This is a genomic window from Streptomyces rishiriensis, assembly GCF_030815485.1.
In the GTDB taxonomy this organism is placed as follows: Bacteria; Actinomycetota; Actinomycetes; order Streptomycetales; family Streptomycetaceae; genus Streptomyces; species Streptomyces rishiriensis_A.
The window spans coordinates 7284515-7398970 of the sequence record NZ_JAUSWV010000002.1 but is presented as its reverse complement, the minus strand read 5'-3'; the positions used below and the strand labels follow the sequence as shown (position 1 = coordinate 7398970).

General features: G+C 72.8%; 97 protein-coding genes and 3 pseudogenes (1 of these 100 running past the window's edge). 47 read left to right on the top strand and 53 right to left on the bottom strand.

The window, feature by feature from the left end; genetic code table 11:
- Positions 1 to 104 precede the first annotated feature (104 nt).
- Positions 105 to 1562, bottom strand: a complete 1458-nt coding sequence (locus QF030_RS35270) for an MFS transporter (RefSeq protein WP_307166607.1) — start codon at positions 1560 to 1562, stop codon at positions 105 to 107.
- 167 nt (positions 1563 to 1729) lie between these two features.
- Between QF030_RS35270 and QF030_RS35265 the strand changes: the two genes are divergently transcribed.
- The 5 genes from QF030_RS35265 to QF030_RS35245 all read left to right on the top strand — a co-directional run bounded on the left by QF030_RS35265 (position 1730) and on the right by QF030_RS35245 (position 7326).
- Positions 1730 to 2185, top strand: coding sequence for a MarR family winged helix-turn-helix transcriptional regulator (locus tag QF030_RS35265; RefSeq protein ID WP_307166606.1), 456 nt, complete (start codon positions 1730 to 1732; stop codon positions 2183 to 2185).
- A gap of 73 nt (positions 2186 to 2258) precedes the next feature.
- Positions 2259 to 3380: a PP2C family protein-serine/threonine phosphatase gene (locus QF030_RS35260; protein ID WP_307166605.1), complete on the top strand. Its 1122-nt coding sequence runs from the start codon at positions 2259 to 2261 to the stop codon at positions 3378 to 3380.
- Positions 3381 to 3471: 91 nt separating this feature from the next.
- Complete coding sequence (locus QF030_RS35255; protein ID WP_307166604.1) at positions 3472 to 4197, top strand: response regulator transcription factor; 726 nt, start codon at positions 3472 to 3474, stop codon at positions 4195 to 4197.
- The gene (locus QF030_RS35250; protein ID WP_307166603.1) at positions 4194 to 5819 is read left to right on the top strand and encodes a sensor histidine kinase; all 1626 of its coding nucleotides are present in this window, start codon (positions 4194 to 4196) and stop codon (positions 5817 to 5819) included. The genes QF030_RS35255 and QF030_RS35250 overlap by 4 nt, the downstream gene beginning before the upstream one ends.
- 166 nt (positions 5820 to 5985) lie before the next feature.
- The gene (locus QF030_RS35245; RefSeq protein WP_307166602.1) at positions 5986 to 7326 is read left to right on the top strand and encodes a DUF3500 domain-containing protein; all 1341 of its coding nucleotides are present in this window, start codon (positions 5986 to 5988) and stop codon (positions 7324 to 7326) included.
- Between the two features lie 57 nt (positions 7327 to 7383).
- On the opposite strand, the gene QF030_RS35240 is transcribed toward QF030_RS35245, so the two are convergent.
- The gene (locus QF030_RS35240; RefSeq protein WP_307166601.1) at positions 7384 to 8772 is read right to left on the bottom strand and encodes a glycoside hydrolase family 43 protein; all 1389 of its coding nucleotides are present in this window, start codon (positions 8770 to 8772) and stop codon (positions 7384 to 7386) included.
- A gap of 249 nt (positions 8773 to 9021) precedes the next feature.
- On the opposite strand from QF030_RS35240, the gene QF030_RS35235 reads away from it, so the two are divergent.
- The 4 genes from QF030_RS35235 to QF030_RS35220 all read left to right on the top strand — a co-directional run bounded on the left by QF030_RS35235 (position 9022) and on the right by QF030_RS35220 (position 12815).
- Entirely contained in the window at positions 9022 to 10443 is a 1422-nt protein-coding gene (locus tag QF030_RS35235) for an amidase (RefSeq protein WP_307166600.1), read from the top strand.
- Positions 10444 to 10469: 26 nt separating this feature from the next.
- Positions 10470 to 10688, top strand: coding sequence for a hypothetical protein (locus QF030_RS35230; RefSeq protein WP_307166599.1), 219 nt, complete (start codon positions 10470 to 10472; stop codon positions 10686 to 10688).
- Positions 10689 to 10842: 154 nt separating this feature from the next.
- Complete coding sequence (locus QF030_RS35225) at positions 10843 to 12324, top strand: SPFH domain-containing protein (RefSeq protein WP_307166598.1); 1482 nt, start codon at positions 10843 to 10845, stop codon at positions 12322 to 12324.
- Positions 12325 to 12368: 44 nt separating this feature from the next.
- Positions 12369 to 12815, top strand: coding sequence for a type II toxin-antitoxin system PemK/MazF family toxin (locus tag QF030_RS35220; protein ID WP_307166597.1), 447 nt, complete (start codon positions 12369 to 12371; stop codon positions 12813 to 12815).
- On the opposite strand, the gene QF030_RS35215 is transcribed toward QF030_RS35220, so the two are convergent.
- Positions 12800 to 13660 carry a TIGR02452 family protein gene (locus QF030_RS35215; protein WP_307166596.1) on the bottom strand — a complete coding sequence of 287 codons (861 nt, stop codon included), beginning with the start codon at positions 13658 to 13660 and terminating at the stop codon, positions 12800 to 12802. The two genes, QF030_RS35220 and QF030_RS35215, sit on opposite strands and share 16 nt — an antisense overlap.
- Positions 13661 to 13969: 309 nt before the next feature.
- Here QF030_RS35215 and egtA point away from each other — a divergent pair, with 309 nt between their 5' ends.
- The 4 genes from egtA to egtD are packed head-to-tail and all read left to right on the top strand — an operon-like array spanning position 13970 to position 18400.
- Entirely contained in the window at positions 13970 to 15271 is a 1302-nt protein-coding gene (gene egtA, locus QF030_RS35210; RefSeq protein WP_307166595.1) for an ergothioneine biosynthesis glutamate--cysteine ligase EgtA, read from the top strand.
- Positions 15268 to 16638, top strand: a complete 1371-nt coding sequence (egtB, locus tag QF030_RS35205; RefSeq protein ID WP_307166594.1) for an ergothioneine biosynthesis protein EgtB — start codon at positions 15268 to 15270, stop codon at positions 16636 to 16638. Before egtA ends, egtB begins: the two co-directional genes overlap by 4 nt.
- Complete coding sequence (gene egtC / locus QF030_RS35200; RefSeq protein WP_307166593.1) at positions 16638 to 17441, top strand: ergothioneine biosynthesis protein EgtC; 804 nt, start codon at positions 16638 to 16640, stop codon at positions 17439 to 17441. The genes egtB and egtC overlap by 1 nt, the downstream gene beginning before the upstream one ends.
- Entirely contained in the window at positions 17438 to 18400 is a 963-nt protein-coding gene (egtD, locus tag QF030_RS35195; RefSeq protein WP_307166592.1) for an L-histidine N(alpha)-methyltransferase, read from the top strand. Before egtC ends, egtD begins: the two co-directional genes overlap by 4 nt.
- A 39-nt stretch (positions 18401 to 18439) precedes the next feature.
- Here the strand turns inward: egtD and QF030_RS35190 are convergent.
- Positions 18440 to 19700: pseudogene (locus QF030_RS35190) on the bottom strand (extracellular solute-binding protein).
- A 230-nt stretch (positions 19701 to 19930) separates the two neighbouring features.
- On the opposite strand from QF030_RS35190, the gene QF030_RS35185 reads away from it, so the two are divergent.
- Entirely contained in the window at positions 19931 to 20146 is a 216-nt protein-coding gene (locus QF030_RS35185; RefSeq protein WP_307166591.1) for a dodecin, read from the top strand.
- A gap of 108 nt (positions 20147 to 20254) precedes the next feature.
- Here the strand turns inward: QF030_RS35185 and QF030_RS35180 are convergent, their stop codons facing one another.
- Positions 20255 to 20746, bottom strand: coding sequence for a phosphatase domain-containing protein (locus QF030_RS35180; protein ID WP_307166590.1), 492 nt, complete (start codon positions 20744 to 20746; stop codon positions 20255 to 20257).
- A gap of 125 nt (positions 20747 to 20871) precedes the next feature.
- Here QF030_RS35180 and QF030_RS35175 point away from each other — a divergent pair, with 125 nt between their 5' ends.
- On the top strand, positions 20872 to 21942 hold the full coding sequence (locus QF030_RS35175; protein ID WP_307166589.1) for an LLM class flavin-dependent oxidoreductase: 1071 nt from the start codon (positions 20872 to 20874) through the stop codon (positions 21940 to 21942).
- A gap of 63 nt (positions 21943 to 22005) precedes the next feature.
- Positions 22006 to 24375, top strand: coding sequence for an excinuclease ABC subunit UvrA (locus tag QF030_RS35170; RefSeq protein WP_307166588.1), 2370 nt, complete (start codon positions 22006 to 22008; stop codon positions 24373 to 24375).
- Here the strand turns inward: QF030_RS35170 and QF030_RS35165 are convergent.
- From QF030_RS35165 to QF030_RS35140, 6 genes are all read right to left on the bottom strand, one after another.
- Positions 24372 to 25427 carry an NAD-dependent epimerase/dehydratase family protein gene (locus tag QF030_RS35165; RefSeq protein WP_307166587.1) on the bottom strand — a complete coding sequence of 352 codons (1056 nt, stop codon included), beginning with the start codon at positions 25425 to 25427 and terminating at the stop codon, positions 24372 to 24374. The two genes, QF030_RS35170 and QF030_RS35165, sit on opposite strands and share 4 nt — an antisense overlap.
- Positions 25428 to 25614: 187 nt before the next feature.
- Positions 25615 to 26535, bottom strand: coding sequence for a lysophospholipid acyltransferase family protein (locus QF030_RS35160; protein WP_307166586.1), 921 nt, complete (start codon positions 26533 to 26535; stop codon positions 25615 to 25617).
- On the bottom strand, positions 26532 to 27308 hold the full coding sequence (locus tag QF030_RS35155; protein WP_373428851.1) for a GNAT family N-acetyltransferase: 777 nt from the start codon (positions 27306 to 27308) through the stop codon (positions 26532 to 26534). Before QF030_RS35155 ends, QF030_RS35160 begins: the two co-directional genes overlap by 4 nt.
- 334 nt (positions 27309 to 27642) lie before the next feature.
- Entirely contained in the window at positions 27643 to 28392 is a 750-nt protein-coding gene (locus QF030_RS35150) for a succinate dehydrogenase/fumarate reductase iron-sulfur subunit (RefSeq protein ID WP_307166585.1), read from the bottom strand.
- Positions 28389 to 30347, bottom strand: a complete 1959-nt coding sequence (locus tag QF030_RS35145) for a fumarate reductase/succinate dehydrogenase flavoprotein subunit (RefSeq protein WP_307166584.1) — start codon at positions 30345 to 30347, stop codon at positions 28389 to 28391. Before QF030_RS35145 ends, QF030_RS35150 begins: the two co-directional genes overlap by 4 nt.
- Positions 30348 to 30349: 2 nt before the next feature.
- Positions 30350 to 31021, bottom strand: a complete 672-nt coding sequence (locus QF030_RS35140; protein ID WP_307167805.1) for a succinate dehydrogenase — start codon at positions 31019 to 31021, stop codon at positions 30350 to 30352.
- Positions 31022 to 31152: 131 nt separating this feature from the next.
- Between QF030_RS35140 and QF030_RS35135 the strand changes: the two genes are divergently transcribed.
- The gene (locus QF030_RS35135) at positions 31153 to 32037 is read left to right on the top strand and encodes a LysR family transcriptional regulator (protein ID WP_307166583.1); all 885 of its coding nucleotides are present in this window, start codon (positions 31153 to 31155) and stop codon (positions 32035 to 32037) included.
- Positions 32038 to 32186: 149 nt separating this feature from the next.
- Here QF030_RS35135 and QF030_RS35130 read toward each other — a convergent pair whose 3' ends face one another.
- Entirely contained in the window at positions 32187 to 33077 is an 891-nt protein-coding gene (locus QF030_RS35130) for an NAD(P)H-binding protein (protein ID WP_307166582.1), read from the bottom strand.
- A 123-nt stretch (positions 33078 to 33200) separates the two neighbouring features.
- Here QF030_RS35130 and QF030_RS35125 point away from each other — a divergent pair, with 123 nt between their 5' ends.
- On the top strand, positions 33201 to 34046 hold the full coding sequence (locus QF030_RS35125) for a LysR family transcriptional regulator (protein WP_307166581.1): 846 nt from the start codon (positions 33201 to 33203) through the stop codon (positions 34044 to 34046).
- 2 nt (positions 34047 to 34048) lie between these two features.
- On the opposite strand, the gene QF030_RS35120 is transcribed toward QF030_RS35125, so the two are convergent.
- The 4 genes from QF030_RS35120 to QF030_RS35105 all read right to left on the bottom strand — a co-directional run bounded on the left by QF030_RS35120 (position 34049) and on the right by QF030_RS35105 (position 38911).
- On the bottom strand, positions 34049 to 34381 hold the full coding sequence (locus tag QF030_RS35120) for a nuclear transport factor 2 family protein (RefSeq protein ID WP_307167804.1): 333 nt from the start codon (positions 34379 to 34381) through the stop codon (positions 34049 to 34051).
- A 248-nt stretch (positions 34382 to 34629) separates the two neighbouring features.
- Positions 34630 to 36765 (bottom strand): putative bifunctional diguanylate cyclase/phosphodiesterase, encoded by a 2136-nt coding sequence (locus tag QF030_RS35115; protein ID WP_307166580.1) that lies wholly within the window; start codon positions 36763 to 36765, stop codon positions 34630 to 34632.
- On the bottom strand, positions 36762 to 37574 hold the full coding sequence (locus QF030_RS35110) for an SAM-dependent methyltransferase (protein ID WP_307166579.1): 813 nt from the start codon (positions 37572 to 37574) through the stop codon (positions 36762 to 36764). The genes QF030_RS35115 and QF030_RS35110 overlap by 4 nt, the downstream gene beginning before the upstream one ends.
- Positions 37575 to 37936: 362 nt before the next feature.
- Positions 37937 to 38911, bottom strand: coding sequence for an SCO0930 family lipoprotein (locus QF030_RS35105; RefSeq protein WP_307166578.1), 975 nt, complete (start codon positions 38909 to 38911; stop codon positions 37937 to 37939).
- Positions 38912 to 39193: 282 nt separating this feature from the next.
- Here QF030_RS35105 and QF030_RS35100 point away from each other — a divergent pair, with 282 nt between their 5' ends.
- The 3 genes from QF030_RS35100 (at position 39194) to QF030_RS35090 (ending at position 41364) form a co-directional block, all read left to right on the top strand.
- Positions 39194 to 39820 carry a hypothetical protein gene (locus QF030_RS35100; RefSeq protein ID WP_307166577.1) on the top strand — a complete coding sequence of 209 codons (627 nt, stop codon included), beginning with the start codon at positions 39194 to 39196 and terminating at the stop codon, positions 39818 to 39820.
- A gap of 21 nt (positions 39821 to 39841) precedes the next feature.
- Positions 39842 to 40606, top strand: coding sequence for a bestrophin-like domain (locus QF030_RS35095; protein WP_307166576.1), 765 nt, complete (start codon positions 39842 to 39844; stop codon positions 40604 to 40606).
- Between the two features lie 221 nt (positions 40607 to 40827).
- Entirely contained in the window at positions 40828 to 41364 is a 537-nt protein-coding gene (locus tag QF030_RS35090; protein ID WP_307166575.1) for a hypothetical protein, read from the top strand.
- A gap of 105 nt (positions 41365 to 41469) precedes the next feature.
- Here QF030_RS35090 and QF030_RS35085 read toward each other — a convergent pair whose 3' ends face one another.
- Entirely contained in the window at positions 41470 to 41976 is a 507-nt protein-coding gene (locus QF030_RS35085; protein WP_307166574.1) for a hypothetical protein, read from the bottom strand.
- A 333-nt stretch (positions 41977 to 42309) separates the two neighbouring features.
- Between QF030_RS35085 and QF030_RS35080 the strand changes: the two genes are divergently transcribed.
- Entirely contained in the window at positions 42310 to 42978 is a 669-nt protein-coding gene (locus tag QF030_RS35080) for a class F sortase (protein ID WP_307166573.1), read from the top strand.
- Between the two features lie 32 nt (positions 42979 to 43010).
- Here QF030_RS35080 and QF030_RS35075 read toward each other — a convergent pair whose 3' ends face one another.
- A complete protein-coding gene (locus tag QF030_RS35075; RefSeq protein WP_307166572.1) occupies positions 43011 to 43850 on the bottom strand; it encodes a polysaccharide deacetylase family protein in 840 nt (279 codons plus the stop codon).
- A 113-nt stretch (positions 43851 to 43963) separates the two neighbouring features.
- Positions 43964 to 44326: pseudogene (locus QF030_RS35070) on the bottom strand (amino acid--tRNA ligase-related protein); the annotation flags it as partial.
- A 121-nt stretch (positions 44327 to 44447) separates the two neighbouring features.
- Between QF030_RS35070 and QF030_RS35065 the strand changes: the two are divergent.
- Positions 44448 to 44921 carry a universal stress protein gene (locus QF030_RS35065; protein ID WP_307166571.1) on the top strand — a complete coding sequence of 158 codons (474 nt, stop codon included), beginning with the start codon at positions 44448 to 44450 and terminating at the stop codon, positions 44919 to 44921.
- A 33-nt stretch (positions 44922 to 44954) separates the two neighbouring features.
- Here QF030_RS35065 and QF030_RS35060 read toward each other — a convergent pair whose 3' ends face one another.
- Positions 44955 to 46106, bottom strand: coding sequence for a CapA family protein (locus QF030_RS35060; protein ID WP_307167803.1), 1152 nt, complete (start codon positions 46104 to 46106; stop codon positions 44955 to 44957).
- 222 nt (positions 46107 to 46328) lie between these two features.
- Here QF030_RS35060 and QF030_RS35055 point away from each other — a divergent pair, with 222 nt between their 5' ends.
- The 3 genes from QF030_RS35055 (at position 46329) to QF030_RS35045 (ending at position 48353) form a co-directional block, all read left to right on the top strand.
- Positions 46329 to 46877 carry a sigma-70 family RNA polymerase sigma factor gene (locus QF030_RS35055; protein ID WP_307166570.1) on the top strand — a complete coding sequence of 183 codons (549 nt, stop codon included), beginning with the start codon at positions 46329 to 46331 and terminating at the stop codon, positions 46875 to 46877.
- A gap of 156 nt (positions 46878 to 47033) precedes the next feature.
- Positions 47034 to 47549: a hypothetical protein gene (locus QF030_RS35050; RefSeq protein WP_307166569.1), complete on the top strand. Its 516-nt coding sequence runs from the start codon at positions 47034 to 47036 to the stop codon at positions 47547 to 47549.
- A gap of 141 nt (positions 47550 to 47690) precedes the next feature.
- Complete coding sequence (locus QF030_RS35045) at positions 47691 to 48353, top strand: zf-HC2 domain-containing protein (protein ID WP_307166568.1); 663 nt, start codon at positions 47691 to 47693, stop codon at positions 48351 to 48353.
- Positions 48354 to 48444: 91 nt separating this feature from the next.
- On the opposite strand, the gene QF030_RS35040 is transcribed toward QF030_RS35045, so the two are convergent.
- The 3 genes from QF030_RS35040 to QF030_RS35030 all read right to left on the bottom strand — a co-directional run bounded on the left by QF030_RS35040 (position 48445) and on the right by QF030_RS35030 (position 51935).
- Entirely contained in the window at positions 48445 to 49308 is an 864-nt protein-coding gene (locus QF030_RS35040) for an Fpg/Nei family DNA glycosylase (RefSeq protein ID WP_307166567.1), read from the bottom strand.
- 31 nt (positions 49309 to 49339) lie between these two features.
- Positions 49340 to 51430 carry a SpoIIE family protein phosphatase gene (locus QF030_RS35035; RefSeq protein ID WP_307166566.1) on the bottom strand — a complete coding sequence of 697 codons (2091 nt, stop codon included), beginning with the start codon at positions 51428 to 51430 and terminating at the stop codon, positions 49340 to 49342.
- A gap of 199 nt (positions 51431 to 51629) precedes the next feature.
- The gene (locus QF030_RS35030) at positions 51630 to 51935 is read right to left on the bottom strand and encodes a hypothetical protein (protein ID WP_307166565.1); all 306 of its coding nucleotides are present in this window, start codon (positions 51933 to 51935) and stop codon (positions 51630 to 51632) included.
- Between the two features lie 177 nt (positions 51936 to 52112).
- Between QF030_RS35030 and QF030_RS35025 the strand changes: the two genes are divergently transcribed.
- Positions 52113 to 53534, top strand: coding sequence for a lipase maturation factor family protein (locus tag QF030_RS35025; RefSeq protein WP_307166564.1), 1422 nt, complete (start codon positions 52113 to 52115; stop codon positions 53532 to 53534).
- Here the strand turns inward: QF030_RS35025 and QF030_RS35020 are convergent.
- Genes QF030_RS35020 through QF030_RS35005 form a run of 4 tightly spaced genes read right to left on the bottom strand, consistent with a single transcriptional unit; the run spans position 53522 to position 56374 of the window.
- Positions 53522 to 54346, bottom strand: coding sequence for an amidohydrolase family protein (locus tag QF030_RS35020; protein ID WP_307166563.1), 825 nt, complete (start codon positions 54344 to 54346; stop codon positions 53522 to 53524). The genes QF030_RS35025 and QF030_RS35020 overlap by 13 nt on opposite strands.
- Entirely contained in the window at positions 54343 to 54657 is a 315-nt protein-coding gene (locus QF030_RS35015) for an L-rhamnose mutarotase (protein ID WP_307166562.1), read from the bottom strand. The genes QF030_RS35020 and QF030_RS35015 overlap by 4 nt, the downstream gene beginning before the upstream one ends.
- Positions 54654 to 55622: an aldo/keto reductase gene (locus tag QF030_RS35010; RefSeq protein WP_307166561.1), complete on the bottom strand. Its 969-nt coding sequence runs from the start codon at positions 55620 to 55622 to the stop codon at positions 54654 to 54656. The genes QF030_RS35015 and QF030_RS35010 overlap by 4 nt, the downstream gene beginning before the upstream one ends.
- The gene (locus QF030_RS35005; protein WP_307166560.1) at positions 55619 to 56374 is read right to left on the bottom strand and encodes an SDR family NAD(P)-dependent oxidoreductase; all 756 of its coding nucleotides are present in this window, start codon (positions 56372 to 56374) and stop codon (positions 55619 to 55621) included. Before QF030_RS35005 ends, QF030_RS35010 begins: the two co-directional genes overlap by 4 nt.
- A gap of 185 nt (positions 56375 to 56559) precedes the next feature.
- Between QF030_RS35005 and QF030_RS35000 the strand changes: the two genes are divergently transcribed.
- Together QF030_RS35000 and QF030_RS34995 are read left to right on the top strand one after the other, a co-directional pair.
- Positions 56560 to 57276, top strand: coding sequence for a FadR/GntR family transcriptional regulator (locus QF030_RS35000; protein WP_307166559.1), 717 nt, complete (start codon positions 56560 to 56562; stop codon positions 57274 to 57276).
- A gap of 90 nt (positions 57277 to 57366) precedes the next feature.
- Positions 57367 to 58710 carry an amidase gene (locus QF030_RS34995; RefSeq protein WP_307166558.1) on the top strand — a complete coding sequence of 448 codons (1344 nt, stop codon included), beginning with the start codon at positions 57367 to 57369 and terminating at the stop codon, positions 58708 to 58710.
- A 65-nt stretch (positions 58711 to 58775) separates the two neighbouring features.
- Here QF030_RS34995 and QF030_RS34990 read toward each other — a convergent pair whose 3' ends face one another.
- Positions 58776 to 58949 carry a hypothetical protein gene (locus tag QF030_RS34990; protein WP_107472678.1) on the bottom strand — a complete coding sequence of 58 codons (174 nt, stop codon included), beginning with the start codon at positions 58947 to 58949 and terminating at the stop codon, positions 58776 to 58778.
- A 408-nt stretch (positions 58950 to 59357) separates the two neighbouring features.
- On the opposite strand from QF030_RS34990, the gene QF030_RS34985 reads away from it, so the two are divergent.
- Positions 59358 to 59642 carry a hypothetical protein gene (locus QF030_RS34985; RefSeq protein WP_307166557.1) on the top strand — a complete coding sequence of 95 codons (285 nt, stop codon included), beginning with the start codon at positions 59358 to 59360 and terminating at the stop codon, positions 59640 to 59642.
- 25 nt (positions 59643 to 59667) lie between these two features.
- Complete coding sequence (locus QF030_RS34980; RefSeq protein ID WP_307166556.1) at positions 59668 to 60426, top strand: SDR family oxidoreductase; 759 nt, start codon at positions 59668 to 59670, stop codon at positions 60424 to 60426.
- A gap of 70 nt (positions 60427 to 60496) precedes the next feature.
- Here QF030_RS34980 and QF030_RS34975 read toward each other — a convergent pair whose 3' ends face one another.
- From QF030_RS34975 to QF030_RS34955, 5 genes are all read right to left on the bottom strand, one after another.
- Positions 60497 to 62005, bottom strand: coding sequence for an SDR family NAD(P)-dependent oxidoreductase (locus QF030_RS34975; protein WP_307166555.1), 1509 nt, complete (start codon positions 62003 to 62005; stop codon positions 60497 to 60499).
- A gap of 103 nt (positions 62006 to 62108) precedes the next feature.
- Positions 62109 to 63467: a wax ester/triacylglycerol synthase family O-acyltransferase gene (locus tag QF030_RS34970; protein WP_307166554.1), complete on the bottom strand. Its 1359-nt coding sequence runs from the start codon at positions 63465 to 63467 to the stop codon at positions 62109 to 62111.
- A gap of 104 nt (positions 63468 to 63571) precedes the next feature.
- Complete coding sequence (glgC, locus tag QF030_RS34965) at positions 63572 to 64792, bottom strand: glucose-1-phosphate adenylyltransferase (RefSeq protein ID WP_307166553.1); 1221 nt, start codon at positions 64790 to 64792, stop codon at positions 63572 to 63574.
- Between the two features lie 51 nt (positions 64793 to 64843).
- Positions 64844 to 65995 (bottom strand): glycogen synthase, encoded by a 1152-nt coding sequence (gene glgA, locus QF030_RS34960; protein ID WP_307166552.1) that lies wholly within the window; start codon positions 65993 to 65995, stop codon positions 64844 to 64846.
- Between the two features lie 40 nt (positions 65996 to 66035).
- A complete protein-coding gene (locus tag QF030_RS34955) occupies positions 66036 to 66815 on the bottom strand; it encodes a (2Fe-2S)-binding protein (RefSeq protein ID WP_373428850.1) in 780 nt (259 codons plus the stop codon).
- Positions 66816 to 67024: 209 nt separating this feature from the next.
- On the opposite strand from QF030_RS34955, the gene QF030_RS34950 reads away from it, so the two are divergent.
- Positions 67025 to 68278 (top strand): DMT family transporter, encoded by a 1254-nt coding sequence (locus tag QF030_RS34950; RefSeq protein ID WP_307166551.1) that lies wholly within the window; start codon positions 67025 to 67027, stop codon positions 68276 to 68278.
- On the opposite strand, the gene QF030_RS34945 is transcribed toward QF030_RS34950, so the two are convergent.
- Positions 68268 to 69497: a transglycosylase family protein gene (locus QF030_RS34945; RefSeq protein WP_307166550.1), complete on the bottom strand. Its 1230-nt coding sequence runs from the start codon at positions 69495 to 69497 to the stop codon at positions 68268 to 68270. The two genes, QF030_RS34950 and QF030_RS34945, sit on opposite strands and share 11 nt — an antisense overlap.
- 198 nt (positions 69498 to 69695) lie before the next feature.
- Here QF030_RS34945 and gndA point away from each other — a divergent pair, with 198 nt between their 5' ends.
- On the top strand, positions 69696 to 71135 hold the full coding sequence (gene gndA, locus QF030_RS34940) for an NADP-dependent phosphogluconate dehydrogenase (protein WP_307166549.1): 1440 nt from the start codon (positions 69696 to 69698) through the stop codon (positions 71133 to 71135).
- Positions 71136 to 71623: 488 nt separating this feature from the next.
- Here the strand turns inward: gndA and QF030_RS34935 are convergent, their stop codons facing one another.
- The 10 genes and pseudogenes from QF030_RS34935 to QF030_RS34890 form a co-directional block, all read right to left on the bottom strand.
- The gene (locus QF030_RS34935; RefSeq protein WP_020127502.1) at positions 71624 to 71971 is read right to left on the bottom strand and encodes a GNAT family N-acetyltransferase; all 348 of its coding nucleotides are present in this window, start codon (positions 71969 to 71971) and stop codon (positions 71624 to 71626) included.
- Between the two features lie 38 nt (positions 71972 to 72009).
- Complete coding sequence (panD, locus tag QF030_RS34930; RefSeq protein ID WP_307166548.1) at positions 72010 to 72429, bottom strand: aspartate 1-decarboxylase; 420 nt, start codon at positions 72427 to 72429, stop codon at positions 72010 to 72012.
- Positions 72430 to 72620: 191 nt separating this feature from the next.
- Positions 72621 to 73229 carry a sigma-70 family RNA polymerase sigma factor gene (locus QF030_RS34925; RefSeq protein ID WP_307166547.1) on the bottom strand — a complete coding sequence of 203 codons (609 nt, stop codon included), beginning with the start codon at positions 73227 to 73229 and terminating at the stop codon, positions 72621 to 72623.
- A gap of 205 nt (positions 73230 to 73434) precedes the next feature.
- Positions 73435 to 74100, bottom strand: coding sequence for a hypothetical protein (locus QF030_RS34920; protein ID WP_307166546.1), 666 nt, complete (start codon positions 74098 to 74100; stop codon positions 73435 to 73437).
- A gap of 257 nt (positions 74101 to 74357) precedes the next feature.
- The gene (locus QF030_RS34915; RefSeq protein ID WP_307166545.1) at positions 74358 to 76169 is read right to left on the bottom strand and encodes a subtype B tannase; all 1812 of its coding nucleotides are present in this window, start codon (positions 76167 to 76169) and stop codon (positions 74358 to 74360) included.
- 370 nt (positions 76170 to 76539) lie between these two features.
- Positions 76540 to 76860: a hypothetical protein gene (locus QF030_RS34910; RefSeq protein ID WP_307166544.1), complete on the bottom strand. Its 321-nt coding sequence runs from the start codon at positions 76858 to 76860 to the stop codon at positions 76540 to 76542.
- Positions 76861 to 76958: 98 nt separating this feature from the next.
- Positions 76959 to 78539: a helicase-related protein gene (locus QF030_RS34905; protein WP_307166543.1), complete on the bottom strand. Its 1581-nt coding sequence runs from the start codon at positions 78537 to 78539 to the stop codon at positions 76959 to 76961.
- A gap of 274 nt (positions 78540 to 78813) precedes the next feature.
- A pseudogene (locus tag QF030_RS34900) lies at positions 78814 to 79191 on the bottom strand (DEAD/DEAH box helicase); the annotation flags it as partial.
- A 1115-nt stretch (positions 79192 to 80306) separates the two neighbouring features.
- Entirely contained in the window at positions 80307 to 83174 is a 2868-nt protein-coding gene (locus QF030_RS34895) for a tetratricopeptide repeat protein (RefSeq protein WP_307166542.1), read from the bottom strand.
- Positions 83171 to 83608, bottom strand: coding sequence for a hypothetical protein (locus QF030_RS34890; RefSeq protein WP_307166541.1), 438 nt, complete (start codon positions 83606 to 83608; stop codon positions 83171 to 83173). The genes QF030_RS34895 and QF030_RS34890 overlap by 4 nt, the downstream gene beginning before the upstream one ends.
- A 215-nt stretch (positions 83609 to 83823) precedes the next feature.
- On the opposite strand from QF030_RS34890, the gene QF030_RS34885 reads away from it, so the two are divergent.
- Positions 83824 to 84468 carry a dihydrofolate reductase family protein gene (locus QF030_RS34885; RefSeq protein WP_307166540.1) on the top strand — a complete coding sequence of 215 codons (645 nt, stop codon included), beginning with the start codon at positions 83824 to 83826 and terminating at the stop codon, positions 84466 to 84468.
- 337 nt (positions 84469 to 84805) lie between these two features.
- Positions 84806 to 85675 (top strand): SCO6745 family protein, encoded by an 870-nt coding sequence (locus QF030_RS34880; RefSeq protein WP_307166539.1) that lies wholly within the window; start codon positions 84806 to 84808, stop codon positions 85673 to 85675.
- A 295-nt stretch (positions 85676 to 85970) separates the two neighbouring features.
- Here QF030_RS34880 and QF030_RS34875 read toward each other — a convergent pair whose 3' ends face one another.
- On the bottom strand, positions 85971 to 87851 hold the full coding sequence (locus QF030_RS34875) for an ABC transporter ATP-binding protein (protein ID WP_307167800.1): 1881 nt from the start codon (positions 87849 to 87851) through the stop codon (positions 85971 to 85973).
- Positions 87852 to 88061: 210 nt separating this feature from the next.
- Here QF030_RS34875 and QF030_RS34870 point away from each other — a divergent pair, with 210 nt between their 5' ends.
- Both QF030_RS34870 and QF030_RS34865 read left to right on the top strand, forming a co-directional pair.
- Positions 88062 to 89048, top strand: a complete 987-nt coding sequence (locus QF030_RS34870; protein WP_373428849.1) for a lysylphosphatidylglycerol synthase transmembrane domain-containing protein — start codon at positions 88062 to 88064, stop codon at positions 89046 to 89048.
- A gap of 374 nt (positions 89049 to 89422) precedes the next feature.
- A complete protein-coding gene (locus QF030_RS34865; protein WP_307166537.1) occupies positions 89423 to 90520 on the top strand; it encodes a mechanosensitive ion channel family protein in 1098 nt (365 codons plus the stop codon).
- Positions 90521 to 90547: 27 nt separating this feature from the next.
- Here QF030_RS34865 and QF030_RS34860 read toward each other — a convergent pair whose 3' ends face one another.
- The gene (locus tag QF030_RS34860; protein WP_307166536.1) at positions 90548 to 92095 is read right to left on the bottom strand and encodes a M1 family metallopeptidase; all 1548 of its coding nucleotides are present in this window, start codon (positions 92093 to 92095) and stop codon (positions 90548 to 90550) included.
- 208 nt (positions 92096 to 92303) lie between these two features.
- Between QF030_RS34860 and QF030_RS34855 the strand changes: the two genes are divergently transcribed.
- Positions 92304 to 94523: an NADP-dependent isocitrate dehydrogenase gene (locus QF030_RS34855; protein WP_307166535.1), complete on the top strand. Its 2220-nt coding sequence runs from the start codon at positions 92304 to 92306 to the stop codon at positions 94521 to 94523.
- A gap of 209 nt (positions 94524 to 94732) precedes the next feature.
- The gene (locus QF030_RS34850) at positions 94733 to 95533 is read left to right on the top strand and encodes an N-formylglutamate amidohydrolase (RefSeq protein WP_307166534.1); all 801 of its coding nucleotides are present in this window, start codon (positions 94733 to 94735) and stop codon (positions 95531 to 95533) included.
- A gap of 292 nt (positions 95534 to 95825) precedes the next feature.
- Here the strand turns inward: QF030_RS34850 and QF030_RS34845 are convergent, their stop codons facing one another.
- From QF030_RS34845 to QF030_RS34835, 3 genes are all read right to left on the bottom strand, one after another.
- A complete protein-coding gene (locus tag QF030_RS34845; RefSeq protein ID WP_307166533.1) occupies positions 95826 to 96332 on the bottom strand; it encodes a hypothetical protein in 507 nt (168 codons plus the stop codon).
- A 5-nt stretch (positions 96333 to 96337) separates the two neighbouring features.
- Entirely contained in the window at positions 96338 to 96913 is a 576-nt protein-coding gene (locus QF030_RS34840; RefSeq protein WP_307166532.1) for an RNA polymerase sigma factor, read from the bottom strand.
- Between the two features lie 70 nt (positions 96914 to 96983).
- Positions 96984 to 98420 (bottom strand): S8/S53 family peptidase, encoded by a 1437-nt coding sequence (locus tag QF030_RS34835; RefSeq protein WP_307166531.1) that lies wholly within the window; start codon positions 98418 to 98420, stop codon positions 96984 to 96986.
- Between the two features lie 247 nt (positions 98421 to 98667).
- Here QF030_RS34835 and QF030_RS34830 point away from each other — a divergent pair, with 247 nt between their 5' ends.
- Positions 98668 to 101247: a CHAT domain-containing protein gene (locus QF030_RS34830; RefSeq protein ID WP_307167799.1), complete on the top strand. Its 2580-nt coding sequence runs from the start codon at positions 98668 to 98670 to the stop codon at positions 101245 to 101247.
- 101 nt (positions 101248 to 101348) lie between these two features.
- Here the strand turns inward: QF030_RS34830 and QF030_RS34825 are convergent, their stop codons facing one another.
- Entirely contained in the window at positions 101349 to 103208 is a 1860-nt protein-coding gene (locus QF030_RS34825) for a LuxR family transcriptional regulator AbsR2 (RefSeq protein ID WP_307166530.1), read from the bottom strand.
- A gap of 95 nt (positions 103209 to 103303) precedes the next feature.
- On the opposite strand from QF030_RS34825, the gene absR1 reads away from it, so the two are divergent.
- Together absR1 and QF030_RS34815 are read left to right on the top strand one after the other, a co-directional pair.
- The gene (absR1, locus tag QF030_RS34820; RefSeq protein WP_307166529.1) at positions 103304 to 104389 is read left to right on the top strand and encodes a beta-glucuronidase AbsR1; all 1086 of its coding nucleotides are present in this window, start codon (positions 103304 to 103306) and stop codon (positions 104387 to 104389) included.
- Between the two features lie 194 nt (positions 104390 to 104583).
- On the top strand, positions 104584 to 106041 hold the full coding sequence (locus QF030_RS34815) for an MFS transporter (RefSeq protein ID WP_307166528.1): 1458 nt from the start codon (positions 104584 to 104586) through the stop codon (positions 106039 to 106041).
- A gap of 70 nt (positions 106042 to 106111) precedes the next feature.
- Here QF030_RS34815 and QF030_RS34810 read toward each other — a convergent pair whose 3' ends face one another.
- Positions 106112 to 107002 carry a sulfurtransferase gene (locus QF030_RS34810; protein WP_307166527.1) on the bottom strand — a complete coding sequence of 297 codons (891 nt, stop codon included), beginning with the start codon at positions 107000 to 107002 and terminating at the stop codon, positions 106112 to 106114.
- A 473-nt stretch (positions 107003 to 107475) separates the two neighbouring features.
- On the opposite strand from QF030_RS34810, the gene QF030_RS34805 reads away from it, so the two are divergent.
- The 5 genes from QF030_RS34805 (at position 107476) to QF030_RS34785 (ending at position 112215) form a co-directional block, all read left to right on the top strand.
- Positions 107476 to 108399: an ABC transporter substrate-binding protein gene (locus QF030_RS34805; RefSeq protein ID WP_307166526.1), complete on the top strand. Its 924-nt coding sequence runs from the start codon at positions 107476 to 107478 to the stop codon at positions 108397 to 108399.
- 132 nt (positions 108400 to 108531) lie between these two features.
- Positions 108532 to 109581 carry an ABC transporter substrate-binding protein gene (locus QF030_RS34800; protein WP_307166525.1) on the top strand — a complete coding sequence of 350 codons (1050 nt, stop codon included), beginning with the start codon at positions 108532 to 108534 and terminating at the stop codon, positions 109579 to 109581.
- Positions 109578 to 110348: an ABC transporter permease gene (locus QF030_RS34795; protein WP_307166524.1), complete on the top strand. Its 771-nt coding sequence runs from the start codon at positions 109578 to 109580 to the stop codon at positions 110346 to 110348. The genes QF030_RS34800 and QF030_RS34795 overlap by 4 nt, the downstream gene beginning before the upstream one ends.
- Positions 110345 to 111106, top strand: coding sequence for an ABC transporter ATP-binding protein (locus QF030_RS34790; protein ID WP_307166523.1), 762 nt, complete (start codon positions 110345 to 110347; stop codon positions 111104 to 111106). Before QF030_RS34795 ends, QF030_RS34790 begins: the two co-directional genes overlap by 4 nt.
- Entirely contained in the window at positions 111103 to 112215 is a 1113-nt protein-coding gene (locus QF030_RS34785) for a phosphotransferase enzyme family protein (protein WP_307166522.1), read from the top strand. Before QF030_RS34790 ends, QF030_RS34785 begins: the two co-directional genes overlap by 4 nt.
- A gap of 186 nt (positions 112216 to 112401) precedes the next feature.
- On the opposite strand, the gene QF030_RS34780 is transcribed toward QF030_RS34785, so the two are convergent.
- Positions 112402 to 113550, bottom strand: coding sequence for an LLM class flavin-dependent oxidoreductase (locus tag QF030_RS34780; protein WP_307166521.1), 1149 nt, complete (start codon positions 113548 to 113550; stop codon positions 112402 to 112404).
- Positions 113543 to 114456: the 3' portion of an LLM class flavin-dependent oxidoreductase gene (locus QF030_RS34775; RefSeq protein WP_307166520.1), read on the bottom strand. 193 nt of this gene lie beyond the right edge of the window; the window shows 914 of its 1107 coding nt (coding positions 194–1107); its start codon lies off the right edge, out of view — the gene reads right to left on this strand; the stop codon is at positions 113543 to 113545. The genes QF030_RS34780 and QF030_RS34775 overlap by 8 nt, the downstream gene beginning before the upstream one ends.

Here is a 114456-nt window from a genome sequence, read left to right as displayed (position 1 = left end):
GTGTCCGAGGCGGTGCGCGGGGGCCGCCGGATCCGGCGTGGCACGGAAGCGGTCCGGAGGGGGCGCGGAGGGGGCGGCCGGCTGTGGCCGTCCCCCTCGGTGTGTCAGACCTTGGCCTGCTCGGGCGCTGCGGTCCGGCCGGTCGCGTCCTCGCCCTCCGCGGCGGTGCGGGCGGCGGGGATGACGGCGGCGATGGCCGCGGAGATCAGGGCGAGCGCGCCGCCGACCAGGAGCGCGGTGCGGAAGCCGTCCTCGGAGGCGAAGGTGTACCCGCCCATGGTGGTGGTCATCTGGGAGAGGATCACGCCGATGACGGCGGAGCCGATCGAGGTGCCGAGCGACCGCATGAGGGTGTTGAAGCCGTTGGCCGCGGCGGTCTCCGTGAGCGGGACCGAGCTCATGATCAGGGCGGGCATGGCGCCGTAGGCGAGGCCCACGCCACCGCTGGTGATGAGCGTGACCACCATGACGCCCCAGGCGGAACCCATCAGGGCCAGCGAGACGAAGTAGCCGGCGGCCAGCACCAGGGCGCCGCAGACCAGCGTGAACTTCGGACCGCGGGCGTTGGTGAGTTTTCCGCCGAGCGGGGAGATCAGCATCATCATCAGGCCGCCGGGCGCCATCCACAGACCGGCGGCGAGCATCGACTGGCCGAGTCCGTAGCCGGTGGCCTGCGGGAACTGCAGCAGCTGCGGCATCACCAGCATGCTCGCGTACATGCCGAAGCCGATGAAGACCGAGGCGAGGTTGGTGAGCAGCACCCGGGGACGGGCCGTGGTGCGCAGGTCGATCAGCGGGTCGGTGGTGCGCACCTCCCACACGCCCCAGCCGACGAGCGCCACGACGGCGGCGGCGAACAGGCCGAGCGTGGTGCCCGAGGCCCAGCCCCAGTCGGCGCCCTTGGAGACCGCGAGCAGCAGTGAGACCAGACCGACGCCGAGGCCGATCGCGCCGGGCAGGTCGAAGCGCTGGCCCTTGGCGCCGGCCGGGACGTCCGGGACGAGCAGGAAGATGAGGACGGCGACGACGGCGGCCAGGGCGGCGGAGCCCCAGAACAGCACGCGCCAGTTCGCGTACTGGGCGACGGCGGCGGCCAGCGGCAGGCCGATGGCGCCGCCGATGCCCATGGAGGCGCTGACCAGCGCGATGGAGCCGCTGAGCTTCTCGGCCGGTACGACGTCGCGCAGCAGCGCGATGCCGAGGGGCACCATGCCCATGCCCATGCCCTGGAGGCCGCGCCCCACGATCATCGTCACGACGTCGGAGGCGAACGCGCACACCACCGAGCCCACGATCAGCGGCACGGAGCAGGCGAGCAGCATCCGGCGCTTGCCCAGCAGGTCGCCGAGGCGGCCGACCACCGGCACGCACACGGCGGCCACCAGCAGGGTGACCGTGATCACCCAGGCCGCGTTCGAGGACGAGGTGTCCAAGATCTGCGGCAGCTCGGCGATGAGCGGGGTGACCAGCGTCTGCATGATCGCCGCGGTGGTGCCGGCGAAGGCCAGCGTGGCGATCACGGCGCCTGGGCGGGCCGTGGATCGGAGAGCGGGGGCGCCCATGGGGACTCCTCGACGTGGGATGTGCGGTGAAGGTCCGCGGGAAGGATCTGCGCGCAGGACGCGAAGGATGTGCATCGTACATGTCCTATGTATCGAGCACACGCTGTGGCCCGTGCACAGCCGTGTGCCAGGATGGTGCGGGCCCACGGAAGCAGGAGGTCGCGCACATGGAGACGCCGACGCACGAGGTCGAGTACGAGCAGATGCTGCTCAGCCGTCACACGTTCCTGAACCAGCGTGGCGGCCGCCGCAAGAACAGCCTCATGGAGCGCAGCGCCTACATCCTGCTCAGCCGGATCCGGGTCCAGGGGCCCATGTCGATCGGGGAGCTCAGCGACGCCTTCGGGCTGGACGCGTCGACCCTGAACCGGCAGACCGCGGCGGCGATGCGGGCGGGGCTCATCGAGCGGATCCCCGATCCGGAGGGCGGGATGGCCCGCAAGTTCCGGCTCACCGACGAGGGCACCCGCCTGCTGGACTCGGAGCGCGAGGGGATCGTGGACATCCTGGACCAGGTGATGACCGACTGGCCGGACGAGGACATCGCGGCCTTCGCGGGTTACCTCCGGCGCTTCAACTACGGCATCGAGGCCATCGGCGGCCGCCCCTGGCCCCGGCCCTGACGGCGCAGCGGTCCGGCCGGCGCCGTCGGCGCGACTAGAGTTGCCGGGAGATCACCACTGCGCGGGAGTTCCCATGACCGGTCCCCGTCGGATGCGCCCCGCCGACGCACTCGGAGCCATCGAGCCCCCGGGCAACGGCGAGACGGTCGTCGGGGTGCTGTCGGTGACGGTGCTGGTGGAGGTGCTCGGCGTCCTGTCCGGGTCCGAGGTGTGGCTCCTCGGGCTGCTGGTCTTCCTGCCGGGCACGGCCTCGGCCCTGTGCACCGTCCAGCAGACGAGGTTCGTCGCCGCGTGGACCACTTTGTTCGTCACCCTCACCCTGCTCGTGCGGGCCGACGACAACGGCCGGTGGCTCGACCGGGCACTGCTGGTGCTGCTCACCCTCGCTCTGGGTGCCGCCTCCGTCTACGCCTGCCACCGGCGCATCGCGCGCGAGCACGAGATGCTGCGCCTGCGGTCCACCGCCGCCGCCATGCAGCGGCACATCCTGCACCCGCTGCCCCTGCTCACCGACGACGTGCTGGTCAACGGCGTCTACGAACCCGTGCAGGAGGACCGGCTCGTCGGCGGTGACATCTATGACGTCGTCGCCTCGCCGTTCGGCACGCGCGTGCTGATCGGGGACGTGCAGGGCAAGGGGCTGGCCGCCGTCGGCGCGGCGTTCGCCGTGATCGGCGCCTTCCGCGAGGCGGCCCACCGGGAGCCCACCCTCACCGCGCTCGTCGACGCCCTGGACGCCGCGGTCGTCCGGCACAACTCCTACGCCGAACAGACCGGCGACGACGAGCGGTTCGTCACCGCCCTCATCATCGGCGTCGACGCGGGCACGGAGGCCCAGGTCGTCAACTGCGGCCACATCCCCGCCCGGTTGATGCACGACGGCGCCGTCACCACACCGTCGGTGGACACCGGAGTCCCGCTCGGGCTCGCCGAACTGGCGGCCGAACCCACGACGGTCGAGTGGTTCGCTTTCCCGGCCGGTTCCACGCTGGTCCTCACCACCGACGGCCTCACCGAGACCCGCGCCCCCGACGGCAGGTTCTACCCGGTCGACGAGCGTCTGATGAAGCACCTCGACCTCTCCCCCACCGAGCTGCCCTCGGCGCTGCACGACGACGCCCGCGCGTACGCCGGGTACGACCGCCGGCACGACGACGTCGCCGTGCTGACCGTCCGCCGGTCACCGCGTCACTGAGCCCGGCCGCCGGCCGGTCCGCCGACGCGCCCACGGCGCGCGCTCAGCTCGCGCACAGGCTCCTCATGGCGGACGGAGAGAGGGTCGAGCCATGTCTGGCCTCCCCGGTACCCGTGCAGGCACGGTTCGCGTGCTGATCGTCGACGACGAGCCCGAACTCACCGAGCTGCTGTCGGCGGCCGTCACCGAGGCGGGCTGGAAGTCCTTCTCGGCGGCCGACGGACGCAGCGCCCTGCGCATCGCACGGGACTGCGCCCCGCATGTCGTCGTCCTCGACGGGATGCTGCCCGACGTCGACGGGGTCGAGGTGCTGCGCCGGCTGCGCGGTGAGAACAGCAGGCTGCCCGTCCTGATGCTCACCGCCCGGGACGCCCTGGAGCACCGGATCGACGGGCTGTCGGCGGGCGCGGACGACTACGTGACCAAGCCGTTCTCCCTGGAGGAGGTCGTGTTGCGGCTGCGCGGGCTGCTGCGCAGGGCCGGCCCCGGCGAGAGCGCCGACCGGGGCCCGGTCCGGGTGCTGGGCGATCTCGTGCTGGCCGAGAGCACCCGTGAGGTGCGGCGCGGCGGAGCACCGGTCCCGCTGACCGCCAAGGAGTTCGACCTCCTCCGGTTCCTCATGAGCCATCCGCACCAGGTGCTCAGCAAGGCCCAGATCCTCGACCACGTCTGGAACGCCTCCTTCGACGGCGAGGGGAATCTGGTCGAGGTCTACATCTACGGACTGCGCGCCAAGATCGACAAGGGGCGGGCGCCGATGATCCGCACCGTGCGCGGCGCGGGGTACGCGATCAGAGCCGCGGACGAGTGGGCATGAAGGGTCTGCCGGGCCGGCGGCGCGGGGCGAGCCGGACCGGCACCGGTCTGGGGCGACGCTCCCTGCGGGTCCGCCTCGTGCTCTGCGTCTCCGTGACGCTGGCCGCCGTGTGCGCCGTCATGGCGTTCAGCACCGCCCTCGTCCAGCGCGTCTATCTGCTCGGTGATCTGGACCAGCGCGTCACCGACGCCGCCGAACGCAGCCAGGGCGGACTGCAGCGCCGGACGGGCGGCGCGACGGATCTGGGATTCCTCAACGAGCGGGGACAGCCGGCCGGCACCCTGGCGGCCCGGTTCGCCGACGGGGAGATCATCGCCGCCGAGGTGGTGACCGAGGACGGCCGTCTGCGGGTCCTCACCGGCGCTCAGCGCGCCGCCCTGAAGGGAATCCCCGCGGACGGGTCGCTGCACACCCGCACGGTCCCCGGCCTCGGCACCTACCGGGTGACCGCGATCGGCGGCGACGGCGTCCCCGTCCTGGCCGGGCTGCCGATGGCCGACGTGCAGCAGGTGATCGACCGTCTGGTCGCCGTCGAGGCGGCGATCGCCGGCCTCGGACTGGCCACCGCGACCGGCGCCTCCTCCGTCGTCATACGGCGGCAGCTGCGCCCCCTGGGCCGGGTCGCGGCCACCGCCGCCGAGGTCGCCCGGGTGCCGCTGGACCGCGGCGAGGTCGCCGTCCTCGCCCGCGTCGCGGCGCGTGACACCGACCCCGGGACCGAGGCCGGTCAGGTCGGCGTCGTGCTCAACCAGCTGATCGACCACGTCGAGTCCTCGCTCGCCGAACGCCGGCGCACCGAGGAACGGATGCGCCGGTTCCTCGCCGACGCCAGCCATGAGCTGCGCACCCCGCTCGCCTCGATCGCGGGGTACGCCGAGTACATGACCGGCGGCAACCGGACGATCGCGCCGGAGCTCGCCTGGCGTCGCGTCTCCGCGCAGGCGGCGCGTATGACGGGCCTGATGGAGGATCTGCTGCTGCTCGCCCGCCTGGACGAGGGACGGCCGCTCCAGCGGACCGAGGTGAACCTCGCGACGCTGGTCGCGGAGGCCGTCTGGGACGCGCAGGCCGCGGGAGGCGAGCACGACTGGCGGCTCGCGCTGCGCCTCGACGGGCCGGTGACGGTCGTCGCCGACCCCTCCCGCCTTCATCAGGTGGTGGCCAACCTGTTGACCAACGCCCGTGCGCACACCCCGGCCGGCACCAAGGTCACCGTCGTCGTGGAGACCTTGAAGACGCCGGAGACGCCGCAGACACGGGGGACGACAGGGACGCCGGAGACGCCGTCGGCGGCGGGATCGGGATCGGGGCGGGGGCCGGCGAAGGGGACACGGACGGGGCCCGGGGCCGGCCGGTGTGTGATTCGCGTACAGGACGACGGTCCGGGCATCCCGCGCGAGCTGCTCCCCTCGATCTTCGAGCGGTTCACCCGCGCCGACGGCTCCCGCTCGCGCTCGCCCGGCGAGGGCGGCGGCACGGGCCTGGGCCTGGCCATCGCGGCGGCCCTCACCCAGGCGCACGGCGGCCGGATCGACGTACGGAGCGAACCGGGGCGAACCGAGTTCTCGGTGACGCTTCCGACCGCCGGCCGAGCCGCCGCCCCGTCGTCCCCGCAACTCTAAGGGTTCTCATATAGCCGCAGCTCAAAGCAGGTGCGGATGCGCCGCACGCGCCGATTTCGACGGCCGTCCCGTCCCCGCTTCAGGTCTGCCTCAGCCGGCTCCTCCACAGTGATCACCCGGCGGCCGTTCAGCGGGGACGTGCCCCTGACGAAGGGAACCAGCGACGATGACCGAGCTCGACTCCGGTGAACCGACGGCCCACGAGACCCAGTCCGAAGCCGGCCGCCGTGCCCACGCGAGCCGCCGCAACTTCATGCGCAAGGTCTTCTTCGCCGGCGGCGCCACGGCCGTAGCGACCATGGGCGGGGCCGGCGCCTGGGCCGCACTGGCCGACGACGCCACCGCCACGGCCTCCGCCGACCCGAGCGCGGTGCCGAGCGGCGCACCCAGCGGGGGTCCGGGCGGCGGCGCCGGCGGTCCCGGCAACCAGTCGATCACCGAGGACTTCTTCGGCCTCACCACCGACGGCAAGCGCATCGACGACCTGTTCACGATCCACTCCACGGGTGTGCGGACCGCCCCCGTGATCGCCGCCGCGAACGCCTTCCTGGGCGGGCTCAGCGACACCCAGAAGACCTCGACGCAGTTCACGGTCCACTCCACCGAGTGGCGGCTGTGGAGCAACGTCGACTCCTACGACCGCCAGGGCGTCTCCCTCGCCGACCTGAGTGACAATCAGAAGGCTCTGGGCACGGCCCTGTTGAAGTCGGCGCTCAGTGCCGAAGGCCTGGAGACCACCGAGAAGATCCGGAAGATCAACCAGGCGGCCGGCGAGGCCATCGGCAACACGAACTCCTTCAACGAGGACGCCTACTACTGGACCGTCATGGGCACGCCGTCGGCGACCGAGCCCTGGGGCTTCCAGTTCGACGGCCACCACCTCGTCATCAACTACTTCGTCCTCGGCGACCAGGTCGTGATGAGCCCCTGCTTCTGGGGTTCGGAGCCGACCTCGATGGAGATCGGCGGCGAGACGGTGACCGTCTGCCACGAGGAGGTCGTCGCCGGCCTGGCCTTCATCAACTCCCTCAGCGCGGCGCAGCAGGCGGTCGCCGTCGAGTCGTCCACCAAGTCCAACGAGTCGATGAAAGCGGGCGCGTTCGCGGACAACGCGGTCCAGGAGTACACCGGAATCCGCGGCAACGCCCTGACCGCCGCGCAGAAGACCAAGCTCCTCGGCATCGTGCAGGCCTTCACCGGGCGCGCCAAGGCCGACGTGGCGAAGGTGACGCTGGCCGAGATCCGCAAGCACCTCGACGACACCTACGTCACCTGGGCAGGCGGCACCGGCGACGACGACGCCTTCTACGTCCGCGTGCACAGCCCCGTCGTCTGGATCGAGGTCGACTGCCAGGGCCCGGGCCCGCTCGCGGGCGCGTACGGCGCCACCCAGGGCGGCGGCGCCACCCAGAAGCACGTCCACTCCGTCGTCCGCACCCCCAACGGCAACGACTACGGCAAGGAACTGCTCCGGCAGCACTACCTGACGTCGCCGCACCACCGGTGAGGCCGTAGCGACGGACCACCGGGCCGGGGCCCCGTCATCCCGGCCCGGTACACCGGCTCAGACCCAGGCGGTCGTCGCCATGAACGAACTGTCCTGGCGGAACAGGTCCGTGCCGTCCGGCTGCTCCACCCGGAGCTGGTAGTTGTAGTGGCGCAGGTAGTAGCCGGGGTAGTTGTACGACTCGAAGCGGATGGAACCGCTCGCCGTGCCCGTGCGGGCGATGAAGGTGGCGTCCTTGGCGAAGGACGCCGTGCCGTCGTTGGCGTCGAAGCGGCCCCGGAAGGAGTAGTGGCGCAGGTAGTTGCCGGCGGCGTCGCGGAAGGAGTACGCGTTGGCGTCGGCGAGTCCGGCCACGACGGTGAAGGTGGACGCCTGCTTCTCGGCGGTGGTGCTGGAGCCGGTCACCACGGGCAGGTTCAGCAGCGCGGACTGCTCCTGCCAGTAGCGGGTGGTGTAGTTCGCGGACCGGAGTGAGCGGGTGGCGTTCTTGGTGAGGGTGGGGCCGCCGGTCACCGTCTCCTTGATGACCGTGAAGTGGCGTGCCGTGCCGGAGATGCCGGGCAGCGCCTTGGGCGCGCTCCAGGTGGCGAAGGCGTCGTAGCTGTCGCTGTAGTAGTACTTGCCGTCGCCGTAGCCGTCGAAGAAGATCCGCCAGCCGCCGTTGTCGAGCTGGATGACGGACGGGCCCTCGCGGTAGCTGCCCCAGCCCGCCCAGTCGCCGGTCCTGGTGATCGTGTAGGGGCCGGCCAGGTTCGAGGCCGTGCCGTACTCGATGTACTTCGCCGTCTCGTTCTTCGTGAACGCGTGGTACGTCGAGCCGACCTTCACGATGTAGGTGTCGATGTGGTTCGACCCGATGCCGGACAGCGCGACCGGGGCGCTCCAGGCGGTGAGCGCGGAGTTGGTGGCCTTCAGCAGATACGGGGTGAAGATCCACTCGTCGCTGGTCACCGAGCAGGACACGATGACGTTGACGCTGCCGTCGCTGTCGACGAACCACTCCGGCGCCCAGGCGCGGGACAGGTTGGTGATCGGGACCGTGTAGTCGTACAGGAATGTCCAGTTGACCCGGTCGGAGCTGCGGGCGAAGCCGATCGTGGTGCTGGCGTCCTGCCAGGTGTGGGTCGTGTAGGTGACGTAGTAGTAGCCGTTGGTGTGCTTGAAGATGCTCGCGTCGCGGATGCGGTTGCTCGGCGGGGTGTAGGCGGAGGACTGCACCAGCCGGAAGTCGGTGGCGTCGTCGGACTGGTAGACGTTCACCGTTCCGTCGTCGCTGTTGAGGAACGGGACGATCGTGTAGCGGGTGGCCGATCCGGCGGCCGGTGCGGCGGCCAGGGCCGTGCCGAGCAGACCGGGCGCCTCGCCGAGCACGAGTGCCGTGGCGGGCAGGACGGCCATCGCGCGCAGCAGGGCACGGCGGGACGGGGCGGGGGGACGGGTCGTCATGGCGGCTCTCCTACGACTCAGGGTTCGAGATTCCGAACAAGGTTCGGAAAGTCGATCAGAAGGTAGGGCTGAGGCAGGAGCACGTCAATCCTTTGCGCAGGAACGGGCGGTGCCTGTGGGGCGTCTGCGACCAGGCGGGCCACCGCCCTCGAGGCCGAGAGCCCACCCCGCTCCTGTGCCCGCACCGTTCACCGCCGGGCCGCCAGAGGTTACCGTGCGGTAGACATCGTCGTCCCGGAGGTGGTCCGCATGACGCCCGACCGTGCCGCAGGCCTGACAGCCACCGCCCGCGCGCTGGCCGCGGGCGAGGTGTCCTCCCGCACGCTCGTCGAGCGGACCCTCGCCCGGATCGAGGCGAGCCAGGACACCCTCAACGCCTTCCGGATCGTCCGGGCCGAGGCCGCGCTCGCCGAAGCCGAGGCCGCCGACCGGGAGTTGGCCACCGGGGACCGGCGGCCCCTGCTCGGCGTCCCGGTCGCCGTCAAGGACGACACGGACGTGGCCGGCGAGCCGACCGCCTTCGGCTGCCAGGGCGTGCACCCCGCGGTGACCGAGGACGGCGAGGCGGTACGGCGGCTGCGCGCGGCCGGGGCCGTGATCGTCGGCAAGACCAACACCTGCGAGCTGGGCCAGTGGCCCTTCACCGAGGGCCCGGCCTTCGGCGCGACCCGCAACCCGTGGCACACCGAGCACACCCCGGGCGGCTCCTCCGGCGGTTCGGCGGCCGCGGTCGCCGCGGGTCTGGTGCCGGCCGCGCTCGGCTCGGACGGGGCCGGCTCGGTCCGCATCCCCGCCTCCTGGACGCATCTGGTCGGCATCAAGCCGCAGCGCGGCCGGGTCTCCACCTGGCCGCGCGGCGAGTCCTTCCACGGCATCACGGTCAACGGCACGCTGGCCCGTACGGTCCTGGACGCGGCGCTGCTGCTCGACGCGGCGAGCGGCAACCACGCGCACGATCCGCACCGCCCGCCCGCCGTCGACGCCTCGGCGGCGGTGGGCCGCGACCCGGGCCGGCTGCGGATCGCGCTGTCGCTGGAACCCCCGTTCACCGCCGTACCCGCCCGGCTGCGCCCCGAGGTGCGCGTCCGCGTCCTCGAACTCGCCGAACGGCTGGCGCGCCTCGGGCACACCGTCGAGGAGGCCGACCCGCCGTACGGGCAGATAGGCCTCGCCTTCGTCCCCCGGGCGACCGCGGGCATCGCCGAGCGGGTCGCCGAGGCCCCGTTCCCCGCGCTTCTCGACCGGCGCACCCGGGGCGCCGCCCGGCTGGGCCGGCTCCTCGGCGGCGTCCCCCTGCGGGCGGCCCGGCGCGCGGAGGCCCTCCTGCACCGCCGCATCGGCGGCTTCTTCGAGACGTACGACGTGATCATCACGCCGACGACGGCCGCGCCCCCGCCCCGCATCGGAGCCATGCTGCACCTGAGCGGATTCGCCACCGACCGCGCGATGATCGCCGCCTGTCCCTACGCCTGGCCGTGGAACGTGCTGGGCTGGCCCGGGGTCAACGTCCCCGCGGGCTTCACGCCCGGCGGGCTGCCGGTCGGGGCGCAGCTGCTCGGCCCGGCGAACAGCGAGCCCCTGCTGATCGCGCTCGCCGCCCAACTGGAGGCGGAACTGCGCTGGCACGAGCACTGGCCGCGGGTGGCGGTCGCGGACTCGCCGGCCGGATGAACGGGTTCCGCCCGTACCCTGTGGCCATGGACGATGCGTCGATGGTCGGGCTCATGGGGCGGGTCACCGGGACGATCGGGCCCGGGCTCGTCGGCGAGGTGATCGTACGGGTGCGCGGCGGGGCCGAACACTTCCTCGCGCACCCGGCGGACGGCTCGGGCCGCATCGAGTGCGGCACAGTGGTGATGGTGGTGGAGCACCTGCCCCCCAGGACGGTCTACGTCACCCGCGCCTACGACAGTTGAGCACGCCCCGGCGCAGGTGGCGGCCGTTCTGTACGCCTTCGGGAACGTAAGCGTCAAGATTGCAACAAGGATGCGCCGGGGTCTTCAACCGTGACCCCGGCAGGCGCAGACTCCCTTCGTTCGGTGCCGAAAGGGCACCATCACAAGGGGGCGTATGCCGATGGTCGTCGGCGTCGTTGCGGGGGTGGCGGTTGTCGCCGTCCTCGGTCTGATCGGTCTGTTCAAGATGATGTGGCGCGTCGCGGAACCCAACGAGGCACTCGTCATCTCCGGCTCCAACCACCGCACGGAGGGCCTCGAGGCGGGCATGGGTTTCCGCATCGTCACAGGGCGCGGGACCATGGTGATGCCCGGGGTGCAGGTGGTGCGCAAGCTGTCGCTCGACCTGAACGAGACCGAGCTGCATGTGGACTGCGTGACGCACCAGGGCATTCCGCTCAAGGTGCGGGGCGTGGTCATCTTCAAGGTCGGCGACGACTTCGTGTCGATCGCCAACGCGGCCCGGCGTTTCCTCGACCAGCAGAAGCTGATGTCGGAGCGGGTGCACAACGTGTTCGCCGGTCATCTGCGGTCCATCGTGGGCGGGTTGACGGTCGAAGACATGATCCGTGACCGGGAGAAGCTCACCGGGCAGACCCGTGCCGCCTGCGGTACGGAGATGGAGAAGCTGGGCCTGATCGTGGACTCGCTCCAGATCCACGAGATCGAGGACCCGACCGGCTACATCAAGAACATGGCGATGCCGCACGCGGCGGCCGTGCAGCGGGACGCCCGGATCGCGCAGGCGGAGGCGAACCGGCTCGCCACGGAGGCGGAGCAGGCCTCGTTCGCCCGGATGGCGGAGGCCACCCGGGACAGCGAGATCCTCCAGGCCGGCTACCAGGCCGAACGTGACAAGGCGGGCGCGAGGGCCCGTCAGGCGGGACCCCTCGCCGACGCCGCCTCACGGCAGGAGGTTGTCGTCCAGGAGACGCGGGTCGCCGAACTCGAGGCGCAGCGGCGCGAACAGCAGCTCCAGGCGGACGTCCGCAAGCCCGCGGACGCGCAGGCCTACGAGAAGCGGACGCTGGCCGAGGCGGAACGCGACGCCCGGATCTCGGCGGCGCAGGCCAAGGCGAAGGAGACGGAGCTCGCGGCCGCCGCGGAGGCGACCCGGGTCAAGGCCGCCGCCGGCGCCGAGGCCGAGGCGACCAGGGCCCGGGGTGAGGCCACCGCGGCCGCCACCCTGGCCACCGGTGAGGCCGAGGCGGCCTCGGCGCAGGCCAGGGGTCTGGCGGCGGCCGCGGCGGCGAAGGCGCAGGGTCTCGCGGAGGCGGAGGCCATCAAGGCCCGGGCCGCCGCGCTCGCCGAGAACCAGGAGGCGGTCGTCGCCCAGCAACTCGCCGAGAACTGGCCGGAGATCGTGAAGGCGGGCGCGTCCGCCTTCGGCAACGTCGACAACATGGTGTTGCTCAACGGCGCCGACGGCATGGCGGACGTGTTCGCCAAAGCGCTCACCATGGGCGGGACGGGACTCGGGCTCGCCCGTCAGCTGCTCGCCTCGATGAACCAGAACGGGCAGTCCGCGAACGGGAGTCCGTCGCTCAACGGGACCGCGAACCCGCCGGCCCAGCGGGTGCCGGTCGAGGAGAAGTGACCCTCTGACGACGCGGTCACGGGGGCACCGCTTAAGGTGCCCCCGTGACCGCGTTCATCGATGAAGACGTCCCGGGCCGCTCCGGCCCCTCCGCCACCACCGAGGCCGACCCCCGTGAGGTCGGCCGGGTGCGCACCGAGTACTCCCCCGCGCACGACGGCGACCCGGACCCCGGCGAGATCGTCTGGACGTGGGTGCCCTTCGAGGAGAACGACGGCCGGGGCAAGGACCGCCCGGTGCTCGTCGTCGCCCGGGAACCGGGCGGCACCTTCCTCGCCGTACAGCTGTCGAGCAAGCGGCACGACGGCGACCGCGAGTGGGTGCCGATCGGCGGCGGGCCCTGGGACCGGTCCGGGCGGGACTCCTGGGTGGACGTCGACCGCGTCCTGCGGCTGCACGAGGACGGCATGCGCCGTGAGGCCTGCGCGCTGGACCGGATGCGGTTCAACCTGGTCCGGCACCGCCTGCACGAGCGCTACGGCTGGACCTGAGCACCCCTTCGGCCGAACACCTTCTCGAAGGCGCCCAGCACCACGTTTCCCGGTGTCCGGTCGAGCACGCCGAACACCACGTGCTCGAACGTCCTCTCGAACCGACCGCCGGGGCCCAGGAGCGCCCGGAACGCCCCCGCCACCTGCGCGGGGTCGTTGCGGAACACCCCGCAGCCCCACGCGCCCAGCACCAGGCGCCGGTAACCGTGCGCGGCGGCCGTCTCCAGGACCCGCCCGGCACGGACGGCCAGCGCGTCCGGCAACTGCGACGCGCGCTCCGGGACCGTGCGCAGCACCACGCCCGCGTTCGGGGCGGCGGCCGTCAGGAAGCCGACGCCGTAGGGCTCGTCGAGGAGCCGGCCCCGGTCGTCGCGGAAGACGGGCACCGCCGGCGAGTGGATGACGCGGTCCGTGTAGAACGGGTCGCGATGGGCGCGGTGGTGGTCGTAGAACTCCCGGGCCTCGAGCAGGCAGGTGTACAGCGCGGAGGCCCGGCACAGGGCCTCTTCCTGCGCCTGGGCCCCGTTGAGGTAGCCGCCGCCGGGATTGCGGGCGGAGGCGAAGTTCAGCACGGCCACCGGGCCGGCGCCGGTGAGCCGGCGGGCCGCCTCCAGACTGCTCTCCACCGTGACCTCGACCGACAGGCCACCGGAGGCGGGCGCCGGTGCGTCGACGGCCGGTCCCGCCGGAACCCCGACCGGTCCCGGTCCCGCCATCCGCGTCCCCGCCCGGGCGGCCCCGATCGCCGCGGAGAGGGACACCTCGCGCCCGTCGGACGCGCGGTAGCGTCCCGCCGCGACGATCTCCTCCGTCTCCCGCGCGATGCCGCGCAGCCGTGCGCTCATGGCGCCACCCCCGTGGACTCCATGACCGCGCGCCGCGCGGTGTGCCGTGCCCCGCCCGTCTCCCCCGTCGTGCTCATCCACGCATCGTGAGCGATCCTGGACATCGCGTGCAACAGGGTTTCCCGGACCGCGCAGACACTGCGCGGAGCGGTCGGGAATGCCTGGAGAACAGCGGGAACTCGGTCCCGAATGTACGGTTGTGCCCCCTTGTGCGGACGCGTTCGAGGGTTTTGGGTGGGACGAGCGATGCCTGTCCGGCCGCACCGAGGTCGGACCGGTGGCATGGTGGAATCTCAGGAGGATCCCGACATGTCCGACTCAGTCAGCGACTGTACCGGCGAGATACCGTCCCGCAGCGCCCTCACCGAAGCCGAGGTGGAGGCCCTGGTCAGGGGCATCTGTTTCAAGACCGGGCCACCCCGCACCGTCGGGGTCGAAGTGGAATGGCTCGTCCACGAGCTGCGCGAGCCGCGGCTCCCCGTCCCACCCGAACGACTCGAAGCGGCCTACGCCGCACTGCGCACCCTGCCCCTGAGCTCTCCGCTCACCGTGGAGCCCGGCGGCCAGCTGGAACTGAGCTCGCCGCCCGCCGCCTCCCTGATGGAGTGCGTGGGCACCGTCTCCGCCGATCTGACCGCCGTCCGCGCGGTCCTCGCCGAGCGGGGTCTCGCCCTCTCCGGCCACGGCACGGACCCCTGGCGCACTCCCCGCCGGTTTCTCCACGAGCCCCGCTACGACGCCATGGAGGCATGCCTCGACCGGACGGGTCCGGCCGGCCGCGCCATGATGTGCACCTCGGCCTCCGTGCAGGTCTGCCTGGACGCCGGTCACGAAGAGCCCGGCCCTCTGGGGCACGGGCGGCGCTGGTGGCTGTCGCACACGCTGGGCGCCGTGCTGGTGGCGGCCTTCGCCAACTCCCCGCTGCTCGGCGGCGCCCCCACCGGCTGGCGTTCCACCCGGCAGCTGCTGTGGACGGAGATCGGGGCCGACCGGGCGGGCGGACCCGTCCTCGACGGCGATCCGCGCACCGCCTGGGCCCGGCACGTACTGGACGCGCCGGTGATGTGCGTCCGGCGCGACAGCGGCCCGTGGGAGGTGCCCGACCGGCTCACGTTCCGGCAGTGGACCCGGACGGGAGCACCGACCCGGGAGGATCTCGACTACCACCTGACCACGCTGTTCCCGCCGGTGAGACCACGCGGCCATCTGGAACTGCGCATGATCGACGCGCAGCCCGGCGACGACGGCTGGATCGTGCCGCTCGCCGTGACGACGGCACTGTTCGACGACCCCGAGGCCGCGGAGATCGTCTATCGCGCGGTGAAGCCGCTGGGCGAGCGGGCCCAGCCGCTGCCGGCCCCGCACAACCCGCTGTGGATCGACGCGGCCCGGTACGGCCTGACCGATCCCGAGCTGCACGAGACCGCCGTCGTCTGCTTCACCACGGCTCTGCGGGCCCTGCCCCGCCTCGGCGCCACCGAGGCGGTGACGGCCGCCGTGTCGGACTACCTCGAGCGGTACGTCCTCAGGGGCCGCACTCCGGCTGACGACCTGCTCGACCGCCTGCGCGGCACGGACACCCGCGCGTACGGGAAGGATCTCCGCGCATGACCGACCCCGCCCTGGACACCGGGCCGGCCCTGGACGCCGTCCCCGTGCCGGACGACGGCCCCGCCCCGGACGCGGACACCCTCCGCACCCGGGTGCTCGCCTCCCTCACCACGGCCCGCGACCGCACCACGCTCCTGACCAGCTGCGTCGAGGAGCCAGACCTCACCGCCCAGCACTCCCCGCTGATGTCCCCCCTGGTGTGGGACCTCGCGCACATCGGCAACCAGGAGGAGCTGTGGCTGCTGCGCACGGTGGCCGGCCGTGAGCCGATGCGTCCAGAGATCGACGGCCTGTACGACGCCTTCGAGCACTCGCGCGCCGAGCGGCCCTCCCTGCCGCTGCTGCCGCCGGCCGAGGCCCGCCGGTACGCGGCGGAGGTGCGCGGCCGGGTGATGGACGTGCTGGAGTCCGCCGACTTCGGCGGCACCCGGCTGACGGAGGCCGGTTTCGCCTTCGGGATGATCGCGCAGCACGAACAGCAGCACGACGAGACCATGCTGATCACCCATCAGCTCCGGAGCGGCCCGCCGGCCCTCACCGCGCCCGACCCGGATCCGGTGCCGTTGTTCACCGGCCCGGCCGAAGTCCTCGTGCCCGGCGGTCCGTTCACCATGGGCGCCTCAGGCGAACCCTGGGCGCTGGACAACGAACGGCCGGCGCACCGGCGCGAGGTGGCCCCCTTCCACATCGACACCACCCCGGTGACGAACGCCGCGTACCAGGCGTTCCTCGAGGACGGCGGCTACGACGACGAGCGCTGGTGGACGAAGGAGGGCTGGTCGCACATCCGCCGCACCGGCGTCCACGCGCCGCTGTTCTGGCACCGGGACGGCGGGCAGTGGCTGCGCCGCCGCTTCGGCGTCACCGAGGTCGTACCGCCCGACGAGCCGGTGCTGCACGTGTGCTGGTACGAGGCCGACGCCTACGCCCGCTGGGCCGGACGCCGGCTGCCCACCGAGGCGGAGTGGGAGAAGGCGGCCCGCTTCGACCCGGCGACCGGCGGCTCGATGCGCTACCCGTGGGGCGACGCCGACCCCGCTCCCGAACACGCCAACCTGGGCCAGCGCCACCTGCGGCCGGCCCCGGCGGGCAGCTATCCGGCCGGTGCGTCACCGCTCGGGGTACGGCAGTTGATCGGCGACGTGTGGGAATGGACGTCGAGCGACTTCCTTCCCTATCCCGGTTTCCGCATGTTCCCGTACAAGGAGTACTCGGAGGTGTTCTTCGGCCCCGAGCACAAGGTGCTGCGCGGCGGTTCGTTCGCGGTGGACCCGGTGGCCTGCCGGGGCACGTTCCGCAACTGGGACTATCCGATCCGGCGGCAGATCTTCTCCGGTTTCCGCACCGCCCGCTCGGGGGCGCTCTGATGTGCCGCCACCTCGCGTACGTGGGGCCGGGGGAGCCGCTCGGCCGACTCCTCGTGGAGCCTCCGCACGGTCTGTACCGGCAGTCGTGGGCGCCCCGTCGGCAGCGGTACGGGACGGTCAACGCCGATGGCTTCGGGGTGGGCTGGTACGCCGAGGGGGACCCGGCGCCGGCCCGCTACCGCCGGGCCGGGCCCATCTGGGCGGACCTGTCCTTCGCCGACCTGGCCCGGGTCGTCCGCAGCCGTGCGCTGCTGGCCGCCGTACGGGACGCGACGCTGGCCGGCGCCGACGCGGAGGCCGCGGCCGCGCCCTACGCGGCCGGGACCTGGTTGTTCAGCCACAACGGGGCGGTCGCGGGCTGGCCCCGCTCGCTGGAGTCGCTGACCGGTTCGCTGCCCGCCGCGGACCTGCTGTCGATGGAGGCGCGCAACGACTCCGCGTTCGTCTGGGCGCTGGTCCTCGCCCGGCTGCGGTCCGGCGACACGGGGAGCCAGGCACTGGCGGACACGGTGCTCGAGGTCGCCGCGGCGGCTCCCGGCTCACGCCTGAACCTGCTCCTCACCGACGGGGAGTCCATCACCGCCACCGCCTGGGGCGACACCCTCTGGTACCTGGCGGAGCCCGGCCGGGGCACGGTCGTGGCCTCCGAACCCTACGACGACGATCCGCGCTGGCAGGAGGTCCCCGACCGCACCCTGCTCGCGGCGAGCCGCGCCGACGTCCTGCTCACCCCGCTCAAGGAGCCGAGCACCGACACGGCATCCGCATCCGCATCCGCATCCACCGAGGAGTCCGGCACGTGAGCCCGTTCCGCATCACCCGCACCCTCCCCGAGGACGCCACGGACGCCTCCCTGCGCGCCGACGTCCGAAGGGGCCTCACCAAGTCCCCGAAGACGCTGCCGCCGAAGTGGTTCTACGACGCGCACGGCAGCGAGCTGTTCGAGCAGATCACCGAACTGGCCGAGTACTACCCGACGCGCGCCGAGCGCGAGATCCTCGTGGACCGGGCCGGCGAGATCGCCGCGGCGGCCCGTGCCCGCACGCTCGTCGAGCTCGGCTCGGGCTCCTCGGAGAAGACCCGTCATCTGATCGACGCGCTCACCGGCCTGGACGCGTATGTGCCCGTCGACGTCAGCGAGAGCGCCCTCACCCAGGCCGGGCAGGCCCTGATCGCCGAGCGGCCGGGCCTGGACGTGCATGCCCTGATCGCCGACTTCACGACGGTCCTGGCCCTGCCCGACACCCCGGGACCACGCCTGGTGGCCTTCCTGGGCGGCACGATCGGCAACCTCCTGCCGGCCGAGCGCGCGCGGTTCCTCGCCTCGGTGCGCGCGCTGCTCGCGCCGGGCGACGCGCTGCTGCTGGGCACCGACCTCGTCAAGGACGAGCGGGTGCTGGTCCGGGCCTACGACGACGCGGCCGGCGTGACGGCCGCGTTCAACAAGAACGTGCTGGCGGTGGTCAACCGTGAGCTGGGGGCCGACTTCGACCCGGGAGCCTTCGAGCACGTCGCTCTGTGGGACGCGGGGAACGAGTGGATCGAGATGCGGCTGCGCTCCCGTACGGCGCAGACCGTGAAGATTCCCGCCCTCGACCTCGCCGTCGACTTCGCGGCCGGCGAGGAACTGCGCACCGAGGTGTCGGCGAAGTTCCGGGAGGAGGGAGTACGCACGGAGCTGGCCGCTGCCGGACTGGAGTCGAGTCACTGGTGGACGGACGGCGCGGGGCGCTTCGCGCTGTCGCTCAGCACCGCCCGCTGAGCACCGCCGCCGAGCACCGCGCCTGGGCGGCCGGGGCCGTCAGAAGGACACCGTCAGCGCCTCCGTGATCCGGCGGGCGGCGCGGCGGGCCTCGGTCGCCGGGTCGGCACCGGTGAGCACCTTCGTCATGTAGTCCTTGATCGGGTTGTCCGCCTCGACGGCGGCCCACTCGGGTGTGCTGGGGGTCGCGCGGCCCTGCGCGGCCCCCGCCGCCATGGCCGCGACCCCCTCCTCGCCGGCGACGGCCTTCGCCAGTTTCGCCTTGTTCGGTACGTAGTTCATGGTGCGGGCGAGTTCGGTGTCCCACTCCGCGCCGGTCAGCGCGGCGACCACCTCGATGGCACCCTTCCTGACGTCGGTGTTGCGCGGGACGACGAGGTCGGAGCCGCCGGTGAACACCGAGCCGGGCCTGCCCGCACTCCTGCCGGGCACCGGGAAGAAACCCAGCTCGCCCTCCAGGGCGGGATTCTGCTGTACCACCGCCCGGGCCAGTCCGGGCACGGCCACGATCTGCGCCACCTTGCCCCCGGCGAACACCCCGGCCTGCGGCGGGTGTTCCTCGTCCGCCGCCACGGGGCCGCCGCCGAGGGACTGCAGCCGCCGGTAGAAGTCCATGCCGCGCAGGGCGGCCCGCGAGTCGAGGGCGCCCTCCCAGCGGCCGCCGTCCTCGGTGGCGAGGTCGCCGCCCTCGTCCCAGATGAACCCGGCGAGCGTGTACCAGTCCTGCCCGGCCAGGGTAGATGCCCTGGTTGCCGCCCGAGTTCAGCTTCTCGGTGGCGGCCAGCCACTCGGCGCGGGTGGCGGGCGGCGCCGTGACGCCGGCCTGCTCGAAGAGGTCCTTGCGGTAGATCACGACCCGGTTCGCGGCGTACCAGGGAATGCCGTACTGGTGGAAGCGCTGCTGCCCCGGTTCGGCGAGACCGGGCAGCCAGTCGTCCCGGCCCCACTTCGCGACGGACTCCAGGGTCAGGTCGAGCAGTCCGTGGCCGTCGACGTACTGCGGGACCTGGGTGTTGCCCACCTCGATGACGTCCGGCCCGTTGCCGTCCCCGGCCTCCAGCGCGGCCTCCACCTTGCCGCCGATGCCGGTCCACTCCTGGATGCGGATGTCGAGGTCGAGGTCCGGGTGGTCGTGTTCGAAGTCCTCGGTGAACCGGTCCAGGAACTCCTGCGACGCGCTGTCCTTCATCAGCCACACCGTGACCGTGCGGGCATCGGGTCCCCCTGTCCCCGGTAGGACGCCACAGGCGCTCAGCAAGGCGGCGGACACACAGAGGAGGGCGAGGAGGCGACGTCTCACGGGGGTCCTGTTCTGCCTGGCGGACAGGGCGAGAGGCCCGACGTGGGGGACGAGCGCGGTGCTCGTGCGGGTGCCCCGGATTTTGGTATGGACCAATACGGGGGGTCAAGAGGCACCGGCCGGAAGGACGTCGTCCGGTCCGACGCCTCGCGCTCCGCCGCAGCTTGGGGCACGGTGGAGTGACGCGTGACACACGCGACAAGGCCGTCACGGTCGAGAGGAGCACCCTGATGTCGAACCACACCTACCGGGTCACGGAGATCGTCGGCACCTCGCCGGAGGGCGTCGACGACGCCATCCGCAACGGCATCACCCGCGCCTCGCAGACCCTGCGCAACCTGGACTGGTTCGAGGTGACGCAGGTGCGCGGCCAGATCGAGAACGGCGACATCGCGCACTGGCAGGTGGGCCTGAAGGTCGGCTTCCGCCTGGACGAGTCGGACTGACGGCGGGCACCCTCCCCACCGGACCCGAACCCTCCCGCAGCCCGCAGGGTCCGAACCTCCCCCAGGGGCCGCGCTTCCCGTACGGCCGGCCCTCGGGCCGGCCCGGCCTCAGGTACGGCCCTCGCGCTCCTGCGCCTGCTTCAGCGCGCCCGAGGGAACCGTCCAGCGTGCCAGGACGACGGTGAAGCCGGCCCGTCGGGCGTCGCCGCACACCAGCTCGTCGTCGTCCACCAGGACACGCACCTCCCGGTCCCGGGCCAATCGGCGCAGGACTTCCAGCTTGGTGCGCCGGGCGGGCCTGCGGTCGTCGTTGCGCCGCATGTGGACGCGGCCCTCCGGCAGCCCCTGGGCGGCGAGCCAGTCCAGCGTGTCGCGGCGGCAGCGCTCGGGCCGCCCGGTGAGATAGACGATCTCGCAGTCCTCGGCGCGGTCCAGCACCATCGCGACGCCCTCCGGGATCGGCGGGTCCTGAGGCGCGGCCGCGAAGAACGCGTCCCAGTCGCGCGGGCTGCGCTCCAGGAACCGCTGCCGGTGGGCCGTGTCGGCGAGGGTGTTGTCGAGATCGAAGACGGCGACGGGCCGCCTGCTGCTGTCGGTCACCCCTCCACCCTAGACAGCCGGACCGCGGATCGGCCGGGCGCCGAACCGCACCGGCCCGGCGGGTGATCCCGCGCACGGCATCGCGCCGTGCGGAATCCCACCGGCCTCCCGGTGTTGAACCCTGTATGAGCTCCGTGATCGCCTCGGCCCGCTTCTCCGTCCTCGACCGCTCGCGCACACGTGAGGGCCATACCGGCGCCGAGGCGCTGCGGGACACCGTGCGGCTGGCGCGCGAGGCGGAGGCGCTGGGCTACCACCGGTTCTGGGTCTCGGAGCACCACGGCGTGCCCGGGGTCGCCGGATCGGCGCCCACCGTGCTGGCCGCGGCCGTGGCCGGCGCGACGGACCGGATCCGGGTCGGCACCGGCGGGGTGATGCTGCCCAACCACCGCCCTCTGGTCGTGGCCGAGCAGTTCGGCGTCCTGGAGTCCCTCTTCCCGGGCCGTGTCGACATGGGCCTGGGACGCTCGGTGGGCTTCACCGACGGGGTGCGCAGGGCGCTGGGCCGGGACAAGGACGACGCGGACGACTTCGCGGCGCAGCTCCAGGAGCTGCTGGGCTGGTTCCTCGGCAGCTCGCCCACGGGGGTGCGCGCACGCCCCTCGGAAGGGCTGACGGTGCCGCCGTTCGTGCTGGCCATGGGCGAGGGCGCGGAGATCGCCGCCCGCGCGGGACTGCCGATGGTCATCGGCGACCTCCGCGACCGCGAGAGGATGCGGCGCGGCATCGACCGCTACCGGGCCCTGTTCCGGCCCTCCCGGTGGGCGTCGGAGCCCCATGTGGTCGTCTCCGGAACGATCGCCGTGGCCGGGACGCCCGAGGAGGCACGACGGCTTCTGGTGCCGGAGGCCTGGTCGATGGCGTACGCCCGCACCCACGGCACCTTCCCGCCGCTGCCGCCCGCCGAAGAGGCCGAGCGTCGCGCGATGACCGCGAAGGAGCGCGGGTTCTTCGAATCCGGGCTGACCGGTCATCTCGCGGGCACCGAGGAGCAGGTCGCGGAGGGACTGGAGACGGTGCTGAAGGAGACGGGGGCGCAAGAGGTCCTGGTCACCACCAGCACCTACGACCGGGCCGCGCTGCTGGACTCCTACCGGCGGCTCGCCGCGATCGTGCACCCGGGACGGAGCGGTGGCTGGCACCAGGCCCCGACCCCGGTACCGGCCGCCGGGGCGCCGCACCCCCGGCGCGCATAGGATTGCGGCGTTTGTCCCGACCGGCGCCGACCGCACAGCCGAAGACCCGTACGGAGTTCCCCCATGCCGAGCCGACCCGAACCGCACGGCGACCAGCCGTCCACGAAGGACGGGTACATCCGGGTCCGGGGAGCCCGCGAGCACAACCTCCGGGGCGTGGACGTCGACGTTCCGCGCGACGTGGTGGCCGTGTTCACGGGGGTGTCCGGCTCCGGCAAGTCGTCACTGGCGTTCGGGACGATCTACGCGGAGGCCCAGCGCCGCTACTTCGAGTCGGTCGCGCCGTACGCCCGCCGGCTGATCCACCAGGTCGGCGCGCCCAAGGTCGGTGAGATCACCGGGCTGCCCCCGGCGGTCTCGCTCCAGCAGCGCCGCTCGGCTCCCACCTCGCGCTCGTCGGTGGGCACGGTCACGAACCTGTCGAACTCGCTGCGGATGCTCTTCTCCCGGGCGGGCGACTACCCGCCCGGCGCGGAGCACCTCGACTCGGACGCGTTCTCCCCCAACACGGCGGCCGGGGCCTGCCCCGAGTGCCACGGCCTCGGCGAGGTCCACCGCACCACCGAGGAGTCGCTGGTACCGGACCCGTCGCTGTCCGTCCGCGAGGGCGCGATCGCCGCCTGGCCGGGTGCCTGGCAGGGCAAGAACCTGCGGGACATCCTCGACGCGCTCGGCCACGACGTCGACGTCCCGTGGCGGGAACTGCCCGCCGAGCAGCGGGAGTGGATCCTGTTCACGGACGAACAGCCGGTGGTGACGGTCCACCCGGTACGGGACGCGGACCGCATCCAACGCCCCTACCAGGGCACCTATATGAGCGCCCATCGCCATGTGATGAAGACCTTCGCGGACTCCAGGAGCCAGACGCTGCGGGCCAGGGCGGAACGCTTCCTGACGGCCGCCCCCTGCCCGGCGTGCGCCGGCGGCCGGTTGCGGCCGGAATCCCTCGCCGTGACCTTCGCGGGCCGGACGATCGCGGAACTGGCCGCGCTGCCGCTGGCGGAACTGGCCCAGTTGCTCGAGGGGACGTCCGAGACGGCCCGCGTCCTCACCGACGATCTCCGGACCCGCATCGCTCCCGTCCTCGAACTGGGACTCGGCTATCTCGGTCTGGACCGCGCCACCCCGACGCTGTCGGCGGGCGAACTCCAGCGGCTGCGGATCGCGACACAGCTGCGCTCCGGGCTGTTCGGCGTGGTGTACGTCCTCGACGAGCCGTCGGCGGGACTGCACCCGGCGGACACGGAGGCGCTGCTCACGGTGCTGGAGCGGCTGAAGGCGGCGGGCAATTCGGTGTTCGTGGTGGAGCACCGGCTGGACGTGATGCGCGCCGCCGACTGGCTGGTGGACGTGGGCCCCCGGGCGGGCGAGCACGGCGGCCGGGTGCTGCACAGCGGCCCGGTGGCGGACCTGGCGTCGGTCGCGGAGTCGGCGACGGCCCGCTTCCTGTTCGGCCGCTCTGCGGCGCCCGTACGCGAAGTCCGCGCCGCTCGTGGCCGGTTCGGTGTCGGCCCGGTGACCCGGCACAACCTGCGCGGGGTGACGGTGGAGTTCGGGCTGGGTGTGTTCACGGCGGTGACGGGCGTGTCGGGCTCGGGAAAGTCGACGCTCGTCGGGGAGATCACGCAGGACCTGCCCGGGGTGGGCCGGCTCGTCGCGGTCGACCAGAAGCCGATCGGCCGCACCCCGCGGTCCAACCTGGCGACCTACACCGGTCTGTTCGACGTGGTGCGCAAGGTCTTCGCGGCGACGGACGCGGCACGGGCCAGGAAGTACGGCGTCGGCCGGTTCTCCTTCAACGTGGCCGGCGGGCGCTGCGAGACCTGCCAGGGTGAGGGCTTCGTGAGCGTCGAACTCCTCTTCCTGCCCAGTACGTACGCGCCCTGTCCGGACTGCGGCGGAGCCCGGTACAACCCCGGGACACTCGAAGTGACCTACCGGGACAGGAACATCGCGCAGGTGCTGGACCTGACGGTGGAGTCGGCGGCGGACTTCTTCGCCGACGTCCCGGCCGTCTCACGCAGTCTGGCCACCCTCCTCGACGTCGGCCTCGGCTATCTGCGACTCGGCCAGCCGGCGACCGAACTCTCCGGCGGTGAGGCCCAGCGCATCAAGCTGGCGGCCGAGTTGCAGCGGGGCCGCCGCGGCCACACGCTCTACCTCCTCGACGAACCGACGGCCGGCCTCCATCCGGCCGACGTCGAGGTCCTCATGCGCCAGCTGCACGGTCTGGTGGACGCCGGGCACACCGTCGTCGTCGTCGAGCACGACATGTCCGTGGTGGCGGGCGCCGACCGGGTGATCGACCTCGGGCCGGGCGGCGGCGACGCGGGCGGGCGGATCGTGGCGACGGGGACGCCACAGCAGGTGGCGGCAGCCGAGGACAGCGCGACGGCACCGTATCTGCGCCGGGTGCTGGGCACGCGCCCCTAGCGTCGCTGCTCCCGCCAGGCCCGGTGGTGGTCGACCAGGGTCTCCTCGATCGGGCGGTAGGTGAGGCCCAGTTCCCCGGTGCTTCTGCGGTTGTCGACGCGGAAGCGGATGCCGAGGTGGTTGCGGATGTACTCCTGGGAGAGGCCGAAGGCGGGGCCGAGGATCCGCACCGGCCAGTGCGGGAGGGCCGTCCGGGGCAGGCGCCGGTTCTTGGGGTCGTGCTTCAGCAGGGCTCTCGCCATCTGGTGGAAGGAGGTCATCTCCCGCGCCGCGACGATATAGCGGCCGTGCGCCCCGGGGAGTTCCGCAGCCGCTACGTGGGCCGCCGCGACCTCGCGTACGTCGGCGGTGGTGAAGCTGAAGTCCGGGGCGCCGTAGAAGAAGTAGCCCTTGAAGAGCTCGTCCAGGAGGAACAGGCTGCCCGACGCCGAACCGGGGGTGAGGGAGGGCCCCAGGATCAGGCCGGGGTTGACGGAGACCATGCGCCAGCGGCTCTGGGCCGCCTCCGCCTCCCAGGCGGCCAGCTCGGCCACCGTCTTGGCGTAGTGGTAGGGGTTGTTCTCCACGGTGCTCGTGGTGTTGAAGTACTTCTCCGACAGGATCTGGCCGTCCATCTGCTGTACGTCGGCGTAGTCGCCGAAGATCGCCCCCACCGTGGACGTGAGGACGAGGCGCTCGACGGTCTCGGTGCGCCCGATCGAGGCCACGACGTTGCGCGTGCCCGTCAGGGCGGGTTCCAGCACGTCCCGTCGGCCGTCCTTGATCTTCTCCGGCATCAGGAACGGCGAGGCCACGTGGAAGACCACCGCGCAGCCCTTCATGGCCTCGTCGAAGGAGCCCTCCGTCAGCAGGTCCGCCTCGAAGAGGTCGAGGCGGCCCGGATGGACGTCCCCCAGGGCGCGCAACGGCTGGAGCTTGGCCGCGTTCGCCGTACTCCGCACGGTGGCGTGCACGTGGTGGCCGCGTTCCAGGAGCTGCTGTACGAGGTGGGCGGCCACGAAGCCGCTGCCTCCCGTCACGAGAACCGTCCGGCCGGCCGGGCTTCCGCTCACGCGCGCTCCCCTCAGAGGTCGAGACGCGCCATGATCCCATCGTGACCGGCCGACGGCCCCCGCCGTGAACGAAGTTCCTCCGACGGCCGGCCCACGTCGGGGTGGACCGACGACCCCGCCGCGAACAGAACTCCTCCGACGGCCGGCCCCACCGGCCCAGCTCGGCGTCGGCCAGACGACCCCGCCGTCAACGCAACTCCTCCGACGGCCGGCTCCACCGGCCCCGGTCGGCGAACTCCGCGGCCCGGCCCCCGGCATCGACCGCGGGTCCCGGCCCGGGCGGACAGCCGTGCCGGCCCGACGCGGCGATGACCTGCCGCCCGTACGGCCCGCCCAGCACCCGGGCGGCGGCGGCCGCGGCCAGCGCCCTGCGATCGGGGTGGCTGCCCGGCGCGAGCGCGGGCAGGACCTCGACCTCCGCCACCAGGCCCCGCGCCGACACCACCCGCCACAGCGAGGCGAGCAGCGGGTCGTCGCCGACGAACGCGGCCACGGTGCTGGCCTCCCCCGCACGGTCCCGGTAGCGGATGCGTACGGGCTGCACCGGCGCCCGGGCGTCCAGGGCCGCCTGGAACACCGCCCGCCTGAAGTGCCCCTGGGCGCGGCCGCACCAGGTGCTCCCCTCCGGGAACACCGCCACCGCCCGCCCGGCGCGCAGCGCGTCGGCGATCACGGCGACCGTCGCGGGCAGGGCCCGAAGCCGGTCGCGGTCGATGAACAGGACACCGCCGCGCGCGACCAGCGTGCCCGCCACCGGCCACCTGCGGATCTCGGCCTTGGCGAGCATCCGGGCCGGGCGCACGCCGGCCAGCAGCGGGATGTCCAGCCAGGAGATGTGGTTCGCGACCAGCAGCAGCCCGGTGCCGGCGGGCACGGTCGTGCCGGTCACCCGGACCCGCACCCCCGCCGCCCGCACCACGGCGCGGCTCCACGACCGCACCACCCGGGACGGGAACCATCCGCCGACCGGCGCCAGCACCACGGCGACCAGGACCAGCACGACCACCGCCGCGAGCCGCAGCACGGCCCGCGGGACCGCCGTGAGGGACACCGTCGCCTCCACGCACGCCCGCGGGGTGCAGGGCGCGCTGGGCAGCCAGACGCTCATCGGGCCGGGACGAGGGAGAGGAAGTGCCGCAGATAGCGCGGGTCGATCCGGCTCATCGGCAGCAGCACATACAGGTCCGCGACGCCGAAGTCGGGGTCGTGGGCGGGTTCCCCGCACACCCAGGCGCCGAGGCGGAGATAGCCGCGCAGCAGGGCCGGCAGTCCGGTGCGGGCGACCGGGCCGGCGTCGTTCGGGGTCCAGGGCCGCAGCGGCCGTACCCGGTACTCCGGCGGGGCGAGGTTCTTCTCGCGCACCCGGTCCCAGGTCGCCGTCGCCAGGGCGCCGCCGTCGGCCAGCGGGACCGAGCAGCAGCCGGCCAGCCACTCGTGGCCGCGGTCCAACATGTAGCGGGCTGTCCCGGCCCAGATGAGCCCGATGACGGCGCCGTCGCGGTGGTCGGGGTGCACGCAGGAGCGGCCCACCTCGACCAGGCCGGACCGGATCGCGTCGAGCGGGCCGAGGTCGAACTCGCCCTCGGAGTAGAGCCGTCCGGCGACCGCGGCCCGCTCGGGCGGCAGCAGCCGGTAGGTGCCGACCACTTCGCCGGTGGCGTTGTCCCGGACGAGCAGGTGGTCGCAGTACGCGTCGAAGGCGTCCGTGTCCAGGCCCGGTTCCGGGCCGTCGAGCCGGGCGCCCAGTTCCCCGGCGAACACCTGGTGGCGCAGTCGCTGCGCGGCCCGGACGTCGTCCTGGTCGCGGGCGAGTGAGACGAGGTAGCCGGAACCGCCGGGCGGGACGGCGCGAGCGGGCGGTGCGACGGGCATGGCGGTCATGGAGGTCTCCTGCGCCGAGCGGAAGAAGCATGGGACGGTGCACGGGGAATCCGCACCTGCTTTCTTCCGCGTCCGGACGGCCTCGGCGTGACCGGCACCGGGCCCGTGGATGTGCGGCTGCTGAATGCCGGGCGTCACCGCCCGTCCGGCATCGCGCATGCCTGGCGGGGCCGGGGATGAGCACCACTCCCGGCCCCGCCCGTCCGCACCTCTTCGGCGAACGTCTCTTGTCGGAGCGGGCGTCCGGGCGACCCCTCGGGGTCGCGGGGACGGCGCGACCGGCCCGAACGGAGCCGCAGCCCGAGAACAACGCTCCGCGCTCCGCCCCGCGGCGCTACCGCTTCGTGCCCTTCCGGGCAGCGCGCAGCCACTCCTTGTTCATACCGGTGATGGACATCAGCGGGATGCCCTTGGGGCAGGCCGTCGCGCACTCCCCGGCGAGCGTGCACCCGCCGAATCCCTCCTCGTCCATCTGCGCCACCATGTCCAGCACCCGGGTCTCCCGCTCGGGCGCGCCCTGCGGCAGCACGTTGAGGTGGTTGACCTTGGCGGAGGTGAACAGCATCGCCGCGCCGTTGGGGCAGGCGGCCACGCACGCCCCGCAGCCGATGCATTCGGCGTGCTCGAAGGCGAAGTCGGCATCGGGCTTGGGCACGGGCGTCGCGTGGGCCTCGGGTGCGGCGCCGGTCGGGGCGGTGACGTACCCGCCGGCCTGGATGATCCGGTCGAAGGCGCTCCGGTCGACCACGAGGTCCTTGACGACCGGGAAGGCGGCGGCCCGCCACGGCTCGACGTCGATCGTGTCGCCGTCCCGGAAGGACCGCATGTGCAGCTGGCAGGTGGTGGTCCGCTCCGGCCCGTGCGCGTCGCCGTTGATGACGAGCGAGCAGGCGCCGCAGATGCCCTCGCGGCAGTCGTGGTCGAAGGCCACGGGATCGTCGCCGCGCAGGATGAGCTCTTCGTTGAGGGTGTCGAGCATCTCCAGGAAGGACATGTCGGGTGAGATGCCGTCCACCTCGTACGTGGACATGGCGCCGTCGGCGTCCGCGTTCTTCTGCCGCCAGACGCGCAGGTTGAGCCTCATGCGTAGCTCCGCTGGGTGGGGTGGACGTACTCGAAGACCAGGTCTTCCCGGTGCAGGGCCGGGGCCTCGCCCGTCCCGGTGAACTCCCAGGCCGCCGCGTAGGCGAACTCCTCGTCCCGCCGGGCCGCCTCGCCGTCCGGGGTCTGCGACTCCTCGCGGAAGTGGCCGCCGCAGGACTCGGCGCGGTGCAGCGCGTCGAGGCACATCAGCTCGGCGAGCTCCAGGTAGTCGACGACGCGGTTGGCCTTCTCCAGGGACTGGTTGAACTCCTCGCCGGTGCCGGGCACCTTGATGCGCCGCCAGAACTCCTCCCGGATCTGCGGGATGCGCTCCAGCGCCTTGCGCAGACCCGCGTCGGTGCGCGCCATGCCGCAGAACTCCCACATGAGTTCGCCGACCTCGCGGTGGAAGGAGTCCGGGGTGCGGTCGCCGTCGACCGAGAGCAGCAGGTTGAGGCGGTCCTGGGTCTCCGCCAAGACCTCCTGCACCACCGGGTGTTCGAGGGTCACCTCGCTGCGGCGCGGGTTGCGGGCGAGGTAGTCGTTGATGGTGGCCGGCAGCACGAAGTACCCGTCGGCCAGCCCCTGCATCAGCGCGGAGGCGCCGAGGCGGTTGGCGCCGTGGTCGGAGAAGTTGGCCTCGCCGATCGCGAACAGGCCCGGCACGGTGGTCTGGAGGTCGTAGTCGACCCACAGGCCGCCCATCGTGTAGTGCACGGCCGGGTAGATGCGCATCGGGACCTCGTACGGATCCTCGTCGGTGATCCGCTGGTACATGTCGAAGAGGTTGCCGTACTTGGCCTCGACGGCCTCGCGGCCCATGCGCGCGACGGCGTCGGCGAAGTCGAGGTACACGCCCTGTCCGCCGGGGCCCACCCCCCTGCCCTCGTCGCAGACGTTCTTGGCCGCGCGCGAGGCGATGTCCCGCGGGACCAGGTTGCCGAAGGAGGGGTAGACGCGCTCCAGGTAGTAGTCGCGTTCCTCCTCGGGGATCCGGTTCGGCGGACGGTCGTCGCCCTTGGCCTTCGGCACCCAGATCCGGCCGTCGTTGCGCAGCGACTCGCTCATCAGCGTCAGTTTCGACTGGTGGTCGCCGGTGCGCGGGATGCAGGTCGGGTGGATCTGCGTGAAACAGGGGTTGGCGAAGTACGCGCCCCGCCGGTGCGCCCGCCAGATCGCGGTGGCGTTGGAGTTCATGGCGTTGGTCGACAGGTAGAAGACGTTTCCGTAACCGCCGCTCGCCAGGACGACGGCGTCGGCGAAGTACGTGTCGATCCTGCCGGTGACGAGGTCGCGCGCCACGATCCCGCGGGCCCGCCCGTCCACGACGATCAGGTCGAGCATCTCGGTGCGGGGGTGCATCTCGATGTTGCCCGCGGCGATCTGCCTGCTGAGGGCCTGGTAGGCGCCGAGCAGGAGCTGCTGGCCCGTCTGTCCGCGGGCGTAGAAGGTCCGCGAGACCTGCACGCCGCCGAACGAACGCGTGTCGAGCAGCCCGCCGTACTCCCGCGCGAAGGGCACTCCCTGGGCCACGCACTGGTCGATGATCTCGACCGAGATCTGCGCGAGCCGGTGCACATTGGACTCCCGTGCCCGGAAGTCGCCGCCCTTGACCGTGTCGTAGAACAGGCGGTGGACGGAGTCGCCGTCGTTGCGGTAGTTCTTCGCCGCGTTGATGCCGCCCTGCGCGGCGATGGAGTGGGCGCGCCGCGGGGAGTCCTGGTAGCAGAACTGGATGACGTGGTAGCCCTGTTCGGCGAGGGTGGCGCCGGCCGAGCCGCCCGCGAGACCGGTGCCCACGACGATGACCGTGTGCTTGCGCCGGTTGGCGGGGTTGACCAGCCTGGCCTCGAAGCGGCGCTTGTCCCAGCGCTCGGCGACGGGGCCGGAAGGGGCCTTGGTGTCGACGACCGGCTCACCGGTCCGGTAGTCCGCGTAGGGGGAGAAGGCAGTCATGTTCAGCTCACCACTCCGGTCATGACGCCCACGGGTACGGCGAGGAAGCCGGCCGTGAGCAGCAGCGCGAGGACGTCGGCGACGGTCTTGAGGGCGCGGTCGCGGGTGCGGCTGCCGACGCCGAGGGTCTGGGCGGCGCTCCAGAAGCCGTGCCGGACGTGCAGGCCGACGGCGAGCATCGCCACGATGTAGATGACGTTGCCGTACCAGGTGGAGAAGGTGTCCACGACGTTCTGGTACGGGTGGCCCTCCTGGAAACCGCCGTGGTGCACGGTGCCGGTCGTCAGGTCCAGGACGTGCCACACGATGAACAGAGCCAGGATGACGCCGCCCCAGCGCATGGTGCGGGTGGCGTAACTCGCCCGCGGCTTCTTGTGCACGTACTTGCCGGGCCGCGCCTTGATGTCGCGGCGGCTGAGCTGGTAGGCGCAGACACCGTGCGCGACCACCGCGACGACCAGCACGACGCGCACGAGCCAGAGCGTCCACTCGTAGTGCATGAACGGTTCACCCACGGTGCGCAGCCAGTGGGCGTAGTGATTGAACTCCTCCGCACCGAAGAAGATCTTCAGATTGCCGATGACGTGGACGACCAGGTACAGCAGCATGATCACGCCGCTGACCGCCATCACCGTCTTCTTGCCGACGGAGGAGTCCCACACGGTGCGCGCCAGGGACGGCCGTCGGTCCGTCCGCGTTGCCAGAGCCATGGGTCAAGACGCTAGGGCCGGACCACCCCATCGGTCCAAGACATGGTCCGCCTCGATTCCATAGGCTCAGGCTATCGACGACGTACGCTGGGGTCATGCAGTTCCAGCAGCTCCAGTACTTCGTGGCGGTCGCCGAGACCCGGCACTTCACCCGGGCCGCCGAACTCGTGCACGTGGCGCAGCCTTCGCTGTCGCAGCAGATCAGGTCGCTGGAGCGGGAGTTGGGGGCGGATCTGTTCCTGCGGGCGCGCGGCAACATCACGCTCACCGACGCCGGCGAGGCGCTGCTGCCGTTGGCGCGGCGGATCATCGCGGACACGGAGACCGCGCGGTACGAGGTGCAGGAGCTGGTGCAGCTGCGCAGCGGGCGGGTACGGCTCGGCGCGACGCCGAGTGTGTGCACCGGACTGCTGCCGGACGTGCTGCGCGCCTTCCACGACCGCTATCCGGGCATCCGGCTGCTGATCGAGGAGGGCGGCTCGCACGACCTCGTGCGGGAGCTGGCCCGCGGCGCCCTCGATCTCGCCCTGGTCGTCCTGCCGCTGCCGACCCCGTCCCCGGCCCTGACGACGGTGGAGCTGCTGCGCGAGGACCTGGTGGTGGTGTCCTCCCCGGAGGCCTCCCGGCCGGGGAACGGACGGCGGACCGTGCGCATCGCCGACCTCGAGGGCGAGCGCCTGGTGATGTTCCGGCACGGCTACGACCTGCGGGAACTGACGGTGGCCGCATGCCGGGCCGAGGGGTTCGAGCCGGACTTCGCGGTGGAGGGCGGGGAGATGGACGCGGTGCTGGGGTTCGTGCGGGCCGGGCTGGGGGTGGCCGTCGTCCCCCGCATGGTGGCCGCCCGGTCGGGCCAGGGCCTGCGGGTCACCCCGCTCGCCCGCCCCGGCCTGCACCGCACGATCGCCCTCGCCCACCGCAGCGACGTCGCGCCGCCCCGGGCGGCCCGCGAACTCCAGCGCATGCTCCTGGAACGCTGAGCGGCCCGTCCGGCCGCCCGGGCCCGACACCTCGCGCCCGGGTCCGACGGGCCGGTGCGGACGTATCGGTCCCGACGGGCTGGGTCCGATGGGCCGGGGCGACGTCGGCCGACCGGCGACGGCGGGGGCGCCACCGGCGGCGGGTGACGTCAGCCCCGTACGGCCGGCTTCAGTACCTCCTCGCACCACTGGCGGAAGCTCGTGGGCGCGGTGTCGGGAGTGCTGGGCCGGGTGGCGCCGTAGAAGCCCTGCGTGTTCTGGGCGTGGATCATGTCGGCCACGCCCTGCGCCCAGGCCTCCGTGGCGCCGAAGCCCGTCAGCCTCGCCTTCTGCTCGGCGACGGTGATCTGCCGCACCCGCACCGGCCGGTCCAGCACCTCGGAGACGACCTGCGCCATGCCCTCGGGCGTGAGGGCGTCGGGACCCACCAGCGGAACGTCCTCGTAACCGGTCCAGGAGTCGTCCAGGAGCAGCCGGGCCGCCTCGGCGGCGACGTCCCGGACGGCGCAGGTGCGCACCACCCGGTCCCGCACGAGCGCCTCCGACCACACGCCCTCGGCGCGGATCGAGGCCGTCTGGCGGAGCAGGTTCTCCATCAGCGACGGCGGACACAGCGCCCGGTAGTGCACGCCCGTCGCGGCGATCGCCTCGTCCATGGCCAGCGACGCCGAGATCGGTCCGGCGTTCTCGGCGACGCCCCGGCCCAGGGTCGAGACGGCCACGACCCGTTCGAGGCCCTGGCCGCCGATCACCTCGCACAGCGGCTGGGTGAAGGCGCGGAAGTGGCCCTCGACGTCGGCGGCCCCGGGCGTCGGGGGCGCCAGCCAGAAGATCCGGTCGGCGCCCTCGCACGCCTCCTTCAGGACGGCGGGGTCCGCGTGGGAGCCCTGGACGGCCTCGACGCGCTCGCGGGTCTCCGGGGGAAGCCGGGCGGGGTCGCGGGCGATCACCCGGACCGGCGTCGCGCCGTCGCCGGCGGCGAGCAGACGGGCCAGGACCTCGCGGCCGATCTGGCCGGTCGGGGTGGTGATGACGATCATGAACTGCTCCAGAGATCGCGGTGGTCGGTACGGCGTCGAGCCTGCTGCCCCGCGCGCCGGAACTGAAGGACCGATCGACTCGCGGTTGTTACCCTCAGAGCAATACCGATCGGAGGTCCGCCCGTGGAGTCCCGCCCGCTGCGCTACTTCGTCGCCGTCGCCGAGGAACTCAACTTCGCCCGCGCCGCCGAGCGGCTGGGCATCTCGTCGCCGCCGCTGTCCCGGGCGATCCGCCTGCTGGAGACGGAACTGGGAGCGGTCCTGTTCGAACGGACCACGCACCGCGTGGCGCTGACCCCGGCCGGCGAAGTCCTCCTGTCGGAGGCCCGGTTCGCGCTCACCGCCCTGGAGGCCGCGGGGCGCCGGGCCCGGCGGGCCGCCGCGCCCGAGCCGAAGCTGGCGCTGGCGGTGAAGGCCGACGGACACGCGGGTCTGCTGGAGGCGATCCTCGCCCGGTTCGCGTCGGACCCCGCGGCGGTGCCGGTCGCCGTCCGGCTGTGCGGCTGGCAGGAGCAGTCCCGGCTGCTGCGCCGGGGCGAAGCCGATGTCGCCCTGGTCCACGAGCCGTACGACCGCACCGGCCTCGACACGGAGGAGCTCGCCACCGAACCGCGCGTCGCCGCCCTCGCCGTGAGCCATCCGCTCGCCGCCCGGGACGCGTTGTGCCTCGCCGACCTGGGACTGCGCCCGGACGAGGTGGACCGCTACATCGACGAGGTGCGCGGCATCGGCCAGGACCTGGCCCAGCTGCTCACGCTGGTCGGGCTGGGCGAGGCCGTCCCCCTGCTGCCCGCGTCCGTCGCCGGCCGCTATCCCCGGCCGGGCGTCGTCTACCGGCCGGTCCGGGACGCGCCGTCCGCCGTCCTGGCCGTGGCGTGGCCCCAGCAGTCGCGTTCCACGGCGACGGCGGCGCTCGTGCGGGCGGCCGTGGCGGTGGCCGAGGACGCCCGCGCACGCGAGGCGGGCTGACGCTACGCGGTCTCGGGCGGGACCGGGGTTCCCTGGTGGTAGTACATCCGCCAGCCCGTCTCCGCGCTCCGCCTGCGCCACAGTGAGCTGCGCCGGGCGGGCCGGCCCTCGAAGTCCGTCTCGTAGGTGAGGTGGACCAGGCCGGGGGCCAGCAGGACGCCCTTGATCGCCGACGGCCGGTAGCGCGGCCCGTCCTGTGAGCTGCCCTCGTGCTCGGGCAGCCAGGCCGGCATCTCGTCGTACGTGTAGCGGCGGCCCGAGGAGCCGACCTCGACGAACTCGGGGTCGAGCAGCCCCTCGAAGAGGGCGCGGGAGGCGCGGACGGCGGGGTCCATCAGGGCCAGCTCACCGGCGATCGCCTCGGCCACGCCGTCGTTCGCCTCGTCGGCCACACCGTCGTTCACATCGCCGCTCCCCTCGCGGGGCACATCGCCGCTCCCCTCGCGGGGCACATCGCCGCTCCCCTCGCGGGCCACGTCGTCGTTCACGTCGCTGGGCACGTCGTCGTTCTCGTGGGTCACCTGCCGGTCTTCGCGGGTGACCCCGGCGGGTGACCCCGGCGTCCCCGCGACCGAGTCGCCCCTCATCCCGTCGCGTCGACCAGGGCCAGCTGGTGGAGGCGGTCCGGCGGGCCCGGGCGGGCGTAGTACCAGCCCTGGGCCGTGTCGCAGCCCAGTATCCGCAGCTGCTCGGCCTGCGCGCCGGTCTCCACGCCCTCCACCGTGACCGCGAGGTTCAGGCTGTGGGCGAGCGAGACGATCCCCTCGACGATCTTGAGATCGACGGGATCCGCCGGGAACTGCTGCATGCCCTGGGTGAAGGAGCGGTCCAGCTTGAGCACGCTCACCGGGAGCCGCCGCAGGTTGGCCAGGTTCGAGTAGCCGGTGCCGAAGTCGTCCAGGGCGATGTCGACGCCCATCTCGGCGAGCCGGCGCAGCGGCTTGAGCAGGTCGTCGTCGGCGCCGATCAACGCCGACTCCGTCACCTCCAGGCACAGCGCCTCCGGTGCGACACCCGCGCGTTCCAGGATGTCGACGGTGTCCTGCACCAGACCGGGGTGGGTGAGCTGGCACGGGGAGAGGTTGACGTTGATCCGGAACGGATCCGAGTCACCGCCCCGCTCCCGCCACTCGCCGGCCTGACGGACCGATTCCTCCAGGACCCAGCGGCCCAGCGGCACGATCAGCCCGGTGTGCTCGGCGAGCGGGATGAACCGGTCGGGGCCGAGCACCCCGTGCTGCGGGTGCAGCCAGCGCACCAGTGCCTCCGCGCCGCGCACACTGCCGTCGCCGAGGTGGACGAGCGGCTGGTACTCGATGAAGAACTCGCCGCGGTCGAGGGCCGCCGGGAGAGCGGTGGTCAGGCCGTGGCGGGTGATGGCGCGGGCGTCGGCCTCCGGGTCGGCGAGCTCGAAGCGGTTGCCGCCCGCCGACTTGGCCCGGTACATGGTGATGTCCGCGCTGCGCAGCACCTCGGCCGCGCTGCGCTCCCCCGCCGGGCCCTCGACGATGCCGATGCTGCCGCGCACGGTCAGCTCCCGGCCGTCGATGCGCACCGGTGCGGTCAGGACGTTCATGATGCGTGCGGCCAGCTCGTCGACCTCGCGGCGGGTGTCGGGTCCGGTGGTCAGCGCCACGAACTCGTCGCCGCCGAGGCGCGCGACCATCTCACCGGGCGCGGTCGCGCAGGACTGGAGCCGGTCGGCCACCTCGACGAGCAGCCGGTCGCCGGCCGCGTGCCCGAGACTGTCGTTGATGGTCTTGAAGCCGTCCAGGTCGAGGTAGCACAGCCCGAAGCGCTGCCCCTCGGCGGCGCCGAGCGCCTTCTCCAGGCGTTCGAAGAACAGGGTGCGGTTGGGCAGGCCGGTGAGCGCGTCGTGGGTGGCCTCGTAGCGCAGCCGGAGGTTGAGGAGCCGGCGCTCGGTGGTGTCCTCCATCAGGGCCAGCGAGTACTGCGGAGCGCCGTCCGCGTCCCGCAGCAGGGAGACCGTCAGGTTGGTCCACAGGACCGTTCCGTCAGGGCGGCTGAACGCCTTCTCCGTGTGGTAGTGCTCCCGTTCGCCGCGGACCAGTTCGTCGTAGAGCTTCCAGGTCTGGGGCGCGTCCTCGGGATGGGCCAGATCCTGGACCTTACGGCCCCGCAGACTCTGTTCGGAGCCGCCGAACATACGCAGCAGTGCTCCGTTGACCTGGAGGACGTTGCCTTCGAGATCGGCGATGCCGATTCCTATCGCGGCGCCCTCGAAGACCGCGCGAAAGCGGGCCTCGCTGGCGTGCAGCGCCTGCGCCACCACGCCCTGGGCCCGCAACGCGGCCTGCGCGATGGCCTCCTGCTCGGCGAGCGTGCGCTCGCGCAGCGCCTGCGCGTAACCGGCCGCCATGGCGTGCTGGAGCCGCGCGGCGCGGGCCCGCAGATCCTCGCGGGGGCCGTCCTCGCCGCAGTAGAGCACCAGATAGGCCTCGACGCAGTCGAGGGAGCGGCTGAGGGCCTCGGGGTCGGTGCAGTGCGCGCCGACGAGGGCGGCGCCGGCCGCCTTGCCCGCGTCGGCGTCGAAGGCCCGCGCCAGCAGCCCCTCACGCAACCGCCTCGCCAGCGGGAGGAGTTGCTCCTCCAGTTCGGAGCGGGTCAGCGAGGTCGAGGTCACCGGGAACACGGCCCGGCTCCAGATCGTCGCGAACCGCCGCAGTCTGTCCTCCGGCCCGTCCGGCTCGGCGGTCACGCCGTACGCCCCACGCCGGCGAAACCGGACAGGGCCCAGGGGTCCTCGTCCTCCGGCGCCGTGTCCGGCCGCCAGTGCGGCATCGGCACCAGTCCGGGTTCCACCATGTCGTACCCCTCGAAGAACCGCGCGATCTCGTCACGCGAGCGCATGATCAGCGGGTTGCGGATGTCCTTGTACACGTCCACCGCGCCCCCGGCCCGCTCCGGTGGCAGTGGGATTCCCTCGTACGAGGCATGGGTGAGCAGGAGCAGACTGCCGGGCGCGAGCGCGGCGGTGAGCTCGGCCACCGCCGCGAACGGGTCGTCCGCGTCCTCCACGAAATGCAGTACGGCGACGAGCAGCAGCGCCACCGGCCGCTCCAGGTCGATCAGTTCCGCCACCTGCGGGCTGCTCAGAATCTGCTGCGGCTTGCGCAGATCGGCGGCCACGACCTCCGCGTCGGGATTGCCGGCCAGCACCGCCTGGCTGTGCGCGACGGCCACCGGGTCGTGGTCGACGTAGACCACGCGGGCCCCGGGGCGCGCCGCCTGGGCGACCTCGTGCACATTGCCGAAGGTGGGAATGCCGGAACCGATGTCGAGGAACTGGGTGACGCCCTCGTCGACCGCGTACCGCACGGCACGGCGCATGAACGCCCGGTTCGCCTGGCTGATCTTGGGAAGCCCCGGCAGGAACTCCATGGCCTTGCGGGCTGCTTCCCGGTCGACCTCGAAGTTGTGCGAGCCGCCCAGGTAGTGGTCGTAGATCCGCGAGACGCTGGGCACCGAGATGTCGATGCTCCGAGGGGCCCAGGCGGGTCGCTCCATCTATATCTCCAAGGCGTAGGCGATCCGGTGTTCGAGCTGAGGCTACTGACCGCCCGCCAAAGGGGCGAGCAGAAACGGAAATTGACCGTCCGTTCCCGGTCACTGCCTGCGGCACGTGCCGAATCGACGCCCCCCGAGGGGCTGTTTGAGGTGTCCGGGCCGTTCCGAACAGTTCCGGAAGGTTCCGGAGCGGTCCGCGGGGCGGCGAAAGTCTACGCACAGGAAGCGGCGGCCGGACAAGCACCGCGGACCGGTGTACCCGCCGAGCACAACGGTCCGCCCCCTCCGTGCGGCGCGGAGGGGGCGGACCAGTGGTCGGGCGCGATGGGGCGGCTACGGGATCGGCCCTGGGGAGGCGATCCCTACTGCTCCGGCGCTCCGACCAGCTTTCCGTTCGGCGCGACGGCGTACCACGTACCGCCCACGCCCTGGCCGTTGACGTCGCCGGGCGACTTGTCACCGGAGAAGGTGTAGATCGGCGAGCAGTTGATCGTCTGCTGCTTGGTGCCGTCGGACCGGGTGAAGTTCATGTAGCCCTTCTCCTGGATGCCCTCGGTCTCGTTGAAGGCGACGGGTGCGACGGCCGGCCACTTCTCGAGGCAGGCTCCGTTGCAGTTCGAGACCGGCTCGGGCCAGGCCTTGTCCTTCAGGAAGCGGTAGACCGTCATGCCGTTCTTGTCGACGACGATCTCACCGAGGTTGGCGTCCTTGCGGACGGACAGCCCGGCCTGCGCCGTGCCGGACTCGGAGGACGAGCCGGCGGCCTTGGCCTTCTTGCCCTCGGGGGTGAGCGCGAACCACTTGTTGCCCACACCCTGGCCGGTGGTGTCACCCGCCTTGGCGTCCTTGGCGTAGTAGTAGGCGGGCCAGCCGGCAACGGTCAGCTGCTTCGTCCCGTCGGTGCGGGTGACCTCGCCGAGCAGCGACTTGTCGATGCCGTCGCCGGCGGAGATGTCATCGGCGGAGACCGGCGGCCAGGCGGTCGCGCAGTCGCCGTCACAGTTCGACTTCGGGGGTTCCGCGGTGTCCGCGTCGAAGCGGTAGAGAGTCTTGCCGGCGCCGTCGGTGAGGATCTTGCCGAGTCCGCCGTTCGCGGAGACGGCCAGCTCGCCGGCGCCCTGTGCGTCGGCTCCCGTGGTCGCACCGGCGCTCGCACCGGAGCCGACGCCACTGCCGACGCCGGTGCCCACACCGACGCCCCCGATGCCACCGGCCGGAGCCGTGGCCCCGACGTTCTGGCTCGACGACGTGCCGCTCTCAGAACCGCACGCCGTCGTCAGCGCCAGAACGGCCACAGCACTCGCCGCAAGTGAGGCGCTCCGCCAGGTGGTCTTCATCCTCAACAACTCCCCGATCGTCACAAGGTGCTGCCGCGCCCTGCTGCGCCGCCGCACGGCACTGAGTACGCGCGGTGACGGTCGTTGTGTTCAAACACGGCACGAAATTCTTTCCGCGACCTGTGACACCGGCCCCGGGAGCTCTCGGATCGCACAGGCGAACGGCGTGCCGGATGCGCGAACGCACCGCCCGGCAAACCTGTGGACGTGAACTTCGCCCGTTCGGGGCAATCCCCACGGGCGGGGGCGTGAGCCGGTACGAGACGCCGCATGATCTGCGTCGTGCATGGACCCGAACCGACCCGATCCGCCCTCGTCACCAGGACCCTGGCCCTGGTGACGGCGGCCTGGATCCTCGCGGCCGCGCCGGCCGGGGTGGCCGCGGCCGACGCGTGCGCCTACGCCTCGACCGGCCCGGACGGCACCGAGGCGGTGGCGGTCGCGGGGAGTCACGCATGGCCGACTCCCCCGGTGTGCCCGGAACCGAAGCCGACGCCCACCCCGACCCCCACGCCGCCGAAGCCGAAACCCCCGCCCGAGCCGACGCCCAGCCCCACGCCCACGCCGACTCCGAAGCCGACGCCCCCGCCGCCACCGCCTCCCGAGCCCGGTCCGCCGGCGCCGAAGCCGCGCCCGGAGCCGCCACCGGCGCCCGCCCCGCCCCGCCCCGCGGCACCGCTCCCCCGGGCGACCCCCACGCCCCCGCCCCGACCGGCTCCCGCTCCCGAACCGACGCCACGTCCCCGGCCGACGCCCACACGGAGCCCGTCCGCGACCCCGGTGAGCTACCCGGCGTACCACTCCTCGCCGCGGCAACGGCCCGTGCGGCGCGGCCAGTCGCCGGTCACCTACGTCCTGCTCATCACCGTGCCCGCGGTGATCGCCGTCGCCGCGCTGCGACCGCGCTAGCGCCGATCATGGAGGCATCCCTTGCCGGAATGGCTTGTTCTCACCCTCGCGATGCTCGCCGCCTGCGCGGTGGTGGTCGTCATCACCCTCCTCCGGCACCGCAGGGCGCCCGAGGACGAGGACCCGTCCGAGACTCCGGACGTCATCGAGTACATGACGATGTGGATCGGCGTGGTGTACGCCATCGTCCTGGGTCTGGCCATCGCCGGTGTCTGGGAGGCGCGCAGCGTCGCCCAGGATCACGTCCAGGCGGAGGCGCAGGCGCTGCACGAGATCTCGGAGCGGGTGCGCGTCTACCCGGCCGACGCCCGTGACCGCATTCGGGAGGATGTCAACGCCTATGTCGGACACGTCGTCACCACCGAGTGGCAGAAGATGGCCGACGACGGGGAGCTGACGAAGCGCGGCGACGAACTCCTGCACCGGGTCCGGACGGACGTCACCGACTACGAGCCGGCGTCCGACTTCCAGGCGCAGGCCTACCAGCCGCTGCTCGACCAGATGGCCGCCGCGGACCAGGCACGCAACGCCCGCGCGGAGTCGACCGGGGCGACCATGCCGGGCGTCGTGTGGTTCGGGCTGCTGGCGGGGGCCGTCATCACCATCGGCATGGTCTTCGCGCTGCAGATCAGGCGTACCACCCGTGAACTCGTGCTGGCCGGGCTGTTCTCCGCCCTGATCGCCTTTCTGCTCTTCCTCATCTGGGACTTCGACGCCCCCTACAGCCGGGGCATCACCGCGTCGGCCGAACCGTTCCTCCATCTCTTCCCCGGCGTCGAGGGCTGACGTCCGCTCACCGCACGCTCCGCCAGGGGGACGGCCGCCACGCCGCCGCCGTCCCCCGATCGCGGGAACGGCGTCCCCCGGGCGGCCCACACCCTTGCCCCGTTCGCGCGACAGCGATCGCGGGAGCGCACACATGTTCCTAGCGTTTCGGTCATCGAGGTGCATTCACGACGCGAGCGGAAAAGGTCCGCAGCTGCTCCTCGGGGACCGGAGGATCCACCATGCACGCGATACGCGTCGCTTCGGCCGCACTGCTGGGCGTCACCGCCCTGACCTTCTCCGCACCCGGCGCCGTCGCGGGCGACGACAACCACTACGTCATGGCCAACGGCTACAGCGTGCTGCCCTCGACGATCTCGGCGGGCGGACAGATCGCCCTTCACGTGGACCGCAACGTCAGCGGCTGCCGAAGCTCCGTGACGGTCTCCTCTGGCGTGTTCGACGCGGTCGTCATCCCGCGGGGCTCCTCGTCGGCGGTCGTCTCGGTCGACTGGGACGCCAGGGCCGGCGCCTCGTACCAGGTGACGTTCGCCTGCGGCGGCATCAGTGCCGTCAAGGAGCTGACGATCGCCGGTGGCCGTCCGGTGGATCCGACGCCGGTCCCCCTTCCGGTCCCGAGGGGCGTGCACGCCGGTGAGGGCGGCACCGTCGCCGGGTTCGACCTCCGGGAGATCGGGCTGGGCGCCGCGCTCATCGTGGGCTCGGTCGGCGCCGCGTACTACTTCTCGCGGCGCCGCGCCGCCGAGGACGCCGGCTGACGGCTCACCACCGGCGGCTGCGCCGCGCGCAGGCCTTCGCCCCGGATCCCAGCGGGACCGGGGCGAAGGCCTGTGCCAGGTGCGACGTGCGATCTCCTCGGGGGCTCAGACGCGGCGCTCGGCGCGGCGGCGCATCCAGAACAGACCGCCCCCGACCAGGGCCGCCGCGACGAGACCGCCCCCGATGGCCATGTCGGTCGGGGTGGCGCCCGTCGTGGTGCTGCCGCCGAGACCTCCGCGGACACCGCCGATGACGGTGAAGGCGGCCGGGCGGGTCAGGGTCCGCCCGGAGCAGTTGACGGTGATGTCATAGGTGCCGGGGCGGGCGTTGTTGTTGATGGTCGCCGTGCCCTTGGCGGTCTGGTTGGCGCCGTTGATCGGCGTCAGGTTGGTCTGCGGGAACGCCGCCGAGGTCATCGTGCCGCCGCCGGGGCAGCCGTCGACGGTGACCGTCATCTGGCCACCGCGGGCGATGACGGCGGGCAGGGCCACGATGTTGCTGGGGTTGGCGCCCATGCCGTCGCGCGCGACGGCGGCCGGGGCGGTGAAGCCGAGAGAGGCGACCGCGGCGGCCGAGACCGCCGAGGCCGCCAGAACACGAATGATGCGCATGTGATCCTCCGCGGAAGGCGCCCCGGGGCCCGTCCCCGGCATGTCGGCGAGAAAGCGCCTCCCGGACCGACCCTCAGATGCCGTGCACGCGACCGCATTTCGGGAATGGTCCGTCCTGGTGAGAGGACACGCCGAGGGAAATGCACACAATCGGATATTGCCGCAGGTCACGGACCGTCAGAAAATTCCTGCCGTCGGCAACTCGGATGGCGCACCGAAAGGCATTCGGGCCACCCGTTCGCCGCCGCCCCGTCGCCGGTTCCCGCCCGGGGACTTAGCGTTCTCGTATGCGCGAAGGGACGCGGTGACGGCCGCGTCGAAAGGGGATGGCGAATGTCTGCGTACGAGCTGTCCGAGGCGGCGGAAGAAGAGGAGCGGCGGCACAAGCGCGCCCCATGGGGGGTGATAGCGCTTGTTCTGCTGACCGGTCTCGCGCTCATCCGGAACGGGTCGGGAGAGTTCGACATCGGCCCGCCGCAGCCCGCCTCGGCGGCGGCCGCGGACGGCCGCATCGCCGGCGTCCTCGGCCGGACCCCGGCGCCGCTGCCGTACGCCGTGCCGGTCCGGGTCCGGATCCCCGCCATCCGGGTGGACGCGCCGGTCATGTCGGTCGGCCTGGACGCGGACGGCTGGGTCGGCGCGCCGCCGCCGGAGGACCCGAACCTGGCCGGCTGGTTCACCGGCGGCGTCTCGCCCGGCGAGAAGGGGACGGCGGTCGTCGTCGGCCATGTCGACAACAAGCTGGGGCCCGCGGTCTTCTACGGCCTCGGGGCCCTGAAGAAGGGAAACCGCGTCGAGGTCGTGCGGGGGGACGGAAAGACCGCGGTTTTCGAGATCTACGGCATCGAGGTGTTCGAGAAGAACAATTTCCCCGGCGACCGTGTCTACGCCTCCAAGGGCTCCCCCGAATTGCGGGTCATCACCTGCGGCGGCGGTTTCTCCAAGGCGAACGGATACGACGGGAACGTCGTCGCCTTCGCCCGCCTGGCCGAGGTCCGCTGAGCGGTCCCCGACCGGGCGGGTGGGGGCTCGCGTCAGGTGTACCGCCGGTGCGGGACGGTGAGGTGGTAGCCGGAGTCCAGCAACCGCGGCAGATAGCTGCGCAGTGCCCGCACGCTCTGCGAGCGGTCGCCCCCGGCGTCGTGCGAGAGCACCACGACGCCGGGGGCGGCGCCCCTCTCGACCCGCGTGATGATCGTGCCGGTACCGGGGGCGGTCCAGTCGAGGGTGTCGACCGTCCAGGCGAGCGGTTCCATGCCCAGTTCGGCGCCGAGCTGGAAGGCCGCCCGGTTCCAGGCGCCGTAGGGGGCGCGGAACCAGCGGGGCGGCTCACCGTAGCCCTCCTCGATGACCTCGCTGGTGCGGGACATCTCGGAGCGGATCTGACGGCGGGTGAGGCCGGTCAGCAGGGGGTGGGACCAGGTGTGGTTGCCGACGACGTGGCCCTCGTCGGCCATCCGTCCCAGCAGGTCTAGGTGGTCGGCGGCCATCTCGCCGCACACGAAGAACATCGCGCGCACGTCGTAGTGGGCCAGCGTGTCGAGAATGCCGGGGGTGTAGCGGGGATCGGGTCCGTCGTCGAAGGTCAGCACCATGGTGCGGCCGCTGCCGGTCATCCTCAGCAGCGGTTCGTGGCGCACCGGCGTGCGGCCGGGGGCGGTGTGCGGGGGACCGTAGCCGGTCAGCGGCTGGAGGCGGTAGGCGGAGGGCTTCAGCGGCAGGTTCCGCGCCGGGGCGCCCGCGGCGGGGGCGGCGGCCCGGACCGGCTTGCCGCCCTCGCCCCCCAGGAACACTCCGGCCGTGCCGGCCGCTCCGACGGCGGCGGCGCCGGCGAGCAACGCGCGGCGGCGCGTGAACAACTGATCCTTCTTCATGCAGTCATCAGTCGCCCGGCGGGCCCCCGACCCACCCCACCGACACCGGACCGGCGGCACGATTCCACCCGCCCGGCGCAGTCGCGGCAGCCCGCAGGGTTGACGGGTCCCGGTCAGCGGCGGCGGACCAGCGGGAACGGCAGGGTCTCGCGGATCGTGAGGCCGGTGAGGAACACGACCGGACGGTCGACGCCGATGCCGAGGCCGCCGGTCGGGGGCATCGCGTACTCGAGGGCGTCGAGGGAGTCCTCGTCGAGTTCCATCGCCTCGGGGTCTCCGCCGGCTGCGAGCAGGCACTGTTCGGTGAGTCTGCGGCGCTGTTCCACCGGATCGGTCAACTCGGAGTACGCGGTGCCGAGTTCGGTGCCGAAGGCGACAAGGTCCCAGCGTTCGGCGAGCCGCGGGTCGGTGCGGTGCTGCCGGGTGAGCGGGGAGACGTCGGTGGGGAAGTCCTCGTAGAAGATGGGGAGTCGGGTCCCCGGCCGTGGCGGTCCGCACGGTGGCACTCATGTTCCGACTGTAGGAACACCCGGGCCGGACCGCCCGCCGAGCGGCCCGCGCACCGGCCGGACCTGCGGCTTCCGATAGCCTCTGGCCGTGACGGAACAGCATTCGCAGCAGCCCGCGCACCGGTTCGAGCGGGGCACGGACGGACCCAAGGTCATCCTCGTCGGGGTGGACGGCTCCGACTCCTCCCTACGGGCCGCGGCCTACGCCGGCGGACTGGCCCGTCGGCAGCACGCGCTGCTGGCCGTGGTCTACGTACAGCCGGTGCTGACGGCGGGTGCGGCGCTCGGTGCGCCGGTCGCCGGGACGACCGACGAGATCGCCCAGGACCTGGTGGCGCAGATCCGGGAGGCCACCGAGCGCACCCGGGGGATATTCGACGTGCGCTGGGAGTTCCACACCTTCCAGGGCGACCCCTACGGCGGCCTGGTGAAGGCGGCGGACCAGCTCAAGGCGGACGCGGTGGTGGTGGGCGCCTCCGAATCGGCCGGCCACCGCTTCGTGGGGTCCGTCGCGGTGCGGCTGGTGAAGGCGGGGCGCTGGCCGGTGACGGTGGTGCCGTAGCCCCCGGCCGGCCGGTGCCCGCCCGCCACCGGCTCACTTCCCCGCCACCAGCCCGTCCTTCGCCGCGCCGCGGCCGAGGACGACCGCGCTGATCCGGTCGCGTACCCCTTCCACGTCCGCGCCCCGGGCGAGCGCCTTGTCCAGGTCGACCACCCGGCCGGCGTCGATGTCGAAGAGCTGCGGCACGAACTCGGCCTTGCGCACCTCCCAGCGGCCGCCGGGCCGGGCGGGCGGGGCGAAGGTGAAGCGGGCGACGGTGGACTGGTTGCCGCGTGCGTCCTGGACGCCCTGGTGGTTGAACATCTCGCCCGCGATCTGGTCGCCCATGCCGTAGACGACCCAGGTGCCGTTGACCTTCTCGTAGGCCTGGGGGACGTGGGCGTGCGTCCCGAGGACCAGGTCGATGTCGGGGCGGCCGCCCGTGCGGGAGGCGGTGAGCGTGCGGGCGAGGGTGAGCTGGCGGTCGTCCGGGGCGTCCTGCCATTCGGTGCCCCAGTGCACGGAGACGACGACCACGTCGGCGCCCGCCTTCCGGGCGGCCTTGGCGTCGGCGAGGATCCGGTTCTCGTCGAGGAGGTTGACGGTCCAGGGCTGTCCCTGCGGGACGGGGTGGCCGTTGGTGTCGTAGGTGTAGGCGAGGTGGGCGACTTTCGCCGGGCCGGCGCGCAGGAGGGTGACCGAGTTGCCCTCGGCCTCGGTGCGGGCCGTGCCCGCGTGCCGTACGCCGGCGGTGTCGAGCGCGTCGAGGGTGCGCTGCACGCCGGCGGCGCCGTCGTCGAGGCTGTGGTTGGAGGCGGTGGAGCAGCCGTCGTAGCCGGTGGCGGCGAGGGCTGCTGCGATCTGCGGCGGGGACTTGAAGTCCGGGTATCCGGTGTAGACGCCGTCGGCGCCGTACACGGTCTCCATGTGGCACAGCGCCAGATCGGCGCCGGAGACGACGGGTTGGATGCCCGCGAGCATCGGACGGAAGTCGTAGCCGGTTCCCCCGGCGTCGAAACGGGCGCGGTCGATGACGGTGGTGTGCGGGAGGATGTCGCCGGAGGCGACGAGCGTGAAGCCGCGGGCGGCGGCCGGCGCCGGGCGGCCGGGCCGCTCGGCGCGCCCGTGGTCGCGGGCCTGGCAGGCGGCGGCCGAGGCGAGGACGGCCGTCAGCGCCAGGGCCACCTGGTGTCTGCGGGCGATCACCGGTTCACCCCACTTCCCATGGATTGTCATATTTACCCATGTATCAGTACTAATCCATGAGGGGCGGCGGCCCGGCCCGGCACTCCCTTCGTCCAGAGCCGATGCCCGCGATCGGCGTAGCCCGGACCGTTCGTCGAACCGTTCGTCGACGCGATCGACCGTCCGCCGCAGACCCGTGTGCGTGCCCTGTCCCGAACCGGCGCACTGCGGTGCCATACGCCCATGACCGCCGGAACCCTCCTCAACGCCCGGACGACGACCGCCGAGCACGAGCTCGCCGCTCTTCAGCGCGAGCACGGCCGGCCGCTCTTCGCGCTGCTGCTGAGGCTGTGCGACGGCGACCGCCAGCGCGCCGAGGACCTCGTCCAGGAGACCCTGGTACGCGCCTGGCAGCATCCCGAGGCCCTGCGCGCCGACGCCTTCGACTCCGTGCGGCCCTGGCTGCTCACCGTCGGCCGCCGGCTCGCGATCGACGCGCGGCGGGCCCGGCAGGCACGCCCCGCCGAGGTCGGGGACGCGGTACTGGAGAACGCGCCCGTCTGCGCCGACCACGCCGAGCGGGCGGCCGCCACCCTCGATGTGCGCGAGGCTGTGAAGACACTCACTCCGGAGCACCGGGAAGTACTGGTGCTGGTGTATTTCCAGGGGGCCAGTGTGGCGGAGGCCGCCGAGACCCTCGGAATCCCGCCCGGTACGGTGAAGTCCCGCGCGTACTACGCGCTGCGCGCCCTGCGCCGGGTGCTTCCGGGATACGCGGCCGACCTGCGCTGAAACCCACGACAGGGTCAAGCCTCCGTAAAACGCCTTGCCGAGGACCCCCTTCGAGTAATCGGGTGTCCTTATCCGTGTTCCGGACGGAGCCCGGTGACCGGGTCCCCAGCGCCCCGGCAACGGGCGAGCGCAAGCACCGGAGGAAGGCAGGAAGGGATGCTGCACAGAGGTCACCAGAGCACGGACGGCACCGGCGGCGGTGAACTCACCGTCCCCATGGCCTGGTTGTACGCCGAGTACATCGCCGACGAACTGCTGCGGACCGGCGATCTGATGCCGCCGACGTCCTTCGAGTTCCGCGCCGGGCGCGACGCCCTGGCGCTCACCATCTTCCTGTCCGACACCGACGGCGAACTGCCCGGCATCCGGGTCGTCACCCAGCTCGAGACCTGGCTTTCGCTCACGGCGTACGACCGGCCGTGGCAGGACTGGGTCGACGTACGTATGTCTCAACTGAAGGCCGAGGCGGCCGCGTCGGACCGACCGGCTCCCGATCTCGACCTGGCGGCCGCGGCCTGGCGCTGGCTGGAGGAGACGGAGCTGCTCGCTCCCGATCTCAACGCGGTACCCGGCGGTGCGCCGGTGGTCGGCGAGGACGAGGGACCCAAGGTCTGGACACCCGCCTGGCAGCTCGGTCTGCCCCTCGGCCACCTGGCGATTCATCTTTTCTAGATTCACACCAATCCGCGGGCCGATCGGCTCCGAACATCTGGGTCACGATTCGGTACGTGGCTTGAGTGATTCGTCGGCCGGGTGCGTACCGGTGGGAGCAAGGAGTAACCCCACTGGCACTCAAAGGCACGAGGTTTCGGCATGAGGTCCCTGGAAAGGCATCGCGACGTCGGCGCGTACGCGCTCGGCGTGCTGGACGAAGCGGAAGCCTTCCGCTTCGAGGACCACCTCATGGAGTGTCCTCAGTGTGCGGCGCAGGTCACCGAGTTCGGCCCCACCGCGCGGCAGATGATGCTCTACCGGCGCGCCACCCCGCGCGCCGTGCACCCTTTCGCCGGACCCGGCCCGCAGCTGCTGGACCGGTTGCTCGCCGAGGTGGCGGCCCGGCACCGGGCCGTGCGCCGGCGGGTGCTGTACGCCGTGGCCGCCTCCGTGGTGGTCGCCCTGGCGGGCCCCGTGCTCGCGCTGCTGGCGGGCGGCGCCGCCGCCGAGGGCGAGAGCGCCGTACGGGTCACCGCCACGGACGAGAAGTCGGGGGTGTGGGCGCGGGTCACCACCGAGAACGAGGCCTGGGGCAGCCATGTGGAGCTCGAGGTCAAGGACGGGGCGGGCCCCCGCTCCTGCCGGCTGATCGCCGTCGGCCGCGACGGTACCGAGCAGACGGTCACCAGCTGGGTCGTCCCCGAGCACGACGCCCGGCCCAACACCATGCAGGGCGCCGCGGCCTGGCACCCCGACGAGATCGCCCGCTACGAGCTGCGTACGTCCGCCGGAGAGCACCTGGTGACGCTCGAGGCCCACTGACGTCGGCATGGAGTGAGTTCAGGTCACTTCGATGCCGGCGCGGGCCGCGGCGGGGCGGGACGGCCCCGGGCCGGTTCGTCCGGCCGGCGGGCTACTTCAGCAGCCGCGACATCCTCCGGTCGGCCAGCGGTCTGCCGCCCGTCTGGCAGGTGGGGCAGTACTGGAGCGAGGAGTCGCTGAAGGAGACCTCCTTGATGCTGTCGCCGCAGACCGGACAGGACTCGCCGGTGCGGCCGTGGACGCGCAGACCGCTCTTCTTCTCGGCCTTCAGACGTCCCGCCGCCAGGCCCCGCGAGCGCTCGACCGCCTCCGCGAGCGTCGTGCGCAGGGCCTCGTAGAGCGTGTGGGTCTCCTCCGGCGTCAGGGAGGCCGCCAGTTTGAACGGGGACATTCTCGCCACGTGCAGGATCTCGTCGCTGTAGGCGTTGCCGACGCCGGCGATCAGGCTCTGGTCGCGCAGGGCGCCCTTCAGCCGGCGCCGCTCACCGGCGAGGAGCGCGGCGAAGCGGGCCTCGTCGAAGTCGGCGGCGAGCGGGTCGGGGCCGAGCCGGGCCACGCCGGGTACCTGCTGCGGGTCGGGGACGACGTACACCGCGAGCCGCTTCTGGGTGCCGGCCTCCGTCAGGTCGAAGCCCGCTCCCGTCTCCAGGGCGACCCGCAGGGCCAGCGGCCCCTTGCCGGGGCGGGGCGGACCGTCCGGGAGCCTGTCCTTCCAGTGCAGCCAGCCCGCGCGGGCGAGGTGCGTGACGAGGTGCGGGCCGTCACCGGTCGCCATGTCCAGGAACTTGCCGTGCCGGTGCACGGCGGTGACCTCCCGGCCCTCGAGGGCGGCGACGGGCGGGTCGTAGGTCTTCAGCACGCTGATGGCGACGGGCAGCACGCGGACGATCTCGTGGCCGACGAGATGCTCGGCCAGGAAGTCCTTGAGCGCTTCGACCTCGGGGAGTTCCGGCATACGTCCAGAGTGCCATCCGCGGCGCGAGTGCTCAGGTCCGTTCCGGCACCACGAACTCGCACCACACGGACTTGCCGCTGCCCCGCGCCTCCACACCCCACGCGTCGGTGAGCAGCTCCACCAGCAGCAGGCCCCGCCCGGAGACCCCCGACTCCCCCGCCTCCCGGCGGCGCGGGAGGGCGCTGGAGGAGTCCTCCACCTCGACGCGCAGCAGCCGGTGCTCGGTGCCGGTGAGCACCCGCAGGGTGACGATCGCCGCGCCCTCGGTGTGCATGAGCGCGTTGGTGATCAGCTCGTCGGCGACCAGCTCGATCTCGTCGGAACGGTCCCCGGCGCCCCAGGTGCGGACGGCCGCGCGGATCATGTGCCGGGCCTCGCTGAGGGCCTCCGGGTCGCCGGGGGCGACATGCTGCTGGAGCCGGTTGCCGGCCTGGGGGCCGTCGGGGCCTCGCCGGCGCAGCAGGAGCAGGGCCACGTCGTCGTCCCCACCGCGTTCCTCGGCGACCTCGATGAGCTGGTCGGCGAGCTTGCGGACGTCCTCGGGGCCCGCGGCGATCATGGCGGCGAGGGCCAGCATGCCGTCGTCGAGGTCCGCGCCGGGCTGCTCGACCAGCCCGTCGGTGCACAGCAGCAGCGTGTGGCCGGGATCGAGCTCCACGGTGCCGACCGGGTACTCGAGGCTGCCGAACTCGGCGGACAGACCCAGCGGCAGCCCGCCCGGCACCGGAACCCGCCGACAGGTGCCGTCGAGGCCGCGCAGCAGGGGGTCGATGTGCCCGGCGCGGACCACCTGGACGACTCCCGTGGTCAGGTCGGCCTCCGCGTACAGACAGGTGGCGAAGCGGTCGGTGTCGAGCTCGTGCAGGAAGACCGAGGCACGGGCCATCACGGTGGCCGGGGTGTGCCCCTCGGCGGCGTAGGCCTTCAGGACGATGCGCAGCTGGCCCATGACGGCGGCGGCGTGCGTGTCGTGGCCCTGGACGTCGCCGATGACGGCGCCGACGCGGCCGCCGGGCAACGGGATCAGGTCGTACCAGTCGCCGCCGATGTCCCGGCCCGGGGAGCCGCCGATGGTGGCGGCGCGGTAGCGGACCGCGACGTCGGCGCCGGGCACGCTGGGGATGGTACGCGGCAGCATGGCCTGCTGGAGGCCCTGCGCGATGTCCTTCTCCTGCTCGTAGAACATCGCGCGCTGAAGGCTCTGCGCGATGCTGCTGCCGAGGGCGACGAGTATGTTGCGGTCCTCCTGCGTGAAGCCCCGCCGGTCGCTGTAGAGCAGGCCCATGGCGCCGATCGGGCGGGCCTGCACGATGAGCGGCAGATAGGCCGCCGCGGTGATCTTCAGGTCGGCGAGGTGGGGCCACAGCACCGGGTACTCGTCGGCGAACTCCTCCGGTGACTCGATGAAGCGCGGGGTGAGGGTGCGCACGACCTCGCTCATGGGGTAGGGCTCGTCGATACGGGTGACCAGGGTCCCGGGGACGAAGCTGCCCTGCGGCCCCTCGGCGATCATCCGGATGCGGCCGGCCTCGGCCAGCCCCATGACGAGACTGGTGGCGCCCAGGTGAGTGAGGCCGTGGGTGTCCTTGAGGACGTCGATCACGTCGTGCACGGTGCGGGCGTGCGCCAGGGCGGCCGTGGCGAGCTGGACGACGTTGGTCTGCTCGCGGCGCGCGTCGTCCAGGGCGGCCTCGTCGCGGCGGGAGGCGAGATCGCTCAGCTCGTCGGTCGCGTCCCGCACGATGCCCACGATGCGGCGCGGCCTGCCGGTCCCGTCGCGCCGGATGTAGCCCTGGGTGTGGGTCCAGCGCAGGGTGCCGTCGCGGAGTCGCATGCGGAAGTAGGCGCCGTAGTTCTCGCTGCCGTCCTTGATGGCCTGGGCCACCAGCCCGTCCAGACGGATGCTCTCGGCCGGGGGGACCCGGACGGCGAGGGTCGTGGGGTCGCCGTCGTACTCGTCGGGTCGCAGGTCGAAGATCTCGTGGGCCCGGGCGTCCATGTGGAACTGCCCCGAGTCCAGGTCCCAGTCGAAGCTGCCCATGCGGTTGAGCGCCAGGATCGGATCCGGGTGGGCGGGCCAGTCGTCCGGGAGGGACAGGGCGCTCACTCCCCGATCAACCATGGGCCCACCATGCCAGGATTTGTCCGATTCTTCGACCGGGAACGGGAGCCCGGGGCACGGTCAGCCCAGGCGGACGTCGACGGGACTTCCGAAGATGCTGCCGGACCCCTCCTCGGCATCGGACTCGTCGGGCCCGTCGGGGATCAGCCCACCGCCGTCGGGCAGGTCGGGCACTTCCGGGACGGTCTCGGGGCCGATCTCACCGGGGGTCGACACCGCGGTCGAGGCCGGAGCCGGGGCTTTCGTCGGCGCCGAGGCCTTCGCCGGCGCCGCCGCTCTCGTCGGAGGAGCCGGAGTCCGGGCCGGCCTGCGAGGGGTCGGCGAACAGGCCGGTGAAGGGGTCGCCGGAGACGACACGCCCCTCGGCCGCCGGGACGACGGTCTCCGCGCCCGGCATCGTGATCTTCTCTCCCGCACCACCGCGTCCGGCGACGAGGAGCGCCGCCGAGAGCGCGCAGGCGGTGAGGAGAGTGGCAGTGGGTAGTCGCACCACGTTCTCCCGCATCGTCTCGGTCCATCACCGGGGGGTGATTCGACCACTATTGTCTGCTTCACCCGCGAGGGTCACGCAACCGGAGGACGCGACCACACACAGTGACCCGCCGCGTCCGGGGAACCGGAGAACGGGACAACCGAAGAACCGGAAAGAGCCCCGGAGCCGACGATCGAGGAGCGCACGACCGTGGACTGGTTCACCGCACCCGAGTACTGGCTGACCCGCCTGGTCCTCCAGCGGGCCCTGGCCGGTGTCTACCTGGTCGCGTTCCTGACGGCCGCCCTCCAGTTCCGGGCGCTGCTCGGGGAACGGGGGATGCTGCCGGTGCCCCGCTTCGTCGAGCGGGTGCCCTTCACACGGGCGCCGAGTCTGTTCCACCTGCGCTACTCCGACCGTCTGTTCGCGGGCTGCGCCTGGACGGGATGCGCGGTGTCGGCGGCGCTGCTGGCCGGTCTGGACGGTTTGCTGCCCCTGGGGGCGGCGATGTGCCTGTGGCTGGTGCCGTGGGCCCTGTATCTGTCGATCGTCAACGTGGGCCAGACCTGGTACGGATTCGGCTGGGAGTCCCTGCTGCTGGAGACGGGCTTCCTCGCCGTGTTCCTCGGCAACGACGAGGTGGCGCCGCCGGTCCTGGTGCTCTTCCTGATGCGCTGGATCCTGTTCCGGGTCGAGTTCGGCGCGGGTCTGATCAAGATGCGGGGGGACGCCTGCTGGCGGAAGCTGACCTGTCTCTACCACCACCATGAGACCCAGCCGATGCCCGGCCCGCTGAGCTGGTTCTTCCACCATCTGCCGAAGCCGCTGCACCGCGTGGAGGCGGCGGCCAACCACTTCACCCAACTCGTCGTGCCATTCCTGCTGTTCGCCCCGCAGCCGCTCGCGACGGCGGCCGGATGCCTGATGATCGTGACCCAGCTGTGGCTGGTGCTCTCGGGCAACTTCGCCTGGCTGAACTGGATCACCGTCGTCCTGGCCGTGTCCGCGCTCGAACTGCCCGCAGGCCGCCGGTCGGTCCCCGATACCCCGCTCTGGTACGAGAGCGTGGTCCTCGCCGCGGCCGCGCTGCTGCTGTTCCTCAGCTACCGCCCGGTGGTCAACATGCTCTCCCGCCGCCAGGTGATGAACCGCTCCTTCGATCCGCTGCACCTGGTCAACACCTACGGCGCCTTCGGCAGCGTGAGCCGGATCCGCCACGAGGTGGTGATCGAGGGCACGCTCGACGACGTGCCGCGCGAGGACTCCGACTGGCGGGAGTACGAGTTCAGGGGCAAGCCCGGCGATCCCCGGCACTGGCCGCGCCAGTTCGCCCCCTACCATCTGCGCCTGGACTGGATGATGTGGTTCGCGGCGCTCTCCCCCGCCTATGCCGGGGCGTGGTTCACCGCCCTGGTGGAACGGCTGCTGGAGAACGACCGGGACACGCTGAGACTGCTGCGCCGCTCCCCGTTCCCGCCCGACGAGCCCCCGCGGCACATCCGCGCCCGTCTCTTCCGTTACCGCTGCACGACCTGGCGCGAGCTGCGGGAGACGGGCGCGCACTGGCACCGGACGTACGTGCGGGAGTACCTGCCGCCGACCCGGCTGGCGGGACCGGCTCAGAGGCCGTAGACCCGGACGGCGGTGGTCTCGAAGATCTCGGTGTGCGCGCCCGGGTCGGTCAACCGCCGTGCCACGTCCAGGACGTCGCGGTAGGACGCGATGGGGGTGCACACCGGCCAGTCCGAGCCGAACATCACCCGGCCCGGCCCGAAGGCCTCGAGCACCGTGTCCGCGTACGGGCGCAGGTCCTCGGCGGTCCAGGACGCCGGGTCGGCCTCGGTGACCATGCCGGAGAGCTTGCAGACCGTGTTGGGCAGCGCCGCGAGGGCCCGGACGCGGGACGCCCAGGGTTCCAGCGCGGCGGTGGCGATCGGCGGCTTGCCCAGATGATCGAGGACGAAGGTGAGCCCCGGCAGGGCGGCGGCCGCCTCGGCACAGGCCGGGAGCTGATGGGGCAGCACCACCAGGTCGTGGACGAGGCCGGCGTCGGCGAGAGCCGTCAGGCCGCGGTGTACGTCCGCCCGCAGCAGCCACCGCGGGTCCGGCTCGCCCTGGACCTGGTGGCGGATGCCCTTGAGGTAGCGGCCGCCGGGCAGCTCCCGCAGCCGGGCCAGTTCGTCGGCGACGTCCGCGCGGGTGAGGTCGGTCCAGCCGACGACACCGGCGATCAGGTCGTTCGCGGCCGCGAGGGCGAGGAACTCGGGGGTCTCCTCGGCCACGGTGACCGTCTGGACGAGGACCGTACGGTCGACCCCGGCCGCGCGGGCCTGCGGCGCCAGGTCGTCGACGGTGAAGTCCCGCCGCAGCGGGCTGCCCTCGCCGATCCAGTCCTGGTCCCGAACCGACAGGTCCCAGACGTGGTGGTGCGCGTCGACGGTCACGGCAGCTCCCACACGACGGGCAGGCCGGCGCCGGCACCCTCGTCGGAGTAGTCGTGCACCACGTCGAGCAGCTCCGCCATCCGCGCCTGCCACACCACGTTGACCGGGAGTTTCTCGAGCTCGGCCAGAAGACGTGCGTAGTCCTCGCAGTCCAGGACATGGAACAGGTCCGTTCCACTGCGCCAGATCGTCCAGGAGGCGGCGCCGGCGGCCCGGATGGCGTCCGTCAGTTCCTTGGGCACCTCGCGGTGCGCCGCCTCGTACGCGGCGACGCGGTCGGCGCGGACCCTGGTGTGCAGGGCGACCCTCATGACGGATCCTCCGGGGGAAGCAGCCCCGTGTCCCGCAGTTCCTGCCAGAAGGCGGCGGGGACGGGGGTCGCGAACTGTTCGGCGCAGTCCCGCACCTCGGCCGCCGAGCGGGCGCCGACCAGGACGCTCGCCACGGCCGGGTGGGCGGCGCAGAACGCCAGGGCGGCGGCGCGCAGGGTGATGCCGTGCCGGCCGGCGCTCTCCTGCATGCGCCGGGCCCGGTCCAGCAACGCCGCGGGCGCCTGCGCGTAGTCGAACGTGGCGCCGGGCCGCGGGTCGGCCAGCAGCCCGGAGTTGAAGGCGCCCCCGACGACCACCGACACGCCCCGCTCGACGGCGGCGGGCAGCAGCTCGGCCCGGGCCCGCTGGTCGAGCAGCGTGTACCGGCCCGCGCACAGGACCACGTCGACGTCCGTGTCACGGACGAAGCGCGTGAGCATCTCCGCCTGGTTCATTCCGGCGCCGATCGCCCCGACGACCCCCTCCGACCGCAGCTTCTCCAGGGCCGGGTAGCCCTCGCGGAAGGCCTGCTCACCATGGTCGTCGGGGTCGTGGAGGTAGACGACGTCCACGCGGTCGAGGCCGAGCCGGTCCAGACTGGCCTCCAGGGTGCGCCGTACGCCGTCGGCGCTGAAGTCCCATACCCGGCGGTGCGTGGCGGGGACGGCGAACCCGTCGGCCAGGTCGTCGCCGCCCCGGTCCGTGGCCTCCAGACGGCGGCCGACCTTGGTCGAGACCGTGTACTGCGAGCGGGGCCGCTCGCGCAGGGCCGCGCCGAGGCGGCGTTCGGAGAGGCCGAGGCCGTAGTGCGGCGCCGTGTCGAAATAGCGGATGCCGTGCTGCCAGGCGGCGGTCACCGCCTCGTGCGCCTGTTCCTCGCCGACCTCGGTGAAGAGGTTGCCGATGACGGCGGCGCCGAAGGCCAGCGGGCTGACGGGGACGCCGCTGCGCCCGAGCGTGTTCACCGGCCCACCGGCCGCAGCCGCAGTCCCTGCATCCCGCCGTCGACGGCGAGGGAGGTGCCGGTGGTGGCGCCGGACAGGGGGCTCGCCAGATAGGCGATGGCGCCCGCGACCTCGTCGGCGCCGACCAGCCGGCCGGTGGGCTGGCGGGCCTCCAGCGCGGCCCGTTCGGCGGCCGGGTCGTCGGCCGCGTCGAGCAGCCGCCCGACCCACGGGGTGTCCGCGGTACCGGGGTTGACGCAGTTGACGCGGATGCCCTCGCGTACGTGGTCGGCGGCCATGGCGAGGGTCAGCGAGTACACCGCGCCCTTGGTCGCGCTGTACAGCGCGCGCTGCGGCAGTCCTGCGGTGGCGGCGACGGAGCAGGTGTTGACGATCGCCGCGTGCGAGGAACGCCTCAGGTGGGGCAGCACCGCGCGGGCCGTACGGACCATGCCGACGACGTTGACGTCGAGGACCCGGTGCCATTCGGCGTCCTCGTTGTCCTCGACGGTGCCCTGGGCGCCGACACCCGCGTTGTTGACCAGGACGTCCAGCCCCCCGAGGTCGGCGACGGCGGCCGCGACCGCCCTGCGCACGGAGTCGTCGTCGGTGACGTCGGCACGATGTCCGAGCAGGGGCCCGGCCACGCCCGACGGGTCCAGGTCGAGGACCGCGACCCGGGCGCCGCGCTCGGCCAGGAGTTCCGCGGTCGCCCGGCCGATGCCGGAGCCGCCCCCCGTCACCAGGGCCGTCAGCCCTTCGAAGTCGCTCACGCCGCCTTCTCCTTCCGGATCGCGAGGTCGGCGGCCCGGAAGCTGCCGGCGGACTACGTGACGCATATTTATCAGACCACTTCCGCTCCACAACACCCCCCGGGTAGCTTTTCGGCGAGTTCCCTGTCCAAGTGGTCGGACCACCTCGACAGGGATCGCGGCGGACCGGTGACAGGAGAGGCCACGTGGAAGACACCCCGCGCGACGGGACCGCCGTCCCGAAGGGCACGGTGACGCAGCGCGCCATCGAGCGGATCAAGGCGATGATCACCGACGGCTCGCTGGAGCCCGGCCAGCGGTTGCCGACGGAGCGCGATCTCGCGGTCGGGCTGGGCATCTCGCGCAGTTCGATGCGCGAGGCGATCCGGGCTCTCACGGTGCTGGGGGTGCTGGAGGCCCGGCACGGGTCCGGGATCTACGTCACCGCGTTGGAGGCGGGGGATCTGCTGGAGACGTTCGGGGTGGTGGCCGACCTGTCCCGGGGCCCCCGGCTGGTCGAACTGCTCCAGGTACGCCGGATCCTGGAGTCGACGGCCACCGCACTGGCCGCGGCCCGCATCACCCCGGAGCAGCTGGCCGTCGTGGAAGGTCACCTGGCGGCGATGAACGCGACGGACGACCCGGAGGAGATCCTCGCGCACGACCTCGAGTTCCACCGGGTGATCGCGCAGGCCGCCGGGAACGAGACGATGGCGGCGATCCTGGAGGGCCTCTCCTCACGCACCTTCCGGGCCCGCGTCTGGCGCGGCTACCAGGAGGAGGACGCCTTCGCCCGGACCCGCCGGGAGCACGCCGCGATCCACCGCGCGCTGGCCGCCCGCGACCCGGAGGCCGCCCGGGCGGCGGCGGCCGCCCATGTCGGCGAGGTGGAGGAGTGGCTCAGGGGGCAGGTGGGCCCCTGAGTCGCGGCCGCCTCTCGACGCGGGACTTCCGGCGGGGCAGAGTTCTCCTACGTACTCACCAGTAGTGCACGCACACCGAGGGAGCTGCCTGTGACCAGCTGGGTCGGCCGGACCGCCGTCGAGATCGCCGCCGCCGTACGCGCCAAGGAGGTCACCCCGCGCGAGGTGGTGGCGGAGCATCTCGCGCGGATCGAACGGCTGGACGGCCGGATCGGAGCGTTCCGCACGGTGCGCGTCGAGGCGGCCCTGGCGGAAGCCGACGCGCTGGCCGCCCGGGGCGACCTGGACGGGCTGCCCCTCGCCGGGGTTCCGGTGGCGGTCAAGGACAACCTGGGTGTGCGGGGCGAGTCGACCCGGGTCGGCTCGGCCGCGACAGCGGACACCCCGGCCGGGGCCGACCACGTCACGGTGGCCCGGCTGCGGGCGGCCGGCGCGGTGGTCGTGGGTCTGACCAACGTGCCCGAGCTGTGCGTCTTCGGCACCACGGAGGGCGTGCACGGCACCGCCCGCAATCCCTGGGACACCACCCGCACGGCGGGCGGCTCGTCGGGCGGCAGCGCGGCCGCGGTCGCCGCGGGCCTGGTGCCGATCGCCCTCGGCAACGACGGCATGGGCTCGCTGCGTATTCCGGCGGCCAACTGCGGTCTGGTCACCATCAAGCCGGGCCACGGGGTGGTGCCGGCCGGGATCGGCGAGGGCGACTGGTTCGGGATGTCGGAGAACGGTCCGCTGGCGACGACGGTCGAGGACGCGCGGCTGATGCTGTCGGTCCTCGCGGGCACCGACGCCGTGGCGGCCGGGGACCCCGGCGCGCTGAAGATCGCCGTCTCGGTGCGCAGCCCGCTGGCCGGGGTCACGGTGAGCAGGCCGTACACGGGCGCCGCGCGGGACGCGGCCGGGGTGCTGGTCCGGGCGGGGCACCACGTGGAGCGGGCCGAGCCGCCCTATCCGCTGTCGCTGGGCGTCACCTCGCTCGCGCACTGGACGGCGGGCACGGCCGTGGACGCCTCGGGCCTGGACCGGCGGCTGCTGACCCGGCGCACCCGGGTGCACGCGGCCGTCGGCCGGCGCTTCCTGTCCGGGGTGCGCGGCGGCTCGGCGCGGGAGGTCCTGCGTCGGCGCCTCGAGCCGTTCTTCGCGGAGTACGACGTGCTGCTCACGCCGGCGCTGGCACGACGGTCACCGAAGTCGGCGCCGTGGCACGAGCGGAGCTGGCTGCGCAACGTCCTGGTGAACACGAACTACTCGCCGCTGACGCCGCCGTGGAACCTGACCGGCTGGCCCGCCATGGCGGTCCCCTTCGGCACGCTGCCGTCCGGTGCTCCCACCGCGGTGCAGTTGGTGAGCCTGCCCGGGCGGGAGGGCGAACTGCTGCGGCTGGCCGAACAGTTGGAGAGCCTGCGTCCGTGGCGACGGACGGCTCCGCTCGACTGAGCGGAGAAGCCGGCCCGGCGTGGACGTGCGGGGCGCACAACCAGGCCGGGCGACCGCGAGCGGGGTCAGTCCACGCTGGGCAGGATGTGGGGCTCGGCGAGGTCGTCCTCGTAGCCCGCCAGGCGGATGGGGGCGGAGCGGGCCCACACGTCGAGGCTGCCGATCTCGCCTGGCCGGCGGCCGGCCCGCTCCGGGCGTTCCTTGGGGCGTTGCTCGCGATTCGTCTTCTCCGGTGTCACCGCGCACTCCTTATGTGTCGGGTCACCCTCGGGGCGTGCCGGCCAGTCTGCGGTCCGGCGCCTGACGCTCCCTCGGGGCTGGCTCAAGTCGGTCGAGGACGCGGTGGCGCCGGCAACTTCTTGGAGGGCGAGCCGTTGTGAAGCGGCCTGTCCCATGACGGACCGTGGGTGTGGGTGGCACTCCGTACTGCTGTCCGTCCGCTACACATTAACCAAATGAGCGGCCCGCCGCTCGATAGGGCTGAAAATTTGGGGTAACCATGGCAAGTCACCCGTATATCGCCGCAGGTGAATTGAACCTTTTTGCACCCTGATGAACCTTCTGGGTTCACCCGTCCGGGGGATGCGGCCGCGCGTGGCGCCCTGGGGAAGCCGCACATTCGCCCACGAGTTCGTCGCGTGGTTCACATGCCGTTCGCCCACCCCATCGGCCACCTGCCGTGCCCCACCGACGCCTCCGGCCGGCCGGACCGGGCCGCCGACGCCGTACGGCCCCTGCCCGGCGTCCGGGTGGCCCGCCGCGCTCCCTCGCACCCCTGGCAGGGGCGCACCGCCGCCGACGCTCCGTTCCGCCTGCGCCAGGCGGGCGAGGACGGCCGGGCGGCGGGGTCCGACGCGGGCGTGCCGGAGAACCGGCGCACGGTGCCGGAGCCGGTGGCGGCAGGGAACTCGCCGCTCGGGGCTGTCGATTGACGGTCCGTCATGAGACGGTACGCCGATGACGTCGTCGTACGGTTTGCGGGGCAGGGCCGCCGTCGTCACGGGGGCCACGCGCGGGATCGGCTGGGCGGTGGCGCGGGCGCTCGCCGACGCCGGGGCGCGGGTGTGCGTCAGCGCGCGGGACCCGGACCGGGTACGCCGCGCGGCCGCGGAGCTGGACGGCGTCGGACTGGCCGGCGACGTCGGGGACCCCGGGCATCCCCGGCAGCTCACCGAGCTGTGCCTGAACACGTTCGGGCGGCTGGACGTGCTGGTCAACAACGCGGCGACCAACCAGCCCCACGGGCCGCTCGTGGAGGCCGATCCGGGCGTCTGGCGGAAGGCGTTCACGGTGAACGTCGAGGCGCCGCTGCGGCTGGTGCAGTGCGCCTGGCAGGGCTGGATGCGGGAGCACGGCGGCGTGGTCGTCAACATCTGCACGGAGGGCGCGGAACACGTCGGCCCCGGCGTCGGCGCCTACGGCACCAGCAAGGCGGCCCTGCTCCACCTCACCCGGCAGCTCGCGGGCGAACTGGGCCCCCGGGTGCGGGTGAACTCCGTCTCCCCCGGCCTGGTACGCACCGAGATGGCGCGGTTCGTCTGGGAGCCTGCAGAGGAGGAACTGGCGGCGGCCCTGCCCCTGGGCAGGATCGGGGAACCGGAGGACGTGGCCCGAGCGGTGCTCTGGCTGTGCTCCGAAGAGGCGAAGTGGATCACGGGGGCGGATCTGCTGGTGGACGGCGGCACCCGGGTGCGCCGGGCACGCACCGCCACCTGAGCGGCGCGGGGAGCCGCACGCCCACCCCCCGCCGCCCACCGGATCACCCGGCCTCCCGGCGCGGGACTGCCTACCACTTGCCGGGCGCGTAGTCCTTCAGGAACACCCCGTACAGATCCTCGCCCTGCTCGCCGCGCACGATCGGGTCGTAGACGCGGGCCGCGCCGTCGACCAGGTCGAGCGGGGCGTGGAAGCCCTCCTCGGCGAGGCGCAGCTTGTCGTAGTGCGGCCGCTCGTCGGTGATCCAGCCGGTGTCGACCGAGGTCATGAGGATGCCGTCGGTCTGGAACATCTCCTGGCCGCTCGTCCGCGTCACCATGTTCATCGCGGCCTTGGCGGCGTTGGTGTTCGGGTGGCCGGCGCCCTTGTAGCCGCGGCCGAAGACACCCTCCATCGCCGAGACGTTGACGACGTACGCGCGCCCGCTCGGCGCCTTCCTGGCGGCGTCGGCCATGACCGGGCGGAGCTTGCTGATCAGGATGAAGGGCGCCGTGTAGTTGCACAGCTGGGTCTCGAGGAGCTCCACCGGGGAGATCTGCTCGATGGTCTGCACCCAGGTGTTGGTGTCGACGACGTCGGGGACCAGACCGCCCGCGTCGATGGCGGTGCCGTCGAGGTGCCGGGCGATGCTGGCGTTGCCCGCGACCAGGGCGAGGTCGGCGACCTTCTGCGCGTCCGGGCCGCCGGTGCCGAGGGGCAGCGTGGCGAGCCCGTCGACCGCGCCGGAGTTGAAGGCGCCGATGACGTGGTGGGCGGGCAGCTCACCGGCCGGCAGCGGGGCGCTCTCACCGCCCACCAGGGCCGCGTAGGCGGAGGGCAGACGGCGTACGGTCTGCGTCGCGTTGTTCACGAGGATGTCCAGCGGGCCCGCCTCGGCGACCCGGTCGGCGAGGGCCACGGCCTGCGCAGGGTCGCGCAGGTCGATGCCGACGACCTCGAGGCGGTGCATCCAGTCGCCCGAGTCGTCCATGGCCTTGAAGCGGCGGATGGCGTCCTTCGGGAAGCGCGTCGTGATCGTGGTGTGGGCGCCGTCGCGCAGCAGCCGCAGCGCGATGTACATGCCGATCTTGGCGCGGCCGCCGGTGAGCAGCGCGCGCTTGCCGGTGAGGTCGGCGCGGGCGTCGCGGCGGGAGCGGTTCTCGGCCGCGCAGCTCGGGCAGAGCTGGTGGTAGAAGTAGTCGACCTCGACGTACCGGGTCTTGCAGGTGTAGCAGGAGCGCGGGCGCTGGAGTATCCCGGCGATCCTGCCCTCCTCGGTGCCCGACGACGGCAGGATGCCCTCGGTCTCGTCGTCGATGCGCTGGGCGGAGCCGGTCGCGGTGGCCTCGGTGACCGCCTTGTCGTGGGCGGTCTTGGCGGCCCGGCGGTCCTGGCGGCGGCGCTGCTTCACGGTGCGGTAGACGCCGGCGGTGGCCCGGCGCACGGCGATCGCGTCGGGGTGGTCGACGTCCAGCTTGTCGAGTTCGTCCAGCACGGCGAGGCAGACGGCGAGCCGCTCCGGGTCGATACCGGGCCCGTACACGACCTCGTCCACGACCTCCTCCGTGATCGCCGTCGAGCCGTCCTCTGTCACCGTCATCGCGCTGCCGCTTCCCTGATCACCCGTGCGGCGCTCCGACCGAGTCCGCCCTCGAAGGACGAATTTTACGGAGCGCCGGGCCCCTCCTCCAAACCCGTTCCCGTCAAGAGCCGCAGGCAGTGATGAGCGTCTCCACCTCGGCGGTCAGCGCGCGGGCGAACCGGTCCAGGTCGGGGACCGCCTCGGCGTCGGCGACGAGCCCGTAGTGGATCCGGCCGCGGTAGGTGGAGACGGCGACCGCGAGGGCCTGGCCGCGGGCCAGCGGGGCGTACGGGAAGACCTCGGTCACCGGGTTCCCGCCGAGCTTCAGGCCGAAGCTGGGCAGGGGCACGCTGGTGACGAGGATGTCGAACCAGAGCCGGGCGGCATGCCCGACCAGCGGGCCGCCGAGGCGGTGGCCGAGGGCCGGGACGTGGTCGGCGAGCAGGGCGACGGCGCCGGCGCCCCGGCCGGGGCCCGCGTCCTTGTTGCGGTCCATGGCGGTGCGGACCGTGTCGAGGCGGCGCAGCGGGTCCGGGTCGTCCACGGGCAGCCGCATCAGGTACCCGGAGAGCCGGTTGCCCTGGGGATGGGCGGTGCGCGGGCGGCGCTTGGAGACGGGGATGAGCGCGCGCGGCACGACGCCCTCGCTGCCGTCGCCGCGTTCGTCGAGCCAGCGGCGCAGGGCCCCGGCGACGACCGCGATCAGCACGTCGTTGACGGTGCCGCCGGCGACCTTGCGGATCCGGTGCACGTCGTCGAGGTCGATGACGACGCCGGCCGTGCGGCGGGTGCCGGTGGGCGCGGCGGTCAGGGCGGGGGTGGGGCACATGCCCAGGGTGTGCACGGCGACGGAGGCGCCGATGTCGAGGGCCCGGCCCACGTCGCTGACGGCTCCGCGCAGCAGGCCGGGCAGTCTGCGCACGTCGGGAAGGACTCCGCGGGCCGGTTCGGCGGGGCGGGGCCGGGGGGCGGGCAGGTCCATGGGGTCGAGGATCGCCGCGGCCAGGGTCAGCGCGCGCAGACCGTCGGCGAGGGCGTGGTGGAACTTGAAGAGCACGGCGAAGCGGGCGCCGTCCCGGTGCGGCAGGACGTGCGCCTCCCAGGGCGGGCGGCCGCGCTCCAGAGGGCGTTCCATGAGCCGCCCGGCCTCGGCCTGGAAGTCGGCGGCGGGCGCGTGCAGCGTGACGTGGTGGAGGGGGTCGAAGTCCGGGTCCGCCTCCCGGGTCGCGCCGCCGAAGGCGAGCGACCGGCGCAGGTCGAACGGTTCCGAGCGGTCGAAGGGCCGCCACACGTCGCGGATCCGCATGCGCAGTCCGGGGACGCCCGCGGCACGGGCCGCGAGCAGGTCGGCGGCGTGGGCGCCCGCGGTGGGCGACTGCGCCGTGAAGACGCCGAGCGCTCCCAGGTGCATGGGGTGCTCGGCCGACTCGAGGTTCCAGAACGCCAGGTCGAGGGGGGCCAGCAGATCATCAGCAGTCACAGGCTTGCCTCGCGTCGGCTCAGGGTGGAGGCAAACAGTCAAGCGCGCCCGGGCGATTACGGTCAAGTACGATCAGGCTACACACAGTTAACAGCGCATTAAGTTCAGGACACCCGCTGGCCCTTTCCCAGGGCTATCACGCCGCCCTTCGACACCGTGTACAGCTCCGCGTCCCGCTCCGGGTTCACGCCGATGGTCGCACCCGGAGGGACCTCCACGTTCTTGTCGAGGACCGCCCCGCGCACCACCGCACCCCGTCCGATGTGCACGTTGTCGTGCAGGATCGAGCCCTGGACGACCGCTCCCGGGTCGACCACCACACCGGGCGACAGCACCGAGCGGGTGACCTGCCCGCGGATCAGGCATCCCGAACTGATGATCGACTCACCGGCGATGCCGCCCGCGTTGAAACGCGCCGGGGAGAGCTGGCCCGAGTGGGTGTAGATCGGCCAGCTGCGGTTGTACAGGTTGAAGGCGGGGCGCTCGGCGATCAGGTCCATATGGGCGTCGTAGTACGCGTCGAGCGTGCCGACGTCCCGCCAGTACCCCTGGTCGCGGGTGGTCTCGCCGGGCACGTGGTTCTCGTGGAAGTCGTACAGCCGGGCCTCGCCGCGCTCGGTGAGCTGGGGCAGGATCGAGCCGCCCATGTCGTGGACCGAGTTCTCGTCCTCGGCGTCCCGCTGGAGCGCCTCTATGAGCGCCTTGGTGGTGAAGAGGTAGTTGCCCATCGACGCGAACACGCACTCCGGGTCGTCGGCGAGCCCGGGCGGGTCGGCCGGCTTCTCCAGGAAGCGCTCGACCGTCAGCCCGTCCGAGCCAGGGGTGATCACTCCGAAGGAGGAGGACTCGCTGCGCGGGACCCGGATCCCCGCCACGGTCACGCCCGCGCCGCTGTCGATGTGCTGGGTGAGCATCTGGCGCGGGTCCATGCGGTAGACGTGGTCGGCGCCGAACACGGCCACGTACTCGGGCTGCTCGTCGTGGACGAGGTTCAGCGACTGGAGGATGGCGTCGGCGCTGCCGAGGTACCAGCGCGGGCCGAGCCGCTGCTGGGCCGGGACCGGGGTGACGTAGTTGCCGAGCAGGCTCGACATCCGCCAGGTGGTGGTGATGTGCCGGTCCAGCGAGTGCGACTTGTACTGCGTCAGCACACAGATGCGCAGGACGTCCGCGTTGACCAGGTTGGACAGCACGAAGTCGACCAGCCGGTACGTGCCTCCGAAGGTGACCGCCGGTTTGGCGCGGTCGGCCGTGAGGGGCATCAGACGCTTGCCCTCACCGCCCGCCAGCACGATCCCGAGCACCGATGGCCCACCACGACGCATGGCCGCTCCCCTCACCCTGGTTGAAACCATGGTTGCCCCCGACCGGGGGAACTAAGCCTGTTTGACGATCTCCTCGTACAGCCGGACCGTCCGCCGGGCCACCGCTTCCCAGCCGAAGTCCTCCGTCGCCCGCGTCCGCCCGGCCTCGCCCATCCGGCGGCCGGCCGCCGGATCGCCGAGGACCGCGTCCAGCGCCCGGGCGAGTCCCGCCTCGAAATCGTCGTCCACCTCCACGAGCGTCCCGGTCACCCCGTCCTCGACGACCTCCGGGATCCCGCCGACCCGGGAGGCCACCACGGGAGTGCCGCAGGCCATCGCCTCCAGATTGACGATGCCGAGCGGTTCGTACACCGAAGGGCAGACGAACACGGCCGCGTGCGTGAGGAGTTGGATCACCTCGGGGCGCGGCAGCATCTTCGGGATCCAGTGCACGCCGTCACGGGCGCGGCTCAGCTCCGCGAAGAGGTCGCGGAACTCCCGGTCGATCTCCGGGGTGTCCGGCGCTCCCGCGCACAGCACGACCTGAGCCGCGGGGTCGATGTCCCGGACGGCGCGCAGCAGATGGGGCACGCCCTTCTGCCGGGTGATGCGGCCGACGAACAGCACGAACGGGCGGTCCGGGTCGATGCCGACGCGGGCGAGGGCGTCGGTGCCGCGGTCGGGACGGTAGAGGGCGGTGTCGATGCCGTTGTGGACGATGTGGACCCGCTCCGGGGCGAGCGCCGGGTAACAGGCGAGGATGTCGTCGCGCATCGCGCCCGAGACGGCTATCACCGCGTCGGCCGCCTCCACCGCGGTCCGCTCGGCCCAGCCCGACAGGGCGTAGCCGCCGCCGAGTTGCTCGGCCTTCCAGGGCCGCAGGGGCTCCAGCGAGTGCGCGGTCACCACGTGCGGGACGCCGTACAGCTCCTTGGCGAGGTGGCCTGCGAGGTTGGCGTACCAGGTGTGGGAGTGGACGAGCTCGCGGCCTTCGAGGGCGGCCGCCATGGCGAGATCCACGGAGAAGGTGCGCAGCGCGTCGTTGGCGCCGTCCAGCGCCGGCCAGGGGCGGTGCCGCCGGACCCCCTCGGTGCGGCCCTCGCCCCAGCAGTGCACGTCGAGATCGACCAGCCGCCTCAACTCGCGGGCCAGGAACTCCACATGGACGCCCGCGCCGCCGTACACGTCCGGGGGATACTCCCGGGTCAGCAGTCCCACTCGCACCCGGAACCCCCCACATCTCAGCGATCGGCTCCCTTCATGGTCACCCAGACGGGGCGCGTGGGGAAGAGCGCGGGGGTCGTGTGAAGCAACAGTCGCCGCAGACGCCCCCGCCGGGCACCCGGTAGTACAGGCAGCAGCTGCGGCGGCGGAAGGCGGTGCCGCTCGGCGTCCCGGTGTCCGAGAGGAGGGGGTGGGTGAACAGCTCGGCGGTGAGGGCACGCGCGCGTGCGGCGACGTCGGGACGGCCGTGCGTACGGGCCCACAGGTCCACCTGGCGGGCGGCTCCGGCCAGCGCCGATCCGGCGTTGCCCCGCAGCAGGCCCGGCGCGACCGGGTGGCGGGCGCGCAGCGCGACGGAGAGGGGTGCGAGGTGGCCGTCGAGGACGGTCGCGGCCACGGTCGCCGCGTCCCCCGGCCGGGCTCGCACCTCGGTCAGCCACAGGTCGTCCGGGGCGGCCCCGTCCGGGTCCCAGCGCAGCAGCGCCGGCGCGAGGTCGGGGACGCTCCCGTACAGGACGGCGCAGCCCAGCGTCACCGACCAGAGCCGGGCGGCGAGGCCCTGCTGCGCCACCGAGGCCCCGATCCGGTCCTCGGCGGCGCGCAGCGCCCGGGTCACCTTGCGGATCCGGAAGCCCAGCGGATCGTCGTGGACGTCCGGTGCCGCGCTCCGGGGGCCCTCCCGGTAGGCGCGGGCGAGGGTGGGCAGCGCCGCGGCCGGCCCCTGCGGGCCGCCCGGCGGTGTGCGCAGGGCGAAGAACGGGCCGAGCGGGCGGAGCGCGGCGAGATCGGGGTCGAGGTCCACGAAGTGCAGTAGTACCAAGGGCGGTAGGGGTCGTACTCAGGGGGATCCCTGGTCCGTCACCCGCCTGAGGGAGGACAGAGGGCCTCCCGTACTCCATCGGTAGTAGGACCTATTGCGTGCTCAGGTACGACGACGGGAACAGATCGACAAGGCATCGTGTTGGTTATGAGAGCCGACCGTTCGCCGCGCCGGGCCCCGCGCCCCCGCCTCACGCAGAGGAGCTGCTCATGAGCGCCCTCGCGTTGTCCGTGGTCCTGTCGCTCGTCTCCGCTGTCGCGTACGCGGCCGGGGCGATCGTGCAGGAGCAGGTCGCGCTGTCCTCGCCCGACGAGGAGTACGCCCCGCTGCGCCGTCCGGGCTGGTGGGCAGCGGTGGCGCTGAACGGTGCCGGCGGACTTCTGCACGTGGTGGCGCTCGCCTACGGTCCCCTCAGCCTGGTCCAGCCGCTGGGCGCGCTGACCATCGTGTTCGCGCTGCCCATGGCCGCGCTGTTCGTCGGCCGCAGGGCCGGGGCGACGGCCTGGCGGGGAGCGATCATGGCGACGGTCGGTCTCGCCGGACTGCTGTCCCTGGTGGGTGCCTCCGACGCGCAGTCCCTGAGCACCCCGCAGCGGGTCAGCGTGGCCGTGGTCACCGCGAGCGCGGTCGTGGCTCTCATGGTGGCCGGGCGGGCCGCCCACCGGCACCCGGCGGTCCGCAGCATGCTGCTGGCGACCGCCTCGGGCATCGCGTTCGGCATGTCGTCGGTGTTCACCAAGACCGTGGCGGTCGACTGGACCGGTGGCGTCTCGACGGCCGACGTCCCGTCCCTGGCCGTGATCGGCGTGCTGGCCACGGCCGGCATGCTGCTGTCGCAGGCCTCCTACCGGGGCGCGGGCCTCGAGGCCCCGCTGGCCACGCTGACAGTGGTCAACCCGGTGGTGGCGGCCGCGGTCGGCATCACGATGTTCGGCGAGACCTTCCGCTACGGCACCACGGGCACCGTGCTCGCCCTCGGCTGCGGTGTGGTGGCAGCGGGCGGACTCATCCTGCTCACGACGGAGCGCCTCCAGGGCGCTCGGCCGCAGGCGCCGTCGGCCGGTCTCCCGGCCGCGCGGCCCCGCACGGACACCGGCGCGCGGGAGGACCGGGCCACCGCCCCGGCGGCCGGGCAGTCCGGCGGTGCGACGGGCGCGATCCGGTTCCCCGGGCAGCCGGGCGCGCCGCTGCCGGAGGGCGTGCGGTCGGCGGAAGCGGCGCGGGAGGACCTGCGGCCCGCCGGAGCGGTGCCCCGGCAGGCGCGGCCGGCCGACGTCCGGGCGGCGGAAGGGCCGACGGAACGATTCGTACGGACGGCGGCCACGGCCGTCGACGACGAGGACGGCCACGAGGAGGTCCCGCCGGGCGGGGACGTGCCTCCGTCGTTCTACACCCCGCTGTACGGAGGTCTGTACGTCCCGATGCCGGTCGTCGACCGGCATCGGGAGCGTGTCAGATCCTGACGCCGCCGGCCCGCAGATACGCCACCGGGTCGACGTCCGTTCCGAAACCGGGCCCGGTCCGCACCTCGAAGTGCAGATGCGGGCCCGTGCTGTTGCCGGTGGAGCCGGACCGGCCGATGCGCTGCCCGCCGCTCACCGACTGCCCGTCCCGTACGGAGATCGCCGACAGGTGGGCGTACTGGGAGTAGCGGCCGTCGGCGTGCCGGACGATCACCTGGTAGCCGAAGGAACCGGCCCAGCCCGCGCTCACCACCTCGCCCGCCTTGACCGCCTGCACGGAGGTGCCGGTGGGCACGGGGAAGTCGACGCCGGTGTGGTAGCCCTTCGACCACGACGAACCCGTCGCGTGGTACGGCGTCCCGGTGGAGGCGCTGACGGGCGACACGACCGAATGGCCGGTCGTCGCCTTGGCGCCGGTGCCCTTGGCCTTGGAGCTCTTGGCCGGTTTGCCGTCCTTGGCGCCCGGGGAGGTCTTCGGCTTCTCCGTCCGGGGTCTGGTGGTGCTCGGCGCCTCGGCCGCGGCCGCCCGGCCGTCCAGGCTGAGCCGCTGGCCCGGCAGGATCAGATCGGGGTCGCCGCCGATGGTCGTCCGGTTGGCGGCGTAGAGCCCCCGCCAGCCGCCCTTGACCTCCTCGGTGTCCGCGATGCCGGAGAGGGTGTCGCCGCGGACCACCGTGTACATCTCGGCGGTGCCCGCGCGGGACTGAGGCGTGCTCTGCGGCCGCACGTCGTCCAGGGACGTCTTCGACGCCTTGGGAGCCGCCTTGGAGGGCGACGGGGACGACGCCGCCCCGGCGGACCTCGTCGAGGTGCCGCTCGGACGGATGTCCGGGGCGTCGCCGCCCCGGCTCAGTCCGGCGCGCACCGAGCAGACGGGCCAGGCGCCGGGCCCCTGGCCGTCCAGCACCTTCTCGGCCACGGCGATCTGCTGGTCCTTGGTGGCCAGATCCGCACGGGGCGCGTACCGCGTACCGCCGTACGCCTCCCAGGTGGACTGGGTGAACTGGAGTCCGCCGTAGTAGCCGTTGCCGGAGTTGATGTCCCAGTCGTTGGTCGACTCGCACGCGGCGACCTTGTTCCAGGTGTCCACGTCGGCCGCTTGAGCTGCACCGGTGCCGATCAGCGGCAGCGCCATACCGGCACCACCCGCCGTGACGGTGAGTGAGGCCCGGTTGATCCTGTTCGGCTGATACCGGCGGTGCCGGCCGCGTACGGCCATGGAGATCCCCCTCGACATGCGTCAGGAGGGGCAAAAGTAAGGGCGGCGAACAGGCCATGACAAGGCGACAACCGGCCGCTCCGACGCGCGGGCGGACGCCGGACGCCCCGGGCGGGAATCCGGCGGCGCAACCCGTCAAGATGGTCCGAGGACGACACTGACCGAACGCACGGGCACACCCCTGGAGGAGCCAACCGTATGAGCACTTCAGCTCAGATCGGCGTCACGGGACTCGCGGTCATGGGCCGCAATCTCGCCCGCAACTTCGCGCGCAACGGCTACACGGTCGCGCTGCACAACCGTACGGCGGCACGGACGCACGCCCTGGTCGAGGAGTTCGGCCACGAGGGCGAGTTCGTCGCCGCGGAGACCGCCAAGGAGTTCGTGGCGGCACTGGAGCGGCCCCGCCGCCTGGTGATCATGGTGAAGGCCGGTGAGCCGACCGACGCGGTGATCCGGGAGTTCGCCCCGCTGCTCGAACCCGGCGACATGATCATCGACGGCGGCAACGCGCACTTCGCCGACACCCGCCGCCGCGAGCGCGAACTGCGCGAGCAGGACATCCACTTCGTCGGCGCGGGCATCTCCGGTGGCGAGGAGGGCGCACTGCACGGCCCGAGCATCATGCCGGGCGGCTCGCCGCAGTCGTACGAGTCGCTGGGCCCGATGCTGGAGAAGATCTCGGCGAAGGCGGCGGACGGAGCGCCCTGCGTCACGCACATCGGCCCGGACGGCGCCGGTCACTTCGTGAAGATGGTCCACAACGGCATCGAGTACGCCGACATGCAACTGATCGGCGAGGCCTACCAGTTGCTGCGCGACATCGCCGGGTACGAACCCGCGCAGATCGCGGACATCTTCCGCACCTGGAACACGGGCCGCCTCGACTCCTACCTGATCGAGATCACCGCCGAGGTGCTGTCCCACGTGGACGCGGCGACGGGCCGGCCCTTCGTCGACGTGGTGGTCGACCAGGCGGAACAGAAGGGCACCGGCCGCTGGACGGTCCAGATCGCCCTCGACCTCGGCGTTCCGGTGTCGGGCATCGCCGAGGCCGTCTTCGCCCGGTCGCTGTCGGGCCACGCGAAGCTGCGCGAGGCCTCGCGCGGCCTGGCAGGCCCGAAGGCGTCGGCGCTGGGCAGGGCGGAGGCGCAGGCCTTCGCCGACCGGGTGGAGCAGGCGCTGTACGCCTCGAAGATCGTGTCGTACACGCAGGGCTTCCACGAGATCGCCGCGGGCAGCGAGGAGTACGGCTGGGACATCGACCTCGGCGCCGTCTCCTCGATCTGGCGCGGCGGCTGCATCATCCGCGCCGCCTTCCTCGACCGGATCCGCGCCGCGTACGACAACCGGTCGGACCTGCCGAGCCTGCTGTCCGACGAGACGTTCGCCTCCGAGATCGCGGCGGCGCAGGACCCGTGGCGTGAGGTGCTGGTCTCGGCGACGCTCCAGGGCGTGCCGACGCCCGGGTTCGCGGCGGCGCTCGCCTACTACGACGCGCTGCGTGCGGAGCGGCTCCCGGCGGCGCTCACGCAGGGACAGCGGGACTTCTTCGGGGCGCACACGTACCGCAGGGTGGACCGCGAGGGCGCGTTCCACACCCTCTGGGGCGGCGACCGGTCGGAGACGCAGGCGTAGTCCGCGGCGCAGTCGCCTCCTGGGCGTCCCGGTGGGCGGCGGTTCACCGGCGCCCACCGTCGTCCCGTCAGCCGATCCCGTCAGCTGAGAGGTGGCCCCGGTTCCGGGCTGGGAACCGGTTCCGGGCCCGGCGGGATGGGGGACGGCGAGGGGTCCGGGGGCGGACCGGGCCGCGGAGGCGGCGTCGGGTCCGGACCGGGCGGCGGCTCGGGAGCGGGCACCGGGCTGGGGAACGGCTCCGGAGGACCCGGGACCGGGCCGGGCGGCGGTCCGGGCTGGACCGGGTCGGGGTGAACGGGCTCGGGGTGGACGGGGTCGGCGTACGGGTTGGTCATGATGTCCTCCGGCCAGATGTGAGGCTTGGCTCTGGACTCATCCCCCGCGTACCCGGGGTGGCCGCGGCCACTCACCCGGGTGGGCGCACCGGCCCGTTCCCACCCCTGCCGTTCCCACCCCTGCCGCTCCCGCGATGCCGCGGGCGCGGCGGTTCAGAAACGGCCGGGGTGCGCGCGCAGCCAGTCCTTGGCGGCGCGCAGCAGCTCCGGGTCGGCCGCCGGGGCCTCGTCGGGGTGCCGCTCGGCCCACTTCACGACGTACGGGCAGAGCGGCGCCACGGGAATGCCCTCGCGCCCGGAGGCGGCGTACAGCTCCCGCGCCAGCGAGCCGGCGATGCCCTTGCCCTCGTGGGCCGGCTCGACGACGGTGTGCACCGGCACCAGCGCGGGCGCGGGCGACTCCAGCACGAAGTACTCGATGCGGCCCACCACTTCACCCCCGTCGCCGAGGGCCTCGAGGCGGCCCGCCGCCCGGTCGTCGCGGATCTCGATGTCGCTCATGGGCACTCCCGGTGCGCTGCGTGCGATGGCTGCTGCGGTCAGACCGACACCGCCTGCGGGCTGCGCTCCTGGCCGGAGCCCGGTACCGGCTCCGAGAGGTCCGCTCCGAGGGCCACGATCCGGTTGTCACCGTCCACATGCACGACCCGCGGCTTCAGAGCCCGCGCCTCGGCGTCGGTCACCTGAGCGTAACTGATGATGATCACCAGATCCCCGGGGTGCACGAGATGGGCGGCGGCCCCGTTGATACCGACGACGCCCGAGCCTCGCTCCCCCTCGATGACGTACGTCTCGAGCCGCGCCCCGTTGGTGATGTCGACGATGTGGACGAGCTCCCCCGGCAGCAGATCGGCGGCGTCGAGCAGATCGGCGTCGATGGTCACGGATCCCACGTAGTGCAGGTCGGCCTGGGTGACGGTGGCTCGGTGGATCTTGGACTTGTGCATAGTGCGCAGCATCAAGCACTCCTAGAAGACGGCTCCCTGCCGGCTTTTTGCAGGTCAAGGGCGCCGTTCACTTTACACGGGCACGCCTCGGACCCGAAGGGTGTGAGGAACATCGCTTCCCTGCGGGAAGGACCTTCCGCTTCGGCGGGGCGAGGACGGTGAACCGTCAGGCCGGCGCCCGCCCGGAGGCGCCGGCCTTCGCGTCACGCTGCTCGGACGGCCTGGATCTCCGCTTCGAGGAGCAGGAGTTCCAGGGTGGCCCGTGCGCGAGCCACCCTGGAACGGACCGTGCCGACGGGGCAGCCGATGAAGCGGGCCGCCTCGTCGTAGGGCAGTCCCACCACCTGGGTCAGCACGAAAGCCTCACGGCGCTCGTCGGGCAGCGCCTCCAGCAGGTCGAGGAGCGCGATGCCGTCGTCGAAGCCCGGCAGCCCGCGGGGCTGGGTGCGTTCCACGGCCGACTGCCAGTCGTGGGTGTCGGCCGGCCGGGGGCGGGCCGCGGCACGGCGGAAACTGTCGGCCACCGCGCGGCGGGCGATGGACAGCAGCCAGGTACGGGCCGAGGCACGTCCCTCGAAACGCGGCAGGCCGGCGAGGGCGCGTACGAACGTGTCCTGGGTCAGGTCGTGGGCGGCCTGGGGGTCGCCGCTGAGATGGGCGACGTAGCGCAGTACGTCGCCGTGGAGCGCGCGGACGAAGTGCTCGGCGGCATGAGGGTCGCCGTTGCGGGCGGCCAGTGCCCAGGCGGTGGCGGAGGCGTCCGCCGTCGCGCGCTCCGCACGACGGGGAGCGGACAGGACAGAAGTGATCACGTGGTGTCCTTCTCGAATCGTCCGGGGCCGACGTCCCGCAGGAACGTGGCTCTCCGGCACACGGGTGCGCCGTACGCAGTCGGTACGGCGATGCCCGGGGCTCGTCACGCGCTCATGGCCGACACGAGGAGACGCGTGGCGTGGGGACATCCGCGTGGGAGCGCGGAACGGTGAAGAGCGGTGAGCCCCGGTGGATCCGGCTGTCTCAGACGACAGCGGCACCCGTGGGCGGTCCCCGGGAGGTGACGGAACGACAGAGAAGGAAACGGGCCAGCGGCGAGCGGTGCGCGCGGGTGCGGCGCCTACGCACGGGCGGGCGGCGGGCCGGCACGGGCAGCGCCAGCAGCATCCGCAGCGGCGCGGCCAGCCGAGCCGCTGCGGCTCGCAGGACACGGAAGACGGCGCGCTCGCCGTGGGCGAGCCACAGTCCGCACAGCACCGCCGCGAGAAGGTGGGCCGCGAGCATGCCGAACGAGGCGGTGGCGGCCATGCTGTGCGTGTGCCCCAGGCCCGAGCCGTGGGCCATGTGCGTCATGCCGCTCATGTCCATGACGTCCGAGGAACCCATGTCCATGCCGTCCGGTGCGGTGCCCCGGCCGGGTGCCGCACCGGACGGCCGGGTCCGGGCCAGCGAGAACGTCTCATGGAGCACCGCCTGGGCGGCGACCACGACCGTGACGATCATCGCGCGCCCGCGCTCACGGCCGGCCATGAACCAGCCGGCCGCACCGGTCGCCGCGGTGCCGACGACCACCGTCCGCCAGTGGACGGGAGTCCCGGACATCAGCACGTGACCGAGGGCGGCCAGCAGCACGCAGGCGGCGGCGAAGACACCGGCCCGCAGCGTGCGGCACCACCCTCCGACAGTCATAGCGCGCCCATCTTTGCACCCGACGTCCGATCGTCATCAGGGGGTACGGACGCGCACCGGGCCCTCGCCTCACCGAAAGGACAGTGACTCACGCCACACGACCTGCTCGGGAACCCGACCGGCAGCCGGGACGACTACGGGTACCGGACGGTTCCAGGACGCACCACGACGGCGAGCGGACGGGCACCGCTGTGCCGCGACGCAGGACGGCGTCGCGGCACAGGCCCCCGGCGGTCGCGCGGCGCGGCCCGGTCCGGCTATCCGCGCTGTCCGGAGACGAGCGGGTTGCCGGCCTTGCGGACGACGTCGGCGATCCAGGCCATGGCCTCGGGTACGTCGTAGTTGCCGGCGTGCGGCTGGTTCCAGGCGAGCCGGTAGTTGAGGTCCTTGACCTGCTTGTCCGCGGCGAGCGCCCGGTCGAGGTTGACCGAGACGGTGAACGCGGTGTCCCGGTCGCGGGTGCCGTTGCGGATGTACCAGTTCGGCGCGGTGTCGGCGCCGGTGCCGACGAAGTCCATCGGGTCGACGAGGTGTACCTGGTCGTCGACGGTGGTGCTCTTCTTGCCGGTGTACTGGTCCCAGGTCAGCCCGGTGTCGTCGATGCCGCTGCCGTCGCCGGCGACGTCGTTGTGGTTCCAGCCGTACTCGGTGTAGTTCATGTACTTCTGGGCCGGCGGTCCGAAGAGGTTGGTCTCGGTGCCGCTGGTCGTGTTCCCGTTGACGCCCACGGCGTCGAAGGCGGGGGTCGTCTTGAGAGTGGCCTGGGTGGCGACGAAGGCGAGGTACCTCGTCATGTCGACGGAGCGCACCGTGCCGGTGGTGGTGTCGAGGTCGATCCAGTCGTTGACGTACGACTTCGTGGTGGGCGGGCCTCCCGGGCCTCCCGACTGGATCTCGAAGGTGCCGCCCAGCGGCGGGATCGTGTGTGCGGGGTCGGCCTTCACATAGGTCTCCGCGGAGCGGATGACCTCCTTATTGATGGCGTCGAGCATGGTCGCGGCGGTGAGCCGGGAGCCGTCGGGGTTGCGCAGCCCGAGGCTCTGCTCGTACGCGGGGAACCGGGCCGCGATCGCGGCGGCGTCCGTGGGTGAGGGGTTCGCACCGGTGGTGTCGCGGGTGGCGAGGATGTTGTAGAGCCACTCGTAGGCCGCGTCGGCGTTGCCGAGGTCGGTGATCGGGCAGTAGGCGTTGACCGCGAAGACGTCGTCGCGCAGGGTGCTGCGGCCCTTGGCGTCGATGCCGGCGGCGCCGATGGCGGCGAGGTAGGGGTCGTACTCGCCGCTGTTGCCGGAGGCGCCCAGGATCGACACCAGTGCGCCGCCGCCGCTGGTGCCGTTGACGACGATCCGCTCGGCGCTGCCGGGCATCGTGGCGTCGTTGAGACGCAGGTAGCGGACGGCCGCCTTGGCGTCGACCACTGCCGCGGGGGCCTTGCCGGGGGACGAGCCGTCGGCGCCTGTCAGCCCGCGGCTTCGGTTGGCGACGTCGGCGAAGACGTACCCGGCCTTCAGAGCGGCGCCGACGTTGCTCGTCGCGCTGTCGTAGGAGCCGCCGTCGGTCACACTCGCCTTGATGTAACTGGCCTTCCAGCCGCTGTTGTTCAGCGCGAGGTAGACCGGCGTCCGCTGATCGCCGAAGGCGCTCTCGGGGACGAACACGTTCATGCTCTGGTAGCCGCAGGCGGTGTTGGGGATCGTGGTGGTGCCGCCGCCGGGGCCGCCGGCCTGTTGCGCCGCCGCGGCGACCGGGGCGGCGACGTAGCAGATCTCCTTGTACCAGCGCACGTTCACCGGTTGCCCGTCGACGGTGACAGAGATCGTCGTGTAGGCGGCGGAGTCGAAGGCCAGCGCGGTGTCCTGCCGGTCCGCGGCACGGCCGCGGTGCTGTGCGGCGGACTCACCGGCGGCGGCCAGCGCGACGGAGGTCGGCAGCACAGCGGTGGTGAGCGCGAGGGAGCCCGCCAGCGCCGCGCCTCTCAAGAGATGTGTGCGGGCCACCGGGCGTCCCTCCCGCGTCCCCGCCGGGTGGGTGAGGGCCTCGCGTCCAAGGGACGCGGACTGCCGCTGCATGGGGTCTCCCCTCATCGAGCACGAAGTGCTTCGTCGATGCCTCGCCGTCGAGGCGTGACGCACGCTACAAGATTGTTAACAATATGCACAGCAATCTTGCAGACATTTTCGCCGCGCTCGGATGCGCATCGTGCGACTTCGCAGCTCGCCCCGGCGCCGGCACCGTTGCCCCGCCACTCCACCGGCCCGCGCGACGGCGCCCCCACCGACCGAGCCCCCGCGTCTCCCCGGGCGTCAACCGGATCGGCTACGGCGCCTGCACCAGTGACGACAGCGACGACAGCGCGACAGCGCGGTCGACTCGATCGACGTGGCCACGTCGACGTCCGGCGCCACCGCGGGTCACCAGGCCGAGGGCACGGCCGCCGCCTCAGCGGACGGCGCCCAACCGGAGCAGCGCGGCCGTGTCGGGGGCGGGCAGGGACACGGTCAACGCGCCGTCAGCCGCGTCCCACCGCACGGGGACCCCGGACGGGCCGGAGTGCAGTACCTGCGGGACGAGCGCAACGCCCCTCAGGTGGGGAAGGCCGAGCGTGCGGCTTCGGCTGCCGGCGCCCCTGCGCCACACCGCCAGATAGGCGGACTCCCGGCCGCGAAGGCCGTGGGCGATCCAGGCGTCGTCCCAGGCCGGCAGCCCGAGCGGCCAGAAGGGGCGGGCCTCGGCGACCTCCGGCCGGATGTCCTCGTACACGCGGATCGCCGAGCGTACGAGGGCAGACTGCTCAGGGGCGAAGCTCCGGTGTCATGACCGGCTGCCGCCACGGGGGCAGCGCACCTTGCGTCCCGTTGTCAGGAGAGCCCGTTGTACGACGCGAGCCACCCTGTCGCGTGGCGGTCGCCGCGAGTGAAGACGGCGCCTCCTCGCCGGCCTCTCGAAGAGTCATCGCGACGGCCCGGCGGGTAGTCGACCAGGGCGGGGGCGCCGTCGGAGACGTACCGGATCGTCGTCGTGCCGTCCCAGAGGCAGATCACCGCGCCGTGCGGGGCTTCCACACCGAGTGAGCCGGAGCGCCGGGTCGTGAAGGCGGATCCGGTGGCGCGCTGCTTGAGCAGGGTCTGGTATCGCGCCGGTGCGATCGCGCTGTCGCGCGGCGGGACGGTGCCGGCCCAGTCGGGGGCCCCGATACCGCGATCGCGCGCCGCGCGCCACATACGGGGCACGAGACGCGGCGCCAGCTGCGGTGTGGCCATCCGGCCGCACATCCACAGCAGCCGGCCGGCGCCCCGCTCGGGGCCGAGAGCGCGCCAGCGGATGCGTTCGGCGAGGTCGGCGGCCACGACCGCCGCCCAGGGATGAACGGTGCCCAACTCCCCCTGGGCGCCCAGCCAGGCCAGATACCGCTGGGCCTCGTCGAGGACGGCCGTCAGGCTGTCGGCCGGGATGCCGAGCACGTACCCCGCGCGCGCGGCGAACGCCTGGGGGCTGGTGGCGACCAGCAGCAGCACCGCGTGCGCCAGGTCTCCCGGCAGCAGTCCCTCGTCCTTGTCCGGTGGTTCCTGATCGGACTCAGGCTCCTCCGCCCGGCCCTGGTGACGCAGCACCCTGCGCAACGTGACACGGGCGCGGTCACTGAACGCGGCCTCCGCCAGGTCCGGCAGCCGGGTGGCCAGCAGTCTCGTCAGAGTCTCTTCGGCGTGGTCGGGGTCCTCCGGTACGGGGAGGTCGCGTACCGCTTCCGACAGCTCGTGCGCCAGGACGGCGTCCACCATGAAGCGGCTGGTCAGCGTCCCCCGTTCGGTCGGTTCCAGGAACGTGTCGCCCCTGGGTCCGCCGTGCCGGCGCAGGAAGCCGGCCTCCTCCAGGTAGACCACGGCGTCGTGGAGCGGCTCGACACTGTCGTGCCCCTGATGGAAGGCGAAGGTGTCGGTCCACCAGTCCTCGGCCTCCTCCAGCGAGGTCACGCGTCCTTGCACGAGTTCGGCCAGCACGTGGTCGGGCAGCCGGTCACCGATGCGCGAACGCACGGTGTAGCCGGCGGTCAGCCGAGCCTGCCACACGGGGCGTTCCGTCTCGTCCGCCAGCAGATAGGCCCAGCCCTCCCGCTCCCCCGCCCCGACCCGTCCGGCGCGGCCGAACATCTGCTGCACCATGGACACCTCGATCCGATCCCGGCCGAGGCGGCCGTCGCGCACGACGACGGCGCGGGCGGGGAGGTTCACCCCGGCCGCCACGGTGGAGGTCGCGACCAGGACGTCGCTCTCACGGGCCCGGAAGGCCTTCTCGGCCTCGCGCTTGTAGGGCCAGTCGCGGTAGTGCAGCCCCACGCCGGCGCTGCCGCACAGCCGCTCGACGAGTTCCGTGTCGTCCGCGTCGACGCCGCGTGTCGGGACCCCGCGGTCCGCGGCGATGGCGAGTGCCGTCGCGCGCACCCCGCGCTTGCTGCTGCAGAAGACGAGCACGCTGCCGTCCTCGTCGGTCACGGTCCGGACCAGCCGTACGGCGGCGGCGGTCCGCGCAGCGGTGGACCGCATGGGGCGTTCGCCGTCGCGGGCAGCGGGCAGCGGGCAGCAGCGGGATCTGCCAGGTCAGGCGGGTCGGCCGCCATGCCGTACGGATCAGCCTGGCCCCCAGCCAGTCGGCGACCTCGTCGGCGTTGGCCACGGTCGCCGACAGTCCGACGATGCGGGTCTGGGCACTGTCCTCGCGTACCCGCGTGAGCACCGCTTCCAGCACGGCGCCTCGCGCCGGGTCACCGAGCAGGTGGATCTCGTCGACGACCAGAACGCCGACCTCGGCGAGGACGCCGCCCAGCGACCCGTTTCGGCAGATCGCCTCGAACTTCTCGGTCGTGGCGACCCAGATGTCGGCCTCGCGGACGAGTTCGGTGTCGGTGGCGTACTCGCCCGTGAGCCGGACGACGCCGATGCCGTGCCGTCGCCAGTTCTCCAGTTCGCGGTCGAGTTCGTCGGTGAGCGACCGCTGGGGGACGAGCCAGGCCGCCTTGCGGCCCTGCGCATGGGCTCGCAGCGCGGCCACCATGCCGATGGGTGTCTTGCCCGCGCCGGTGGGAGCGACGACCATCACATGCCCGTCGCCCTCCAGCAGGGCGGGAACGGCGTCGGACTGGGCCGGGTTGAAGGCGGGGTGCGGCAACAGCCGGGCCCAGTCCTCGGGAACCAGGTCGGTGACCGGTACGTACGAGGCCTCGTCGGCGTCCGGCAGGTCCGCCAGGGCATCCCACTGGGCCTCGAAGGCGTCCCGGGCGGCGTGCGCCCCGGGTCCCGCGACGGGCGTGGGCGGAATGGGGGACCCCAGGCCCGCGAACGCGCGGGCGGGGTGGGCCACCAGCTGCGTGGGGCTGCCGAACTCGCCCACCGTGCCGACCTGTTCGTCCTCCACCCAGTGCCGGACGCCGCGGAAGGCGATGCCCCTCTCGGCCAGGTGGGCGCGCAAGTCGGCGAAGGCGGGGCCCTCGGGCAGGATGATCCGGATGTCGTCGGCCGCCGTCACCGCCCCCTCGGGCGGCCGCCAGGCGGGGTCGGTCACCTTGCGCCAGAACAGCCGGCGCTGCTCCGGCTCGGTCGGTAACGGGAGGTCCGCCGGCCAGGCAGGGTCGGGTGAACCCGCGACGACGGTGATGGTGACGCCCGGCCCGGTAGGGCACGGACCGAGGAACCGTTCGATTCCTCGCGCCCCTTCGGACAGCCGTGCCGGGCTCGTCCGTGCTGTCACCTTCACACGCGTCCGCGTCGGCCCCGCCGCGCCCGCCCGGTGCGGCGCCCGCGCCGAGGGCGCGGCACCGCGCTTGTTCGCCTCGCCGGGCTCCACCGCGTCCGGCTCCACCGCGTCCGGCTTCACCGCCCCGGGCCGCGCGGACAGCTTGTCGTAGGTCTTCACGCCCAGGTCGCCGAGCGTGTATGCCGCCGGACAGGCCGGGCAGACGACGGCCACGTACCGGTAGACCTTCCCCGCCGACTCGTACGGTCTGCGCAGCGAGTGCAGCCGGCCGTCGCACCCGGGGCAGGGGCGCGCCACCTCCTCCTCGTAGCTCCAACCGGGTTCGCCGAAACGGGCGATGAGACCGTCGGCGGGCAGGACCACGCCCCAGCGCTCCCCGACGACCTCCACCACCGTCGGACCGAGTTCGGCCTTGTCCCCCACTAGTCTCCCCCCGTCCACCCGGTCGGCAGCGCTGTTCAGTCGACGATGATGCCGGGATAGCAATGATCATGATTCCACTCGGGCTGAATGGCGTACCCGCAATAGCAGAGTGCCGGTCGGGCCGGTTTGCCCTCCGAGCGGCGGCGCAGGGCGACGACGAGCGGTTGCCGGGCGAGCCAGGCCTCGGCGGTCTCGCCGGCCCATCGGCCGAGCGAATCGGGGGAGGCGCCGAGCCCGTGCAACAGCCCCTCGAAGAGGACGTCGGCCTGCCGGAGCAGGAACCGCAGCACGTTGCCGCTGTAGCGGGGGTCCATGTCGTCCAGGCGATGGCGGCGGTCCTGGGCGTCCTGCCAGACCTCGTCCTGGTTGAGGAGCGCCGCATAGTGCGCCTCCAGCGTCCAGGTCCTGTCGGTTTCAGCGGGAGTTCCGCTCATCCGCTCGCGGAGGGTCCCGCAGGCCTCGTGCGCCCTGCGCAGTGGCCCCTCGAACGCCCCCGGGTTCTGCGACGCGAGGCGCTGGTAGATCTCCACGCTCTGCGCGGTCACGGCCAGCGCCTCCTCGGCGAGGCCGCTCTGCGCGAGATAGATGCCGAGGAAGGAGAGGTCGTCGGCCAGAGCGTGTTCATGGGCGGTGGGGTTGGCCGTCGCCAGCCGGCATCTGATGTAGACCGCCTCCCGCAGGGCGGCAAGGGAATCGTCACGGCGGCGTGCGCCCCACAGCAGCAGCCCGAGAATGGACAGGGCCGTCGCCAGGTCGGACTCGTCCACCGCGACGGACCGGTCGAGTTCGGACCTGGAGGCCGCGGGTCCGGCGGCCACCAGGCGCCGGATGAGCGCCACCGCCCGTTCGGCAGCCGTCCGGGCGTCCGACCAGCGACGCTGCTGCCGGCACAGAACGGCCTCGTTGATCAGGGTCACGGCCAGACCCGGGCCGTAGCTCTCGGGGTCGGTGACCGCCAGCCGCTGGAAGATGCCCATCGCCCGCTGGGTCACGGCGAGGGCCGCTTCGGGGTCCCTGGCCTCGGAGAGGGTGACGCCCAGGTGGGAGAGCGACAGCGCGAGGCCGGGTTCGTGCGCTGTGGGGTCCGTGGCCGCCAGTCCTCGAAAGAGACCGACGGCCTCTTCGGCGGCGTGGCGGCTCGCCTCCGTGCGGTCCGCCGCATGAGCCCGCTCGCTCAACTGGGCCAGGGCCATGGCGAGCGCCGGCCGATGTGCGGCGGCGTCGACGGCCGCGAGCTTGCGCAGGACGGCGACCGCCTTCTCGGCCGCGGCCACGGCGTCCTCCCGATGGCCCGCCCGCATCAGCCGGAACCCGAGGTTCTGGTACAGCCGGGCGTGCGCGGAGGGGTCCTGGGTGGCGGGGAGACGGCGTGCGGCGAGGCGCTCGGTGACAGCGGCGATTCCGGCGTCGAGATCTGCCTGTCCGCGGTGGGGGAAGTGCGCCTCGACCGCCTCCAGCACCTCGGTGTCGAGGTCGACCGCGGCCAGCGTGGTCAGGGCCGCGCCGCCCGCGGCGACGGCCAGGGCCGGGTCGGTGCGCAGCAGGGTCTCCAGGTGGCGGGCGGCGTGCGGCCAGCGGTGCGGTGCCGCCGTGGAGGCCAGGAAGGTCAGGGCACGGGCCAGATGAGCGGGCGGCGAGCCGTCCGGGTCGCGGGCGACGAGCGTGCCGATGACGTCCGGCGCCCAGGGAGCCGTGGGGTAGTCGCTCGTGTCGTGGCCGGGAAGGGTCAGGGCGAGGAAGTCCTCGGCGAGCCGGTCGGGGTAGAGGGGTTCGAGGACCGCGCCGGGCTCCTCGGGCGGATAGCAGGTGGCGTGATCGGCCAGGAGGCGCGCGGGGCGCTCCATGCCGAGGCCACCGAGCAGGGCCGTGCCGTCGCGGTGCGTGGTCGCGCCGGTGAGCGCGGCGGTGAAGACCACCTGGCTCATGGCGCCGGGCGGGGTCTCGTACTCCAGGCCTTCCAGGCGCAGTTCGTGGAGCCGGGTCCAATGCCTGCGTTCGCGGTCGAGCAGATACGCGGACAGGCCCGCCATGTCCTTCGGCGGGCTGCCGCCGCGGACGTGGGCGTCGACGGCCACCAGCGCGGCCATGTGCAGCGCCAGGATCAGGCCGAAGTCCGACCGGTCCAGATAGCCGGGTACGACGATGGCGTCCGGGTCGGCGAGACCGTAGCGGGCGGCGAAGCAGTCGCGGGCGACGGTGAACATGGCTCGGCGGGCGGCGAGTCCACCGCGGCCCTCATCGAGCGGTGACAGCGCGAGGGCGCCTGTCTCCGTCCCGGTGTCCTCCAGCGCGGAGCGCACGGCGGGCCAGGGGGAGACGGACCGGGCCAGCAACAGCAGTCGGGTCGGCAGGGGCCCGTCCAGCAGCTTGTTACTGAACAGCCAGGACAGGTGGGACAGGGGCCAGCGGTCGGCGTAGTCGACGACCAGGAGGAGCCCCGCAGCGCCGTCGAGCCGCAGGTCCTGGCTTCCCGGGTGCGGGTGGATCGTGCCGGCGCCGTGGGTGGCCGAGACGACCTTCCAGCCCCTCGACGCGCTGTCGGCCGCGAACTGCGCGGCCAGCCGCGTCTTGCCCTGGCCGCCGGCTCCGTGCAGCCAGCGGGCGGCGCGTGGAGCGTCGCCGTCGCGCCAGGCGGCCAGCTCGGCCCGCTCCTCAGCCCGACCGGTGAAATCCACGACCTGGAAACGGGCGTTGAGGAGCCGGCTGGGCTGGGAAGCGGGTCCGGCCGTGTCCTTCCGCCCAGGTGCGAGGGCGGCGGCCGGCTCCGGAGCAGGCCGATACCGGGAGAGCAGGTAGACCGGCCCCCGGTCGGGGAAGACGTGCAGGTCGGCGCCGATGACGCCGTAGCCGAACCCGCCGTCGACGCGGACCGTCTGCCGTGGCCCGGTCCCGGACCGGCTCACTGGGCGGCTCCGGCGCCTCCCGCCTGTCCGGGAGGCGCCGAGTGCACGATGACATTGCCGCCCAGAGCCGCGAAGACCTGTCCGTTGTCCTTGGCCACGTTGTTCTGCACCTGGGGCTGCCGCGTCTCGGGCAACCGCTTCTTGATCTCCTCGGTCAGCTCACGCAGTTCGTCCGCGGCGTCCGGGTACTCGCCCAGGAGTGATTCCAGCTCCAGCATCCACACGGGGAGCAGACTCCGGCGCACCCGTTCCGCGTCGTCGGCCCTCGCGACGAGGGCCTCGTTGTTGTCGAGCTGGGCCTCGACAGCGGCCTGCCGGTCCTCTCCGCGACGGCGGAACAGCCGGGCGACTCCGCCGCGCGCGACCGTCCACGAGTCGGTGGCCATGGCCGCGACGACCGTGGTTCCCCCGGCCAGAATGAGTTCCTCCACCATCTTGTCCCTCTCCCCGTGACCCAACGACGTTGTCGTGCACGGACATTGTCCCCTCCTCCTGATCCGATTCCGCACCGGGCAGCCGCGTTTCGAACGGTTCGGTAGTCCCGAACGGTTGCGCATCGCAGCAAGGAGGGTGCCGTCGCAGCGATGAGTCCGGCGGCGTCTGCGGGTCTACCTCTCGACCGAGACAACCGACTCGTCAGGAGTAGGACATGGGCCTCATCCACGTCGAGCTGTTCACCACCCTCGACCTCGTCGGGCAGGCGCCCGGTGGGCCCGACGAGGACCCGGACGGGTTCCCGTTCGGCGGCTGGCAGGCGCCCCTGCTGGACGAGGTCACCGGGGCGCGGGTGCTCGCCGCGTACGAGGGCACGGACGCCCTCCTGCTCGGCCGGCGGACGTACGACATCTTCGCCGCCCACTGGCCGCACCAGGAGGGCGGTGAGGACAACGAGATCGCCACGCTCTTCAACAGCGTCCCGAAGTACGTGGCCTCCCGCGGCACACCCGACCTCTCGTGGGCCGGATCCACGCAGCTCGGCCCGGATCTGGCCGGCGCGGTGCGCGAGATCCGGGACCGGCATGAGCACGTGAAGGTGGTGGGGAGCCTGAACCTCGTGCAGACCCTCCTGCGCGAGAAGCTCTTCGACCGTCTCGACCTCTGGGTGCACCCGATCGTGCTCGGCGTCGGGAAGAAGGTGTTCGACGGGGGCGCGGTGCCCGCGAACGTCACCCTCCTCGAACCGCCGACGGCCGGCCCGAAGGGCACCGTGTACCTGCGCTACGGACTCGCCGACGGCACTCCCGCGACGGGAGACATGACCGCGCCCGACCGCGGTGTCGGCCGCGACGCCTGACGGCGCCCTGCGCCCCGCGCCAGGTGGGTCCCCCTGTCACCGACGGTCAGTCCGGCGGTCGGCGGTCCGTCACGACGTCAGCGGCCCCGGATGCCGGCGCCATGACGCAGGGCCGCCGCCCGGGAGCATCGGCCGGGGGCGGGACCGAGTCCGGCGGCGCCGCACCCCCGCGTGACGTTCCGGCGTTCCGGGGTATCCCGGTGTTCCCGTTCTCGGCCCGACCGACGGCCGTCCGGTCGGGCCGTCCCGCGGGCTGGTCGGACGGGCCCCCGGCCTCGCGAGGTCACCTCGTCCGCGCGTCTGGAAAAGTTACCGACCGGTCGGTATCGTGCCCGCCATGACCACCGTCGCTCCGGACCCGCGCGCGGGCCGCCACTGTCACAGCACGCTCAACTCGCTGCACGCGACGCACTACTTCTCCCCGGACGTGGGCCGCGAGCTGGGTGCGCTGGGCGTGACCCACCCGCGGGCCGTCAACTTCGCCGTGCGGGCCGCCGCGCTCGGGCCCGTCGGGGCGGGCGCGGTGACGGCGACCTTCTACAACTACAAGCACACGCTCGTCGCCCGGTACGTGCCCGCGGTCTGGGAGTCGGCCTCGCCCGAGCAGGTCCTGGCGGCACGCACGCGCGCCGTCGACACGACGCTGCGGCGCCTGCTGGGCGCGGACGCGGTCGCGTCCGCGGAGATGTCGGAGGCCGCGACGCTCGCCCTGCGCGCCACCGAGGCCTGCTCGCGCAGCGCCCGGCCCCTGTACTCGGCCCACGCCGATCTGCCGGTCCCCGAGGAGCCGCACCTGGCGTACTGGCACGCGGCCACGCTGCTGCGCGAACACCGGGGCGACGGACACCTCGCCGTGCTGATGGCGGCCGGACTCGACGGACTCGAGGCCGTGCTGACCCACACGGCGACCGGCAAGGGCATGTCGCCGAAGTGGGTGCGCGACACCCGCGGCTGGAGCCGGGAGGACTGGGACGCGGCGGCCGGCCGGCTGCGGGAGCGCGGCCTGCTGGACGAGGACGGCGAGCTGACCGAGCGGGGAAGCGCGCTGCGCCAGGACATCGAGCGGGAGACGGACCGGCTGGACCGCGCCCCGTACGCACATCTGGGCGCGGACGGCGTGGCCCGGCTGACCGAGCTCGGCACGGGCTTCGTCCGCACCGCGCTCGCCGCCGGCGCCTTCCCGGCGGATCTGCTCGCCAAGCGCTGACCTTCCGACAACGGCGCGGACAGCGGGCGCGGCACGGAAAGCCGGTGCGGCACCGACGGCGGGTACGCCACGGGAAGCCGGTGCGGCGCCAACAGCGGATGCGCCACGAGAAGCCGGTGCGGCACCGACAGCGGTGCGGCCCGGGAAGCCGATGCGGCACCGCCAGTCGGTGCCGCGCGGGGAGCCGGCGGCCCGTCCGTGCGCCGCCGCACCAGGTCCGCCTCACCCCCGCCCCAGTCCCCCGGTCCCACCCCCGTCCCTCAGCATGCGGCCGCCCCAAGCCGCGGTCGCCGCTTCAGCGTGCGGCCGTCTGTGTCATCCCCGGCTGGTCGAACTGGGTCCGGTGCAGCTCCGCGTACCGCCCGCCGGTCGCCAGGAGCTCGTCGTGCGTGCCGCGTTCCACGACCCGGCCGGACTCGACGACGAGGATCAGGTCGGCGGCGCGCACGGTCGACAGCCGGTGGGCGATGACCACCGCCGTACGCTCCGCGAGCGCCTCGGCGAGCGCCTCCTGGACGGCCGCCTCGGAGGTGTTGTCGAGGTGCGCGGTGGCCTCGTCGAGGATGACGACGCGCTGGCGGGCCAGCAGCAGCCGGGCGATGGTCATGCGCTGGCGCTCGCCGCCGGAGAGGCGGTAGCCGCGTTCCCCGACGACCGTGTCGAGGCCGTCGGGGAGTGACCGGACGAGGTCGTCGAGGCGGGAGCGGCGCAGGGCGTCCCACAGGTCGTCCTCGGTGGCTCCGGGGCGGGCCAGCAGGAGGTTCGCGCGGACGCTGTCGTGGAAGAGGTGGCCGTCCTGGGTGACCATGCCGAGGGTGGCCCGCAGCGAACCCGCGCTCAGGTCGCGGACGTCGACCCCGCCGATCCGGACGGCGCCCGCGTCGACGTCGTACAGGCGCGGCAGGAGCTGGGCGACGGTGGACTTGCCGGCGCCGGAGGAGCCTACGAGGGCGATGGTCTGCCCGGGCTCGGCGCGGAAGGAGACGCCGTGCAGGACCTCGGCGCCGCCGCGGGAGTCCAGTGAGGCGACCTCCTCCAGGGAGGCCAGCGAGACCTTGTCGGCGGAGGGGTAGCCGAAGCGGACGTCCTCGAACTCGACGGAGACAGGACCCGGCGGCACCTCGCGGGCGTCCGGCTTCTCCTCGATGAGGGGCTTCAGGTCGAGCACCTCGAAGACCCGCTCGAAGCTGACCAGCGCGCTCATGACCTCCACCCGGGCCCCGGCGAGGGAGGTCAGCGGGGCGTACAGACGGGTCAGGAGCAGGGCGAGAGCGACGACGGCGCCCGGTTCGAGGGTGCCGTTCAGCGCGAGACGGCCGCCGAGGCCGTAGACGAGGGCGAGGGCCAGGGCTGAGACGAGGGTCAGCGCGGTGATGAACACCGACTGGGCGGTGGCCGTACGCACACCGATGTCCCGGACGTGGGCGGCGCGGGCCGCGAACTCCGCCGACTCCTCCTCGGGCCGGCCGAACAGCTTGACCAGCGTGGCGCCGGGCGCGGAGAAGCGTTCGGTCATCCGGGTGCCCATCGCCGCGTTGAGCGTGGCCGCCTCGCGCTGCATGCCCGCCATCCGGCTGCCCATCCGCCGGGCCGGGAGCACGAACACCGGCAGCAGGGCCAGCGCGAGCAGGGTGACCTGCCAGGACAGGGTGAGCATGACGGCGAGGGTGAGCACCAGGGTGACCAGGTTGGAGACCACTCCGGAGAGCGTGTTGCTGAAGGCGCGCTGGGCGCCGATGACGTCGTTGTTGAGTCGGGAGACGAGCGCTCCCGTACGGGTACGTGTGAAGAACGCGACCGGCATCCGCTGCACATGATCGAACACGGCCGTGCGCAGATCCAGGATGAGTCCCTCCCCGAGCGTCGCCGAGAGCCTTCTGCCCAGGATGCCCAGCGCCGCCTCCAGCACCGCGATGACCGCGATGAGCAGCGCCAGCCGGACGACCGCGTCCGCGTCGCCGTGCGACACGATCGCGTCGACGACCCGCCCGGCGAGGACGGGGGTGGCGACGGCCAGCAGCGCGGTCAGCACCCCCAGCAGGACGAACAGCGCGATGCGGCGACGATGGGGGCGGGCGAACGCGCCGATGCGGCGCAATGTCACCCGGTCGAAGGGGCGGCGTTCGTGTTGGGCGTTCATGACGCTGTAAAGCTGCGTCCAGGCGGTGCTCTCCATGCTCATGGAAGCGACCGTAGGACCTCAAGCAACCTTGAGGTCAAGCTTCTCCCCACGTCCTCGGCGGCGAAGGACCGGCCGAGGGAGCAGACAGCGCGTCAGGCAGAGTCTCAGGCCGAGGATCAGACGAAGGACCCGATGACCCTACGTAATGTCCCGTCCGCGCTCGCGCAACCCGCAGTCGGCGCCGCGCGGAGAAGCTCTCCGAGTGTGACAGCGGTTCCCGTACCCCTTGCGCCCGTCCCACCTTCCCGGGGCGGGCCCGCACGGCGCGTGCCGGTGCGCAAGATCCTGTGTCTGCTTCCGCTCCTGCTCGTCACCGTGATCGCGGTGCGGCAACGGTCCGTTCTCGCCGAGGGCTTCGCACAGCTGCGTCACGCGCAGTGGCCCTGGCTGCTGGCCGCGCTCGCCGCCACCTGTCTGACGTGGGTGGCGGCGGCCGTCACCCGGCAGGGCGCGGTGGTGGAGCGGCTGCCCGCAGGACGGTTGCTGGCAGCGCAGTTCGCGGCCGGCGCGGCCAACCACCTGCTGCCGACGGGGCTCGGCGCGAGCGCGGTCAATCTGCGGTTCATGACCGTGTGCGGGGTGCCCCTGGCCCGCTCCTCCGCGGCGCTCGCGCTGTATCTGATGGCGGAGGGCGTGGCCCGGGTGGGCCTGCTGGCCGTGCTGCTGCTGGTCTTCCCGGACGCGCTGCGGCTCGGCTCGCTGCTGCCCGCCGGGGCGCTCGGACCGTTGCTGGGCGTCCTCGGGGCGGCCGTGCTGGCGGTGGCGGGCGCGCTCGCCCTCGTACGGCGGCTGCGGTCGGCGGTGTGTTCGTTCCTGCGCACCGCGCTCGGCGAGGCGCGCTCGGTGCACTCCCGTCCCTCCCGGGCGCTGGCCCTGTGGGGCGGCTCGCTGGCGTTCCCGGTGCTCCAGGCGGCCGGTCTGGCCGCGGTGGGACAGGCGCTGGGGCTGCCGGTGCCGGTGGCACACATGGCGGTCGCGTATCTGGCGGCGACGGTGGCGGTCGCGCTGGTCCCGACGCCGGGCGGGATCGGCTCGGTGGAGGCGGCGCTGATCGTGGCGCTGGTGGCGGCCGGCGGCCCGGTCGCGGTGGCCACGGCCGTGGTGCTCGGCTACCGGATCATCACGGTGTGGCTGCCGCTCGTGCCGGGGGCGCTGACGCTCGGTGCGCTGGTGCGGATGAAGGTCATCTGAGGCGCCCGCGGGGTCTCGGGCGGCTCAGGGCCGCACGCTCACCTGGACGGGACCTTCCCGGGGGTCGCCCCGGTGCGGCCGGCCGGCCGGCGAGGCGCGTTGGGGCGGTTCGGCAGGACGGCCGTCCCGGGTGGGACCGCGAGCAGGCCGAACGCGTCGGGGGAATCGTCTGAGCTGCGGGATCCCGCCACCGCGACCGGATCCTCGGGTACGAACTCCCGTGGCGGATACGGCAGGATGAGCGGTCGCGCCCGCTCCGCGAACCGAGGGCGCGACCGCACATCCCGGAACCGAACAGGTGACATCGTGACGAGACTTCACATCCGGCCGTCGGCTGCCCCGCGTACCGCGGATCGACTTCCCGGAGGTGACCGGTGAACCGCGCCCTGACCCTGGACGACGGAGTGGTCGCCGGAATCGCCCTGGCCACCGGCCTGTTGGCCGCCTTCCTGTCCCGCACGCTGCTGCGCTGGCTGGCGAAGCACGCCAAGCGCACGAAGTGGAGCGGCGACGACGTCGTCGTGGACGCCCTGCGCACCGTGGTGCCGTGGTCGCTGATCGCCGGTGGCGCGGCGGCGGCGGCCGCGGTGCTGCCCCTGACCAAGGCCGTCCAGCACACCGTCAACCAGTCCCTGACGGTGCTGCTGATCTTCGTGGTGACCGTGTCGGCGGCGCGGGTCGTCGCCGGGCTCGTGCAGTCGGTGACCTCCTCGCGCTCCGGTGTCGCCGGATCGGCCACGATCTTCGTGAACATCACCCGGATCCTGGTCCTGGCGATCGGCTTCCTGGTGGTGCTCCAGACGCTGGGCATCTCCATAGCCCCGATGCTCACCGCTCTCGGGGTGGGTGGTCTCGCCGTCGCGCTGGCCCTCCAGGACACCCTCGCGAACCTGTTCGCGGGCATTCACATCCTGGCCTCCAAGACCGTCCAGCGCGGTGACTACATCAAGCTGAGCAGCGGCGAGGAGGGCTACGTCGAGGACATCAACTGGCGTCAGACGACCGTGCGCGCCCTCTCCAACAACCTCGTCGTCATTCCCAACGGTCAGCTCGCCAAGACGAACATGACCAACTACATGCGTCCCGAGCAGCAGTTGACGATCCTGGTGCAGGCGGGCGTGGCCTACGACAGTGATCTGGAGCAGGTGGAGCGGGTGACCTCGGAGGTCATCGCCGAGGTCATGACGGGCGTCGACGGCGCCCTCCCGGACCACGAACCCGCCATCCGCTTCCACACCTTCGGCGACTCGCGGATCGGCTTCACGGTGATCCTGGGCGTCGGCGAGTTCAGCGACCAGTACCGGATCAAGCACGAGTTCATCAAGCGTCTGCACCGCCGCTACCGCCAGGAGGGCATCCGGATCCCCGCTCCCGCCCGCACGGTTGCCCTCCAGTCGGGCACGGTCGTCATCCCGCAGCAGCGCACCGGTGACGACATCGTGCAGGGCGGGTTGACCGCCCTGCACGACTGACGACGGCCGACGGCGTCGGCCGACGGGTCAGAGCGTGGCCGAGTTCTCGTGCCAGCGCACGCCCGCCTGCCGGCGCGGGGCGGTGAGGGACGGCGTCACCGGGGTGACCGTCCAGTCCGGATGGCCGGGCATCCTCGGTGTCGTCGTGCCGTACAGCCAGTCCCGCAGGAAGCCGGACACGTCCTGCCCGCAGGTGTGCGAGGCGAGAGCGATGTAGTCCTCCGTCGACGCCGAGGAGTTGCGGTGGCGGGCCAGGAAGGCCCGCTCGACCGCGTGGAAGGCGTCCTCGCCGATGAGCTGCCGCAGTGCGTACAGGACGAGGACGCCGCCCAGGTAGCGCTGGCTGTCGAAGAGGTTGGCCGCGTTCGGCGCGGCGACCGGGCCGGAGGTCCGGCGCCACTGGTCGCCGCGCGCGTAGGTGTCCTTCATCCGGGCCTCGAAGCTGGTCAGTCCCAGGGAGTCCGGCCAGCCCCGCTCGTAGCGGTACAGCAGCCCGTAGAAGTCGGCGTGGCCCTCGTTGAGCCACAGGTCGGCCCAGGTGGCGGGACTGACGCTGTTGCCGAAGTAGGAGTGGACCAGCTCGTGCATCATGTGCGAGCCGATCTTCGGCTCCGCCTGGAGCAGGTAGTTCGGCTTGTAGAGGGTGAGGGTCTGGGTCTCCAGGCCCGTGAAGTCGAAGGCGTTCGGGTCGTCGGTGTTGCAGGGCAGCAGTCCGTACGTCTCGAAGGGGTAGGCGCCCAGCCGTGCCTCGATCCACTCGACCAGGCCCGGGGTGAGCGCGAGGGCGGGCTCCAGCGCCTCGGCCCGCGCGGTCGGGACGACGTCGCGCAGCGGCAGTCCGTGCGGCCCCCGGCGCTCCTTGACGACGTAGTCGCCGACCGTGATCTGCACCAGCTCGGTGGCGATCGGCGAGCGGGAGCGGTAGGTGTACGCGGTCCGGTCGCCGGCCAGGTCCTCGGTGCACACGAGGGAGCCGCTCGCGACGGCCCGCAGACCGGCCGGGACGGTGATGCGGAAGGTGAAGTCCGCCTTGTCCGACGGGTGGTCGTTGCAGGGGAAGACGGTGTGCGCGGAGTCCGGCTGGGGACAGATCGCGAAGCCGTCCGCCGTCGGGACCCACGCGGTGTGCGCGAGCGCCCTGCGCGGGTCCGCCGTGTAGGTCACGCACACGGTGACCCGGGCCCGGGCGGGCAGCGGCCGGGCGGGCGTGATGCGCAGCTTCTCGTCCACCTGTTCGAAGGTGGCCGTGCGGCCGTCGACACGGACCGTGCGTATGTCCAGGCCCAGCGCGTCGAGCGAGAGGCGGCCGAGGGCCTGGGTGGTACGCAGCTCCAGGGTCGCCGTGGCGTCGACCAGGGTGGTCGACGGGTCGTAGGAGAAGTCGAGGTGGTAGGCGCCGACGCGGTAGCCGTCGTTCCCGAGGGCCGGGAAGACGGGGTCGCCGAGGGTCTCGGGGCCCGGGGCGTCACCGGGCTCGGGCTGCGGGGCCGCGTACGCCGTGTTTCCCCCGGCCAGGACTGCTGCCGTGCCGATCAGCGCGGCCGCCGGGGCCGTCACTCTGCTGCGATATCTCATGGTCCGCTTTCGCTCGGGCGGCCGGGTGGTCGGTCCGGCCGTCGGATCAGGTCGACGATCTACCTGCATGACCGCGAAAACGGCCGCTTCGGTTGCACGGAAAGAACATCCGGACATCCCGCGGTGTGAGGAGACCCCTGTCGAGCCGACGCCGGTCACGAGATATCTTGATGTCGAGCAATGTTGCAGACGTGGAGCGGAGCACCCGGTGACTGACTCGACCATCATCTATACGCACACTGACGAGGCCCCGGCCCTGGCGACGTATTCCTTCCTGCCGGTGGTCCAGGCGTACGCCTCGCAGGCGGGTGTCGCCGTCCAGACGCGGGACATCTCGCTGGCCGGGCGGATCATCGCAGTGTTCCCGGAGTACCTGACCGAGGACCAGCGGATCCCGGACGCGCTGAGCGAGCTCGGTGAGCTGGCCAAGACGCCCGAGGCCAACATCATCAAGCTGCCGAACATCTCGGCGTCGATCCCGCAGCTGAAGGCCGCGGTCGCCGAGCTCCAGGCGCAGGGCTACGCGCTGCCGGCCTACCCGGACGACCCGAAGACCGACGAGGAGCGGGAGATCCGGGCCCGCTACGACAAGGTCAAGGGCTCCGCCGTGAACCCGGTCCTGCGCGAGGGCAACTCCGACCGCCGCGCCCCCGCGTCGGTCAAGAACTACGCGAAGACCCACCCGCACCGCATGGGCGCCTGGTCGCCGGAGTCCAGGACCAACGTCGCCACGATGGGCGTGGACGACTTCCGCTCCACCGAGAAGTCGGTCGTGATCTCCGAGGCCGGTTCCCTGAGGATCGAACTCGTCGGCGACGACGGCTCCACCAAGGTGCTGCGCGAGTCGGTACCGGTTCTCGAGGGCGAGGTCGTCGACGCCTCCGTCCTGCACGTCGCGCCGCTGCGCGAGTTCCTCACCGCTCAGATCGCCCGGGCCAAGGCCGAGGGTGTGCTGTTCTCCGTGCACCTCAAGGCCACGATGATGAAGGTCTCCGACCCGATCATCTTCGGCCACGTGGTGCGCGCCTTCTTCCCGAAGACCTTCGCGCAGTACGGCCAGGCGCTCGCCGCGGCCGGCCTGACCCCGAACGACGGTCTGGGCGGCATCTTCAAGGGCCTGGAGTCCCTGCCGGAGGGCGCCGAGATCAGGGCCTCCTTCGACGCCGAGCTCGCCGAGGGCCCGGCCCTGGCGATGGTCGACTCCGACAAGGGCATCACCAACCTGCACGTGCCGTCCGACGTGATCGTCGACGCCTCGATGCCGGCCATGATCCGCACCTCCGGCCACATGTGGGGCCCGGACGGCCAGGAGGCCGACACCCTCGCGGTGCTGCCGGACTCCTCGTACTCCGGCGTCTACCAGGCCGTGCTCGACGACTGCCGTGCCAACGGCGCCTACGACCCGTCGACCATGGGCTCCGTCCCGAACGTCGGCCTCATGGCGCAGAAGGCCGAGGAGTACGGCAGCCACGACAAGACCTTCGAGATCCCGACCACCGGCACGGTCCGCCTCGTCGACCAGGCCGGCAACGTGGTGATCGAGCAGACGGTCTCCGCAGGCGACATCTTCCGCGCCTGCCAGACCAAGGACGCGCCGATCAAGGACTGGGTGAAGCTGGCCGTGACGCGCGCCCGCGCCACCGGCAACCCGGCCGTGTTCTGGCTGGACGAGACCCGCGCCCACGACGCGAACCTGATCGCCAAGGTCAACGCGTACCTGCCGGAGCACGACACCGAGGGCCTGGACATCCGGATCCTCAACCCGGTCGAGGCGACCAAGCTGTCGGTGGAGCGCATCCGCCGCGGTGAGGACACCATCTCCGTCACCGGCAACGTGCTGCGCGACTACCTGACCGACCTCTTCCCGATCCTGGAGCTGGGCACCAGCGCCAAGATGCTGTCGGTCGTCCCGCTGATGGCGGGCGGCGGCCTGTTCGAGACGGGCGCCGGCGGCTCCGCGCCGAAGCACGTCCAGCAGCTGGTCAAGGAGAACTACCTGCGCTGGGACTCGCTGGGCGAGTTCTTCGCGCTCGTGCCCTCCTTCGAGCAGTACGCCGAGTTCACGGGCAACGCCCGCGCCAAGGTCCTCGCCGACACGCTCGACCGCGCCACGGCGACCTTCCTGAACGAGGACAAGTCCCCGACCCGTCGCGTCGGCGGCATCGACAACCGCGGCAGCCACTTCTACCTGTCCCTGTACTGGGCGCAGGAGCTGGCCGCGCAGACCGACGACGCGGACCTGGCCAAGGCCTTCGCCCCGCTCGCCGAGACCCTCGCGGCGAACGAGCAGACCATCGTCGACGAGCTGAACGCCGTCCAGGGCAAGCCCGCCGACATCGGCGGCTACTACCAGCCCGACCCGGCGAAGGCGGCGGCGTTCATGCGTCCGTCGGCCACCTGGAACGAGGCCCTGGCGTCCCTGAGCTGACGCACCGCGACAGCCACCTCCGCCCCGGCCGGGTCCCTCCCGGCCGGGGCGGCCGTGTGTCCGCCGGGTCGCTAGCGTGACGGCGGAGGCCGTACAGGTCGCCCGTCCGGACCGCTGTGGCATCTTGATCACGCGCACACGCACGACACCCACGCACACGCACAACACCCACGTACACACGCCTTCGCCGACACTCCGGGAGCAGCCTCATGACCCCTGCCGCACCGTCCTTCTCCTTCCTCCCCGGCGCCGCCGACTCGCCGGTGATCCTCCACGTGCCGCACTCGGCGCGGGAGATACCGGCCGGGGTGCGGGCGGGGATCGTGCTGGACGACGGGGCGTTGGAGCGGGAACTGGACCACATCACCGACTCGCACACCGCGGAGATCGCCGAGGCGGCGGCGCGACTGGCGGGAGTGACGCCCTGGCGGTTCGTGAACCGGCTGTCGCGGCTGGTCGTCGATCCGGAGCGGTTCCCGGACGAGCGCGAGGAGATGCTGGCGGTCGGCATGGGGGCCGTGTACACCCGGACCACGCACCGCGAGGTGCTACGGCCGCGGGAGACCGATCCCGAACCGCTCGTCGCCCGCTACTTCCGACCGTACGCGCAGGCGATGACCGACGCCGTCGCCGAACGGCTGGCGGCCGTCGGGCGGGCCGTGGTCGTCGATGTGCACTCCTACCCCACCGAGCCGCTCCCCTACGAGCTGCACGGCGTGGGACCGCGACCGCCCGTCTGCCTCGGCACCGACTCCTTCCACACCCCGCCCGAGCTGCTCGCCGCCGCGCGGGAGGCGTTCGGGGAGGCGGTGGGGGAAACCGGGCTCGACAGCCCGTTCGCCGGGGCCTATGTGCCCCTGGAGCACTACGGGAAGGAGCCGCGGGTGAGCGCCCTGATGGTGGAGATCCGGCGGGACACGTACATGACCGAGCCCGGCGGGCCGGCCGGCCCGGGCCTCACCCGGCTCGCCTCGGCGCTCGCGGCCCTCGTGGACGCCGTGTCCGGCTGACCTCCGGCCCTCGCGCGCACCGGCCACCCGGCCCGGGCCCGGCGACGGCAGGCGACCCGGCCGACGGAACCCCGCGCGAGCCTGCCCCGCGCGGCGGAGGTCTCCTCGGCGCCGGGGGCGTGATCGCCCGCACCGGGCCGAACAGGGTCGCCACACCCCGGCCGCCGACCGACACACCGGAGCATGCCACCGATCCGCTGCCGGACGCGGCCCGCGATTCCGGCCCGCCGGGGCGCCGCGCGGCGGTGAGCCGTCGTCCGGGGGCCGGAGGGCCCGTCCGTCGCCGTGGGTCTCAGGCGCGCAGCCACTCCGTCACGACGACCTCCGCGCCGGTCCGCAGCCGCAGGGCGAACGGGCCGCCCAGAGGCGCGTCGCAGGCGAAGCGGCCCAGGTCGTCGGCGATGAGCGAGGCGCCCGCCCGCGGGCCGTGCAGAACCTCGATCGAGGCAGACTGGGGCGGCAGCAGCTGACCCATCAGACCCTCGTCGGTCACCTCGACGTCGACCGTCAGCCCGCCCGTGTGGAAGGTCAGCATCCGCGGCACGTCCACCGCTCCGCGCACCGGGATGGCGTCGACCAACGAGTCGAACGTCAGCTCGGCGATCCGCGCGTCCAGGTCGTGCAGCGCGTAGGCCTCGATGGCGGTCCGCCGCAGCTCGGCGGGGACCGGGTCCAGGATGGCGGCGGCCTGGCGGAGTTCCTCCTCCAGCCGGTCGTGGTCGAACTCCTCGTCGACGAAGGGGACTTCGCCGAAGAAGTCGTCCGGCTCGTCGTCGTTCACGCCGTTCGTTCCGTTCATGCCGTTCACAGAGCTCCCCGTGCGTCGAGTCGGGCGCGCAGACGCCGCAGACATCGCTGGCGCATCGGTCCGATGCTGCCGACGGCGATGCCCAGGGCGGCCGACACCTCCTGGTAACTGGGCGGCGGCGAGGCGATCAGGGCCCGCAGCAGTTGCCGGCAGCGCTCGCCGAGCGCCTCGAACTCCTGCCAGAGGAAGCGCACCCGCTCGCTCTGCGCGGCCGCCTCCTCCGAGTCGAGGACCGACTGCTCAGGAGTCAGATCGTCGCTGGCCCGGTCGAGCAGCAGCGGATCGTCGGTCGGGGTGAGCCGCCTCAGGCTCTTGATCACTTTCAGGCACTCGTTGCGCGCGGTGCTCGCGAGCCACGAACCGGCCTTGTGCGGCTCACGGATCCGCCCGAGATGCTGGGCGAAGCGGAACCACACGGTCTGGTACACCTCGTGGCCGTCCGCGTCGGAGAGCCGATGCGCGCGCACGACCGACCACACCAATGGGCTCAACCCGTCCACCAGCGCTTTCCAGGCCGCCGTGTCACCGTCGACGGCGGACTGGACGAGCGCGCCGACATCAGTACGGTCCACGGCCCCACCCCTCGTGTACGGCCTGTCATCGTACGCCGTGGCGGGGCCCCACTCGGACGTCATGCCGCCCTCACGCCGGACCGACCGGGACCGGCTGCCAGGTGGGCGGCAGCAGTGCCGGCACGTGCGCGCCCCGCACCTCCGCGAACTCTGAACGCTCGGCGAGGAGCCGACGGGCGGCGGCGCGGGGGTCGGTCACCCCGTTCGCGGTCATGTAGGCGGCGACGAGCCCGGCCACCACGGGGGTGGCGAAGGACGTACCGCTCCAGAAGGCCAGCCCCTCGAACATCACCTGGTCCGGCTTGCCCGGGGCGACCGCCTGTGCCTCGCTCAACACACCGGTGTGGCGCGGGGAGCGGCAGGTGCAGGAGTAGGTGAAGCCGTAGCGGCAGGCCTCGTAGGTGGAGTGCTGGTAGACGTACGGGACGGGGGTGTCGAAGCCGGTGAGTGCGCTGGTGAGGCGCTCGCCGGGGGCGTACACCCTCACCCAGGGGCCGTGGTTGCTGAAACAGGCGCCGAACTCGCCGTCGCCGCGCAGCGCGCCCACCGACAGCACCGCGTCGGCGTACTCGGGAAGCGAGGCGTAGGCGGCGGGCCAGAAGGGCGACGCGCTGCCGTTGTTACCGGCGGCCGCGACCAACAGGGTGCCCTGGGCGCGGAGTTCCTCCATGAAGGCGGCCACGCCGAGCAGGCCGTCCACCCGGCCGTTGGAGGTGCCCGCGGAGAGGCTGAGGATGTCGGGCCAGCCGTCCTGCACGGCGTCGAAGAGCCGCTCGCCGAACTCCGACTCCAGGATCGCGCCGGCGTCGTTGAGCGTGCCCCGCACGGTGACGTCGGTGTGCGGCGCGACGGCCGCGATCAGGCCGGCGATGAACGTGCCGTGGCCGACGTACTGCTGGAGGATCCCGTTTTCGTCGGTCTCCCTGACCTGGGCGTCGCCCTCCGTGCGGGCCAGCAGCGGGTAGGAGCGGTAGTCGTGGGTCAGGCCGGTGTCGACGACGAGCACGCCGACGGCGTCCGCGCCCGCTTCCCCCTCCGCGACATCGGCCGCCTGTGCCGCGGCGGGGTTGGGCCGGGCGCTGCGCGGGGCGGGTACCGGTTCGTCGCCGGGGCAGGCGTTGACGGCGATCGACACGAGGTGGTTGCGGCTGACCATGCGGCGCCCCGCGCGGCCCTCCGTCTCGCGCAGCGCGCGCAGGGCCCCCGCGACGGTGCGGTCCGCGCCGCGGCCGCCCTCCCCGGGGTCGCCGACCCGGATACGCGTGATGCCCGAGCGGTTGGTCTCCGGGCCGGCCCGGCGCACATGGTCCGGGACCAGGCCCTCGGTCGCGGTGAAGTGCGAGCGGACGGCGTCCTCGACGACCCTGGCCTCCTCCCCGTCGCGGGCGAGGACGACGCCCTTCTCGTAGATGAACTCCGCGGAGTCGTCCGGCCCCATCGCCAACGGGACGTCGGGCAGCGAACGTTGGAGGTGGTCGAACTGCTCGTGGAATCGCTGTGGTGCCATGGCGTGTCTCCCCTACAGCCGGTGGTCGACAGCAAGACCCGCGGGACGGCCGTCTGATACAGGTGGTGCGACGACAGATAGGGGTGGTGCGGTTGCGGCCGCACGCCCCCTCACGATGCCGACTCCGTTGACACGACGTCCAATTGTTACTGGTGGATACGGTGCCGAACCGGTGTGGCATGCGGGCCCGAGCACTACCATCCGTGGAGTGACAGCGGGAAACGACTCGGTTCTCGAACTGCTGCCGATGGTCTTCGCCGCCCCGGGCGACGCGTTGTCGCGGGCGGAAGGCGTGCTCGACACCGATCCGACGCCGTTGCACGCCTCGGTCGCCCACCAGGTGATCGGCATCTGGCAGCGGGACTGGGGCGACATGCGTCTCGCCCTGGACCATCTGCGGCGCGCCCGGGATCTCGCGGCGCGCGCGGACTCGGCCGAGCGTGAGGCGGACGTCCTCGGCACGCTGGGCGTGGCGCTCGTGCACGCGGGACGCACCCGGCAGGGGCTCGCCGCCTTCGAGCGGGGGGTCGAGCGCGGAAGCGGGCACACCCGCGCACGGGTGCTGTACCGGCGGGCCTACTCGTTGTGGGTCCTCGGCCATCACCGTGAGGCTCTGGAGGACGTACGCCGGACGATCCCCGTGCTGCGTCAGGCCGACGACGTCATCTGGACGGCGCGCGCCCTCACCCTGCGTGCCACCGTGCACCTGGCCCTCGGGGCGGTGGAGCGGGCCGAGGCGGACTTCACGGCGGCCGAGGCGCTGTGGGAGACCACCGGCCAGGAGCACGACAAGGCGGACGCGGTGGAGAGCCGGGGGCTTGCCGCCTTCCGGTCCGGGGACGTTCCGGCCGCGCTGCGGCTCCTCGACGAGGCGGAGGAGCGGTACGCGAAGCTCGGCACGCCGACGTTCATGCTCAACATCCGGCGCTGCGAGGTGCTGATGGCGGCCGGTCTCGCGCCGGAGGCACTGGCCGAGGCGGACGCGGCGATCGGGGTGCTGGACGGCATCGGCGGGCAGTCCACCCGCAAGGCGGAGCTGCTGCTGGCGGCCGCGAGGGCGGCGCGGCTGGCGGGGGACCCGGGGACGGCGATCGCGCGCGCGGCGGTGGCCGAGCGCCTCTTCGCGGGACAGCGGCGCACCTGGTGGGAGACGCACGCCCGGCTGGTGCTGATCGAGGCGCGGGTGGCCACCGGGCGCGGCTCGGGGCGGCTGGTCGCGGACGCCGCCAGGCTCGCCGAACGGCTGGCCGCCTTCCAGGCGCCGGCTGCGCCGGAGGCCTGGCTGCTGGCGGGCCGGATCGCGCTGGGTCTGAACTGGACCACGGACGCCGAACGGTATCTGAGGATCGCGGCCCGCAGCCGGCGCAGCGGGCCGCCGCTGGCACGGATGACCGGCTGGGCGGCGCAGGCGCTGTGGGCGCGGGCCACCGGCTCGGGCCGCGGAGTACTGGAGGCCTGCCGCCGCGGGCTCGACGTCCTCGACGACCACCGGACGACGCTGGGCGCCTCGGAGCTGCGGGCCCGGGCCACCGCGCAGGGCGCCGAACTGGCCGCGCTGGCCCAGGAGGTCAGTCTGGAGCGGGGCGGGCCACGGCAGTTGCTGGTGTGGAGCGAGCGCTGGCGGGCCACGGCGCTGGCGACGCCGCCCACCCGGCCGCCGGCCGACCCGGCGCTGCTGAGCGGACTGACCGCCTTCCGGGTGATCGCCGCCCGCGCGGAGGCCGCCCGGATGGACGGCCGGCCGGTGCCGACGCTCGAGCGGGAACAGCGGCGCCTGGAGCGGGAGATCCGCTCCCGGACCCTGCACATCCGCGGGGTCTCGCCCTGGGGCGGTGACCGGTTCGGCGGGGACCGGTTCGACGCGGGGCGGCTGCTGGAGCGGCTCGGCGAGGGGCGGCTGGTCGAACTGGCCGTACTGGACGGCCGGGTTCAGGTGCTGCTGTGCGGGGGCGGCCGGGTGCGCCGGTTCGCGGGCGGGCTGCTGGCCGAGGCGGAGCGGGAGGCCGAACACGTACAGGCCGGGCTGCGGCGGCTGGCCCACCCCGGCGCGGAGGCCCGGCTGCCGGTGGTGGAGGCGGCGGGGCGCAAGCTGGAGGAACTGCTGCTCGGTGAAGCGGCGAGGCACCTGGGCCCGGGTCCTTTGGTGATGGTGCCGCCGGCCCGGCTGCACCGGGTGCCGTGGGCGCTGCTGCCGTCACTGCGGGAGCGGGTGGTCAGCGTGTCGCCGTCGGCCAGCGGCTGGCTGCGCGCACGGGCGACCGAACCGCCCCCGGGCGGGCGGCAGGTCCTCGTGCGGGGCCCGGGGCTGGCGACCTGCGGGGCGGAGGTGCCGGAGGTCGCCGGGCGGTACGGCAGGCCGATCGTGCTGGAGCAGGAGGACGCCCATGTGTCCCGTGTGCTCCAGGAGCTGGACGGGGCGGCGCTGGCGCACATCGCCGCGCACGGCGTGTTCCGCGGCGACAGTCCGATGTTCTCGTCGCTGCGGATGGCGGACGGACCGCTGATCGTGCACGACTTCGAGCGGCTCGCCCGCAGCCCGTACCGGATCATCCTCTCCAGTTGCGACACCGCCCGGCTGGCCTCGGTCGGGGCGGACGAACTCCTGGGCCTGGTGACGGCGTTGCTGCCGCTCGGCACGGCCGGTGTGGTGGCGAGCAGCGCACCCGTCAACGACGCGGCGGTCGTCCCGCTGATGCTGGCCCTGCACCAGGGCATCAGCGCGGGTCTCTCCCTCGGCGAGGCCCTGCGCGACGCCCGTGCCGCGCTGCCGGACGACGCGCTGCACCAGGCGACGGGGTGGGCGTTCACGGCGTTCGGCGCGGCATGAGCCGGACGCGGGCACAACCTGATCAGGCGGCCTGCTCGACCAGCCAGGGAAGGGCGCCCGCGATCACCGTCACGGCCTGAGCCGGACGCGGCACCGCCTGATCAGGCGGGCTGCTCGACCAACCAGGGAAGGGCGCCGCGGTCGCCGGCGCCGAGTCGGGTGTAGGCGCCGTAGAGGTGGTTGCCGACGGTCCGGACGGACAGGGTGAGGCGATCGGCGATCTGCCGGTTGCTGAGACCGGCGGCGGCGAGGGTCACGATCTGCCGTTGCCGGGCGGTGAGTTCGCCCAGGACCAGACCGGACAGTGCCGGGGTACGGGCGCCCTGGCAGCGCCGGGCGAGGGCGACGGCACGCGTACGGGCGGTGCGGGCCGCGCCGGCGTCCCGGTGGACGCGTACCGCCTGTGCGTACGCCTCGGCCGCGAAGAGCAGGAACCCGCGCTCCTCCAGTTCGGCGGCCACCAGGTCCAGCGCGGGTCCGTCTCCCCGGGCGAGCGCACGGGCGTGCCGGGCGAGACAACCGTCGGAGGGCAGAAGCCGGACCGCGCGCCGGGGAACGCCGAGGCGTACGGCGTCGTAGGCGATGTACGGATCAGGCCGGGCGAGGACGGGCTCCGCCCCGCACTCGGGCTCGGCCCCGTGCTCGGGCTCTTCGAGGGTTCTCAGGGCCGTGTCGAGGTCTCCGCGGGCGGCCGGTGGCCATGCGGCGGTGCCGGGACGCTCCGTGAGGAGGTCGATGGAGGGGCCCGTCTCGCCGGACTGGACGGCGGCCAGGGCCAGTTCGGTGCGGCAGGCGCGGTCCTGCGGGGCGGCGGCCAGGCCCTCCCTCGCCCAGGCCGCCGCCTCGCGCAGCTCCCCCCGCAGCCGTGAGAACCGCGCGCGGACGGCGGCGTACCACGGCGGGACCGGTTCCCCCTCCGCGACGAGCCACTCCCCCACGGGCGTGGACGTCGTACGGACGTCGGTCCGCTCCATGCGGCGGGTCAGCTCGGCCGCCTCGGCGTCGAGGGCGGCCGTGGTGGACCGTCGGCCGGTGAGCCGCCTCGCGCGCAGCCGTCCGGCCTCGGCGCGCAGGACCGGTCCGTGCAGGGGGTGGGCCAGCCGGACGGTCGTGTCGTCGCCGACGTCGACAAGGCCGTCCGCCTCCAGGCGTTCGAGGATCCTCAGGTCCAGGGTGTCCGCCACCTGGGGCAGCGGTTCGGCGAAGGCGAGCCGGTCGAGGATCTCGCGTTCGTCGGGGCAGGCGCGGGCGAGCACGGCGGCGGCGCGCTCGCGCAGCGCCGGGGTCACCGGGACCCGGCCCCGCCAGGTCCACTCGTCGGCGTCCGTGTCCCTGGTCAGCAGGCCCTGCTCGCGCAACGCGTCCAGCAGGTCGCGCAGGAGGCGCAGGTCGCCCGCGCACAGCCGGTGCAGGCGGTTGACGGCGAGGGGTTCCACGAGGCCGCCGGCGCCGGCGCCGATGAGCTGGGCGCTCTCCTCGAGGGGCAGGGGCTCCAGGGCGAGCCGGGGCAGCAGTTCGCCGGTCCACAGGCGGGCGACCGCGCCGGGCGGGCGGGCCCCGTCCGTGACGAGGACCAGCAGGCGGGCGCGGCCCTGGACGGCCAGTTGGTGGAGCAGGGCGGCGGAGGCGTCGTCCAGCAGGTGCGCGTCGTCGACCAGCAACAGCCTGCGGCCGGAGAGGAGTTGGACCGCCCTGTGCAGGGTGACGCCCTCGGGGAGAAGAGCGGAGAAGGCGGCGAACGGCAGGTCGCGCGTCCCGGGGGTGCCGGCCACCCGGGCGCAGTCGGCGCCGCGGAGCGCCTCCGTGGCCAGCCGGGTGCGGCCGCAGCCCGCCGGTCCGCTGATCACCATGCCGGGCCGGCCCCCCGCCAGGGAGCGGCGGACGAGCTCCAGTTCCTCGTCCCGGCCCGTGAACGGCCATGGCAGTCGCAGGGTCCCGGCTTGCGGTTCGAACGTCGTCACATCAAGGAGAGTCGGCGTACTCACGTCTGATACAGGGCGAGTTGAGTAGCCCCCGACTCAGGCCGGGCGGCGGCCGGCACGGCAACCTGGAGCCCATGACCGCCCGTTACTGCTCGCTCGCCCAGCAGTCCGCCCCCGCCTTCGCGCCGGGGCTGGCCGTCGAGCGGCTCGGCGCGTTGATGAGCGGGCGGCGGATGTGGGTCAACGGCACGGTGCTGCACTACTGCTTCCTCGACGGTGACAGCGACGGGTCGGTCATCGCCCTGCCGGGTTCCGGGGGGACCCGCTGGGTGTCGTGGGTCGGCGCCGAGGAGCAGCGGGAGATCGTGCGGGACTGCTTTCGCGAGTGGCGGGACCTGGGCATCGGGGTGACCTTCGCCGAGGTCGCCGACCGCTCGGAGGCGGAGCTGCGCATCGGGTTCCAGTCGGGTGACGGCTCCTGGTCGGCGGTGGGCCGGGACGCGCTGTCGGCCGGTCTCAACGAACGCACGATGAACTTCGGCTGGGACCTGACCGCGCCCGGGGAGCGCGCGACGGCCCTGCACGAGATCGGACACGCGCTCGGCATGCAGCACGAGCACCAGAGCCCGTTCGCCGGACTCCACTGGGACGACGAGGCCGTGTACGCCGACCTCGCGGGCCCGCCGAACCACTGGAGCCGGGACAGGACCTACTTCAACGTCCTGCGCAAACTGGATCCGGCCGAGGCGAACGGGTCGGTGTGGGACTCGCAGTCCGTCATGGAGTACCCCTTCTCGGCGGGACTGATCCTGGAGCCTGAGCAGTTCCGCGGGGGTGTGCATCCGGCAGGCGCACTGTCGCCGATGGACAAGGAGTTCGTCCTCGGCTGGTATCCGCCGCCCGGTGGGGCGCGGTCGCCGGCGCTGGTGCCGTTCCGTTCGGTGCCGCTGTCGCTGCGGCCGGGTGAGCAGGTCGACTTCACCGTCGAGCCGCGCGAGACCCGCGAGTACACCGTCGCGACCTTCGGCGAGAGCGACTCCGTCGTCGTGGTCTTCGAGGAGCGCGACGGGGAACCCCGCTTCCTCGCGGGGCACGACGACGGAGGCGCTGCGCACAACGCCACGATCAGGGTCCGGTTCGTCAGGGACCGCCGCTACTTCGTGCGTGTACGCCTGTACTCCGGCTGGGGTTCGGGCGAGACGGCCGTCATGTGCTGGTGAGGAGCGGGGCCGCGTGAGACCACAGTCCGGCGCCGGGGGAAGCGCCGGGGACACGTCACCTTCGGGGGAGGGAGGCGTGTCCCCGGCCACACCGGGTCCGCCGTTCGCGGGCGGGTCCGGACGGCGTGTTTCCATCGTGCGAACAGGCGGCCGGGACGGGGACAGGAGCGTCCGGCCGGTGTGAGCATGACGGCATGCTTCCGGGAGAGGATCGCGCGGCCCGGAGGGTACTGACGGTCTGTCTGGCGGCCGGGGCGACGACCCTGCTGGACCAGTCGGTCCTCAACATCGCCGTCCCCGCACTGCGCCAGTCACTGTCCGCCGACGCCACGGACGTGCAGTGGATCGTCTCCGGCTACTCGCTGGCCTTCGGGCTCGCCCTGGTGCCCGGCGGCAGCCTGGGGGACGTACGCGGCCGCAAACATCTGTTCCTCGTCGGCCTCTCGACGTTCGTGCTGTGCGGCCTGGTCGCCGCCACCGGCACCCGTGCGACGACGGTGGTGGTGGCCCGGCTGGTGCAGGGAGCCGGTGCCGGGCTGGTCAACTCCCAGGTGATCGGTACCCTCCAGGACGTCTTCCACGGCCTGGATCGCGCCCGCGCCCTGGGCCTGTACGCGGTCACCGGCGGGGGCGCGGCGGCGCTGGGCCCGGCGCTCGGCGGAACGCTGGTCACGCTGTGCGGTCCGGGGACGGGCTGGCGGCTGTGTCTGTTGCTGAGCGCGCCGTGCGGGGTGCTCACCCTGTGGCTGGCGGCCCGGCGGCTGCCCCCGCCCCGGCGGGTCGCCGCGCCCGGCCGTGTCGACCTGTGGGGACTGGTGTGCGTGGCAGCGCTGACCCTGTCGCTCATGCTGCCGTTCATCAGCACGCCGGACAGCGGCCGGGCGGTCGCGCTGTGGGCGGCGGCGGCCCTGGTCGCGGCGGGCGCGCTGGTGCTGGGCCAGCGGTGGCGGGTCCGGCGGGGGCGCGTGCCCCTGGTGCACCCTTCGCTGATCCGCTCGGCCCCGTACGCGCTGGGCACGTCGGTGGCGATGGCGAACTTCGGCGCGTCCCTGGCGGCCGGGCTGGTGCTGACGCTGTTCCTGCAGAGCGGGCTCGGCCTCTCGGCGCTCACCACGGCGGCCGTGACCCTCCCGTCCGCGGTCGCGATGGGGGTGTCGTCGGCGGTGGCCTGGCGGGTGGTGCGGCGGATCGGCGCCCGTACCGTCACCCTCGGCCTGTCGGTGGGCGTCCTCGCCCTGCTGGGCGGCGCCGTGGCGGCGGTGACGCTGCCGCTCGCCGCGCTGCCTCTGGCGCTGGCGGGGGTCCAGGTGGTCTCGGGGGCCGCGTCCGGCCTGACCGTCTCGCCCAACCAGGCGCGCGTCCTCCAGCACGCCCCCGCCGACGCGGCGGGGGTGGCGGGCGGCATCCTTCAGATGACCCAGCGGATCGCGGCGGCGGTGTGCCTCAGCGCGGTCTCCGGGATCTACCTGCGGGGTTCGGCCGGGGCGGAGGGCGAGCCGAGGACGGCGTTCGCGGTGGCGTCGGTCGTCTGCGCGGGCCTGTTGGCGGCGGCGCTGCTGGTGTGCGTGGCGCTGCCGCGCGTCTCGTCCGGTGCGGGACGGGTGCGGGGGCGGGCAGGGGTGTCGGACCGTGCGGCGAGCGAGGCGCCGTAGGTGGCCGGCTGGCCCGGGGCGGGGCCACGTGCCGTGCCGTGCGGGGTTCCGGTGCGCCGCCCGGCGCTGATCAGGCGACGTGTCCCGTCGTCAGCGGCCGTGCCGGATCCTGCGACCACTCCTCGAGTGAACCGTCGTACAGGGACACGTCCGGACGGCCGAGGAGGGTGAGGGCGAGGGCGACGCCGGCGGCCGAGATACCGCCGCCGCAGTACAGGACGACCGGCGTATCGGTGGCGTCGAGACCGGCGCCGACGCGGGTGGCGAGGTCGGCCGGAGACAGCACCCGCCCTTCGGCGTCCAGGAGTTCGCGACCGGGAAGACTCCGGCTTCCGGGAATGTGCCCGCGTCGGCTGTACCGGGTGGGGACCGACCCGTCGAAGCCGCCCGGGGGCAACGCGCAGACCAGGGTGCCGGGCCGCTCACCACGACTGATGGCTTCCACCTCGTGGACGTCCGTCCACGATCCGGGACGCGGGACGGGGACGACAGGGGTCACCTCGGGCACCGGCACCGCGTCGTCGCCGGACGTGAGCGGCCGTCCCGCCGACTCCCACGCCGCCAGACCTCCGTCGAGCACGGCCGCCGGAACGGAGATCGCCCGCAGCATCCACCACAGCCGGGCCGCCCAGATCCCGCCGCCGGTGTCGTACACGACCACCGCGCTCCCCTCCCCCACGCCGACCCCGGCGAGCGCTCCGGCCAGGGCCGGCGGGCTCGGCACGGCGAAGTGGTAGGGAGCGCCGGGGTCGGAGAAGTCCCCGGTCAGATCCGCGTGCCGGGAACCCGGGAGGCGGCGTCGGAGCCACCCTTCGCGGCCGCTCACGCAGCGGTGGTCACCGTCATGACGGGGTGAGGGCAGCAGCACCGTGGCGTCGAGGACGACCAGCCGGGGGTCGTCGAGCCGGGCGGCCAGCCAGGAGTCGTCGACCAGGGGTCCGGGCAGCGGGAAGGTGGTCATGGCGGCCGATGCTACGCCCGTGAGCTGGGCGTCTTACCCGCTGATCTTGGCCGTCTCATATTTCGGATCAAGGTTGCGCGAAGACCGTCGGCTGCCGTTATGGTTTCGGCCATCTACGCGGGAGCCCCTCCCCGGACGGGCTGAGAGGGCGTCTGGGATCCGTTCGTCGAACGCGGTCCCCATGGGGACGCCGACCGCACGAAACGCGCTCAGGCGCCCCGCGTAGGAGTTCACGTGTCCGCAACAGCAGAGCCGAAGCCTCCGGTGGTCTCCACCCCGGCGGGCGGCTCCTGTCGTTGTCGCACGTGCAGCTGCCACGCGTGTCGCTGTCACCGGCCCGTCTGACCGACCGACCACCCGGACGCCTCGTCGTCCGCCCGTCCAGCCGCCTGGTCGCCTGGTCGCCCGTCGCGCCGCTTCCCCCCTCTGCCCTTCGCCTTCGCGTCCTCGCGCGCCGCCCTCGGAGTCCCTTCATGCCGCACATCCGGGTCATGCTCGACTATTTCCATCCCTGGCCCAATTCCGCCGGTTTCTATGTGGCCCGTGCCCGCCGCTGGTTCGCGGAGGCCGGGCTTGACGTGGAACTCGTCGTCCAGGATCCGGGACGCGGCGACACCCTGGAGTATGTGGCGCGCGGCGAGGTGGACTTCGGCGTCTTCCCGCCCAACCGGCTACTGGCCCGGCGCGCCGCGCACGGCCAGCCGCTGATCGCCGTGGCCGCCGTCAACCACCGCGGCCTGGAGGCGATCCAGACCACCGCGTCCACCGGCATCACCCGCCCCCGTGACCTCGCGGGCCGTCGCGTCGCCCTGAACCCGACCCCGCGCGGCCTGGCCATGGTCCGCCATCTGGTGGCGGCCGACGGCGGCGACCCGGACGCGGTGGTCACGATCGACGCGGGCTCGCGCGAGCTGACCGTCGACGACATCGAGGCGGGCGAGGCCGACGCCACCTTCGGCACCTACTGGTCGTGGGACGCGCTCCGCGGCGACCTGCCCGAGGAGCGGCGCGTGACCTGGCCGGTCGACGAGATCGGCGCACCCCGCTACCACAGCTATCTCCTGGGCACGAACGAACGCCTGCTCACCGAACGACCCTCTCTGGTAAGGGACTTCCTCGCCGCCACGGCTCGGGGATACGCGGCCGCCGCACAGGACGGCGAGCGGACACTGCAGTTGCTGGAAAGGGTCATCCCCTACTTCCCGCGCCCGCTGATAGCCCGTTCCCTCGCCCTGGTCGCGCCCACCTGGACGGACTCGGAGGGCCGCTGGGGAGTGATCGATCCGGCTCGCACGGGCCCGTACGCGCACTGGCTCGCGAAGCACGGCGCCCTCGCGCACGACCGGGACTGGGACCGCTCCTTCACCAACGCGCTGCTGCCGGCCATGGCCGGATGAGTGTCCTGTCCTGCCAGGCGCGGGGACTGACCCGGCGGCTGGCCGTCGACTTCAAGCGGGTGGACAGCGCGCTGTGTCGCCGGGCGTGACCGCCCGACGCCGTCCGACTCCCCTCGCCCCGAAGGAACACGCATGCACCGCCGTACCGCCCTGTCCGTCATAGCCGCGTCGGCCGTATTCGCCGTCACCGGCTGCTCGGCGGACCCCTCGGCCGACGCCACCGCCGAGGACGGCACCACGACCGTCACCCTCGCCCTGGACTGGACCCCGAACACCAACCACACCGGCATCTACGTCGCCCAGCAGAAGGGCTGGTTCAAGGCGGCCGGCATCGATCTGAAGATCGTGCCCTACGGTTCGACCGCGCCCGAGACGCTGATCGCGAGCCACAAGGCCGACTTCGGCATCTCGTACCAGGAGGGCGTGACCACGGCGCGCGCCGCGGGCCAGGACATCACGTCCGTCTACGCGGTCACGCAGAAGACGAACGTCACCATCGCCGTACGCGCCGGCCGTACGGACATCACGTCACCCAAGGACCTGGACGGGCGCACGTACGCCGGTTTCGGCGCTCCTTACGAGAAGCCGCTCCTGCAGAAGGTGATCCGGAACGCGGGCGGCAGGGGTGACTTCAAGCAGGTCACCCTCAACACCTCGGCATACGCGGCGCTCTACGCGGGCAGGGCGGACTTCGCGATGCCGATGCCGACCTGGGAGGGACTGGAGGCAGAGCTGAGCGGTAAGCCGCTGAAGAACTTCCAGTTGTCCGACTACGGTTTCCCGGCGATCTACTCGACGCTCGTCGCGTCCTCGGACCGGTTCCTGGAGAAGAACCCGGAGATCGCGAAGAAGTTCCTGGCCGCCGTCGACAAGGGGTACAGGTACGCGGCCGACCACCCCGACAAGGCCGCGGATCTCCTCGTCGACGCCAACAGGAGCGTCCTCACCAACGTCGAACTCGTGCGCAAGAGCGCTCAGTTGCTCGCCGATGAGTACTACCGGGCCGCCGACGGCACGATCGGTGCCCAGAGCCCGGAGCGCTGGCAGGACTTCGCAGACTTCGAGTACCGGGCGGGACTTCTGAGCGACGCGAACGGCGGGAAGCTGACCAGGACCCCGGACGCCGGTTCGTTCTTCACCAACGCCTATCTGCCCGCCTCGGACACCGAGGTCACCAAGTGAGCGCGGTCATACGGTCGTTGTGGCCGCCGCTGCTGGTGCTGGCCGTCGTGATCGGCGGCTGGCAGCTGTACGTGACGGGCGCGGGCGTCGACCCGACGATGCTTCCGTCGCCGACGCGGGTGGTGCAGCAGGGCTGGGCCAACCGCGAGGTCCTGTGGGCGCAGACCGTGCCCACGCTCCAGGAGACCCTGCTGGGCTTCGCGCTGTCGTTCGCGGCGGCGTGGCTGGTCGCCGTGCTCCTGGACTTCTCGGCGGCGGCCCGCCGGGGCCTGTACCCGCTCCTGGTCGCCTCGCAGACGATCCCGGTCGTCGCCGTGGCTCCTCTGCTCATCATCTGGTTCGGCTTCGGCCTGCTGCCCAAGATGCTGGTCGTGACGCTGACGACGTTCTTCCCGCTGGCGGCGAACCTGGCCGCCGGGTTCGCCGCGACCGACCGTGAGGCGATGCGGCTGCTGCGCTCGCTGGGCGCGGGCCGCCTGCGGACGTTCCGGCTGGTTCGGGTGCCGAGCGCGATGCCGTACTTCTTCGCGGGGCTGCGGGTGAGCATCACCTACGCCGTCGTCGGCGCGGTGTTCGCGGAGTACGCGGGCGCGGAGGCGGGGCTCGGTATCTACATGCAGGCGCAGAAGAGCGCGTTCCGGACGGACCTGGTGTTCGCGGCGGTCGGGGTGACGGCGGCGCTGAGCATCGCGCTGTTCGGGGCGACCCATCTGCTGCAACGGCTGGTACTGCCATGGGAGCGGGCGCAACGGGAGGAGAGGTCGTGAGCAGTCTGCGTATCGAGGGGGTCGGGAAGTCCTTCGGCTCGCTGGAGGTCCTGCGGGGTCTCGAACTGTCGGTGCGACCGGGCGAGTTCGCCGCTGTGATCGGGCCGAGCGGCAGCGGCAAGAGCACCCTGTTCAACTTGGTGTCGGGACTCGACCGGCCCACGACCGGGCGGGTTCTGGTGGAGGGCGAACCGGCCGGGGTGGAGTCCGGCAAGGTCGCCTACATGCCGCAGAAGGACCTGCTGTTCCCCTGGCGGACCGTGCTGGACAACACCGCGCTCGGTCTGGAGGCGCAGGGCGTGCGCAAGAAGGAGGCTCGGGCGCGGGCCGACGCGCTGTTCGCCGACTTCGGTCTCGACGGCTTCCAGAAGGCGTATCCCGCCCAGCTCAGCGGAGGTATGCGGCAGCGGGCCGCGCTGCTGCGCACGGTCGTCCTGGAGCGTCCGGTACTGCTGCTGGACGAACCGTTCGGGGCGCTGGACTCGCTGACCCGCACCGAGATGCAGCTGTGGCTGGCGCAGATGTGGCAGCGCCACCGGTGGACGGTGCTACTGGTCACCCACGACATCCGCGAGGCGGTCCTGCTCGCGGACACCGTGCACGTCCTGTCGCCGCGCCCGGCCACCGTCGTCGAACGCGTCGAGGTGCCGCTGGCCCGCCCGCGCGGAGCGGAGGACTTCACGGCACCCGGATTCGGCGCCACGGAGCGCCGGATCCTCGAGTCGCTCCGCGGTACAACGACGGTGGGTGCGGCATGAGTTCACATCTGGCCCACGGTCTGGGCACCGACCCGGTCGAGCCGGACTGGGCGCCGCTGACCGACGACGAGGTGACGGACGTCGTCGGGGTGGGCGCCCGGGTGATGTGGCGCAGCCCGCGCCCGCTGTCCGCGGCGGCCGTCGTCGAGCGGGACGGACGGCGCCTGTTCGTGAAACGGCACCACGTCCGTGTGCGCTCCCCGGAGGGGCTGGCGGAGGAACACGCCTTCCTGCGGCATCTGCGCGAACACGGCGCGCCGGTGGTGGAGGTGCTGGACGCGGCGGTCCGCGGCACCTGGACGTACGAGGTGCACTCGACCGGCGCCGGGGAGGACCTGTACCGGGACGCGCTGTCCTGGTCGCCCTTCCGCTCCCCCACCCACGCGACGGCGGCGGGCGAGGCGCTGGCCCGACTGCACCTGGCGGCACGGGGGTTCGACGCGCCACGGCGTCAGGCGCAGCCCCTGGTCGCCTCGTTCACGGTGTTCGCCGCGCAGGACCCCTGGGACGCGCTGGAGCGATACGTGCACGAGCGCCCTCAACTGGCTTCAGGGTTGGGGGCCTTCCCGTGGCGGGAGGACACCCGGCGGGTGCTCCTGCCGCTGCACGAGCGGCTCGCACCCCATCTGCCCGGTCTGGAGCCCCTGTGGACCCACAACGACTGGCACGCCTCCAACCTGCTGTGGGACAGGGACGGGCAGGTCCGCACCGTTCTCGACTTCGGCATGAGCGACCGCACGACCGCCGTGCACGACCTCGCCACGGCGATCGAACGCAACACCGTGCAGTGGCTACGGCCCGGCTACCCGGTACGCGAGGACGACGTGATCGCGCTCGTCGACGGCTACCGGTCCGTACGACCGCTCAGCCCCGCCGAATCGGCGGCGCTCCCGGAGCTGCTGCCCTTGGTGCACGCCGAGTTCGCACTGTCCGAGCTGGGCTACTTCCACGGCGTCACACGCTCCGCGTCCAACACGCGGCTGGCCTACGACTACTGCATGGGGCACGCCGAGTGGTTCGCCGGCGAGGCCGGAAGACACCTGCTGAACCTCGTGGCCCGGGCCGTCGGAGCGGAGCGCGGGGATGCCCCGGCGAGGACCTCGCGGTAGCCGGGGCCGACATCGCCGAGGCGCTCGCCGCCGCCCTGGATCCGGAGCGGCCGGTACGCCGGCCTCACCGCGGGTGAGGAGCGGGTCGTGGTGCTCGCCGGAGAGGTGTCCCGCCATCGGCGCGGCGACGAGGCCCGCCGCGCCGAGAACGATCGCGTACGTGCGGTCCGTGGGAACGCCGGTGCATCAACTCGTCCGGGAGGAGTGCCCCCTCCTGCGCCATTCCTCGGCGAGGAGTTCGTAGGAGCGGACGCGGTCGGCGTGGTCGTGGGTGATGGTGGTGACGAGCAGTTCGTCGGCGTCGGTGGCCTCCTGAAGCTGCTCCAGGAGGTCGGCGACCCGGGCCGGCGAGCCGACGAACCGGGTGTCGATGCGGTCCTGGACCAGCGCCCGGTCCTCGTCGGTCCAGGTATGGGCGCGCGCTTCCTCCGGTGTCGGGAACTGGATCGCGCCCTCGGCGGTGCGGATGCTGCGCACCCAGAGGCCGTAGCCGGTGGCGAGTTCGCGGGCGCGGGCGTCGTCCTCGGCGACGACGACATCCGCGGAGACGCTGACATAGGGCGCGTCGAGGACTGCGGAGGGCTTGAAGCGGGCCCGGTAGCCGTCCACCGCCTCGAGGACGGTGGCCGGACTGACGTGGTAGTTCGCGGCGAAGCGCAACCCTCGTGCGCCCGCGACCTCGGCGCTCTGGCCGCCGCTGCTGCCCAGGATCCACACGTCGACGTCGGCGCCCTCGCCCGGTACGACATGCGCCTCGATGCCCTCCGGTGAGCGGTAGGTGCCCGCCAGCAGGGCGAGGATGTCGTCGATCTGCTCGGCGTAGTCCTGCGATTGCGCGTTCGGCAGCAGAAGCAGCCTGCGGTGCAGGGCGATCCGGGGGGAAGCGAGGAGCCGTTCGAAGGAGAAGCGGGGCGGGATCAGCAGTCCGTTCGGGGCCCGGCCGTCGACGACCGGGGTGGCCGCGGCCGGCCGGCTCTGCCGCTCGCCCGGCGGACGGCCGCCCGAGCGGCCCAGGCCGAGGTCGAAGCGGCCGGGGTGCAGCGCGTCGATCAGGCCGAACTCCTCCACCGTGGACAGGGCGGTGCGGTGTCCGAGTTGTACGGCGCCGGAACCGAGCCGGATGGTGGAGGTGGCGGCCGCGGTCAGGGCCAGGACCACGGCCGGGGACGTGCCCGCGACGCCGGGGTTGAGGTGGTGCTCGGCGAACCAGTAGCGGGCGAATCCGAGGCGTTCGGTGTGCCGGGCCAGGTCCACGGAGTTGCGCAGGGCGTCCGCGGCCGTCGATCCCGAGGAGATCGGGACCAGATCGAGAACGCCGAGGGGGATGTCAGGCACGGACCGGCTCCTCGGTGGTCGACGGCGTGGTGGTCGACGCCGTCGGAAGCACCGGCCCCCAGTCGAACGGCGGGTCCGGTATGTCCTTGCGAAGCACGGACGCCACCTCCGACTGGAACAGCTCCAGCGAGTCGCGGTGCCGGGTGTCGTCGAGGCCGCTCGCGTCGGCCTGCACATGCAGCGTCGTGTGGCCGAGTCGTTCGTGGTAGCGGTGCACCTTGTCGATGACCTGCTGCGGGCTGCCGATCAGGGCGGAGCTGCGTTCGACGAAGTCCTCCAGCGTCTCGAAGACGACGGGCAGTCCGGCCTGTCTCTGGAAGGCGAGCGTGCCTTCGAAGACCGGCCGGTAGGCCTCGACGGCCTCCTGGGAGGTGCGCGCCACGTGCAGTCCGGCCGAGCCGGCGCCGACCGCGAGGGCGGCCGGGTCGTGGCCGTGGTGCTCCCAGCGTTCGCGGTAGTGATCGATCAGCTCGGCGTAGGGCTCGATGGGATGGGTGACGTTCGCCGAGAACAGCGGGTCGCCGTAGCGGGCGGCCAGGTCGACGGACTCCTTGCTGGTGGCGCTGCCGTGCCAGACCCGGACGGGCTGCTGGTACGGCCGGGGCCACACTTCCGCGTCCGTCAGTTCCGGTCGGAAACGCGTGGCCGCGGTGACCTTGCCGTTGCGCCAGATCCGGCGGAACACCTCGTAGCTCTCGGCGTTGCGCGCCCACTGGTCCTCGGGCGTGACGTGGAACAGCTCGCGCTGGGCGGCGCCGTTGCCCTTGCCGATGATCAGCTCCAGGCGGCCGCCCGAGAGGTGGTCGAGGGTGGCGTAGTCCTCGTAGGCGCGGACCGGGTCGAGGAGACTGAGGGTCGTCACGGCGGTGAAGAGCCGGATGCGGCGGGTGAGGGCGGCGATGTGGC

What these genes read in the sequence shown, in the direction of transcription:
- QF030_RS35270 (WP_307166607.1), bottom strand. Translation starts at nt 1,562, where the DNA reads ATGGGCGCCCCCGCTCTCCGATCCACGGCCCGCCCAGGCGCCGTGATC.
- QF030_RS35265 (WP_307166606.1), top strand. Translation starts at nt 1,730, where the DNA reads ATGGAGACGCCGACGCACGAGGTCGAGTACGAGCAGATGCTGCTCAGC.
- QF030_RS35260 (WP_307166605.1), top strand. Translation starts at nt 2,259, where the DNA reads ATGACCGGTCCCCGTCGGATGCGCCCCGCCGACGCACTCGGAGCCATC.
- QF030_RS35255 (WP_307166604.1), top strand. Translation starts at nt 3,472, where the DNA reads ATGTCTGGCCTCCCCGGTACCCGTGCAGGCACGGTTCGCGTGCTGATC.
- QF030_RS35250 (WP_307166603.1), top strand. Translation starts at nt 4,194, where the DNA reads ATGAAGGGTCTGCCGGGCCGGCGGCGCGGGGCGAGCCGGACCGGCACC.
- QF030_RS35245 (WP_307166602.1), top strand. Translation starts at nt 5,986, where the DNA reads ATGACCGAGCTCGACTCCGGTGAACCGACGGCCCACGAGACCCAGTCC.
- QF030_RS35240 (WP_307166601.1), bottom strand. Translation starts at nt 8,772, where the DNA reads ATGACGACCCGTCCCCCCGCCCCGTCCCGCCGTGCCCTGCTGCGCGCG.
- QF030_RS35235 (WP_307166600.1), top strand. Translation starts at nt 9,022, where the DNA reads ATGACGCCCGACCGTGCCGCAGGCCTGACAGCCACCGCCCGCGCGCTG.
- QF030_RS35230 (WP_307166599.1), top strand. Translation starts at nt 10,470, where the DNA reads ATGGACGATGCGTCGATGGTCGGGCTCATGGGGCGGGTCACCGGGACG.
- QF030_RS35225 (WP_307166598.1), top strand. Translation starts at nt 10,843, where the DNA reads ATGCCGATGGTCGTCGGCGTCGTTGCGGGGGTGGCGGTTGTCGCCGTC.
- QF030_RS35215 (WP_307166596.1), bottom strand. Translation starts at nt 13,660, where the DNA reads ATGAGCGCACGGCTGCGCGGCATCGCGCGGGAGACGGAGGAGATCGTC.
- egtA (WP_307166595.1), top strand. Translation starts at nt 13,970, where the DNA reads ATGTCCGACTCAGTCAGCGACTGTACCGGCGAGATACCGTCCCGCAGC.
- egtB (WP_307166594.1), top strand. Translation starts at nt 15,268, where the DNA reads ATGACCGACCCCGCCCTGGACACCGGGCCGGCCCTGGACGCCGTCCCC.
- egtC (WP_307166593.1), top strand. Translation starts at nt 16,638, where the DNA reads ATGTGCCGCCACCTCGCGTACGTGGGGCCGGGGGAGCCGCTCGGCCGA.
- QF030_RS35185 (WP_307166591.1), top strand. Translation starts at nt 19,931, where the DNA reads ATGTCGAACCACACCTACCGGGTCACGGAGATCGTCGGCACCTCGCCG.
- QF030_RS35175 (WP_307166589.1), top strand. Translation starts at nt 20,872, where the DNA reads ATGAGCTCCGTGATCGCCTCGGCCCGCTTCTCCGTCCTCGACCGCTCG.
- QF030_RS35170 (WP_307166588.1), top strand. Translation starts at nt 22,006, where the DNA reads ATGCCGAGCCGACCCGAACCGCACGGCGACCAGCCGTCCACGAAGGAC.
- QF030_RS35160 (WP_307166586.1), bottom strand. Translation starts at nt 26,535, where the DNA reads ATGAGCGTCTGGCTGCCCAGCGCGCCCTGCACCCCGCGGGCGTGCGTG.
- QF030_RS35155 (WP_373428851.1), bottom strand. Translation starts at nt 27,308, where the DNA reads ATGACCGCCATGCCCGTCGCACCGCCCGCTCGCGCCGTCCCGCCCGGC.
- QF030_RS35150 (WP_307166585.1), bottom strand. Translation starts at nt 28,392, where the DNA reads ATGAGGCTCAACCTGCGCGTCTGGCGGCAGAAGAACGCGGACGCCGAC.
- QF030_RS35145 (WP_307166584.1), bottom strand. Translation starts at nt 30,347, where the DNA reads ATGACTGCCTTCTCCCCCTACGCGGACTACCGGACCGGTGAGCCGGTC.
- QF030_RS35135 (WP_307166583.1), top strand. Translation starts at nt 31,153, where the DNA reads ATGCAGTTCCAGCAGCTCCAGTACTTCGTGGCGGTCGCCGAGACCCGG.
- QF030_RS35130 (WP_307166582.1), bottom strand. Translation starts at nt 33,077, where the DNA reads ATGATCGTCATCACCACCCCGACCGGCCAGATCGGCCGCGAGGTCCTG.
- QF030_RS35120 (WP_307167804.1), bottom strand. Translation starts at nt 34,381, where the DNA reads ATGGACCCCGCCGTCCGCGCCTCCCGCGCCCTCTTCGAGGGGCTGCTC.
- QF030_RS35110 (WP_307166579.1), bottom strand. Translation starts at nt 37,574, where the DNA reads ATGGAGCGACCCGCCTGGGCCCCTCGGAGCATCGACATCTCGGTGCCC.
- QF030_RS35105 (WP_307166578.1), bottom strand. Translation starts at nt 38,911, where the DNA reads ATGAAGACCACCTGGCGGAGCGCCTCACTTGCGGCGAGTGCTGTGGCC.
- QF030_RS35090 (WP_307166575.1), top strand. Translation starts at nt 40,828, where the DNA reads ATGCACGCGATACGCGTCGCTTCGGCCGCACTGCTGGGCGTCACCGCC.
- QF030_RS35085 (WP_307166574.1), bottom strand. Translation starts at nt 41,976, where the DNA reads ATGCGCATCATTCGTGTTCTGGCGGCCTCGGCGGTCTCGGCCGCCGCG.
- QF030_RS35080 (WP_307166573.1), top strand. Translation starts at nt 42,310, where the DNA reads ATGTCTGCGTACGAGCTGTCCGAGGCGGCGGAAGAAGAGGAGCGGCGG.
- QF030_RS35075 (WP_307166572.1), bottom strand. Translation starts at nt 43,850, where the DNA reads ATGAAGAAGGATCAGTTGTTCACGCGCCGCCGCGCGTTGCTCGCCGGC.
- QF030_RS35055 (WP_307166570.1), top strand. Translation starts at nt 46,329, where the DNA reads ATGACCGCCGGAACCCTCCTCAACGCCCGGACGACGACCGCCGAGCAC.
- QF030_RS35050 (WP_307166569.1), top strand. Translation starts at nt 47,034, where the DNA reads ATGCTGCACAGAGGTCACCAGAGCACGGACGGCACCGGCGGCGGTGAA.
- QF030_RS35045 (WP_307166568.1), top strand. Translation starts at nt 47,691, where the DNA reads ATGAGGTCCCTGGAAAGGCATCGCGACGTCGGCGCGTACGCGCTCGGC.
- QF030_RS35040 (WP_307166567.1), bottom strand. Translation starts at nt 49,308, where the DNA reads ATGCCGGAACTCCCCGAGGTCGAAGCGCTCAAGGACTTCCTGGCCGAG.
- QF030_RS35035 (WP_307166566.1), bottom strand. Translation starts at nt 51,430, where the DNA reads ATGGTTGATCGGGGAGTGAGCGCCCTGTCCCTCCCGGACGACTGGCCC.
- QF030_RS35030 (WP_307166565.1), bottom strand. Translation starts at nt 51,935, where the DNA reads ATGCGGGAGAACGTGGTGCGACTACCCACTGCCACTCTCCTCACCGCC.
- QF030_RS35015 (WP_307166562.1), bottom strand. Translation starts at nt 54,657, where the DNA reads ATGAGGGTCGCCCTGCACACCAGGGTCCGCGCCGACCGCGTCGCCGCG.
- QF030_RS34985 (WP_307166557.1), top strand. Translation starts at nt 59,358, where the DNA reads ATGCCGTTCGCCCACCCCATCGGCCACCTGCCGTGCCCCACCGACGCC.
- QF030_RS34980 (WP_307166556.1), top strand. Translation starts at nt 59,668, where the DNA reads ATGACGTCGTCGTACGGTTTGCGGGGCAGGGCCGCCGTCGTCACGGGG.
- QF030_RS34975 (WP_307166555.1), bottom strand. Translation starts at nt 62,005, where the DNA reads ATGACGGTGACAGAGGACGGCTCGACGGCGATCACGGAGGAGGTCGTG.
- glgC (WP_307166553.1), bottom strand. Translation starts at nt 64,792, where the DNA reads ATGCGTCGTGGTGGGCCATCGGTGCTCGGGATCGTGCTGGCGGGCGGT.
- QF030_RS34950 (WP_307166551.1), top strand. Translation starts at nt 67,025, where the DNA reads ATGAGCGCCCTCGCGTTGTCCGTGGTCCTGTCGCTCGTCTCCGCTGTC.
- QF030_RS34945 (WP_307166550.1), bottom strand. Translation starts at nt 69,497, where the DNA reads ATGGCCGTACGCGGCCGGCACCGCCGGTATCAGCCGAACAGGATCAAC.
- gndA (WP_307166549.1), top strand. Translation starts at nt 69,696, where the DNA reads ATGAGCACTTCAGCTCAGATCGGCGTCACGGGACTCGCGGTCATGGGC.
- QF030_RS34935 (WP_020127502.1), bottom strand. Translation starts at nt 71,971, where the DNA reads ATGAGCGACATCGAGATCCGCGACGACCGGGCGGCGGGCCGCCTCGAG.
- panD (WP_307166548.1), bottom strand. Translation starts at nt 72,429, where the DNA reads ATGCTGCGCACTATGCACAAGTCCAAGATCCACCGAGCCACCGTCACC.
- QF030_RS34920 (WP_307166546.1), bottom strand. Translation starts at nt 74,100, where the DNA reads ATGACTGTCGGAGGGTGGTGCCGCACGCTGCGGGCCGGTGTCTTCGCC.
- QF030_RS34915 (WP_307166545.1), bottom strand. Translation starts at nt 76,169, where the DNA reads ATGCAGCGGCAGTCCGCGTCCCTTGGACGCGAGGCCCTCACCCACCCG.
- QF030_RS34890 (WP_307166541.1), bottom strand. Translation starts at nt 83,608, where the DNA reads ATGGTGGAGGAACTCATTCTGGCCGGGGGAACCACGGTCGTCGCGGCC.
- QF030_RS34885 (WP_307166540.1), top strand. Translation starts at nt 83,824, where the DNA reads ATGGGCCTCATCCACGTCGAGCTGTTCACCACCCTCGACCTCGTCGGG.
- QF030_RS34880 (WP_307166539.1), top strand. Translation starts at nt 84,806, where the DNA reads ATGACCACCGTCGCTCCGGACCCGCGCGCGGGCCGCCACTGTCACAGC.
- QF030_RS34875 (WP_307167800.1), bottom strand. Translation starts at nt 87,851, where the DNA reads ATGGAGAGCACCGCCTGGACGCAGCTTTACAGCGTCATGAACGCCCAA.
- QF030_RS34860 (WP_307166536.1), bottom strand. Translation starts at nt 92,095, where the DNA reads ATGAGATATCGCAGCAGAGTGACGGCCCCGGCGGCCGCGCTGATCGGC.
- QF030_RS34850 (WP_307166534.1), top strand. Translation starts at nt 94,733, where the DNA reads ATGACCCCTGCCGCACCGTCCTTCTCCTTCCTCCCCGGCGCCGCCGAC.
- QF030_RS34845 (WP_307166533.1), bottom strand. Translation starts at nt 96,332, where the DNA reads ATGAACGGAACGAACGGCGTGAACGACGACGAGCCGGACGACTTCTTC.
- QF030_RS34835 (WP_307166531.1), bottom strand. Translation starts at nt 98,420, where the DNA reads ATGGCACCACAGCGATTCCACGAGCAGTTCGACCACCTCCAACGTTCG.
- QF030_RS34830 (WP_307167799.1), top strand. Translation starts at nt 98,668, where the DNA reads ATGGTCTTCGCCGCCCCGGGCGACGCGTTGTCGCGGGCGGAAGGCGTG.
- absR1 (WP_307166529.1), top strand. Translation starts at nt 103,304, where the DNA reads ATGACCGCCCGTTACTGCTCGCTCGCCCAGCAGTCCGCCCCCGCCTTC.
- QF030_RS34815 (WP_307166528.1), top strand. Translation starts at nt 104,584, where the DNA reads ATGCTTCCGGGAGAGGATCGCGCGGCCCGGAGGGTACTGACGGTCTGT.
- QF030_RS34810 (WP_307166527.1), bottom strand. Translation starts at nt 107,002, where the DNA reads ATGACCACCTTCCCGCTGCCCGGACCCCTGGTCGACGACTCCTGGCTG.
- QF030_RS34805 (WP_307166526.1), top strand. Translation starts at nt 107,476, where the DNA reads ATGCCGCACATCCGGGTCATGCTCGACTATTTCCATCCCTGGCCCAAT.
- QF030_RS34800 (WP_307166525.1), top strand. Translation starts at nt 108,532, where the DNA reads ATGCACCGCCGTACCGCCCTGTCCGTCATAGCCGCGTCGGCCGTATTC.
- QF030_RS34785 (WP_307166522.1), top strand. Translation starts at nt 111,103, where the DNA reads ATGAGTTCACATCTGGCCCACGGTCTGGGCACCGACCCGGTCGAGCCG.